Source organism: Streptomyces sp. NPDC046862 (assembly GCF_040704615.1).
GTDB lineage: Bacteria > Actinomycetota > Actinomycetes > Streptomycetales > Streptomycetaceae > Streptomyces.
Genome location: NZ_JBEYXP010000040.1, coordinates 1 through 112,818 on the forward strand (window position 1 = coordinate 1; position 112,818 = coordinate 112,818).

Annotated in this window: 105 protein-coding genes; 60 read left to right on the plus strand and 45 right to left on the minus strand. The window is 71.6% G+C overall.

Going from position 1 to position 112,818, the window contains the following annotated elements; translation table 11 throughout:
- Positions 1-177 precede the first annotated feature (177 nt).
- On the minus strand, positions 178-711 hold the full coding sequence (locus AB0959_RS35130) for a hypothetical protein (protein ID WP_366830784.1): 534 nt from the start codon (positions 709-711) through the stop codon (positions 178-180).
- A 261-nt stretch (positions 712-972) separates the two neighbouring features.
- Between AB0959_RS35130 and AB0959_RS35135 the strand changes: the two genes are divergently transcribed.
- The 3 genes from AB0959_RS35135 to AB0959_RS35145 all read left to right on the plus strand — a co-directional run bounded on the left by AB0959_RS35135 (position 973) and on the right by AB0959_RS35145 (position 5,048).
- Positions 973-1,473 (plus strand): hypothetical protein, encoded by a 501-nt coding sequence (locus AB0959_RS35135; RefSeq protein ID WP_366830785.1) that lies wholly within the window; start codon positions 973-975, stop codon positions 1,471-1,473.
- Between the two features lie 103 nt (positions 1,474-1,576).
- The gene (locus AB0959_RS35140) at positions 1,577-3,496 is read left to right on the plus strand and encodes an AMP-binding protein (RefSeq protein ID WP_366830786.1); all 1,920 of its coding nucleotides are present in this window, start codon (positions 1,577-1,579) and stop codon (positions 3,494-3,496) included.
- A gap of 271 nt (positions 3,497-3,767) precedes the next feature.
- Complete coding sequence (locus AB0959_RS35145; protein ID WP_366830787.1) at positions 3,768-5,048, plus strand: DUF4032 domain-containing protein; 1,281 nt, start codon at positions 3,768-3,770, stop codon at positions 5,046-5,048.
- Here AB0959_RS35145 and AB0959_RS35150 read toward each other — a convergent pair.
- Positions 5,009-5,884, minus strand: a complete 876-nt coding sequence (locus AB0959_RS35150) for a universal stress protein (protein ID WP_366830788.1) — start codon at positions 5,882-5,884, stop codon at positions 5,009-5,011. The genes AB0959_RS35145 and AB0959_RS35150 overlap by 40 nt on opposite strands.
- Positions 5,885-6,047: 163 nt before the next feature.
- Between AB0959_RS35150 and AB0959_RS35155 the strand changes: the two genes are divergently transcribed.
- The 3 genes from AB0959_RS35155 to AB0959_RS35165 are packed head-to-tail and all read left to right on the plus strand — an operon-like array spanning position 6,048 to position 9,570.
- Positions 6,048-7,724 (plus strand): FAD-dependent oxidoreductase, encoded by a 1,677-nt coding sequence (locus AB0959_RS35155; protein WP_366830789.1) that lies wholly within the window; start codon positions 6,048-6,050, stop codon positions 7,722-7,724.
- On the plus strand, positions 7,721-9,220 hold the full coding sequence (locus AB0959_RS35160) for an ATP-binding protein (protein ID WP_366830790.1): 1,500 nt from the start codon (positions 7,721-7,723) through the stop codon (positions 9,218-9,220). Before AB0959_RS35155 ends, AB0959_RS35160 begins: the two co-directional genes overlap by 4 nt.
- Positions 9,217-9,570, plus strand: a complete 354-nt coding sequence (locus AB0959_RS35165) for a UBP-type zinc finger domain-containing protein (RefSeq protein ID WP_366830791.1) — start codon at positions 9,217-9,219, stop codon at positions 9,568-9,570. The genes AB0959_RS35160 and AB0959_RS35165 overlap by 4 nt, the downstream gene beginning before the upstream one ends.
- Positions 9,571-9,593: 23 nt before the next feature.
- Here AB0959_RS35165 and AB0959_RS35170 read toward each other — a convergent pair whose 3' ends face one another.
- The 3 genes from AB0959_RS35170 to AB0959_RS35180 all read right to left on the minus strand — a co-directional run bounded on the left by AB0959_RS35170 (position 9,594) and on the right by AB0959_RS35180 (position 11,846).
- The gene (locus tag AB0959_RS35170; RefSeq protein WP_366830792.1) at positions 9,594-10,400 is read right to left on the minus strand and encodes a ribonuclease BN; all 807 of its coding nucleotides are present in this window, start codon (positions 10,398-10,400) and stop codon (positions 9,594-9,596) included.
- A gap of 80 nt (positions 10,401-10,480) precedes the next feature.
- Complete coding sequence (locus AB0959_RS35175) at positions 10,481-11,260, minus strand: aminoglycoside adenylyltransferase family protein (protein ID WP_366830793.1); 780 nt, start codon at positions 11,258-11,260, stop codon at positions 10,481-10,483.
- Between the two features lie 94 nt (positions 11,261-11,354).
- The gene (locus tag AB0959_RS35180) at positions 11,355-11,846 is read right to left on the minus strand and encodes a VOC family protein (RefSeq protein ID WP_366830794.1); all 492 of its coding nucleotides are present in this window, start codon (positions 11,844-11,846) and stop codon (positions 11,355-11,357) included.
- 200 nt (positions 11,847-12,046) lie between these two features.
- On the opposite strand from AB0959_RS35180, the gene AB0959_RS35185 reads away from it, so the two are divergent.
- Positions 12,047-13,258 carry a 4-hydroxybenzoate 3-monooxygenase gene (locus AB0959_RS35185; RefSeq protein ID WP_366830795.1) on the plus strand — a complete coding sequence of 404 codons (1,212 nt, stop codon included), beginning with the start codon at positions 12,047-12,049 and terminating at the stop codon, positions 13,256-13,258.
- Between the two features lie 58 nt (positions 13,259-13,316).
- On the opposite strand, the gene AB0959_RS35190 is transcribed toward AB0959_RS35185, so the two are convergent.
- The gene (locus AB0959_RS35190; RefSeq protein WP_366830883.1) at positions 13,317-15,068 is read right to left on the minus strand and encodes a HAMP domain-containing sensor histidine kinase; all 1,752 of its coding nucleotides are present in this window, start codon (positions 15,066-15,068) and stop codon (positions 13,317-13,319) included.
- 136 nt (positions 15,069-15,204) lie between these two features.
- Positions 15,205-15,903: a response regulator transcription factor gene (locus AB0959_RS35195; protein WP_366830796.1), complete on the minus strand. Its 699-nt coding sequence runs from the start codon at positions 15,901-15,903 to the stop codon at positions 15,205-15,207.
- 92 nt (positions 15,904-15,995) lie between these two features.
- On the opposite strand from AB0959_RS35195, the gene AB0959_RS35200 reads away from it, so the two are divergent.
- Genes AB0959_RS35200 through AB0959_RS35215 form a run of 4 tightly spaced genes read left to right on the plus strand, consistent with a single transcriptional unit; the run spans position 15,996 to position 19,807 of the window.
- Positions 15,996-16,544, plus strand: coding sequence for a hypothetical protein (locus AB0959_RS35200; RefSeq protein WP_366830797.1), 549 nt, complete (start codon positions 15,996-15,998; stop codon positions 16,542-16,544).
- Positions 16,531-17,841 carry a hypothetical protein gene (locus AB0959_RS35205; protein WP_366830798.1) on the plus strand — a complete coding sequence of 437 codons (1,311 nt, stop codon included), beginning with the start codon at positions 16,531-16,533 and terminating at the stop codon, positions 17,839-17,841. The genes AB0959_RS35200 and AB0959_RS35205 overlap by 14 nt, the downstream gene beginning before the upstream one ends.
- A 35-nt stretch (positions 17,842-17,876) precedes the next feature.
- Positions 17,877-18,548: an ABC transporter ATP-binding protein gene (locus AB0959_RS35210; RefSeq protein ID WP_366830884.1), complete on the plus strand. Its 672-nt coding sequence runs from the start codon at positions 17,877-17,879 to the stop codon at positions 18,546-18,548.
- Positions 18,545-19,807 (plus strand): ABC transporter permease, encoded by a 1,263-nt coding sequence (locus AB0959_RS35215; protein WP_366830799.1) that lies wholly within the window; start codon positions 18,545-18,547, stop codon positions 19,805-19,807. Before AB0959_RS35210 ends, AB0959_RS35215 begins: the two co-directional genes overlap by 4 nt.
- A gap of 18 nt (positions 19,808-19,825) precedes the next feature.
- Here the strand turns inward: AB0959_RS35215 and AB0959_RS35220 are convergent, their stop codons facing one another.
- A complete protein-coding gene (locus tag AB0959_RS35220) occupies positions 19,826-20,488 on the minus strand; it encodes a 1,4-alpha-glucan branching protein (protein WP_366830800.1) in 663 nt (220 codons plus the stop codon).
- A gap of 223 nt (positions 20,489-20,711) precedes the next feature.
- Here AB0959_RS35220 and AB0959_RS35225 point away from each other — a divergent pair, with 223 nt between their 5' ends.
- Positions 20,712-21,821 carry a methyltransferase domain-containing protein gene (locus AB0959_RS35225; RefSeq protein ID WP_366830801.1) on the plus strand — a complete coding sequence of 370 codons (1,110 nt, stop codon included), beginning with the start codon at positions 20,712-20,714 and terminating at the stop codon, positions 21,819-21,821.
- Between the two features lie 9 nt (positions 21,822-21,830).
- Here AB0959_RS35225 and AB0959_RS35230 read toward each other — a convergent pair whose 3' ends face one another.
- Positions 21,831-25,010 (minus strand): amidohydrolase family protein, encoded by a 3,180-nt coding sequence (locus AB0959_RS35230; RefSeq protein WP_366830802.1) that lies wholly within the window; start codon positions 25,008-25,010, stop codon positions 21,831-21,833.
- 67 nt (positions 25,011-25,077) lie between these two features.
- The gene (locus AB0959_RS35235) at positions 25,078-25,578 is read right to left on the minus strand and encodes a DUF6328 family protein (protein WP_366830803.1); all 501 of its coding nucleotides are present in this window, start codon (positions 25,576-25,578) and stop codon (positions 25,078-25,080) included.
- A gap of 145 nt (positions 25,579-25,723) precedes the next feature.
- On the opposite strand from AB0959_RS35235, the gene AB0959_RS35240 reads away from it, so the two are divergent.
- The gene (locus AB0959_RS35240; RefSeq protein ID WP_366830804.1) at positions 25,724-27,487 is read left to right on the plus strand and encodes a cholesterol oxidase substrate-binding domain-containing protein; all 1,764 of its coding nucleotides are present in this window, start codon (positions 25,724-25,726) and stop codon (positions 27,485-27,487) included.
- A gap of 47 nt (positions 27,488-27,534) precedes the next feature.
- Here the strand turns inward: AB0959_RS35240 and AB0959_RS35245 are convergent, their stop codons facing one another.
- Complete coding sequence (locus AB0959_RS35245) at positions 27,535-28,368, minus strand: DUF1206 domain-containing protein (protein WP_366830805.1); 834 nt, start codon at positions 28,366-28,368, stop codon at positions 27,535-27,537.
- Positions 28,369-28,371: 3 nt separating this feature from the next.
- Positions 28,372-28,791: a hypothetical protein gene (locus AB0959_RS35250; RefSeq protein ID WP_366830806.1), complete on the minus strand. Its 420-nt coding sequence runs from the start codon at positions 28,789-28,791 to the stop codon at positions 28,372-28,374.
- A 286-nt stretch (positions 28,792-29,077) separates the two neighbouring features.
- Between AB0959_RS35250 and AB0959_RS35255 the strand changes: the two genes are divergently transcribed.
- The 4 genes from AB0959_RS35255 (at position 29,078) to AB0959_RS35270 (ending at position 32,668) form a co-directional block, all read left to right on the plus strand.
- Positions 29,078-30,004 (plus strand): MurR/RpiR family transcriptional regulator, encoded by a 927-nt coding sequence (locus AB0959_RS35255; protein ID WP_366830807.1) that lies wholly within the window; start codon positions 29,078-29,080, stop codon positions 30,002-30,004.
- Between the two features lie 305 nt (positions 30,005-30,309).
- Complete coding sequence (locus AB0959_RS35260) at positions 30,310-30,693, plus strand: hypothetical protein (protein ID WP_366830808.1); 384 nt, start codon at positions 30,310-30,312, stop codon at positions 30,691-30,693.
- 133 nt (positions 30,694-30,826) lie between these two features.
- On the plus strand, positions 30,827-31,132 hold the full coding sequence (locus AB0959_RS35265) for a YkvA family protein (RefSeq protein WP_366830809.1): 306 nt from the start codon (positions 30,827-30,829) through the stop codon (positions 31,130-31,132).
- 39 nt (positions 31,133-31,171) lie between these two features.
- Positions 31,172-32,668: a CAP domain-containing protein gene (locus AB0959_RS35270; protein ID WP_366830810.1), complete on the plus strand. Its 1,497-nt coding sequence runs from the start codon at positions 31,172-31,174 to the stop codon at positions 32,666-32,668.
- Between the two features lie 21 nt (positions 32,669-32,689).
- Here the strand turns inward: AB0959_RS35270 and AB0959_RS35275 are convergent, their stop codons facing one another.
- Complete coding sequence (locus AB0959_RS35275) at positions 32,690-33,352, minus strand: M15 family metallopeptidase (RefSeq protein ID WP_366830811.1); 663 nt, start codon at positions 33,350-33,352, stop codon at positions 32,690-32,692.
- A 122-nt stretch (positions 33,353-33,474) separates the two neighbouring features.
- Between AB0959_RS35275 and AB0959_RS35280 the strand changes: the two genes are divergently transcribed.
- From AB0959_RS35280 to AB0959_RS35290, 3 genes are all read left to right on the plus strand, one after another.
- Positions 33,475-33,606 (plus strand): hypothetical protein, encoded by a 132-nt coding sequence (locus AB0959_RS35280; RefSeq protein ID WP_366830812.1) that lies wholly within the window; start codon positions 33,475-33,477, stop codon positions 33,604-33,606.
- Between the two features lie 214 nt (positions 33,607-33,820).
- Positions 33,821-34,948, plus strand: coding sequence for a hydrolase (locus tag AB0959_RS35285; RefSeq protein WP_366830885.1), 1,128 nt, complete (start codon positions 33,821-33,823; stop codon positions 34,946-34,948).
- 522 nt (positions 34,949-35,470) lie between these two features.
- Positions 35,471-36,100 carry an antibiotic biosynthesis monooxygenase gene (locus AB0959_RS35290; RefSeq protein WP_366830813.1) on the plus strand — a complete coding sequence of 210 codons (630 nt, stop codon included), beginning with the start codon at positions 35,471-35,473 and terminating at the stop codon, positions 36,098-36,100.
- Positions 36,101-36,133: 33 nt separating this feature from the next.
- Here the strand turns inward: AB0959_RS35290 and AB0959_RS35295 are convergent, their stop codons facing one another.
- The 11 genes from AB0959_RS35295 to AB0959_RS35345 all read right to left on the minus strand — a co-directional run bounded on the left by AB0959_RS35295 (position 36,134) and on the right by AB0959_RS35345 (position 47,077).
- On the minus strand, positions 36,134-36,292 hold the full coding sequence (locus AB0959_RS35295) for a hypothetical protein (RefSeq protein ID WP_366830814.1): 159 nt from the start codon (positions 36,290-36,292) through the stop codon (positions 36,134-36,136).
- Between the two features lie 30 nt (positions 36,293-36,322).
- Positions 36,323-37,762 (minus strand): Nramp family divalent metal transporter, encoded by a 1,440-nt coding sequence (locus AB0959_RS35300; RefSeq protein ID WP_366830815.1) that lies wholly within the window; start codon positions 37,760-37,762, stop codon positions 36,323-36,325.
- A 40-nt stretch (positions 37,763-37,802) separates the two neighbouring features.
- Complete coding sequence (locus tag AB0959_RS35305; RefSeq protein WP_366830816.1) at positions 37,803-38,744, minus strand: phosphoglycerate dehydrogenase; 942 nt, start codon at positions 38,742-38,744, stop codon at positions 37,803-37,805.
- Complete coding sequence (locus AB0959_RS35310) at positions 38,741-40,042, minus strand: exo-alpha-sialidase (protein ID WP_366830817.1); 1,302 nt, start codon at positions 40,040-40,042, stop codon at positions 38,741-38,743. Before AB0959_RS35310 ends, AB0959_RS35305 begins: the two co-directional genes overlap by 4 nt.
- Positions 40,039-40,848 carry an aldolase/citrate lyase family protein gene (locus AB0959_RS35315; RefSeq protein ID WP_366830818.1) on the minus strand — a complete coding sequence of 270 codons (810 nt, stop codon included), beginning with the start codon at positions 40,846-40,848 and terminating at the stop codon, positions 40,039-40,041. The genes AB0959_RS35310 and AB0959_RS35315 overlap by 4 nt, the downstream gene beginning before the upstream one ends.
- 124 nt (positions 40,849-40,972) lie before the next feature.
- On the minus strand, positions 40,973-41,977 hold the full coding sequence (locus AB0959_RS35320) for an aldo/keto reductase (protein ID WP_366830819.1): 1,005 nt from the start codon (positions 41,975-41,977) through the stop codon (positions 40,973-40,975).
- The gene (locus AB0959_RS35325) at positions 41,974-42,792 is read right to left on the minus strand and encodes an ATP-binding cassette domain-containing protein (RefSeq protein ID WP_366830820.1); all 819 of its coding nucleotides are present in this window, start codon (positions 42,790-42,792) and stop codon (positions 41,974-41,976) included. The genes AB0959_RS35320 and AB0959_RS35325 overlap by 4 nt, the downstream gene beginning before the upstream one ends.
- Entirely contained in the window at positions 42,789-43,652 is an 864-nt protein-coding gene (locus AB0959_RS35330) for an ABC transporter ATP-binding protein (RefSeq protein WP_366830821.1), read from the minus strand. The genes AB0959_RS35325 and AB0959_RS35330 overlap by 4 nt, the downstream gene beginning before the upstream one ends.
- Positions 43,649-44,551, minus strand: a complete 903-nt coding sequence (locus tag AB0959_RS35335; protein ID WP_366830822.1) for an ABC transporter permease — start codon at positions 44,549-44,551, stop codon at positions 43,649-43,651. The genes AB0959_RS35330 and AB0959_RS35335 overlap by 4 nt, the downstream gene beginning before the upstream one ends.
- Before the next feature lie 3 nt (positions 44,552-44,554).
- Positions 44,555-45,484 (minus strand): ABC transporter permease, encoded by a 930-nt coding sequence (locus tag AB0959_RS35340; RefSeq protein WP_366830823.1) that lies wholly within the window; start codon positions 45,482-45,484, stop codon positions 44,555-44,557.
- Positions 45,485-45,487: 3 nt separating this feature from the next.
- Complete coding sequence (locus AB0959_RS35345; RefSeq protein WP_366830824.1) at positions 45,488-47,077, minus strand: ABC transporter substrate-binding protein; 1,590 nt, start codon at positions 47,075-47,077, stop codon at positions 45,488-45,490.
- 234 nt (positions 47,078-47,311) lie between these two features.
- On the opposite strand from AB0959_RS35345, the gene AB0959_RS35350 reads away from it, so the two are divergent.
- The 4 genes from AB0959_RS35350 (at position 47,312) to AB0959_RS35365 (ending at position 51,641) form a co-directional block, all read left to right on the plus strand.
- On the plus strand, positions 47,312-48,571 hold the full coding sequence (locus tag AB0959_RS35350) for a four-carbon acid sugar kinase family protein (RefSeq protein WP_366830825.1): 1,260 nt from the start codon (positions 47,312-47,314) through the stop codon (positions 48,569-48,571).
- A complete protein-coding gene (gene pdxA, locus AB0959_RS35355) occupies positions 48,568-49,620 on the plus strand; it encodes a 4-hydroxythreonine-4-phosphate dehydrogenase PdxA (protein ID WP_366830826.1) in 1,053 nt (350 codons plus the stop codon). Before AB0959_RS35350 ends, pdxA begins: the two co-directional genes overlap by 4 nt.
- A gap of 61 nt (positions 49,621-49,681) precedes the next feature.
- A complete protein-coding gene (locus AB0959_RS35360) occupies positions 49,682-50,479 on the plus strand; it encodes a DeoR/GlpR family DNA-binding transcription regulator (RefSeq protein WP_366830827.1) in 798 nt (265 codons plus the stop codon).
- Positions 50,480-50,615: 136 nt separating this feature from the next.
- Complete coding sequence (locus AB0959_RS35365) at positions 50,616-51,641, plus strand: 6-phosphofructokinase (RefSeq protein ID WP_366830828.1); 1,026 nt, start codon at positions 50,616-50,618, stop codon at positions 51,639-51,641.
- Positions 51,642-51,708: 67 nt separating this feature from the next.
- Here the strand turns inward: AB0959_RS35365 and AB0959_RS35370 are convergent, their stop codons facing one another.
- Positions 51,709-52,584 carry a universal stress protein gene (locus AB0959_RS35370; protein ID WP_366830829.1) on the minus strand — a complete coding sequence of 292 codons (876 nt, stop codon included), beginning with the start codon at positions 52,582-52,584 and terminating at the stop codon, positions 51,709-51,711.
- Positions 52,585-52,805: 221 nt separating this feature from the next.
- Here AB0959_RS35370 and AB0959_RS35375 point away from each other — a divergent pair, with 221 nt between their 5' ends.
- Positions 52,806-54,923: a SpoIIE family protein phosphatase gene (locus AB0959_RS35375; RefSeq protein WP_366830830.1), complete on the plus strand. Its 2,118-nt coding sequence runs from the start codon at positions 52,806-52,808 to the stop codon at positions 54,921-54,923.
- A 117-nt stretch (positions 54,924-55,040) separates the two neighbouring features.
- Positions 55,041-55,700, plus strand: a complete 660-nt coding sequence (locus tag AB0959_RS35380; protein WP_366830831.1) for a DUF4389 domain-containing protein — start codon at positions 55,041-55,043, stop codon at positions 55,698-55,700.
- A gap of 21 nt (positions 55,701-55,721) precedes the next feature.
- Here AB0959_RS35380 and AB0959_RS35385 read toward each other — a convergent pair whose 3' ends face one another.
- Positions 55,722-57,038: a cytochrome P450 gene (locus AB0959_RS35385; protein WP_366830832.1), complete on the minus strand. Its 1,317-nt coding sequence runs from the start codon at positions 57,036-57,038 to the stop codon at positions 55,722-55,724.
- 73 nt (positions 57,039-57,111) lie between these two features.
- On the minus strand, positions 57,112-58,467 hold the full coding sequence (locus AB0959_RS35390; RefSeq protein WP_366830833.1) for a glutamine synthetase family protein: 1,356 nt from the start codon (positions 58,465-58,467) through the stop codon (positions 57,112-57,114).
- 195 nt (positions 58,468-58,662) lie between these two features.
- Between AB0959_RS35390 and AB0959_RS35395 the strand changes: the two genes are divergently transcribed.
- The 12 genes from AB0959_RS35395 (at position 58,663) to AB0959_RS35450 (ending at position 69,729) form a co-directional block, all read left to right on the plus strand.
- Positions 58,663-58,851 carry a ferredoxin gene (locus AB0959_RS35395; protein WP_366830834.1) on the plus strand — a complete coding sequence of 63 codons (189 nt, stop codon included), beginning with the start codon at positions 58,663-58,665 and terminating at the stop codon, positions 58,849-58,851.
- Positions 58,852-58,856: 5 nt separating this feature from the next.
- Positions 58,857-60,065: an FAD/NAD(P)-binding oxidoreductase gene (locus tag AB0959_RS35400; protein ID WP_366830835.1), complete on the plus strand. Its 1,209-nt coding sequence runs from the start codon at positions 58,857-58,859 to the stop codon at positions 60,063-60,065.
- Positions 60,066-60,077: 12 nt separating this feature from the next.
- Entirely contained in the window at positions 60,078-60,890 is an 813-nt protein-coding gene (locus AB0959_RS35405; protein ID WP_366830836.1) for an acetoacetate decarboxylase family protein, read from the plus strand.
- Between the two features lie 121 nt (positions 60,891-61,011).
- Positions 61,012-62,487 (plus strand): aldehyde dehydrogenase, encoded by a 1,476-nt coding sequence (locus AB0959_RS35410; protein ID WP_366830837.1) that lies wholly within the window; start codon positions 61,012-61,014, stop codon positions 62,485-62,487.
- A complete protein-coding gene (locus tag AB0959_RS35415; protein WP_366830838.1) occupies positions 62,480-63,424 on the plus strand; it encodes a 3,4-dihydroxyphenylacetate 2,3-dioxygenase in 945 nt (314 codons plus the stop codon). Before AB0959_RS35410 ends, AB0959_RS35415 begins: the two co-directional genes overlap by 8 nt.
- Before the next feature lie 11 nt (positions 63,425-63,435).
- Positions 63,436-64,281, plus strand: a complete 846-nt coding sequence (locus AB0959_RS35420; RefSeq protein WP_366830839.1) for a fumarylacetoacetate hydrolase family protein — start codon at positions 63,436-63,438, stop codon at positions 64,279-64,281.
- A 57-nt stretch (positions 64,282-64,338) separates the two neighbouring features.
- A complete protein-coding gene (locus tag AB0959_RS35425) occupies positions 64,339-64,968 on the plus strand; it encodes a TetR family transcriptional regulator (RefSeq protein ID WP_366830840.1) in 630 nt (209 codons plus the stop codon).
- 206 nt (positions 64,969-65,174) lie between these two features.
- Positions 65,175-66,644, plus strand: a complete 1,470-nt coding sequence (locus AB0959_RS35430) for an APC family permease (protein ID WP_366830841.1) — start codon at positions 65,175-65,177, stop codon at positions 66,642-66,644.
- Positions 66,644-68,134, plus strand: coding sequence for an aldehyde dehydrogenase (locus tag AB0959_RS35435; protein WP_366830842.1), 1,491 nt, complete (start codon positions 66,644-66,646; stop codon positions 68,132-68,134). The genes AB0959_RS35430 and AB0959_RS35435 overlap by 1 nt, the downstream gene beginning before the upstream one ends.
- On the plus strand, positions 68,131-68,910 hold the full coding sequence (locus AB0959_RS35440) for a gamma-glutamyl-gamma-aminobutyrate hydrolase family protein (RefSeq protein ID WP_366830843.1): 780 nt from the start codon (positions 68,131-68,133) through the stop codon (positions 68,908-68,910). Before AB0959_RS35435 ends, AB0959_RS35440 begins: the two co-directional genes overlap by 4 nt.
- A gap of 155 nt (positions 68,911-69,065) precedes the next feature.
- Entirely contained in the window at positions 69,066-69,422 is a 357-nt protein-coding gene (locus AB0959_RS35445; protein WP_366830844.1) for a hypothetical protein, read from the plus strand.
- Between the two features lie 136 nt (positions 69,423-69,558).
- Complete coding sequence (locus AB0959_RS35450) at positions 69,559-69,729, plus strand: hypothetical protein (protein ID WP_366830845.1); 171 nt, start codon at positions 69,559-69,561, stop codon at positions 69,727-69,729.
- Positions 69,730-70,030: 301 nt separating this feature from the next.
- Here the strand turns inward: AB0959_RS35450 and AB0959_RS35455 are convergent, their stop codons facing one another.
- Together AB0959_RS35455 and AB0959_RS35460 are read right to left on the minus strand one after the other, a co-directional pair.
- Entirely contained in the window at positions 70,031-72,388 is a 2,358-nt protein-coding gene (locus tag AB0959_RS35455; protein WP_366830846.1) for a glycosyl hydrolase family 65 protein, read from the minus strand.
- Complete coding sequence (locus AB0959_RS35460) at positions 72,385-73,134, minus strand: beta-phosphoglucomutase family hydrolase (RefSeq protein WP_366830847.1); 750 nt, start codon at positions 73,132-73,134, stop codon at positions 72,385-72,387. The genes AB0959_RS35455 and AB0959_RS35460 overlap by 4 nt, the downstream gene beginning before the upstream one ends.
- A 161-nt stretch (positions 73,135-73,295) precedes the next feature.
- Between AB0959_RS35460 and AB0959_RS35465 the strand changes: the two genes are divergently transcribed.
- The 5 genes from AB0959_RS35465 to AB0959_RS35485 all read left to right on the plus strand — a co-directional run bounded on the left by AB0959_RS35465 (position 73,296) and on the right by AB0959_RS35485 (position 78,316).
- Complete coding sequence (locus AB0959_RS35465; protein ID WP_366830848.1) at positions 73,296-74,198, plus strand: ABC transporter ATP-binding protein; 903 nt, start codon at positions 73,296-73,298, stop codon at positions 74,196-74,198.
- Positions 74,195-74,977 (plus strand): ABC transporter permease, encoded by a 783-nt coding sequence (locus AB0959_RS35470; RefSeq protein ID WP_366830849.1) that lies wholly within the window; start codon positions 74,195-74,197, stop codon positions 74,975-74,977. Before AB0959_RS35465 ends, AB0959_RS35470 begins: the two co-directional genes overlap by 4 nt.
- A gap of 7 nt (positions 74,978-74,984) precedes the next feature.
- Positions 74,985-76,298 carry a sensor histidine kinase gene (locus AB0959_RS35475; RefSeq protein ID WP_366830850.1) on the plus strand — a complete coding sequence of 438 codons (1,314 nt, stop codon included), beginning with the start codon at positions 74,985-74,987 and terminating at the stop codon, positions 76,296-76,298.
- Positions 76,291-76,932 (plus strand): response regulator transcription factor, encoded by a 642-nt coding sequence (locus AB0959_RS35480; RefSeq protein WP_366830851.1) that lies wholly within the window; start codon positions 76,291-76,293, stop codon positions 76,930-76,932. Before AB0959_RS35475 ends, AB0959_RS35480 begins: the two co-directional genes overlap by 8 nt.
- Positions 76,933-77,185: 253 nt before the next feature.
- Positions 77,186-78,316 carry a GNAT family N-acetyltransferase gene (locus AB0959_RS35485; RefSeq protein WP_366830852.1) on the plus strand — a complete coding sequence of 377 codons (1,131 nt, stop codon included), beginning with the start codon at positions 77,186-77,188 and terminating at the stop codon, positions 78,314-78,316.
- Between the two features lie 165 nt (positions 78,317-78,481).
- Here AB0959_RS35485 and AB0959_RS35490 read toward each other — a convergent pair whose 3' ends face one another.
- Together AB0959_RS35490 and AB0959_RS35495 are read right to left on the minus strand one after the other, a co-directional pair.
- On the minus strand, positions 78,482-79,390 hold the full coding sequence (locus AB0959_RS35490; protein ID WP_366830853.1) for a M56 family metallopeptidase: 909 nt from the start codon (positions 79,388-79,390) through the stop codon (positions 78,482-78,484).
- Positions 79,387-79,755: a BlaI/MecI/CopY family transcriptional regulator gene (locus AB0959_RS35495; RefSeq protein WP_366830854.1), complete on the minus strand. Its 369-nt coding sequence runs from the start codon at positions 79,753-79,755 to the stop codon at positions 79,387-79,389. Before AB0959_RS35495 ends, AB0959_RS35490 begins: the two co-directional genes overlap by 4 nt.
- 228 nt (positions 79,756-79,983) lie before the next feature.
- On the opposite strand from AB0959_RS35495, the gene AB0959_RS35500 reads away from it, so the two are divergent.
- The 4 genes from AB0959_RS35500 (at position 79,984) to AB0959_RS35515 (ending at position 84,321) form a co-directional block, all read left to right on the plus strand.
- Positions 79,984-80,442: a DUF6153 family protein gene (locus AB0959_RS35500; RefSeq protein WP_366830855.1), complete on the plus strand. Its 459-nt coding sequence runs from the start codon at positions 79,984-79,986 to the stop codon at positions 80,440-80,442.
- Positions 80,443-80,537: 95 nt separating this feature from the next.
- Positions 80,538-81,203 (plus strand): DUF305 domain-containing protein, encoded by a 666-nt coding sequence (locus tag AB0959_RS35505; protein ID WP_366830856.1) that lies wholly within the window; start codon positions 80,538-80,540, stop codon positions 81,201-81,203.
- A gap of 372 nt (positions 81,204-81,575) precedes the next feature.
- Positions 81,576-82,133, plus strand: a complete 558-nt coding sequence (locus AB0959_RS35510; RefSeq protein WP_366830857.1) for a hypothetical protein — start codon at positions 81,576-81,578, stop codon at positions 82,131-82,133.
- Positions 82,134-82,299: 166 nt separating this feature from the next.
- On the plus strand, positions 82,300-84,321 hold the full coding sequence (locus AB0959_RS35515) for an APC family permease (protein ID WP_366830858.1): 2,022 nt from the start codon (positions 82,300-82,302) through the stop codon (positions 84,319-84,321).
- 16 nt (positions 84,322-84,337) lie between these two features.
- On the opposite strand, the gene AB0959_RS35520 is transcribed toward AB0959_RS35515, so the two are convergent.
- Positions 84,338-84,733, minus strand: coding sequence for a hypothetical protein (locus AB0959_RS35520; RefSeq protein WP_366830859.1), 396 nt, complete (start codon positions 84,731-84,733; stop codon positions 84,338-84,340).
- Positions 84,723-85,205, minus strand: a complete 483-nt coding sequence (locus tag AB0959_RS35525) for a cupredoxin domain-containing protein (protein WP_366830860.1) — start codon at positions 85,203-85,205, stop codon at positions 84,723-84,725. The genes AB0959_RS35520 and AB0959_RS35525 overlap by 11 nt, the downstream gene beginning before the upstream one ends.
- 179 nt (positions 85,206-85,384) lie before the next feature.
- Between AB0959_RS35525 and AB0959_RS35530 the strand changes: the two genes are divergently transcribed.
- Together AB0959_RS35530 and AB0959_RS35535 are read left to right on the plus strand one after the other, a co-directional pair.
- The gene (locus AB0959_RS35530) at positions 85,385-85,966 is read left to right on the plus strand and encodes an RNA polymerase sigma factor (RefSeq protein WP_366830861.1); all 582 of its coding nucleotides are present in this window, start codon (positions 85,385-85,387) and stop codon (positions 85,964-85,966) included.
- On the plus strand, positions 85,959-86,771 hold the full coding sequence (locus tag AB0959_RS35535) for a hypothetical protein (RefSeq protein ID WP_366830862.1): 813 nt from the start codon (positions 85,959-85,961) through the stop codon (positions 86,769-86,771). The genes AB0959_RS35530 and AB0959_RS35535 overlap by 8 nt, the downstream gene beginning before the upstream one ends.
- A gap of 15 nt (positions 86,772-86,786) precedes the next feature.
- Here the strand turns inward: AB0959_RS35535 and AB0959_RS35540 are convergent, their stop codons facing one another.
- The gene (locus AB0959_RS35540; protein WP_366830863.1) at positions 86,787-87,680 is read right to left on the minus strand and encodes an ANTAR domain-containing protein; all 894 of its coding nucleotides are present in this window, start codon (positions 87,678-87,680) and stop codon (positions 86,787-86,789) included.
- A 241-nt stretch (positions 87,681-87,921) separates the two neighbouring features.
- On the opposite strand from AB0959_RS35540, the gene AB0959_RS35545 reads away from it, so the two are divergent.
- Together AB0959_RS35545 and AB0959_RS35550 are read left to right on the plus strand one after the other, a co-directional pair.
- Positions 87,922-88,578 carry a nucleoside/nucleotide kinase family protein gene (locus tag AB0959_RS35545; protein ID WP_366830886.1) on the plus strand — a complete coding sequence of 219 codons (657 nt, stop codon included), beginning with the start codon at positions 87,922-87,924 and terminating at the stop codon, positions 88,576-88,578.
- A 205-nt stretch (positions 88,579-88,783) separates the two neighbouring features.
- Positions 88,784-89,587 (plus strand): hypothetical protein, encoded by an 804-nt coding sequence (locus AB0959_RS35550; RefSeq protein WP_366830864.1) that lies wholly within the window; start codon positions 88,784-88,786, stop codon positions 89,585-89,587.
- Here the strand turns inward: AB0959_RS35550 and AB0959_RS35555 are convergent.
- The 6 genes from AB0959_RS35555 to AB0959_RS35580 all read right to left on the minus strand — a co-directional run bounded on the left by AB0959_RS35555 (position 89,529) and on the right by AB0959_RS35580 (position 97,828).
- Positions 89,529-91,358 (minus strand): hypothetical protein, encoded by a 1,830-nt coding sequence (locus AB0959_RS35555; RefSeq protein WP_366830865.1) that lies wholly within the window; start codon positions 91,356-91,358, stop codon positions 89,529-89,531. The genes AB0959_RS35550 and AB0959_RS35555 overlap by 59 nt on opposite strands.
- An 85-nt stretch (positions 91,359-91,443) precedes the next feature.
- Positions 91,444-93,174 carry a hypothetical protein gene (locus AB0959_RS35560; protein ID WP_366830866.1) on the minus strand — a complete coding sequence of 577 codons (1,731 nt, stop codon included), beginning with the start codon at positions 93,172-93,174 and terminating at the stop codon, positions 91,444-91,446.
- Positions 93,175-93,176: 2 nt separating this feature from the next.
- Positions 93,177-94,079: a carbohydrate ABC transporter permease gene (locus tag AB0959_RS35565; protein WP_366830867.1), complete on the minus strand. Its 903-nt coding sequence runs from the start codon at positions 94,077-94,079 to the stop codon at positions 93,177-93,179.
- Positions 94,076-94,987: a sugar ABC transporter permease gene (locus tag AB0959_RS35570; RefSeq protein WP_366830868.1), complete on the minus strand. Its 912-nt coding sequence runs from the start codon at positions 94,985-94,987 to the stop codon at positions 94,076-94,078. Before AB0959_RS35570 ends, AB0959_RS35565 begins: the two co-directional genes overlap by 4 nt.
- A 122-nt stretch (positions 94,988-95,109) precedes the next feature.
- Positions 95,110-96,432, minus strand: coding sequence for a sugar ABC transporter substrate-binding protein (locus tag AB0959_RS35575; protein ID WP_366830869.1), 1,323 nt, complete (start codon positions 96,430-96,432; stop codon positions 95,110-95,112).
- Between the two features lie 274 nt (positions 96,433-96,706).
- Positions 96,707-97,828 carry an ROK family protein gene (locus AB0959_RS35580; protein WP_366830870.1) on the minus strand — a complete coding sequence of 374 codons (1,122 nt, stop codon included), beginning with the start codon at positions 97,826-97,828 and terminating at the stop codon, positions 96,707-96,709.
- A gap of 234 nt (positions 97,829-98,062) precedes the next feature.
- On the opposite strand from AB0959_RS35580, the gene AB0959_RS35585 reads away from it, so the two are divergent.
- A complete protein-coding gene (locus AB0959_RS35585) occupies positions 98,063-98,971 on the plus strand; it encodes a BadF/BadG/BcrA/BcrD ATPase family protein (RefSeq protein ID WP_366830871.1) in 909 nt (302 codons plus the stop codon).
- Positions 98,972-99,075: 104 nt separating this feature from the next.
- Complete coding sequence (locus tag AB0959_RS35590; protein WP_366830872.1) at positions 99,076-100,986, plus strand: phosphatase PAP2 family protein; 1,911 nt, start codon at positions 99,076-99,078, stop codon at positions 100,984-100,986.
- Positions 100,987-101,041: 55 nt separating this feature from the next.
- Here AB0959_RS35590 and AB0959_RS35595 read toward each other — a convergent pair whose 3' ends face one another.
- Together AB0959_RS35595 and AB0959_RS35600 are read right to left on the minus strand one after the other, a co-directional pair.
- Positions 101,042-101,776: a peptidoglycan-binding domain-containing protein gene (locus AB0959_RS35595; RefSeq protein ID WP_366830873.1), complete on the minus strand. Its 735-nt coding sequence runs from the start codon at positions 101,774-101,776 to the stop codon at positions 101,042-101,044.
- A gap of 104 nt (positions 101,777-101,880) precedes the next feature.
- On the minus strand, positions 101,881-102,111 hold the full coding sequence (locus tag AB0959_RS35600; protein ID WP_366830874.1) for a LuxR C-terminal-related transcriptional regulator: 231 nt from the start codon (positions 102,109-102,111) through the stop codon (positions 101,881-101,883).
- A gap of 8 nt (positions 102,112-102,119) precedes the next feature.
- Between AB0959_RS35600 and AB0959_RS35605 the strand changes: the two genes are divergently transcribed.
- The 3 genes from AB0959_RS35605 (at position 102,120) to AB0959_RS35615 (ending at position 105,125) form a co-directional block, all read left to right on the plus strand.
- Entirely contained in the window at positions 102,120-103,403 is a 1,284-nt protein-coding gene (locus tag AB0959_RS35605) for an amidohydrolase (RefSeq protein WP_366830875.1), read from the plus strand.
- A gap of 131 nt (positions 103,404-103,534) precedes the next feature.
- Positions 103,535-104,107 carry a MarR family transcriptional regulator gene (locus AB0959_RS35610; protein ID WP_366830876.1) on the plus strand — a complete coding sequence of 191 codons (573 nt, stop codon included), beginning with the start codon at positions 103,535-103,537 and terminating at the stop codon, positions 104,105-104,107.
- Between the two features lie 19 nt (positions 104,108-104,126).
- Positions 104,127-105,125: an aldo/keto reductase gene (locus tag AB0959_RS35615; protein ID WP_366830877.1), complete on the plus strand. Its 999-nt coding sequence runs from the start codon at positions 104,127-104,129 to the stop codon at positions 105,123-105,125.
- 35 nt (positions 105,126-105,160) lie between these two features.
- Here AB0959_RS35615 and AB0959_RS35620 read toward each other — a convergent pair whose 3' ends face one another.
- Positions 105,161-106,432, minus strand: a complete 1,272-nt coding sequence (locus AB0959_RS35620) for a histidine kinase (RefSeq protein WP_366830878.1) — start codon at positions 106,430-106,432, stop codon at positions 105,161-105,163.
- A gap of 195 nt (positions 106,433-106,627) precedes the next feature.
- Between AB0959_RS35620 and AB0959_RS35625 the strand changes: the two genes are divergently transcribed.
- Both AB0959_RS35625 and AB0959_RS35630 read left to right on the plus strand, forming a co-directional pair.
- Positions 106,628-107,329: a response regulator transcription factor gene (locus AB0959_RS35625; protein WP_366830879.1), complete on the plus strand. Its 702-nt coding sequence runs from the start codon at positions 106,628-106,630 to the stop codon at positions 107,327-107,329.
- A gap of 126 nt (positions 107,330-107,455) precedes the next feature.
- Positions 107,456-108,439 carry an aldo/keto reductase gene (locus tag AB0959_RS35630; protein ID WP_366830887.1) on the plus strand — a complete coding sequence of 328 codons (984 nt, stop codon included), beginning with the start codon at positions 107,456-107,458 and terminating at the stop codon, positions 108,437-108,439.
- Positions 108,440-108,470: 31 nt separating this feature from the next.
- On the opposite strand, the gene AB0959_RS35635 is transcribed toward AB0959_RS35630, so the two are convergent.
- The gene (locus AB0959_RS35635; RefSeq protein ID WP_366830880.1) at positions 108,471-108,836 is read right to left on the minus strand and encodes a DUF6479 family protein; all 366 of its coding nucleotides are present in this window, start codon (positions 108,834-108,836) and stop codon (positions 108,471-108,473) included.
- A 274-nt stretch (positions 108,837-109,110) separates the two neighbouring features.
- Here AB0959_RS35635 and ctaD point away from each other — a divergent pair, with 274 nt between their 5' ends.
- Together ctaD and AB0959_RS35645 are read left to right on the plus strand one after the other, a co-directional pair.
- Positions 109,111-110,784: a cytochrome c oxidase subunit I gene (ctaD, locus tag AB0959_RS35640; RefSeq protein ID WP_366830881.1), complete on the plus strand. Its 1,674-nt coding sequence runs from the start codon at positions 109,111-109,113 to the stop codon at positions 110,782-110,784.
- Positions 110,781-111,170 (plus strand): cytochrome c oxidase subunit 4, encoded by a 390-nt coding sequence (locus AB0959_RS35645; RefSeq protein ID WP_366830882.1) that lies wholly within the window; start codon positions 110,781-110,783, stop codon positions 111,168-111,170. The genes ctaD and AB0959_RS35645 overlap by 4 nt, the downstream gene beginning before the upstream one ends.
- Here the strand turns inward: AB0959_RS35645 and AB0959_RS35650 are convergent.
- A complete protein-coding gene (locus AB0959_RS35650) occupies positions 111,100-112,542 on the minus strand; it encodes a ubiquinol-cytochrome c reductase cytochrome b subunit (RefSeq protein WP_366830888.1) in 1,443 nt (480 codons plus the stop codon). The genes AB0959_RS35645 and AB0959_RS35650 overlap by 71 nt on opposite strands.
- Between the last annotated feature and the right edge of the window lie 276 nt (positions 112,543-112,818).

Here is a 112,818-nt window from a genome sequence, read left to right on the forward strand (position 1 = left end):
GTCGGGGGTTTCCGGGGTGGGTGGGTTGGGTGCGGGTGGGTGGGGGCTGGTCGCGCAGTTCCCCGCGCCCCTGAAAACCGTGCAGTTCCCCGCGGCCCGGAAAGCAGCCCCGGCCGGGGTCGAAGGGGCAGCGCGCCTGGGGATGGGACGCGTAGGGGCGGGGGCGAAACAAATCCCTCAGCAGCCCGGCCCCTGCTCCGCCTCCCGCTGAAGGAAGCTGCTCACCTGACAGGCAAGCCCCTCCCCCGTCCCGTCCAGGGCCGCGTCACGGCCCAGGACATCCCCGTCCGCACCGATACCACCGGCCCACAGATAACGGTCGGCCCACTCCTCGTCCGTCCTCAGCTGGATCTGGATGTCCATACGCGCGAGGGACGAATCGACGGCCGCGGCGTAGATGACGGCCGTGGCGCGCCGCAGCGGATAGAGATCGAATCCTTCGATGAATTGGGAATTGCGCCAGTCGAGGAATGCGCTCTCGCCGTCCGGGCCGGTCCGTACGTCGAACTGGCCGTCCTCCACGTGGATACCGAAGTGCGTACTGGCACGGTTCTCCACGGTCACGCGGAACCGGAAATAGACGAGCCCCTCGGCCGCGTCGTCACGCCCCCGCGGAGGCTCCGTCCGCTCCACGCCGTGGACGCGTACACGCAGGCCGGCGTGCCCACCGTCGCACTCCTGCCAGTCCCCGATCACATTGGGCACGCGCACTCTCCACCTCCCGACATCAGCGAAACGCTTTTATCCACGCGCCGGACACACTGTCAAACGGGCGAGAGATCCCGTAGCCGGGTTTTTCCGTCGAGTGATCAGCGATCAAGCCGTGCCCAGCCACGATTCGTCGCGCCGGGACTTCGACCCCGATCCCCCACGTGCCACACATCACACTTCCGCAGTACACCGCCACCCCGCGCGCACACTGTTCCTGCGTGATCAGGTACGGAGAAAACGGTTGCTGGCAGACTGCTCCGCATGGCCCCCTTCACGCCGACGCGCGCCCTGCTCCTGCTCACCACCGGACTGGTCTGTCTCACGACCGCGACAGGGGCGATCGTGGGCGCTCTCCTCGGGGGCGCGATCGTCGCGCTGCCCGCGGCGGCCGGTGCGGGTGCGGCCGGTATGGCCGGCTCGTTCCTCGTGCGAAGACGGGCCCTCGCCGGGTTCGCCGAGGCGCAGCGGGAGGCCGGTCTGCGCGGGTACGGCGAGGGGATCGCGCACGGTGTGCTGCTGCACGTCACGGTGTACGAGGCCGCTGTCTTCCCCCGGTCCGGGCCCGGCGGCGTCAGCCCCGAGGAGCGTCTGGCACGGCGCACCGTCGCCTATCGCATGGCGGCGCTGGAGGAGGTGCCCAGCCGTGTCCGGGAGGCCGCGGCCGACGCGCTCGCCGCCCTGGACGAGGAGGACCGCGCTCGCTCCGAGGAGGCGTTGGCCCAGCTCGCCGGTGCCGTGCGCCAGGAGTACGCCCGGCCCTGACGGCGTCTCTTGCCCATTCGCCCCACGGGCGGCCACCACATGCGCTACGTTCGATCACCGCCAGTACACCACCGGCGACACTCAGGAACGACACAGGAAGTGCATGCAGACCTTCCGGACCTCCGCCCCACTGGTCGCCCCCCTTGTGACGGGAGGGCTCGCCGACAGTCTCTTCGAGACGGCGAGCCGTGATCCCGGCCTGCCGTTGGTCGCGCGCCGCACCGACCCGGCCACGGACACATGGACGCAGGTCAGCGCCGTCGAACTGCGGGACGAAGTGGTCGGCTTCGCCAAGGGGTTCGTCGCGAGCGGGATCCAGCCGGGCAACCGGATCGCCATCATGGCGCGCACCCGCTACGAGTGGACGGTGCTCAGTCTGGCCCTGTGGACGGTCGGCGCCGAGGTCGTATCGATCTATCCGACGTCGTCCCGCGACCAGGTGCAGTGGATCCTGGGCGACGCCGACTGCGCCGGTGTCGTGGTCGAGGACGCGCTCGGGGCGATGACGGTCGGCTCGGTGTGCGCCGGGCTGCCCAGGCTGCGCCATGTGTGGCAGCTGGACGACGGTTCGCTGGAGCTGCTGGTGGAGCGGGGCTCGTCGGTGCCGGAGCCGACCGTCGACTCGCTGCGCCGGATCGTGTTGCCGGACTCGACCGCGGTGATCGCCTACACGTCGGGGACGACCGGGCGCCCCAAGGGATGCGCCTTGTCGCACCGTGGTCTGGCGAGCCCGTGCGACACGCTGCTGGCCGGCTGGCGGCACACCACGGCACCGCCGGGTGTCCAGCCGGCGGTTCTCGCCTTCCTGCCCTTCTCGCACGTGTACGGCCTGATGATCCAGAACCTGTGTCTGCGGGGCGGGATCCTGATGGCACACGAACCCGAGCTGCGCGAGGGAACCCTCGGCGCCGACTTCCTGTCGTTCCGGCCGACGTTTCTCTACGGCGTTCCGTCCATCTTCGAGAAGCTCTACAAGAACTTTCTCAGGCGCGCCCAGGAGGCGGGTCGGGGCGCCCTGTTCGAACGTGCGGTGCGTACGGCTCAGGACTATGCCCTGACGGTCGAGCGGCACCGTCTGGGAAGGGGCAACGGCCCGGGGGTCGATCTGAGGCTGCAGCACGCCTTTTACGAGAAGGCCGTGTACCGGAAACTGCGGGCCTCGCTGGGCGGCCGGGTGTGCGGGGCGGTGTCCGGCGGTTCTCCGCTGAATCGCGATCTCGCCCTTTTCTATTCGGGAATCGGAATTCTCGTCCACGACGGTTACGGGCTCACGGAGACCTGTGGCGGCCTCACGGCACAGCCCGTGGGGCGGGAGAAGTTCGGCACCGTGGGGCGCCCGCTGCCCGGCGTGGACGTACGGGTCGCGGACGACGGCGAGATCATGGTGAGCGGCCCGTCGGTGTTCCAGGGCTACATCAACGACGAGCTCAGCACCCGGACGGCCCTGCGCGGCGGCTGGCTGGCCACCGGCGACATCGGGCAGCTCGACTCCGAGGGCTATCTCTCGATCACGGGGCGCAAGAAGGAGATCATCGTCACCAGCGGAGGCAAGAGTGTCGCACCGGCGCCGCTCGAGGAGCTCCTGCGGGTGCATCCGCTCATCCACCAGGCGGTGGTCGTCGGCGACAACCGGCCCTGCGTCGGGGCTCTGATCACACTCGATCCCGACTTCGTACAGCACTGGCGCCGGGGCCTGTTCGACCAGGGTGACGCGTCCGGCCCTGGGGCGCGCGAGGAGAACGCGCTGCGGCAGGAGGTGCAGCGAGCCATCGGCGCGGCCAACAGCACGGTCTCGCGCTCGGAGTCGATCCGGGTGTTCCGCATCCTGCCGGAGCCGTTCGACGTGGCCAACGGACTGCTGACCCCGTCGATGAAGTTGCGCAGGGACGCCATCACGCGGCGGTACGAGGGGGAGATCGACGCGATGTACCAGTCGTCGCGCGCGGCCCGCCGGAGCCTGCCGGCCGTGGACGAGTCGATGAGCTGGGACGATGCGGATGATGTGTTCCGGCGCGTGCGGTGAGCTCTTTCGGGGGCGCTACGGGAGGGGTGGCCGGCATTGTTCTCGCGGCTGCGGGCCGGTTGTGGCTGGTCGCGCCCACGCGGCGGAGCCGCATATCGACGCAGCCCCGCGCCCCTTTGGGGGCTACGCCCCCGCGAGGATGACGGGCGGTGCCCGTAGACCTGTACGGAGCGTGAAGACCATCCCCCTCAGGTTGACGTGACGGCCGTCGAAGTGCGGAGATGCTCCTGCGAGCGACCGACAGACGACCGTGAGGCGAGGCACGACACCGATGGCATTGCAGATCAGCGCCACGAACCCGGAGCATCCCGCGCTGCTGCTGGACCTGCCGTGGCACCTGCCCCTGGAGGAGTGGCCCGAGCACCACCTCGTGCCGCTGCCCCGGGGCATCTCGCGGCACGTGGTGCGCTACGCCCGCGCCGGCTCCGAGGTCGTCGCGGTCAAGGAGCTCGCCGAGCGGCCCGCGGTGCGGGAGTTCGAGCTGCTGCGGGACCTGGACCGGCTGGGCATCCCCACGGTGGACGCGCTGGCCGTGGTCACCGGCCGCACCGACGCGGAGGGGCATTACCTGGAACCCGTGCTGATCACGCGGCACCTGCGTGGCTCGATGCCGTACCGGTCGCTGTTCGAGACGACGATGCGGCCCGCCACCATGCACCGCCTGATGGACGCGCTGGCCGTGCTGCTGGTGCGGCTGCACCTGGCCGGGTTCGCCTGGGGCGACTGCTCGCTGTCCAACACCCTGTTCCGGCGGGACGCCGGAGCCTATGCCGCGTACCTGGTGGACGCCGAGACCGGCGAACTGCACCCACGGCTCAGCGACGGGCAGCGCGACTACGACCTCGACCTGGCCAGAGTGAACATCAGCGGGGAGCTGCTCGACCTGGAGGCGTCGGGGGCGCTGCACCCGTCCGTGGACCCGATCGAGTTCGGTACGGAGATCTGTGCGCGGTACCACAGCCTGTGGCAGGAGCTGACCCGCACGTCGGTGTACCCGGCGGGCAAGCACCACTACATCGAGCGCCGCATCCGCCGCCTCAACGAGCTCGGCTTCGACGTCGCCGAGATGCAGATCACCCACTCCAACAACGGGGACAAGGTCACGTTCGTGCCGAAGGTCGTCGACGCCGGTCACCACCCGCGCCAGTTGCTGCGGCTGACCGGTCTCGACGCCGAGGAGAACCAGGCGCGCAGGCTCCTGACGGACCTGGAGAGCTGGATGGCCACCCAGGACGACTACGCGCCCGGCGATCCCCTCACGGCCCGCCCGGAGGTGCTGGCCCACCGCTGGGTCCGCGACGTGTTCCGGCCGACCGTGCGGGCGATACCTCTGGACCTGCGCGGTTCCATGGACCCGGCCGAGCTGTACCACGAGCTGCTGGAACACCGCTGGTACCTGTCGGAGCGGGCCCAGCACGACATCGGTCTGGACGTGGCCGTGCAGGACTACGTCGACAACGTCCTGCCCAGGGTGCGTGCGACGCTCCCCGAGGCCGCCATCGCCGAGGCGGCTCAGGAGGGCGGTACGACGGCCACCGGGCAGGGCGCGTGATGCACGAGGGCGTGGGCGACCGAGCCGATGCGTGAGCCGACCGCGCGGCGGTGGGCGCGCCGCCCGGCCACCATCAGCTGGGCCCGTCCGGCCACCGACAGCAGCACCTGGGCCGCGCTGCCGATCTCCACGTGCTCGGTGACGGGCACCTCGGGGAAGCGTTCACGCCAGGGCCGCAGCGCCTCGCCGAGCGCCTCCCTCTCATACGGCTCCAGGCCCCCGGCCTCGTCCGCGAGCTTCATCGAGCCGGGGCTGTAGGCGAACACAGGGGGCAGGCTCCAGGCCCGTACGGCGCGCAGTCCGGCGCCGCGGGCGGCTGCCGTCTCGAAGGCGAAGCGGAGAGCGGCGGCACTGTCCTCGGGGCCGCCGTGCTGGCCGACGACGATCTCGCGGCCGCCCGCCTCGGCCTCCGGGTGGTCGTCGGAGCGGACGAGGACGAGGGGCCGTTCGGTCTCGGAGAGGACCTGCTGGCCGACGGAGCCGAGCAGGAAGCCGACGATCGCGCCGTGCCCGCGCGAGCCCAGCACCAGCGTCTCGGCCTCCGCCGCCGCTGCCACGAGGGACTCGACGGCCGTCCTCCCTTCCAGGACCCCGGCGGTCACGGTCAGGCCCGGGTGCCGTTCGCCGGCGGCCCGCTCGGCCTCCCGCACCAGGTCGCGTGCCCACTCTGCCTGGGTGTCCTGGTCCACGGTGACGGCGACGTCGGTCGGCTGCCGCTGCCAGGCGTGCACGATCCGCAGGGGCACATCGCGGCGGACGGCCTCCCGGCCCGCCCAGGCCGCGGCGGCCTCGCTCTCGGGCGTTCCGTCCACTCCCACGGTGATCGGGCGGGTCATACGGGTGCCTCCCCCTCGCTGGGTCACTGTCGTGCGTCGTCGTACGGACCGTTCCTTCCCCGGCACCCGGAGTGCATCCCCGTTGCGGAGCGGAACGGGACGATCGACCATACGATGGCCGGGAGCGGGCGCCGACCGGTGCCCGGGGCGGGATGGGAGACGCATGGCTCAGGCCGCGGGCCCGGCACGGAACGTCATTCTGACCGTGGACGACGATCCGGGGGTCTCGCGCGCAGTGGCCCGCGACCTGCGCCGCCGGTACGGCGAGTCGTACCGGATCGTGCGGGCCGAGTCCGGCGAGAGTGCCCTGGAGGCGCTGCGGGAGCTCAAGCTGCGCGGTGACCAGGTGGCGGTGCTGCTGGCCGACTACCGGATGCCGCAGATGAACGGGATCGAGTTCCTGGAGCAGGCGCTCGACGTCTACCCCCGGGCCCGGCGGATCCTGCTGACGGCGTACGCCGACACGAACGCGGCGATCGACGCGATCAACGTGATCGACCTCGACCACTACCTGCTGAAGCCGTGGGACCCGCCCGAGGAGAAGCTGTACCCGGTCCTGGACGACCTGTTGGAGGCCTGGCGGTCGGCGGACCGGACGTGCGTGGGTGTGACGAAGGTGGTCGGGCACCGGTGGTCGGCGAGGTCGTCGGGCGTACGGGAGTTCCTGGCCCGCAATCAGGTGCCGTACCGCTGGTTCTCGTCCGACGAGCCGGAGGGGCGCAGGCTGCTGGCGGCCGCCGGTTCGGACGGTGAGCGGCTGCCGCTCGTGGTCACGCCGGACGGTACGCCGCTGGTGGCGCCCGACGACGCCGAGCTCGCGGACCGGGTGGGGCTGGCGACGACGCCGGCCGAGGACTTCTACGACCTGGTCGTCATCGGGGGCGGGCCGGCCGGGCTCGGGGCGGCCGTGTACGGGGCCTCGGAGGGTCTGCGGACCGTGCTCGTGGAGCGTTCCGCGACGGGTGGTCAGGCGGGCCAGAGCTCACGGATCGAGAACTACCTGGGCTTCCCCGACGGTGTGTCCGGGGCCCAGCTCACGGGCCGGGCGAGGCGGCAGGCCACCAAGTTCGGGGCCGAGATCCTCACGGCGCGCGAGGTCACCGGCCTTGAGGTCAACGGGGCGTCGCGGACGATCCGGTTCTCCGACGGTTCCGCGATCGCCGCGCACAGCGTGATCCTCGCGACCGGCGTGTCGTACCGACAGCTCGACGCACCGGGCTGTGTGGACCTGACCGGGTGCGGCGTGTTCTACGGGTCGGCGCTGACCGAGGCCGCCGCCTGCCAGGGGCACGACGTGTACATCGTGGGCGGGGCGAACTCGGCGGGTCAGGCGGCGATGTACCTGGCGCGCCACGCGAAGTCGGTGACGCTGCTGGTGCGCGGGGAGTCGCTGGAGGCGTCCATGTCGCACTACCTGATCCAGCAGATCGAGGGGATGCCCAACATCACGGTGCGGACGGGCACGGTCGTGGAGTCCGCCCACGGCACGGACCATCTCGAGCAGCTCACCCTGCGGGACGTGGCGAGCGGAGGCACCGAACTCGTCGGCGCGCAGTGGATGTTCGTGTTCATCGGCGCCGCGCCGCTGACGGACTGGCTGGAGGGCACGCTGTTGCGGGACGAGCACGGGTTCGTCCTGGCCGGTCCCGACCTGACCGCCGACGGCGGGCCGCCCCCGGGCTGGGAGCTGGACCGGCCGCCGTACCACCTGGAGACCAATGTGCCCGGCGTGTTCGTCGCCGGGGACGCGCGCGCGGAGTCCGCCAAGCGGGTCGCGTCCGCCGTGGGAGAGGGAGCGATGGCCGTGATGCTCGTCCACCGGTATCTGGAGCAGTCATGAGCGGGGAGCCGCTGCCGTGCGACGTGGAGGAGCTCAGCACACTCTTCCTGTTCGAGGAGCTGAACGGGGAGCAGCTCGCGCGCCTGTGCCGTGAGGGACGCGTGGAGAGGGTCGAGCCCGGCTACGCCTACCGGGAGGGTGAGCCCGCCACCTGCTTCTACGTCCTCCTCGAAGGCACCCTCGTGATGTCGCGGCGTGTCGGCGACGACGACGTGGAGATCAGCCGCACCTCTCAGCGCGGGGTGTACGCGGGCGCCATGCAGGCCTATCTGGCCGCCCCGGATCAGGCCCGCTACAAGGGCTCCATGCGGGTGACCGAGCCCTCGCGGTTCTTCGTGCTGCCGGCCGAGACGTTCGCCTCCGTCCTGCGCGAGTGGTTTCCCATGGCCGTGCACCTGCTGGAAGGGCTCTTCTTCGGCAGCCAGAACACCCAGCGGGCGGTCGGACAGCGCGAACGGCTGCTGGCGCTCGGCTCGCTGTCGGCGGGGCTCACGCACGAGCTGAACAACCCGGCCGCGGCGGCGGTCCGGGCCACCTCGGCGCTGCGTGAGCGCGTGGCCGGGATGCGGCACAAGCTCGGCATGATCGCGGCGAGCCCCTACAAGCGCGACATGCTTCAGACGCTGGTCGAGATCCAGGAGCGTACGGCCGAGCAGGTGGCCAAGGCGACGCCGCTCAGCCCGCTGGAGGCGTCCGACCGGGAGGACGCGCTGGAGGAGTGGCTGGACGACCACGGCATCGAGGGCGGCTGGCAGCTCGCGCCGACGTTCGTGCAGGCCGGCCTGGACACCGACTGGCTGGAGCAGGTGGCGGCGGCCGTGGACGAGCAGGTCCTCGAAGGCGCCGTGCGCTGGCTGAACTACACGGTGGAGACCGAGCTCCTGATGAACGAGATCGAGGACTCCACCAGCCGTGTCTCCGGTCTCGTGAACGCGGCCAAGCAGTACTCGCAGCTCGACCGTGCGCCGTACCGGATCGCCGACGTGCACGAACTCCTCGACAGCACGCTGCTGATGCTGTCGGGGAAGATCGGTTCGACCATCGAGGTGGTCAAGGACTACGACCGCTCCCTGCCGCGTGTCCCGGCCTACCCGGGCGAGCTGAACCAGGTGTGGACGAACCTGATCGACAACGCCGTCGCGGCGATCAACGACGCGGGCGGGGAGGGCACGCTGACGGTGCGCACGGCGCTCGACCGGGAACAGTTGCTGGTCGAGTTCAGCGACACGGGGCCGGGGATTCCGCCGGACATCCGCGGCCGCATCTTCGATCCGTTCTTCACGACGAAGCCGGTCGGACAGGGCACGGGCCTCGGGCTGGACATCTCGTGGCGCATCGTCGTCAACAAGCACCACGGGAGTCTGGAGGTGCAGTCCGCGCCGGGCGACACGCGGTTCCAGGTGCGGCTTCCGCTGACGGCGGACTCCGACACGCCCGAGGCGCCCGAGACGTACGAGACAGCGGAGGCACTCGCGACCCCTGAGGAGGCGTCATGACCCTGCCCGCCGGAATCGACCCGAGCGTCCCGCCGAGCGGGTCCGGCTGTGCGGAGTGCGACGCCGGCGGCGGATGGTGGTTCCATCTGCGGCGCTGCACCCAGTGCGGGCACGTCGGCTGCTGCGACAGCTCTCCCGCGCAGCACGCGAGCACCCACGCCCGCGAGGCAGGTCATCCGTTCATCCGCAGCTACGAGCCGGGCGAGGCCTGGTTCTGGAACTACGAGACCTCGGAGATGTACGAGTCGGGCCCCGACCTCGCTCACCCGCTGGCCCACCCCGCCGACCAGCCGGTACCGGGACCGGAGGGGCGCGTGCCGTCGAACTGGCCCGAGATGCTGCGGCGCTGACCGGAGGCGCGGGCAGCCGAGGATCACCTCGCCCGCTGCTGCCGCGCCTCCCACGCATCGTGGACGTGGCGGCCCAGCAGCGCGCCGCCGAAGACGACGAAGCCGACGCCGATGAGCCAGGACTGCACGATCAGCACGGTACCCACGGGGCCGTAGGTGACGGCGTTGTCCACGATCAGCGGTGAGAACACCAGGAACGAGAACCAGCGCAGGCCCCCCAGGCCCGCCACGGTGGCCAGGGCACCCGGAAGCAGTGCCCACCACGACACGCGTTCACCGAGCAGGAAGTGCTGACCCCACCAGAAGAACAGCAGGCCGAAGAGCGCGCCGAGCGTGATGCGGGCAGCTGACTGAGCCACTCCCTCCCGCAGTAACGCGCCGCTCTGCGCCTCGGCATACAGATATCCCGTCAGCGCGGCGAGCCACACCACCTGGCGCCACACCGCGTGCCAGGGGCCCGCGGCCACCTCCCAGATCCTCTCGTAGCCGTTCTGCACGCTGGACCCGAAGGCCACGCCGAACAGCGCCAGGACCAGCACACTGAACACGCTGGTCGTGCTGAGCACCATGCGCGGAGCGGAGAACAGCTCCCGCACGGCCTCCGCCGGCCGCCCCGACAGGCTCATGCCGTCGATCACCCACAGCGCGAAGCCCCGCTGCTGGAAGGGTGCTGCCGCCGCGACGACGATCAGCAAGGGCGCCAGAGTGACCAGGCCGAGCGCGGCGAAACCCATGGCCCGGTGCAGGAGTTCCAGTTCGGCGCCGTGCTGCCAGAGCCGTCCGATGGCCGAGTCGTGCCAGCGCGCCCGCAGGCTTCGATGAGCCACCACATACGCACGGTAAGCAGGCCCGGCGCGCGTACCCGGCATGCCCGCACACCTGTGGCGCCAGGCCACCCGACTGGAGCACCTCAGACCGGGCGTCCTTCAGCGCGCGGCCTGTCGTGGTCGTGGATCTCGTCGGCCATGAACGTGGCGAGCGCCCGGGCCTGCGGCATGTGGGCCTGCCAGTCGTCAGGCTGTTCGCCACGGTAGGCCGCCCGGGCGAGGGCCATGGCGGGGTGGTGTCCGGGCGGGAGGAGGCCGAGCGCCCAGCCTGCCGCCGCGTCCTTGGACCGGATGGTGCCGGTCGCGAGGGTCGTCCAGACGCGGGCGAGGGTCAGCAGGACGTTGCGGGTGTCGGACTCCAGGTCGGCGAGGAGGTCCGGGACGCCCGCGACGATCGCGTGGCGCAGGTCCTCGTGCGGTACGGGCGCGAGGACCTCGGCGGGTGGCGGGCCGAGCAGTGCCGTGTCGCCGTGCAGCGTCATCGTGATGAGAGGCGCGAGGTCGGGGGTGGGGGCGGGCTCGGGCACGACGCCTCGCTCGTAGTCGTCACGGAGCCATTCGCCGTACAGGAACTCGCAGCGCGGTGGGTAGCGCCATGGGCGGACGTCGTCCCGCGCGACGACGGTCAGCTCCACGGGGCGGGCCGGACCGCCCGCGGCCCGCGGACCGGAGAGGCGCATGAGTCCGTCGCGCAGGGCGCGTCGCTCGTCCTCACTCGTCCGGCGACCGGCCACGGCCAGCACGTCCAGGTCGCTGCTCGGGCGCAGACCGTCCAGCACGGCGGAACCGTGCAGGTAGGCGCCGACGAGGTCGTCACCGAGCACGCTGCGCAGCAGCCGTACGACGTCGTCGAGCTGTGTCACGGGCGCGATGGTAGGCGGGCGGAGAGCCGGCGGACCACCGGATTTCCGCCGTGCCCGTGACACCGTGGGGCCGGGATGACCCCTGCGCCGGGACTCAGACCACCGACGTCCCGTACATCTCGCCGAGCGGGTCGGCGATCAGTTCGACGCGGGCACCGTCGGGGTCGCGGAAGTAGATCGACGTGCCGCTCTCCTCCTGGTGGTCCACGCCCGCGGCGACGATCTTGTCGCGCAGCCGGCGCCAGGTGGTGGGTTCGACGGAGATGGCGACGTGGTGGAGTCCGCCGAGGACCTCCGCGTACGGGCCGAGGTCGAGGCCGGGGAAGTCGAAGAAGGCGAGCAGGTTGCCGTTGCCGAGGTCGAAGAAGAAGTGCGTGGAGCCCTTGTAGTCGCGGTTCTCGATCATCTCGGTGAGCGGGAACTCCAGCAGGCCCTGGTAGAACCTCACCGTCCGCTCGACGTCCTGGGAGAGCAGCGCCACGTGGTGCACGCCGCGCGCGCTGCTCGCCGGCCGGTCCGCCGTCAGGTACCGGTCCCGGATGCGGGCGCGTTCCGCCTCGATCGCCGCGAGGTCCGCAGGGTCCACGTGGAACTCCTCACCAAAGACAGTTTGGGTTTCAATCAGTCGGCGTTGGTTCACTCTAGGGCCGAGCGGCGCGTGGTCAACCAGGCGCGCGGAGGCACGTCGAGGGGCTTCGGGGGCGCATTCCGGCCTGTTTCGGGCAACGCCCCTGAGGGTGGAGGGACTTGAGGGCGTGGGCCGGTGAGCGCCCGCATAATGGTCGGGTGACCACCCCCTCCTCCGCGCCGGTGCGGCATGTTCCCGTGGTGATCGTCGGTGCCGGGCCCGCCGGGCTGACCGTCGCCAATATCCTGAGGACCGCCTCCGTCGACTGCGTCGTCCTGGAGATCGAGAGCCGTGAGTTCATCGAACAGCGGCCTCGTGCGGGCTTCCTGGAGGAGTGGGCGGTACAGGCTCTGGACCGGCGCGGTCTCGCCGACCGGATCGTGGAACGGGCGCCCACACACACGGAGTTCGAGTTCCGCTTCGAGGGCGAGCGGCAGCGCTTCCCGTACACCGAGATCACGGGACATCACCACTACGTCTATCCGCAGCCGCTGCTGGTGACCGACCTGGTGCGTGAGTACGCCGACGTGCGGGGCGGCGACATCCGGTTCGGCGTACGCGACGTCGAGCTCCACGACATTGGCACCGAGCGGCCCTCCGTGTCGTACACCGACCCGGAGACCGGTGAACGGCGGTTGCTGCGCTGCGAGTTCGTCGCGGGCTGCGACGGGCCGCGCGGGGTCACGCGCACCGCGATGCCGGCCGCGTCCACGACCGTCGCACGGCACGACCACGGCGTGGGCTGGCTGGCGCTTCTCGCCGAGGCACCGCCGTCCTCCGACTGCGTGATCCTCGGTGTGCACCCCAGGGGCTTCGCGGGCCACATGGCGCGCAGCCCCGAGGTCACCCGTTACTACCTTCAGTGCCCGCCGGGTGACGACCCGGAGAACTGGCCGGACGAGCGGGTGTGGTCGGAGCTCCACGCCCGCCTGGCCGTGCGCGGGGCGCCGCCGCTCACCGAGGGCCGGCTCGTCGAGAAGCGCGTGCTCGACATGCACAACTACGTCACCGAACCGATGGCGTACGGACGGCTGTTCCTCGCGGGTGACGCCGCCCACCTCGTGGCACCGATCGCGGCGAAGGGCATGAACCTGGCGCTGCACGACGCGCTGCTCCTCGGCGACGCGCTCGCCGCGTACTGCGGCAAGGGCGACGACAGCGGGCTGCGCGACTACTCGGCGGCGGCCCTGCGCCGGGTCTGGCACTACCAGGAGTTCTCGCAGTGGCTGTCCGAGCTGTACCACGGGCCGTCGTCCGGTGATCCCTTCCGCGCGGGGGCGGCGTCCGCGCGCCTGCGCCGGGTCCTCGGCTCCCCCGCCGCCGCGACCGCCTTCGCGGAGCTGTTCCTGGGCAAGGAGACCGACCACTAGGGCCTGTCTGAGACACGCCCTAGCCTCCCCGTGTCGATCGGGTGGCTGAACCAGAAGCTCATGGAACGGGTTCAGTCGCCTCTCCGTCGGAGGTGCGTGGCAGGCGCAGTGTGAAGACCGTCCCCGTGTTCGTGGTGCTGGTCACCGAGACCGTGCCGCCGTGGGCTTCGGTGAGCTGGCGGACGATGGCCAGGCCCAGTCCGCTGCCGCCGGTCTGGCGGTTGCGGGACTTGTCGGCGCGCCAGAAGCGGTCGAAGACGCGGGGCAGGTCGTCGGCGGCGATACCGGTGCCCGTGTCGGCGACCTCGATCACGACCTCGTCGCCGGCACACCGGCCGCGGAGGGTGACGGCGCCTCCGGGAGGGGTGTGCCGGACGGCGTTGGACAGCAGGTTGCCGATGGTCTGGCGCAGGCGCACGGGGTCGGCGTGGAGGGTCGGGGTGTCCTCGACGCGGGTGGTGAGCGTGACGCCGGCGGTTTCGGCCCTGCCCCGGTGGGCCGCGGCCACGTGGTCGAGGAGTTCGCGCAGGTTCAGGGGTTCTGGGTGCAGACGGAACCTGCCCGCGTCGGCCTGTGCCAGGTGCTGGAGGTCGTCGACGATGTGCTGGAGCAGCAGGGCCTCCTCCAGCAGGGAGGCGACGAACGCGTCGTCGGAGGCGGCCAGGCCGTCCTGGGCCGCTTCGAGCCAGCCGCGGATCGTACTGAGCGGGGTGCGCAGTTCATGGGCGACATCGCTGACCATCGCCTTGCGCTGGACCTCCACGCGCTCGCGGCGCTCCGCCAGGTCGTTGAAGGCGGCGGCCAGATGACCGATCTCGTCGTTGGTGGTCACCGGTACGCGCAGATGCTGCCGGGCCGGGCGGCGGGCGGCGTCGGTCAGTGCCCGCAGGGGCCTGACCAGCCGGGTGCCCACCGTGACGGTGACGGCCACGGTCAGGACGAGGACGAGCGCGGCGACACCGGCGACCCGGGCCGTGTTGGCCGACGAGAGGTCGAAGCCGGGCTCGGCCGATCCGGCCGGGGTGGCGACGAACAGCAGCGCGGGCGGAGCGACGTACGGGGCGAGCTGCTCGCGACGGGCGGTGTCGACGCACCGTTGCACGGCCTCGTCGCCGTTCCCGGTGGGTTCGAAGCTGAGGCCGACCGCCACGGGGCTCAGGTGCTGGCGTTTCAGGCAGCCACCGACGAGGGCGTTGAGCCGGTCGAGCGCCCGTTTCTCGGTGGGAGTGGGATCGTCGAGTGTGTACAGAGCGCACACCGCGCTGATCTTCTGCTGGATGCCGCTGTCGCCGGTGGTGACGAGGGAGGGCCTGCCGCTCGCCGCTTCGGTGACTCCGGCGGTGTAACCGGCACCGCGCAGGCAGGACTGCAGCTTCTCCACGCGGCCCAGTAGTTCCTGGCGCTCGGCTTTTGGCAGTCGGTACGGGCCGACCGCTCGCGGGTCGATACCGTCCGCCTTGACGCCGGGCAGCAGCGCCGGGTCGGCCCGCAGGGGGTCGACGAGCGCCGAGGCCCTGGTGGGGAGGGTGGTCCCGGTGCCGGACGCGGCGATGGGCCGGCGGTCCTGGGTGGTCAGGGTGATGTGACGCCCGGTCCGCTCGGTCAGCCGGTTCAGGGTGGGCGTCACCGCGGACCAGTCGGTGTGGTCGGCCGCGTAGCCGATGAGCGTGTCGTAGATCTGGGCGTCGTCGGCGAGGACCTGTCCCTGTTCCTGCTGGATGGCGCTGGTGGTGGTGCGCGCGGCGAGCCAGGCGGTGGCCGCGACCGAGCACACGGCGATGGTGATCGACGCCGCCAGCAGCCGGACCAGCAGACTCCGTCGCAAGGGCAGTCGGCCGCCGCTCTTGGTCCCGCCCGCGCCCTTGGTCCCGCCCGCGCCCTTGGTCCCGCCCGTGCCCTTGGTCCCGCCCGCGCTCTTGGTCCTGCCCGCGCCCTTCCTGCCCGTCTCAGCGGACACGAGTGCCGTCGGTGAGGCGGTAGCCGACGCCGAACACCGTCTGGAGATAGACCGGTTGCCGGGGTACGGGCTCGATCTTCTTGCGGAGGTTCAGGACGTGTACGTCGATGGTGCGCTCGGTGATGTAACGGTCGTCCCCGCGTGTGCACGCCAGCAACTGGCGCCGGGTGAAGACCCGTTCGGGTTCGGCGGCCATCGCCGCGAGGACGTCGAACTCACCCGGCGTGCAGGCCACTTGCCGGCCCTCGATCTCGACGGCGCGGCGCACGGGGTCGACGGCGAGGGCGCCGACCCGCAGTACGGGGTCCTGCGCGGTGCCGGACGCCCGGGTCCGCCGTAGCAGGGTACGAATGCGGGCCATCAGCTCGCGCGGGCTGTAGGGCTTGGTGAGGTAGTCGTCGGCGCCGAGGTCCAGGCCGAGCAGCAGGTCCTCCTCGGTGCTGCGGGCGGTCAGCATCAGCACCGGCAGGTCGCTCTCGCGGCGCAGGATGCGGCACACGTCCAGACCGTCGACGACCGGCATCATCACGTCGAGGACCAGCAGGTCGGGCCGCTGGCGGCGCACCTCGTCGAGCGCCGCGCGCCCGTCGTGGACGAGCAGGGCCGTGTGACCCTCGCTCTCCAGGTAGCGGCGGATCACCTCGGCCTGTTTGGTGTCGTCCTCGGCCACGAGGACACGGGCGTTCATGGGGGCCAGAGTATGGGCGACCGGATCAGGTCAGACGGCTTTCTGACCGCGTCCTGACAGGATCGTCATAACTTCGGGCCATGGTCTGCGCCATGTTGAACCTCTTCAATCGAGCCGCGGTGTTCGCCTCCGTCGGCGCGGCCGGTCTGCTCGTCCTGACCGCCTGCGGGGGCGTCGGCGGAAGCGACGACGCGGGCAAGGGCAGTGAGGGCGAGGTCGCCTCGATCACCACACCGGCGGCGAAGGGTGGTTCGGCGAGCGCGAGCGCCGATCCCGACGCGGGCCGGCCGCAGATCCGGCTGGACAGCACCAACGAGGAAGTCAATCGCATGTACGACGCCTGGATCGCGTGCCTGAAGGAGCACGGGGTGGAGGAGAAATACAAGGTCACCCCGAACGATCCCCGAGTGAAGGCCTGCGACGGGAAGCGGCCGCTCGATCCCCCGGAGCTGGACCCGGCCAAGAACCCGGACTATGCCGACGACACACGCGCCATGGTGAAGTGCATGAACGAGCACGGGATCAAGAGCGTGGTCGTGGACGGACAGTGGGGCCTGGAGAACGGAGACAGCATCAACGCCCCGCACTACAACGAATTCGTGATCGACTGTCAGGTGAAGGCGTTCGGTGGAGACAAGTGACGACACCGGGGCCGCTCGTCCGCCGGGCAGACGGCGCGTGGTCATCGGGGCGGTGGCGGCGGCGGTCGTCGCGGCGGGCGCGTTGACCGTGACCGCGTGGCAGAACGGCGACGGGAAGCCGGACACCGCGAACGGCGGCGCTGTCCGGACCGCGACCGCGGTCGTGACCAAGAGAGACCTCTCCAACGCCCAGACGCTGGACGGGACCCTCGGCTACGGCCGGGCGAGAACGGTGAAGGGCGGCAAGGCCGGCCTGATCACCTGGCTGCCGGCGACGGGGGCCACGGTACGGCGGGGCGAACCGCTGTACCGGGTGGACAACGTTCCGGTGCCGGTCTTCTACGGCAGTACGCCCCTGTACCGGACGCTCGAGGCCAGGGGCACGACCGGGCCGGACGTGCGGACGGTGGCGGACAACCTCAGGGAACTCGGCTATGACATCGGCGTACAGCCCGCCGCCGGTACGTGGGTCACACCACAACGGGTCACGCCCGACGACTCGTCCGGGCCGCCGGCCACGGCGGGCTCGACGGTGACGCCGGACTCGACGGCGACGCCGGGCTCGACAGGCGCGGCGGCCACGGCGGGCACGGCCGGCCCGGGGGCGCCGAGCACCCCGCCCGACGCCGCCCCCGCCCCGGCAACGCCCGTCCAGGTCAAGCGCGGTGACGGTGTCCTGACCGCCGGGCTCATCGCCGCCGTCAAGCGGTGGCAGACCGCGGTCGGCATGCCACCCACCGGTGTGCTGGGCGTCGGCGACCTCACGGTGCTGTCCGGTGCCGTACGGGTCGACGGCGTACAGGCGCAGCTCGCCGACGCGGCCGACGGGACCCTGATGACCGTCACCTCCACCGCAAAGTCGGTGACCGTCTCGGTGGACCCGGGCGAGGCGGGCTCGATGAGACGGGGCGACGCGGTGACGGTGAACCTGCCCGACGACTCCACGGCCCGGGGCACCATCACCGCCATCGGCGCCACCGTCCGGACCAGCGACGCGTCGAGCGGCGACGACACCTCCGGGCAACCCCGGTTGACCGTCGGCATCGCACTGCGCGACACCGCGGCGGTACGCGGACTGAACTCCGCCCCGGTACGGGTGCGGTTCACCTCGCAGACCCGCAAGGGCGTGCTCACCGTTCCCGTCGGCGCCCTGCTGGCACTGCGCGAGGGCGGCTACGCGGTCCAGTTGCCGGGCGGCCGTCTGGTGGCGGTGAGGACCGGGATGTTCTCCAAGGGCCTGGTGGAGGTCAGCGGCACGGGCATCGACGCCGGGACCAAGGTGGTGACGACCTCGTGAGCGCGCCCCCGGTCCTGGCCGTGCGCGGCGCGAGCATGGTATACCCCGGCGGGGTCACGGCGCTCGACGACGTCTCGCTCGTCGTCGAGCAGGGCGAACTGCTCGGCATCGTCGGCCCGTCCGGGTCCGGCAAGTCGACCCTACTGAACATCATGGGCACGCTGGACCGGCCCACCAGTGGCACCGTGGAGGTCGGCGGCCAGGACGTCGCGGACCTCTCCGACCGCAGGCTGTCGGCGTTGCGGGGGCGCCGGCTCGGCTTCGTGTTCCAGCAGTTCCACCTCACCGACGGGCTGACCGCCGCCGAGAACGTCGCCACCGGTCTGCTGTACGCCGGGGTGCCGCGCGGCAAGCGCCGCCCGCTGGCCCTGGAGGCACTGGACCGGGTGGGGCTGGCCCGCAGGGCCCGGCATCTGCCGCAGCAGCTCTCCGGCGGTGAACGGCAGCGGGTGGCCATCGCCCGCGCGCTCGTCAACCGGCCCGTCCTGGTGCTCGCGGACGAGCCCACGGGCGCGCTGGACACCGCGAACGGCGTGGCCGTACTGGATCTGCTGACCGCGCTGAACCGCGAGGGGACCACCATCGCGGTCATCACCCACGACCGGGACATCGCGGCCCAGTTGCCCCGCCGGGTGGAGATCCGCGACGGACGACTGCGCTCCGACACCCGCACCGACGCACCCGCCCGTACGGAGAGCTGGTCATGACCATCACATCGACGCGGCGGCACGCCGCCGGCGGTCCCGCCCACGGGATCGTCGGCGGGGTCGCCGACAGCAGGCCGGTGCGGCTGGCACCGCTGGACATTCTGGCCCTGGGGCTGCTGGGCATCCGGACCCGCAAGGTACGGGCCGCCCTGTCCGCCCTCGGCATCTCGATCGGCATCGCGACCCTGATCGTCGTCACCGGGATCCCGGCGTCCAGTCAGAAGGCCCTGATGAAGGAGCTCTCCGCGCTCGGCACCAACATGCTCCAGGCCGTGCCCGCCCGCCAGGACCCACCGGTGCTGCTGCCGCCGGAATCGGTGGACATGACCCGCCGGATCGGGCCGGTCACAGCGGCCAGCGCGGTCGCCAACACCCATGCCGAGGTCTCCCGCAACGACCGGGTCGGTGCCGCCGACTACACGGGGCTGACCGTCCTGGCCGGCAAGCTGAACCTGCTGGAGACGATCAACGCCGAGGTCGGATCGGGCCGGTTCCTCAGCGCGGACACGGAGCGGTTCCCCACCGCCGTCCTCGGCTCGGTCGCCGCCTCCCGTCTCGGCGTTCCGAAGGTCGCTCCCGGGCAGCCCGCCCCGCAGATCTACATCAACCGCCGCTGGTTCACGGTCATCGGCGTCCTTGAGAAGACCCCGTTGTCGCCGGACATCGACCGCTCGGTCCTGGTCGGCTGGGACGCCGCGCGAAGTCTGCTGAAGTTCGACGGCCACCCCACGGTGATCTACCTCAAGGCCAGGGAGGCGGAGATCGAGGCCGTACGCGACGTGCTGCCCGCCACCATCAACCCCGAACTGCCCGGCCTGGTCCAGGTCAGCCGCCCGTCCGACGCGCTGGCCGCCAAACGGGCCACCGAGAGCACCTTCTCCGCGCTCTTCCTGGGACTCGCCGGGGTCGCGCTCCTCGTCGGCGGCATCGGAGTGGCCAACACCATGGTCATCTCCGTCCTCGAACGCCGCCGGGAGATCGGCCTGCGCCGCGCCCTGGGTGCCAACCGGGGCCAGATACGTGCCCAGTTCCTCACCGAGTCGGTCGTCCTGTCAGGACTCGGCGGCCTGGCCGGCACCGTGCTGGGCACCCTGGCCACCGTCGCCTACGCCACCCATCAGCACTGGCCGCCGGTCGTCCCCCTCACCTCGGTGACCACGGGGTTCGGCGGCGCGATCGTGATCGGCATGCTCGCCGGCGTCTACCCCTCCCTCCGCGCCGCCCGCCTGACCCCGACGGAAGCGCTCGCCACGAACTAGTGCCCAGGCCACCAGTGCCTAGGCCGGAGATCCGGTGTGCAGGACGGCGAACAGCCCACGGCCGCGGGTGCCGTCCGGCAACTGCCAGGCGCCGCCGACGTGACCGATGGCCCCCTGGGGAGGCAGCGGTGAGCCGTCCGGGGCGGGACGCGGGGACCGGTGCAGGCGGAGGGTCGTGCCCCGCGGTGCGGGCAGTTCGGTGCCCTCCTCGTCGTCGGTGGCCGGGGTCGTGCCGTCCGGGGAGGTGAAGCCCTCACCGGCGTGGGAACGGGTGACCTCCCGGTCGGGAGCGTCGGTGATGCTCTGCGCCTGGGCCTCGGCCCGACCCTCGATCAGCGCCCACAACTGGGCGACCAGCACCGGGTCGTGGCAACCGTCGTAGACCCACCGCTTCCCCAGTACCCCGTGCTCCAAGGTCCCGATGAGAGCGTGCTCCACGCCGTCGAGCGGGGCACCGCGATAGGTCATCGGAACCAGGTAGTCGGCCGGCTCGGGCCCGGCGGTGTCGGTGACCACCATGAACTCGATCCCGACCTCGCCCGCCGGGTCGTCGAGCCGGAAGCCGCCGGCCTTGGTCAGCCGAGGTTCGCCGGCGCCGCCATACCACGGGCGGGAGGGCAGCCAGGTCGTGAGCAGTTCCAGCTTGGTCGGCTTGAGGGTGGTGCGGTGAATGATGGCCATGTCAGGAGGCTCTCACGGAACGTGACGGCCTGATAAGCTGTTTGATCATGACGTACTTCTTCCACCTCCGCTAGCCGCTCCGTCGGCACGACGCGGATCCACCCGGCGCCGACGATGCGGGACGGTCGATCACCGTCCCGGGCTGCGACGTGGGAGAAAACGCCATCATGCGCAATGGGCGCGTGTTTCCTCGGCACCCCCGTCCCGGCACGTCGGCCGTCTCGTGACGGCGGCGCGCCTGGTGGCGCGGTGCGTACGCGGGCTGGAGCCCGCACTCGGCACGGAGATTCTGCGGACGCGTTCCGCGACCGTCGACTGGATCGGCCACCGCGAGGTGGGCTTCCGGACGACGACCGGCAGCGGCGCTGACGACGAGGTGCGGCTGCGGACCGCCGACGACGTCTTCCTGCTGGCCTGGCGCCGGGACGACATCGGTCCGCACAAGAGCGACCTGGCCGCCCTGGCCGACATGACCCGTGCGGTCGACCTGAAGCGGCTGGCCCGGGAGCGTCGGGCACACGGCGGCCCGGTCCGGTTCGGCGGGATCGAGATCTCGGCGTCCTTCCTGGGGCGCAGGACGTACAACCGGTACGACATCGAGGACGCCGTCGGCCGGGTGCTGGCCGAGCGCGCGGGCGTGCCGTACCACGCGCGCCGGCACGGCGAGCCCCCGCCGCCCGGCCACAGCGGGTGGCGGCTGACGCTGGACGGCACCCATGCCACCCTGCTGCTCCGCCTGGGCCGGCGCCCGGCGCATCGGCGTGACTACAAGAACGCGACCATCGCGGGCACGCTGCACCCACCGGTCGCCGCGGCCATGGCCCAGGCGGCAGAACTGCTTCCGGGCCAGCGGGTGCTGGATCCGTGCTGCGGGGCGGGGACGCTGCTCATCGAGGCCCACCACACGGTGCCGGGCACCACGCTGCTCGGGTTCGATCTCGATCCCGCCGCGCGCCGGGCGGCACGACAGAACGCCGGGCCGCTCCCGGTCACCGTCGAACGCGGCGACGCCGGCGCTCTTCCCGTCGCCGACCGCAGCATCGACCGCGTCCTGTGCAACCCGCCGTGGGGTGAGCAGGTCGACGCGGGCGGACGCCTGGCCGGGCACCCCGAGCGGTGGTGGCACGAACTCGCCCGCGTCCTCGCCGACGAGGGGCGGGCGGTCGTGCTGCTTCCCGAGGCACGCGGACTGGGGCATGCCCTGGCGCTCGGCCTGACCCCCGTCCACGTGCAGCAACTGAGCCTGTTCGGCAGCCGTCCCCTGCTGGTGCGGCTCGAACGGCAACGCGCCCGGAGAGGGTCCCGGGCCCGGCGGGAAGTGGAGGTCGGCTAGAAGGCACCGTCAGAATCCGTGGGTGTCACAGCAGCCGTCCCTGCGCATCCGCCGCCCCACCCCGAGCCAGTCGTCCTCCGCCGCCGTGGTCCGCCGGGCGGACGGTTCGAAGGCGGTGACCAACTCCTCGGTGGTGTACGGCACTCCGCCCCGGAGTACGGACACGGTCCGCACAAGGGTGGCGAAGTCCGTGAACGGGTCGCCGTCGACGACGGTCAGGTCGGCGAGCCTGCCCTCCTCGACGGTGCCCAGATCGCGGTCCACGCCGAAGAGGCGGGCGGGCAGGACGGTCGCGGTGCGCAGTGCCTGTGCCGGGGACATACCTCCCCGGTGCAGGGCGCGCAGACCCAGGTGGAGGGCGAGGCCGACGGGGACGAGCGGCTGGTCCGTACCGAGGGCGACGAGCCCTCCGGCGGCCAGGATCCGCCGGTATATGTCGGTCTCCGTGCGCAGCGCGGCGAGTTGGGCGGCGGTGGGCGGGACGCCGGCCGCCTGCTGGACGGCGGCGGCGTCCCAGGGAGGCATCACGACGGTGACGCGGGGGTCGTCGGCGAGGGAGGGGTCCGCGCCGAGCAGGGGTGCGGAGGTGAACGGCGTGGCGATCAGGGAGAACCCGATCCCGCGCGCGCCGTAGACCTCGACGACGTCCTGGTAGGCGCGGCCCGTCGCGGTGATGGCGTGGCCGAACTCGCCCCGCTGGGTGGCCTGCAGATGGGTCGTCAGGTCCTGGCCGACCTGGACGCCCGGAGAGAGCAGGTGACCCCCCGTGCGGACGCCGAGGCGCTCGTGGGCGAAGCGGGCGGCCTCCTCCATGATCCATGTGGGCGCCCGGACATAGGTCTTGACGAAGTCCCAGTCCAGCGCGGCGGCCCGCTCCAGGGAGCGGCGCAGTCCCTCCCGGGTCCGGTGGGCGCGGCCCATGCTGTAGGCGACGCGCGCCCCGTCGAGGAGTTCGCCCGTGGTCAGCAGCCGTGGTCCGGCGAGCTGTCCGGCGGCCACCGCCTCGCGGATACGGGCCTGTTCGTGGGCGAAGCCGCCGAGGGAGACGGCGGTGGTGATGCCGTAGGTGAGCTGACCGGTGGTCTGGCGTCCGCCGTAGGTGGTCTGCCAGGGATGGGTGTGCGTGTCCCACAGGCCGGGGACGACGGTACGGGCCGAGGCGTCGATCCGGCGGAGGGCGGGGCGCCGGCCCGTGCGGTGGGGTTCCACCGCGGCGATGCGTCCATCGCGTACGACGATGTCGGCGTCGTCCCGGACGTCCTCGCCGGTGCCGTCCCACAGGCGTCCGGCGTGCACCACCACGTCGGCGGGGGTGGGCCGGGAGCGGTTCAGCGGCACGCGGACGGTGCGGGCGGTGCCTCCGTCGGCGTCGACGAGCCGCAGTCGTGTGCCGGACAGGTAGAGCAGGGTGCGGGAGTCGCCGGACCACGAGGGGTGGTCGGCCGGTTCGGTGGTAAGGGTGCGCAGGTCCCCTCGTGGGGTGCCGTCGGGGGCGACGGGCAGCAGGCACAGCGCGGACTCGACGATCACCGCCATCCAGCGGCCGTCGGGCGACCAGACGGGCCCGGAGGCGTAGCGGTCGGAGATCGACGTGTGGGGCGCGACCGTGTGGAGGCGGTCGGTGCCGGTCGTGGTGTCCACGAGCCGGATGACGTTGTGGCCCTCGCGGAAGCGGGCGTTGATGCGGTTGCGGTCGCACAGGGCGAGGTGGCGGCCGTCGGGTGACCAGCTGGGGCGGCCGGGCAGCCCGCCGCCGCCGAGGGGTGCGGCCAGCACGCGTTCCTCGCCGGACGGCAGGTCGCGGACGACGAGCCGCCCGGTCAGGTCGAGGCAGGCGAGCCGCTGCCCGTCGGGCGAGAGCGCCGGAAAGACCCGGCCGCCGGTCGCGAGCGCGCTCTCCTCACCGGTGGCCGGATCGTGCCGGTACACGCCGAGGAGTCCGTCACGGTCGTCGGCGTAGACGAGCGACCGCCCGTCGGGTGCCCACGACGGGGCGAGCAGATATCGCGTGGGCGCCGAACGCCGCAGCCGCCGGGGTGGACGCCCGCCCGAACTCCCGGCGAGCCACAGTGAGTTGAGGGCGGCGAACGCGATCTGGCGGCCGTCGGGCGACAGTGCGGGCAGGTGGATGCCCCGCACCGGACGCGCGCGGCCCTCCCCCAGGTCGTACTCCTTCGTCCGGTACCGCGGCCGCCGCACGGGGAGGACGCTCTCGAAGGGGATGGTCTCCGGCTTCTCGGGTCTGTCGGGCCGTACGAGGGTGAAGGTGCCGTCGACCGTGAGGAGCAGTTCGCCCGCCGGTGTCCAGCGCGGGGGCACCGGCGCGATGTCCCCGGTGACCGGGACCGGGCGGCCGTCGACGACAAGGGTGCAGGAGCCGTTCGGGGAGGGCGTCGTGCGCAGGTGGGCGAGGCGGCCGTCGGGAGCGAGGGCGGGCGTCATGACCTGCGCGGCCTCTGTCTCGGTGTGCCGGACGGTGACCGCGCCGGTGCCGTCGGCGGGTACGGCGGCGATCGTCCGGGCCTCCACGCTCAGGCCCTGGGTGGTGGTGACCGTCTTCGCGCGGACGAACAGGATGTGGCTGCCGTCGGGTGACCAGGTGGGGTCGAAGTCCTCCCACGGGCCGTCCTGCAGGGGTCCTTCCTGGTCGGGCAGGCCCGTGACGCGGGTGATCCGGCCGGAGCGCAGGTCGAGGACGTGGATGCGGTACGGGGCGCCGTCCACCGGGTCGCCGCCGCGTTCGGAGGCGAAGGCGAGCCGGGTGCCGTCGGGCGACCAGGCCGGGCCGCGGTCGTCCCAGGGGCCGTCGGTGCGCTGCCGCAGGCCGGTGCCGTCGGGGCGGACCGTCCAGAGGTGGAATCCGCCGCCGCGGTAGGCGCAGAACGCGATGAGTGTGCCGTCCGGGGCGTGCGTGGGCCGGTTGGGTTCAAGATCCGAGGGAGTGAAGGGACGGGCGGTGCCGCCGGTGCGGGGCAGGGTCCACAGGACGCTCTGGACCTCGGCGACCAGGCGGTCGCCGGCGGGTGAGAGGGTCGCCGAGCCGTTGGTGGCGCGGGTGAACGACAGGGAGAGGCCGGTGCGCGGTCGTGCCTGCGCCGGAGCCGTGCCCACGAGGGGAACGGCGCTTGCGGCGGCGAGGAGTTGACGGCGCGTCGGACGGAAGACGGCGGTGCTCCGATCACGGTCCATGGCAGTGCACGCTGGCGCACCGCCCGGCCCACGGGCAACAGCACCATTCACGCCAACGGATGAGGCGTCAGCCGGCACTGGTGTGACGCAGGCGTGCCCACAGGGGCAGGACGAACCAGCACAGCAGGTACCAGGCGACGACCCCGGCCACCAGCCACGGCACGTAGTCGTCGTGGGTGGCCACGCGCAGGATCAGCAGCAGCGCCGCCGTCATCGTGGCCAGCAGGAGCAGGAGCCCGGTGACGGTCAGCCGGGAGGCCCAGGTCACCGTCTCCGGTTTGATCCGCCGCCCGGAGACGAGCCGGTGGAAGGAGACCGGACCGATCAGGGCGCCGGTGGCGGCGGCCCCGAGGACCACCGTCGTGATGTAGATGTTCCGGTCCGTCTGCGACAGCTGCGGGTACCGGGGCGTGAAGACCACGGTGAGCAGGATGCCGAACAGGATCTGCACGCCGGTCTGGGCCACGCGGACCTCCTGGATGAGCTCGACCCACTTGCGGTCGGCACGCTCCTCCTCCGTCTCGTCGCGGCCCCGGCCTCGGACCCAGTGGTCTGCGCTGTCGGACACCCTGTCCTCCCGGCTGCTTGGTCTCCTTGTGTTGGATGGCGAAGAGGTGTGCGTTGTGAAGCGCGTGTAGGGATCATTTCACTCACATGGGTGAGGCTTTTGGACGGTACGGCGGTACGTGTCCATCCCGCCTAGCGTGGCCGGCGTGAACAAGCCTTCGAAGAGTGACGCTCGTGCCGCCTGGTCGCGTCGCGGGTTCCTGCTGACGGCGGCGACCTTGGCCGCCGGTCCGCAGTTCGTCCTCGCGGACCCGGCCGCCGCCGCGGCCGAACTCCCCGGGTTCCCCGAGGGGGTCGAGCTCTACCGGTCCGCGTACCGCAACTGGGTCGGTGAGATCACCGCGGACGGCGTGTGGGCCTGCGCGCCCGCCGACGGGAACGAGGCCGTCGCCGTGGTCAACTGGGCCCGGCGCCAGGGCTGGACGGTCCGCGCGCGCGGGGCGTCCCACGGCTGGTCCCCGCTGACCGTGCCGGCCGGAACCGAGCCCGGCGCCCCGGTCCTGCTGGTCGACACGACCCGGAATCTCACCGGCCTGACCATCGAGTCGACCGAGCCCGCCGCGGTGCGCGCGGGCACCGGCGCGACGCTCGAAGCCCTCCTCACCTTCCTGGAGGGCCACGGACTCGGCGTCACGGCCGCCCCGGCTCCCGGTGTCCTGACGGTCGGTGGCGCCCTGGCCGTCGACGCGCACGGCACCTCCGTACCCGCCCGCGGGGAGCGCCCGCTGCCCGGGCACACGTACGGCTCGCTCAGCAACCTCGTGCTGTCGCTGTCGGCGGTGGTGTGGGACGCCGACAGCGACGCGTACGTCCTGCGCACCTACGGGCGCGGCGACACGGACGGCACCGCCCTGCTCACCCACCTCGGCCGGGCGCTGGTCACCGAGGTCGTGCTGCGCGTGGGCGCCGACACCAGCCTGCGGTGTGTCAGCCGGACCGACCTCTCAGCGGCCGAGCTGTTCGCGGAGCCGGGCGGCGACGGGCGGACGTTCGCGAGCTTCCTGGACGAGGCCGGGCGGGTCGAGGCGATCTGGTTCCCCTTCACCGAGTTCCCCTGGCTCAAGGTGTGGAGCGTCGCACCACAACGTCCGCTCACCTCACGGCAGGTGACGTCGCCGTACAACTACCCGTTCTCCGACAGCATGCCGACTCCCGTGGCGGATCTCGTCGGGCGGATGGTGACGGAGGGTGCCTGGTATCTGGCGCCGGTGCTGGGGGAGGCACAGTTCGGGGCGGCCGTGCTCGGGCTGGCGGCGACGCGGTCGGCCGACATCTGGGGGCCGTCGAAGAACACGCTGCTCTACGTCCGGCCGACGACCCTGCGCGTCGGGACCAACGGGTACGCCGTGCTCACCTCGCGGGACCAGGTGCAGCGGGTCCTCGCCGAGTTCACCGCCTTCTACCGGGAGCGGCTCACCGCGTATGCCGCCCGTGGGAGCTTTCCCGTCAACGGCACGGTCGAGATACGGGTGAGCGGGCTCGACGACCCCTCGGTCACCGGGGTGGAGGGTGCCCGAGCTCCCTTGTTGTCCGCACTGCGACCGCGCGCCGACCGGCCCGAGTGGGACACCGCCGTGTGGCTGAACGTGCTGACCCTGCCGGGAACGCCGGACGCGGAGGCGTTCTACCGGGAACTGGAGCGGTTCCTGCTCGGCACGTACGACGGCGGGCACGCCCTCACCCGCGTCGAGTGGTCCAAGGGCTGGGCGTACACGGATGCGGCCGCGTGGAGCGACGGGGATGTCCTGGGCGGCGTGGTTCCCGCGTCCTTCGACGACAGCGGCGGTGCCGGCGACGGTGGCGGTGGCGGGCGTTCGGCCTGGGGCGAGGCCGTGGAGATCCTGGACCGGCTGGATCCCCACGGGGTGTTCAGGAGCCCTCTTCTCGACCGGCTGTTTCCTCAGGACTGACGTGGGCACGGCACGTCCTCGACGACGGGCCCGCGGTCCGTGGTCGGTCAGACCCTGCGCCAGCGTGCCATCGCGAACGAGAACAGACCGAACAGGACCAGGCCCGCCGCCACGGCCGTCAGCGCCGTCGGGCCCAGCGGGGTCCCGGCGAAGGAGCGGAGGGTGTCGTCGAGCCCCTTGGCCTTGTCCGGCTCGTAGTCGACCGCGGCCCGTATCGCGAAGGCGCCCGCCACGGCGAACACCAGGCCGCGCGCCGCGCCGCCCACCACCCCGGTCGTGTCCACGACCCTGCGGGTCCCGCGGGTCATCTCGGCGAGCCGCAGATGCTTGTGGTAGCTGCGCATCACGGCCCGCGCGCCGATCCACACACCCGCCACGACGACGCCCGCGCCCGCCGCGGCCACGAGCCACTGCCCGCCGGGCAGGCCGAGGGCCCTGGCCGTCACGTCCCTGGACTGTTCGTCGCTGGAGCCGCCGGCGCTGCCGCCCCGCGAGCCCGAGGCGAAGGAGAGCACCGAATAGGCGACCACCGAGTAGAAGACACAGCGCGCTCCGGCGGCGAGCCTCTTGCGCCAGGCACGGCCGTCCGCGCCCGCCGCGCCGAACACCGCCTCGGACAGTCTCCACAGCGCCATGCCCACCAGGCCGATGCCCAGCGCCCACAGCAGGACGGCTCCAAAGGGCTTCTCGGAGAGCTCGGCGAGCGCCCCGCCGCGGTCGGCCTGCCGATCGCCGTCACCGAAGGCGATCTGCAGGGCCAGCGCGCCGACCATCAGGTAGATGGCGCCGCGCGCGGCGAGGCCCGCCCGCGCGGCGCCCTCGATCATGGATGCGCGCGCCACCCGGGCGTTCGGAGGCAGCGCGCTCGCGCGTAAGGCCATGGCTCAGCCGCTCGTCGTGAAGGGGGTACGGGCGGCCCGTCCTTCCAGCACGAACTGCACCTGGACCTCCTGGTCTCCAGGGATGGCACCGACCTCCTGGACGGTGAAGGACTCCTCCAGTGCCTCCCGCAGGTGCCGCACCGCGAGCGGGCTTCCCTGTACGTCGGCGAGCACGGGGGCGGAAAGCGGCACGGAGTGGGGCTCGTGAGGGTGACCGGTCGGGTGCTCGGGGTCGTCGAGCAGTTCGAAGGTGCCCGTCCACACGGTCGGGCGGTCGCGGTGCGCCTCATGCGGTTCCTCGCCGACGCAGCGGTCCGAGGAGAAGCAGGTGCACAGGGCGTCGAACAGGAGGCCGGCGTCGTGCGCGGAGCAGTCGCTGAGAACCACCTGGACCTGTGACACGGGCAGCGGGGTCAGGTTCACCAGGATCCTCCCTGTCGTGTGGGCGGGGGCACCATGCGGGTACCCCCGGCCCGCGGCCGAAACGGGGTCACCGCATGTCACGTCGCCCGGCGACCTGCGAGGCGCCAGAACGCACCGGCCCCCGGCGTGCGCCGCGCCACGGTAGGCCGCGTCCGGCGGCGTTCCAGGCCCTCGCACCACGCCCGCGCGACCGTCGTCAGGGGCGCCGGTGCCGACGGTCGCCCCCCTGACGCGGAACGTCGGTGGGCTATGTTGAGTGCTCGTGGGAGACGAAGGAGGCGCTCGGGTGCCGTCGCCGCAGCAGGCACGCGCTCAGGCATCGGCGATCACCTCGGGCCGGACGGCTCCCGAGGCGGAGACGGCCGCGCCCACGGTCCGGCTCCGGGAGCTCTTCGACGGGCCCCGTCTGTCTCCCGGGCAGCGGCGCATCGCCCAGTACCTGATCGAGCACATCACGGAGGCCGCGTTCCTGTCGATCACGGACCTCGCGGAACGCGTCGGTGTCAGCCAGCCGTCGGTGACCCGGTTCGCCGCGGCCGTGGGATTCAGCGGGTACCCGGCGCTGCGGGAGAAGCTCCAGGCCATCGCGCTCAGCGTCCTCGGCAGCGCACCGGCCACCACCGCCGAGAACCGCAGCAACGAGCTCCAGGCCGCCGTGGACGCCGAGATCGCGAACCTGGAGAACCTGCGGCGTGACTTCGCCGACCCGGACCAGGTGATCACGGTCGGCAGGGCCCTGTCCCGCTCCACTCCGCTGACGGTCCTCGGCCTGAGGATCTCCGGAGCGCTCGCCGAGTACTTCGCCTACGCAGCTCGCCGGATCCACCCCGACGTACGACTGGTGACCCGGGGCGGCAGCGTCGCGTACGACGCGCTGCTGCAGTCGCGTGAGGCCGGGGGCACCTGGCTGCTGGCGTTCTCGATGCCCCGGCACGGGCAGGAGACGCTCACCGCCCTCCGGGTCGCGCACAGCGCGGGTCTGAGGGTGGCCCTGATCACCGACCTGGCGCTCGGGCCCGTGGCCGACGAGGCCGACGTGGTCTTCACCACGGGGACGGGATCGCGACTGGTCTTCGACTCGTACGCTGCACCGGTGCTGATGTCCGGGGCGCTGCTCCAGGCCATGACCGACGCGGACCCCGAGCGCACGCAGGCACGGCTGGAGGAGTACGAACAGATCGCGGAGCAGCACCAGTTCTTCCTCAAGGACTGATCTCAAGGACTGACCACGTCCGGTCCCGCCGGGCCTTTCCTCGCATCCTTCGCCACCCGCATCACATGGGACTATTCAGCAGCATCCTGGTATGAATTTTTTCATGTTCTTGCAAACTCATCGGTATATATAAATACTGCTCGCGGATCGTGACCCGGCCGGAACTCCGGGCCACGAAGTCCGCCCGGGACCGTCCGCTCCTACCCGCCACGGCGCCCCGGGCGCAGCGGCCCCGGTCATCCCCTGGACCGGGGCCGCCGAGACTCCTCCACCCTTGGCGCCGACGTAAGACCGGAGCGATGATCATGGCCCTCACCTACTCGCCGATCAGCTCGGACTGGCCGTGTCAGGTGAAGACACCGGGCAGCTACGACTGGGAGCGTTCCGCCGCCAAGTGGCTGCGCGAGCTGGTGCCGGCCCGCTACGGCAGCTACCCGCCGATGCTCCGCCACCCGGTGCTGCTGGCCCGCCACGCCCAGATCCAGGTGCAGCACGAGATTCGGGTCGCGCGCACCGCCCTGCAGACAGCGCGGGCCGAGCTGCCCCGCCTGGGGCTCACCGAATCGGTCATCGAGCACACGATCAAGATGTACGCCGCGGAAGTCATGCAGCTGAACCACATCGCCCGCAGCATCCGCGCGGTCAGCCAGGCCCTCACGGACAGCAGTCTGGCGCGCGCCTCTCACTGACCGGCCCCGCTCCCCCTGCTCCCGTGCTCCTTCAGGTGCTTCCTCCTTGCGGGCGGAACGGCGATACGACCGGCCGCCTTCGGGAACAGGAACAGAAGGAACAGGCCGGGACCTCGAGCGAGGGGCAGGGCGGATGGACACGGAGACCTGGACGTGGGTGGTCGTCGCCGCGGTGCTCGCGGCCGTCGTACTCGCGGTGGCGGTCGCGCTGTTGGTACGGCTGGTACGGGCCCGGCGCGACCTGCGTCGTGCCGGACTGCCCGCCGGGCCGCGCTGGGTCTTCTGGGGCGCGGTGCTGTATCTCGTCCTGCCGGCCGATCTCGTGCCCGACCCCGTCTACCTGGACGACGTGGGGGTCCTGCTGCTTGCGCTCAGGTCCCTGCGGGCGGCTCGCGCGGAAGTGATGGAGAGCGAGGCGGGAACTCCCCTGCGCAGGTGAGACGTTGTTCCGCCGACGGTCACTGTGACGGGCGGCGGCATGAGCGAGCTGGTTCCCGGGGGCAATCTGCCCCTGCCGGGCGGCACCCTGACTCTCCGGGTGCCGGGCCCCTTCGACATGTCCGCGCTCGTCACCGACGAGGGCGGGAAGGTGCGCGGGGACGCCGACTTCGTGTTCTACAACCAGCGGACGGCGCCCGGAGTACGCCTCGCGGACGAGGAGCTCACCATCGATCCGGGCGCGCTGCGGGCCGGGGCGAGCCGCGTCACGGTGGTCATCAGCCCCGCCGACCCCGGCACGCCCCTCGGGCGACTGCCCGCCCCGTCCCTCCATGTCACCGGTTCCGGCGGACGCGCCGTCGCCCGCTTCACCCCGCCACGCCCACAGAGCGAGACAGTGCTGCTGCTCGCCGAGATCTACCGGCGGGGCCCGGCGTGGAAGCTGCGGGCCCTGGGGCAGGGGTACGCGGACGGACTGGCCGGTGTGGCACGGGACTTCGGGGTCGACGTCGTCGAGGACGCGACTCCGGCGGGGGCTGTGGCCAGTGACGGTGCTGACGCCGGTGCCGGTGCCGGTATCGGTGCCGGTGGTTCTGTCGGTGCACCGTCCCGTGCGGGTACGGCGCCCGAGCCGGGGCTCTTCCGGCTTCCGCGCATCGGGAACGGACGTGGGAGCGGTCTGAACGGTCCGCGGATGCCGGGCCTGTCCTCCTCCTCGACCGGCGGCCGTACGCCGGTGCCGAGCCCCGACGCCGCCCGTGACCCCGAAGGCTTCCTGCCTCTGGTGAACTCCGCGCGGGCGAGGGCCGGTTCGCCCGCCGTGATGCTCGACGCGCGGCTCATGGCGGCGGCTCAGGAGCACGCGGCGGGAATGGCGGCGCGGGGACGGCTCGCCTCCGAGGGGGCGGACGGACGGTCCGTGTTCGAGCGGATCACGGCGAGCGGCTACGCGTATCTCACGGTCGGCGAGCATCTGGTGTCCGGTCCGCGCACACCGGCCGAGTTCGTGGAGTACTGCCTGTCGAGCGAGCAGGCCCGTGCCACGCTGTGCGAACCGGCGTTCACCGACGCCGGGCTGGCCGGCGTCCCCGACGGGCGCTCCGGCGACGTGTACTGGGCGGCCGTGTGGGCGCGGCCCCTCACCCCGGCCGGACTGACGCAGGCGGCGGCAGAGGTGGTCGCGCTCACCAACGCCGAGCGGGCGTCGGCCGGGCTCCCGCCGCTGGCGGGCGATCCGCTCCTCGCCACCGCTGCCCAGGCCCACAGCGCCGACATGGTGGCGCGCGCCTTCTACTCGCACACCTCCCCCGACGGCAGCGAGCCCTGGCACCGGGCCGCGGCCGCGGGTTCCACCCGGCGCACCATCGGCGAGAACATCGCCTGCGGGCAGCGCTCGCCCGCCGAGGTCGTCCGCGGCTGGATGGACAGCCCGGGCCACCGTGCCAACATCCTCAAGCCCGCCTTCACCCACATAGGGATCGGTTTCGCCGGGGGTGGCTCGGCGGGCACGTACTGGACGCAGTTGTTCGGCGGCTGACGGCCGCCTCCGGTACCCGCCTCACAGCTGGTCGAGCTCCCGCGGTCCGTACAGTGCGGTGTCGGCTCCGGTGGCGAGGGCCCAGTAGCGGTCGCCGTAGGACCAGTGCCACCACTCCGTGGGGTAGTTGACGAGGCCTGCGGCGGTGAGGGCGTCGCCGAGCACGAGCCGGTTGGCGCGGGCCTCCTGGCCGATGTTGGCCGCGTGCGTGTAACAGGCGCCGTCGCTCTCCTCCGGGCTGGCGTTCACCCGGGTGCCCATGTCGAGTTCCCGCCCGTCGTCGGACACGAGGGTGAGGTCGACGGCGGCGCCTGCGCTGTGCGGGGCGATCTCCGGCGGTGACACGTAGCGGCTCGCGGCGTCGCGCACCTGTGCCGGGGGCCAGTCCGGGTTGGCGGCGCGCAGTTCGTCGGCGTAGCTCTCGAAGTAGTGGCGTTGGAGTGCGGGCGGACGATATCCCTCGACGAAGAGCAGCCGTAAGCCGTCCGGAAGCACGTCCTGGGCCTTGAGGAGTCGGGTCAGGACCTGTTCCCGCAGGTACGCGAAGGCGCCCCTCGGATCCTCCTTGCGGGTGTCCACGACGAGGGACCCCTGGAGACGGAGGTCGACGAGTGGTTCTCCGCAGTCGACCACGGGGATCGTCGTGACCCTGGGGTCCGACATCAGCACGATCTCGTTCGTCATGCCTGTGATCCTCGCCGAGGACCGGGGTTCGGCGGTGCTCGTTCTCCCGATCCTGTCCGGAAGCCTTCGGGGCCGAGTGCGGAAGGGCTCCCGCGTGCGCCTCCCACTCCGTCAATTCACCCGTGTCCGGGGCGGCCAAGAAGGTGGCGCCGTTTCTTCTCCTCGTCGCACAGATCGCCGAACAGCTCACCAGGTCCGAGGGCGTCGCGGACCGAAGGATCCGCCTCACCCGGACGCGGGACTGGTACGGATAACCCCCCTGTGCGCCAACCGGCCTGCCGGATGGTGGCGGTTGAGTCGATCCACAAAGGTGAAGGGACGTGTTGAACACGCACAGACAAGGAGGGCTTTGTCATGCTGACTCGCCGGGCTGCCGTGCTGTCTGCCGTTGCCGCCGTCACCCTCTCGACCGCCTCCGCGCGAACCGCTTCCGCTGCGCCGCACAAGGCCGGGCTTGTACGGCTGACGTTGCCCCCGCTCAGCGGCCCGTACGCCGTAGGGACGGTCTCACTGCGCCTCGTCGATGCCTCACGTTCCGATCCATGGATCACGTCGCAGCCGTACCGGGAGCTCATGATCGGCGTCCGCTACCCGGCCCGCGCCGCCGGCGCCTACCCGACCGCACCGCAGATGCTCCCCGGGGAGGCCGCCGGATTCGCCGCCTTGAACAGCCTCACCGATGTGCCCAGCGATGAGATCGACTGGTCGGCCACTCGCACCCACGCTCGTGAGGGCGCCCCGGTCGACCGGGACAGAGGCCCTTACCCAGTCGTCTGCTACTCACCTGGCGCTGGGGACCCGCGTTCCTGGGGCACCACGCTCTGCGACGATCTCGCCTCCCGGGGCTATGTGGTGGTGACGCTCGATCACACCTACGACGCCACCGCCGTTCAGTTCCCCGGCGGTCGCGTCGAAAGCACTGTTCTGCCCGCGGAATACGCCAAGGCATACCCGGACCAGGACCGCATCACGGCACTCTTGCAGAAGACGCTGGCCGTACGGGTGGCAGACACCCGCTTCCTCCTCGACGAACTGCCGACCGCGCTTCCCCGGGATCTGCGCGGCACGGTGGACCTTGGCCGCATCGGCATGTTCGGACAGTCGGCAGGCGGCTTCACCGCCTTGCAGGCGATGCACGATGACCCGCGCATCACGGCAGGAGCTGATCTCGACGGCGTTCTCGCGTACGTCCAGGAGGACAGCACCCCGGGCAACCTCTCGACCGTCGCCGCTGACGGCCTCGACCGCCCTTTCCTCTTGATCGGCAAGGACGGCAACGACCTCAGCACGGTGCCGTCCTGGGACTCCCTGTGGCGGCATGGTCACGGCTGGCGCCGGGGTCTGACCCTGCGTGGCGCGGAACACGCGACGTACACCGACGCGGAGGTGGTCATCCCGCAGATCGCCCATCGGCTTGGCCTCCCCCGGAAGACCGTCGTCGAGAACATCGGCACCATCGCGCCTGGGCGCGCGGTCGCCGCCGAACGGGCCTTCCTCGCCGCCTTCTTCGACCGCTGGCTGCGGGGCCGGGATGACGAAGGCCTGTTGGATGGACTGTCAGACCGCTACCCGGAAGCGCGCTTCTTTTCCCGATGACCTGTCACCTCGTGCGAGAGGGCTCGGGTAAGGGGTAAGGGCGCAGGCGACGTTGGTGCCGGCGAACACCGAGGAGGACCAGGAACGGTCGGCCGGTGGCTGGCCGCCGAGTTGTGCCCGGTGGAGTTGTCGCGGGACCGGCTGGCGGCCGCGGTGGTGGCCCGCTGCCGGGACGACTGCATCGAGCCGCCTGTCCCAGGGCAGGTTCGACGGGCAGCTCAAGTCGTGTCCGGCAGCGCATGGGCCTCAGGCGGAACTGGGGGCGGCTGCGTCCGTGCCGATGTCGCCTGCCTCATCTTCCCGCCCGGACCGCGCGATACCTCGTGCGGCGCCGGGGACGAGCGGCCCCCGCCTTTGGGATACACGCCCTCTTTGGGATACACGCCCTCTACGGCGTGGGTCGGCCGGTGGCGAAGGAGCCTCACCATGCACAGGCGGTTCTGGAGAAAGTCGTGTCGCTCGCCCGGCAGGGTGACCGCATCATCTTGACCTGAAGTCTGGTTGAGGTTTCACCATGGTGCGGTGACTGATGACGGAACAACACTGATCGACACGTGGGAACTGCCCGAGGACCGGATCGAGGAGTCCATCGCACGCTGGCGGGAGCGAGTCGGTCTTATCCACGACGCCTCTGGTTTCCGAGATGCGCGGCTGCATCGCAGACTTCACCCGGAGGGGCGACTCGGCCTGGTCAATGTGGCGCACTGGGACAGCGTCAAAGCCCGGGACTTGGCGCTGGCGAATCCCGGCTTCACCGCGTCGGCAGCCACCGCGGCCGGCTATGCCACCGTGCAGGGCGGCTGGTATCAGGTGGCCGCCGGATTTTCCACGGTGGAAGGCGGTTCGAGTGACGGGCGGGGAATCACCTTCATCAATGCCTTCGAGCTGCCCGCCCAGAGGATCGATGAGTTCCTGTCGTACTGGCTCAGCCTCGCGGAACCGATGAGCAAGGCGCCCGGCTTCCGAGACAACCGGCTGTACCGTGCCGTGGACCCGGACACCCGCTTCCAGTTGGTCGGCATCGCGCACTGGGACAGCCACGACGCATGGCGCGCAGCGGACAACGACCCCCGCTTCCAACAGCGCCTGTCCGCCTCCCGCGACTTCGCCATCGCCAACCCCGCACCCTTCCGGGTTGTCGCCGAGTTCTGAGCTCCGGTCGGGAACGCCCGCAGGTCGTACGTTTCAGCCGCGAGTCCTGACCGGGACGAGTCCGCTGCCCCGTTCATCGCCGCTCTCCAGCAGGTCCCGGCGGAGCCCCTTGAACTCCGTGCAGGGCTGCTGTCCGTACTCCTCCACCTCCAAGGACGGCGGCAGGCGCAGCGCCGCCTTGCTCGCCGACACCTCCGGGCAAGACGGCGACGGCGTCGCCTCTCAGTCGCTCGTCACGCTGAGGCCCAGCACGTCCAGGACGCCGTACACGCCGAGGAACACGATGGCCGCGCTGCTGAGGGCGAGGGCCGCGGTGAACCAGGCGTTGGCGCGGAAACGGCGTTCGACGCCCGTGGCACGCAGCCGCCAGACGGCGATGACCACGGCCAGCAGGAAGACGCCGCCGCCGATACCGCCGATCTGGACCATGAGGACGGGTGACTGGACGTACAGGAAGGAGGCGGCCCACAGGGGCGGCAGGCACCAGGTGAGGATCTGGATGGTGCGGCGGCGGACGTGGACGTTCCGCCAGTCGATGACGCCGAGCAGGCCGAGGGTGTTGGTCCACAGCCGGGGCACGCTGGCCGTGGAGCCGATGAGGGTGGAGTACAGGACGGCGATCGCGCCCGCGAGGAACAGGTACTCGGCCCAGGGGCCCATCGTGTCGGTGTAGATGCGGGACAGGGTGGTGATCATCGAGTTGCCCTCGGGCACCAGGTTCTGCGGGTGCAGCACGGCGGCGCCGATGACGTAGAAGGACAGGGTGCACAGGGTGCACACGAGCCAGCCCGCGGCCACGTCGAGGCGCATCACCTTCAGCCAGCCCTCGGCACGCCGCGCCCGCTCCTCGGTGCCGTCGTCGGGGCCGGTCCAGCGGGCGTAGCCCTTCTCGATGCACCAGTAGGTGTACGTCGTCATCTCGTCGGCGCCGACGCCGGTGATGCCGAACATGGCGAGCGCGATACCGACGGTGCCGGCCGGGACGAGGAAGCTGAGGCCCTCACCCAACTCGCCTCCCCCGTAGCCGAATTCGGTGGCCGGAAGTCCGAGCGCGAGGCCCACCGTGGCGATGGTGAAGACGATGACGCAGGCGACGCAGAGCTTCTCGACGACGCCGTACCTGCCGGTGCGCAGCATGAGGACGGCGGAGCCGGTGACGATGACCGTCCACACGGCGAGGGACCGGAAACTCAGCGCCTCGCCGGTGATCGGCCACAGGATCGAGCAGGCGGCGGCGGTACCGCCGATGATGCCGCCGCGCTGGAACATCTTGGCGAAGTCCATGCCGATCCAGAGCCAGTTGATCCAGCCGACCGGGCCGATGCGCGGGGCAACGCTCTTGTACCCCTCCAGCGCGGTACGGCCGTTGAGGATCGTCCAGCGGGCCAGCTCCATCTGCACCCACACCTTCACGGCGGTGCTGACGATGACCAGCCAGAGCAGGGCGAAGCCGGCCTTCGCGCCGAGCGAGGTGGTCACGATGAGTTCACCGGAGCCGACCACGGCCGCCGACAGCACGAAGCCGGGGCCCAGGTGGCGGAGTCGGCCGGTGAAGGTCGTGGGGGCCTCGCGGACGTCCTCGGCGCGCAGGGCGTAGGGGTCGTCGGGGAGGGGTGGTGGTGCGGTGGTCCCGGACGTCGGCTGGGGCGTCGTTCTCGACATGGCTGGTCCTCGGAGTCGGCGCGGGGTGCGGAGATGTGCGTCAGGCGGCGGGGCGGAGCGCGGGCTGTCCCGCGAGGACGCGTACGACGTCCTCGGCGACCAGGACGCCCATGGCGCGGTTGGCCTCGGGGGTGCAGGCCGCCATGTGCGAGGTGAGCAGGACGTTGGGGGCGGTGCGCAGCGGGCTGTCGGCGGGCAGGGGTTCGTGGGCGAAGGCGTCGAGTGCGGCGCCGCCCAGGTGCCCGTCCTTCAGCAGGGCGGCGAGGGCGTCCTCGTCGACGAGTCCGCCGCGGGCAGCGTTGACGAGCAGGGCGCCCGGCTTCATGGCAGTGAGGCGTTCGCGGGAGAGCAGGGGGCCCGCGTCGGGGTCGGCGGGAAGGTGGAGGCTCACCACGTCGGCGCGGGTGAGCAGGTCGTCCAGGCCGACGCTCCGCGCGCCCGGGGTCTCGGTCACGTACGGGTCGTGGGCGAGGACGGTCATGCCGAAGGCGGCCGCGTAGCCCGCGAGGAGCCTTCCGATACGGCCGAAGCCGACGATGCCGATGGTGCGCCCGGCGAGTTCGGGGCCGAACAGCTTGGGCCACTCCCCCGCCGCCACCGCCCCGTGGGAGGCCGTGACACCTCGGGCCGCCGACAGGACGAGTCCGAAGGTGTACTCGGCCACGGCACGGGAGTTGCTGCCGGGCGCGCACACCACGGGGATGCCGCGTGCGCGGGCCGCCGCGAGGTCGATGGTGTCGACGCCGACGCCGTGCTTGGCGATGACCTTGAGGCGGCCGGCCGCCTCGATCACCTCGGCCGTGATGGCGTCCATGCCGACGATCAGCGCGTCCGCGGTGCCGATGCGCGAGAGGAGCTCGCCAGGGGGCAGGGCCGTGTTCTCGCACGGGCGCAGCGGCCCCGCGCCCGCCGACGCGAGGAGTTCCCAGGGGTCGGGCGAGTGGCGGGCGAAGGTGGGGGTGGTGATGAGGGTGGTGGTCATACGGGGAACTCCCGGTCCGTCCACGTGGGGGTCAGACGGACGTACTGGATGGTGCGGCGGTGGTGGGTGTAGGCGATGTGCAGGGTGCCGTCCGGGGCCTGGGTGATCGACGGGTACGACAGCTCGCGGTTCAGTCCGTCGCGGGAGTTGTTGGTGAGGCAGTGGCCGTCGCCGGTCCCCAGGTCGTGGCGCTGGGGCCAGGTCCGGCCGCCGTCGGAGGAGACGGCGAGGCTGAGCGGGGCACGGGGGGCGCCCCAGAAGGCGTCACCGGAGGGCTCGGCCGCCGCCTGCCCGCCCGGCTCGGCCGCCCCGTCGTCCTCGATCTCGTCGTACAGCGACACCCTGCGGGCCACGGCGTCCGCCGCGCTGCTGTGGTTGTACGTGAGGGCGAGGCGGCCGTCGGTGAGGACGGTGTACTGGATGGAGGAGTTGTTGTTGGGCAGGGCGAGCGGCTCGGGCTCGCTCCAGGTCTCCCCGTCGTCGTACGAGACGCTGCGGTGTACGGCGTCGGCGCGGCGGCTGCGGAACAGGGCGAGGAGTGAACCGTCGGGCAGCGGGCGGATGTTCATGTGGACGAGTCCGGCGGAGCCGGGCACCGGGCGCTCGCGCCAGGTGGCGCCTGCGTCGTCACTGATCATCACCGCACTGGTGTCGCGATCGCCCGTCCAGGGGGCGTCGGGAGGGGCGACGCAGCGGAAGATCGGTAGCAGCAGTCGTCCCGTTCGCGGGAGTTGAACGACTGGTTGGCGGACGAACACTCCTCCCTCGAAGAGCGTGCGCGTGGGCCCCCAGGTGGCGCCGCCGTCCGCGCTGACCCGCAGCCGTACCTCGGCCGTCTCCTGTCGCCCGCCGAGTTGGGCGGTGTGCAGGAGCCACAGGTCGCCGGAGGGCGCGGGGAAGAGGAGTGGGTTCTGTTCGGAGCGGGTCGGGTCCTCCGAGAGGCGGACCGGGTCGGTCCAGGCGTCCGCGCCCGGGGCGAGCCGCGAGAACCACACCGAGATGTCCGAGACCCCTTCCAGGGTCCCCGCGAACCAGACGCACCCGAGGTCGCCGCCGGGCAGCACGGTGAGGTTCGCCGCGTGGTTCTGCACGACGGGTGCGGCGAGGTGGGCCTCGGCGCGGCCGGGCTGGTCGGGGTGGGGGCGCAGGACGCCGTCGGCGACGACGGACGCGGACGCCTCCCGCCCGGTGCCCGTCGTGTTGGTGCCCGTTTCCCCGCCGGTTTCCCTGTCCGCCGCCGCGCCCACCGCCGCGCCCGTCTCCGTGTCCTTCTGCGTACCCGACTCGGTGCCCGTCACCGGCTCTCCCCGCGCGTACGAGCCGCGTCCAGATGCCCACGTGCGACCTGCTCCAGATGGACCAGGTCGCAGGCGACCGTGGCGAAGGTGAAGCCCTCGGCGAGTCGCTTGGCCGCGGCGGCGCCGTCCGCGTTGTGGATGCCCGCGGCGATGCCGGCCGCGGCCGCCGCCGTCCGCACCGTCACCAGTGCGGCCTCGAACTCGTCGGCGACCGCGGGGTCCGTGGAGGTCGCTCCGCCGATCGCGATGCGCAGGTCGGACGGGCCGACGTAGACGCCGTCGAGGCCGTCGGTGGCGCAGATCTCCTCGACGTTGGCGAGTCCCTCCGCCGTTTCGATCATCGCGAGGACGACGGTCTCCCGGTGTGCGTCGGCCGGGTTGGGGCCGATCCGGAGCCCTGAGCGCATCGGCCCGTACGAACGGCGGCCCAGCGGGGGGTAGCGCACGGCGGCCACCGCGTCGGCGGCGTCCCGGGCGTTGTCGATCAGCGGGACGATCACTCCGGCGGCGCCCGCGTCGAGGGCCTTGCCGATCGGCATGGGGTCGTTGGCCTCGACCCGGACCAGGCCGACGGCGGTGGAGCCCTTGGTGTCGATCGCGGTCAGCGAGGCCAGCACACCCGCGTACTCCAGGAGGCCGTGCTGGGCGTCGAGGGCGACGTAGTCGTAGCCGAGACGGGCGATGCGTTCGGTGGAGACCGGGGAGTCGAGCACGGACCAGTAGCCGACGAGCGGTTCACGGGCGCGCAGCAGGGCGGCGAAGGCGGCGGCGGTGCCCGGGGCGGGGGTGCCGGGGACGGCGTTCATGAAGGGCTGGCTCCTTGGAGCGAAGGGGCTGAGGGGCTGAGGGGCGACAGGACAGTGGGCGGTGGACGGCCGGGGGCTCCCGACGGGGGCCGGGGGCCGACCGCGAGGCGAAACGGGCGAGGCGTCAGCGGTTGTACGCCGGCATCGGCCCCCTCAGCCGCACCCCCACCTCGTCGCAGGCGGCGGTGACGTCGGCGGGCAGGGGGCCTGCCTGGGCGGCGGCGATGTTGGCGAGGAGGTGTTCGGTCCGGGAGCCGCCGAGGAGCAGGGCGTCCGTGGAGGGGCGGTCGAGGAGCCAGCGCAGGGCGAGGTCGGTGAGCGGGACGCCCGCCCCGTCCGCGATCCGGGTGAGTTCCGTGACGGCGGTGAAGAGGCGCTCGTCCCAGTACCGCTGCCGGTACATCGCGGCGAGCCCGGAGTCGCCGAAGCGTCCCGAATCCGGCGCGCTGCCGAACTGGTGACGTCCCGTCAGCAGGCCGCCGCCGAGCGGGTTGTAGACCATGGTGGCGAGGCCGGTCACGGCCGCGTACTCCACGTACTCCTCCTCGATGCGGCGCGCGAGGAGGTTGTGCAGCTGCTGGGCGACGGCGGGGCGCGGGGCGCCGACCTCGTCGGCGGTGCGCACCATGAGGGCGATCTGCCAGGCCGCGTAGTTGGAGACGCCCAGCGCGCGGATCTTGCCCTCGGCGACGAACTCGGCGACGGTGGCGAGGGTGTCGGCGATCGGGGTCCCGCGGTCCGGCTGGTGGAGGTAGAAGAGGTCGACGTGGTCGGTGCCGAGGCGTTTGAGGCTGCCTTCCAGGGCGGCGCGCAGTCCGGCGGGGGACAGCGGGGTGTGGTCGCCCTGGTCGGGGTGTGGGATGCCCGCCTTGGTGGCGAGGACGATCCGGTCGCGGCGGCCCGGCAGCAGCTCGCCGAGGAGGCGCTCGCTCTCGCCGCCCGCGTAGCCGTTGGCGGTGTCGACGCCGGTGATGCCCGCGTCGAGAGCCGCGTCCAGCATGGCGGCGGCGCCCGCGCGGTCGACCGTGTCGCCGAAGGTCATGGTGCCGAGGACCAGCCGGGAGAGCGGGACGGGGGCCTGCGGCAGGGCGGCGGTGGTGGCGGTGGCGGTGGGAACGCCGGTGGTCACGTGGAGCTTCCTTCCAGTACGCGGCGCGGTTTCACGCCGTGGATCGCGGTGGGGTCGAGGGCGGCGCGGCGCAGCGCCCGGGTGTAGGGGTCGCTGGGCGAGGCGAGGACGTCGGCGGTGGGGCCGGTCTCGACGACGTGGCCGGAGCGCATCACCACCACATCGGTGCTGATCTCGCGGACGACGCCCAGGTTGTGCGCGATGACGAGGTAGGCGATGCCGGTCTCCTCCTGCAACTCCCGCAGCAGACCGAGGACCTGGGCCTGGACGGAGACGTCGAGCGCGGACGTCGCCTCGTCGCACACGAGCAGGTCGGGGCGGGAGGCGAGGGCGCGGGCGATGCCGATGCGCTGGCGCTGTCCGCCGGAGAAGTCGGCGGGCCGGCGGTCGAGTGCGGATGTCGGCAGGCCCACCTGGTCGAGCAACTCGGCGGCCCGCCGGGCCCGTTCGGTCCGGTCCGACATGCCCGCCAGCCGCAGCGGCTCGGCGACGATCTGCTGGGCGGTGAGGTGCGGGTCGAGGGAGGCGTACGGGTCCTGGAAGACCATCTGGACCCGCCGGCGCAGTGGGCGCAGCCGCCGCTCGGGCAGGGTCGCGATGTCGGTGCCGTCCAGCACGATGCGCCCGGCCGTCGGCTTCAGCAGCCGTACCAGCGCCCGCGCGAGGGTCGACTTGCCGCAGCCGGACTCGCCGACGACCGCGAGCGAACCACCGCGCTCCAGCCGGAAACTCACCTGGTCGACCGCGCGCAGCGGGCCGCTCGGCGTCGGGTACTCGACGACCAGGTCCTCGACGAGGAGAAGGGGATCGGTCATGGGGCTGCTCCCTCCACCAGGGGCTCGTCATGGGGTGCGTCCTCGTCCCAGGGGCCGAGCCGGGGTACGGCCGCGAGGAGTTGGCGGGTGTACGGCTCGGCGGGGCTCTCGACGATCCGCTCCGCGGGGCCGGACTCGACGAAGCGGCCGTCCTTCATGACGTGGATGCGGTCGGAGACGAGCCGGGCCACGCCCAGGTCATGGGTGATCATCAACATGCCGATGCCGGTGCGTTCCTGAAGCTCCATCAGCAGGTCGAGGACGCTCGCCTGCACGGTGGCGTCCAGCGCGGAGGTCGGTTCGTCGGCGACCAGCAGTTCGGGCTCCCCCGCGAGGGCGATCGCGATGAGGATGCGTTGGAGCATGCCGCCGGAGAACTGGTGCGGGTAGGCCTTCCAGCGGCTCTCCGGCTTGCTGATGCGCACCTGGGCGAGCAGTTCGACGCCCCTGTCCCTCGCCTGGGTTCGGGACAGCTCCGGGTGGCGCAGGCGGATGGCGTCGCCGAGCTGACGGCCGATGGTGTGGACCGGGCTGAGCGCGGTCATCGGGTCCTGGGGGATCAGCGACACGGTGCGCCCGCGGACGGCGCGTGCGGCACCGGGGTCGGCGACGACGTCCCGTCCGGCGATGCGCACACTGCCCGACAGCACGGCGAGCCCTTCGGGCAGGAGCCCAAGGACGCCCATGGCGGTGGTGGACTTGCCGGAGCCGGACTCACCGATCAGCGTCACGGTCTCGCCGCGGCCGACGGTGAAGCCGACGCCGTCGACGGCTCGTACGACTCCGCCCGCGGTGATGAGTTCGATCTGCAGGTCCCGTACGTCCAGCAGCGGCTGGTCCTGTGCGGATTCCCCGGTCATGCCCCTGCTCCCTTCCGTCGCCGCGTGCGGTCGCGCAGCCCGTCGCCCAGCAGGTTGACCCCGACGACGAGCAGCGCGATCACGAGCCCGGGCAGGGTGACGAGCCACCACGAGGTGGTGATGTACGCCTGGCCGTCGGAGATGATCCGCCCCCAGGTGGCGAAGGGCCGCTGCGGGCCGGCGCCGAGGAAACTCAGCGCGCTCTCCAGCAGCACGGCCTGCGCCAGCAGGAGCAGGACCACGAGACTGGCGGGCCGTACGACGTTGGGGATGACGTGGCGCAGGAGTACCTGCCAGGCGCGCAGGCCGAGGACGCGCGCGGCGGCGACGTAGGGCTTCTCCCGTTCGACGAGGACGAGCGAACGGGTCAGCCGGGCGACCTCCGGCCACTGGGCCACGGCGATCACACAGGTGATGACGGGGACGGACGGCCCGAAGAGCGCGACGACGAGGAGCAGCATCATCAGCAGGGGCAGCGCGAGCTGGGCCTCCAGGAAGCGGGAGACGACCGCGTCGACCCAGCCGCCGAAGAACCCGGCGGCGGCGCCGGCCGCGATGCCGATGAGGCCGGAGACGAGGACGGCCAGCACGCCGACCGACAGGGACACCTGGCCGCCGTGCAGGATGCGCGACAGCAGGTCGCGGCCCAGCTGGTCCGTGCCCAGCAGGTGTCCCTCGCTGAGGGGAGGCAGCCGGCGCCGGGACAGGTCCTGGGCGTTGGCGCCCGGCAGGGGCAGCAGGTTCGCCAGGGCCACGGGCACCACGACGAGGGCCGTGCACACGGCTCCGGCCCACAACTTCACATGGGCGCTGCGTCGTTGGCGGGTGGCTGTGGCGCGGGCGAGGTGGCGTGGGGTGACCGCGCTCGGCCGTTCGGTTCCAAGGGCCGTGGTGCTCATGACTCAGGCCGCCTTTCCGAGGCGTACCCGCGGGTCGAGCAGCGGGTAGGCGAGGTCGACGAGGAGTTGGACGAGGATCGCGAGGGTGGCCGTGACCAGCACGGTCGCCTGGATCAGCGGGTAGTCGCGGGTCTCCAGGGCGCGGACGACGAGCGAGCCGACTCCGGGCCAGCCGAAGACGACCTCGACGACCACGACACCGTTGAGGAGTGCCGCGAAGCGCGTACCGAGCGCGGTCAGCAGCGGCACCGCGGAGTTCCCGAGTGCGTATCGCCAGGTCAGCGCGCTCTCGGAGACTCCGCGGGAGCGGGCGACCGTGACGTACGGGGAGGTGAGCGCGGTGACCATCTCGCGCCTGACCAGCCGTGAGACCAGGGCGAGTTGCAGGACGGCCACAGTGACGGTGGGCAGGAGGAGTCCGCTCCAGGTGGTGAACCCGGAGGCGGGCAGCACCGGGAACAGCACCGCGAACACCGTCAGCAGCATCACCCCGGTCCAGAAGTCCGGCATCGACTGCCCCGCGATGGTCATCACGTTGGCGCCCAACTCCCGCTTGGTGTCGGCGCGGCGCGCCATCCACACGCCCAGGGGGACGGCGACGACGGTGGTGACGGCGATCGCGGAGACGGCCAGGGTGACCGTGTAGGGCATGCGGTCCATGACCACGTCGAAGGCGGGGGCGTGGAAGGAGTAGCTCGTGCCGAGGTTTCCGGTGAACAGGTCCTTCAGGAAGATCCCGTACTGGCTGATCAGCGGTTCGTCGAGGCCGAACTGGGCCCGGATGCGGGCCAGATCGGCGTTCGAGGCGGAGGGCGGGGCGTACGCGGCGGCCGGGTCGCCGGGGGCGAGCCGGACCAGCAGGAACACGGTGGTCAGGGTGAGGAAGACGGTCAGGAGGCTCTGGCCGAGGCGGCGGGCGAGGTAGGTCGGCACGGGTCAGCCCTCCAGCCGTACGGCGGACAGGTCGTACGAGCCCAGCGTCAGCAGGCCCAGGTCGTGCACGCGGTCGCGGTGGGCGAGGAGGGTCTTCGGCGCGAACGCCCACAGGCTGGGCCAGGTGTCCCAGATGGCGTGCTGCACGGTGACGAGCTTCTTGTTGCGCTCGGTGGCGTCGACCTCGGTGGCCGCGTCGGACAGCTGCCGTTCGATGCGCGGGATGACGTAGCCCATGTAGGTGTCGCGGGTGCGTTCCTTGGCGGCCGTCCCGCCGTACATGCCCTGGAGGGAGGTGAGAGCCTGGCCGGTGGTGCCGGGGAAGCCGTTGCCGATGACGTCCCAGTCGCCGCCGCGTCCCTGACGCCATTTCAGGATGTCGCCGCCGGGCTGGAACTGCTGGAGCCGGGCGCGGACGCCGACGTCCTGGAGCATGTCGACGACGGCTTCCATCACGGAGCTGTCGGCGGCGAACTCGCCCGACTCCCAGATGATTTTGATCCGCAGGTCGTCGGCGCCCAGCGACTTCAGCAAGGACTTCGCCTTCGCGGGGTCGTAGGTGTACGCGCCGGTGCGGATCGCTCCTTCGAGGGCGAGCGGGACGACACCCTCGGCCTGGTCGGCGGAGTCGGTGAGGACGTCGCGGACGAGGGAGTCGCCGTCGATGGCGTACGTCAGGGCACGGCGGACGCGGGCGTCGGCGAGCGGGTGCCCCTTGGGTTTGCGGAAGTTGAAGAAGAGCTGGCAGATGCGGACGCCGGAGGTCTCCTGGACGGTGACGCCGGGCAGGCCGGTGAGCTGTTCGGCCGAGTCGGGGGTGAGGGTGTCGACGACGTCGAGTTCGCCGCTGCGCAGGGCGATGACGCGGCTGGCCTCCTCGGGCACGAAGCGGACGCGGACGGTGTCGACGTGCGGCCGTGGGCCCCAGTATTTGGTGTTGCGGGCGAGGGTGTACTCGCCGGCGCCGCTGTTGGCCTTCACCACCGTGTAGGGGCCGGAGCCGACGCCGCTCTGGAGTTCCTCGGGGCGGTTGGCGGCGGCCGGGGTGATGTGGATGTTGGCCATGAGGCGGTCGAGGACGGGCACGGGGCGTTCGGTGCGCAGCCGGAAGGTGCGCTCGCCGGTCGGCTCGACCGTGGGGAGTTCGGGGAACAGGCCGAGGATGAAGGAGCCGTTGACCTTGCCGTACATGCGCAGGGCGGTGGCGACGTCCTCGACGGTGACGGGGCTGCCGTCGGAGTAGTGGACGCCCTCGCGCAGCCGGACCGTCCAGGCGGTGGGCTCGGTCATCTCGAAGCGGTCCGCGAGGACGCGCTGGACCTTCATGCGGGGACCGATGCGGGTGAGGGCCTGGCGGACGGCGCGCTGCACGGTGATGGCCGCGTCGAACTGGTTGAGCTTGTTGTCCAGGCTGACCAGCGAACGGTTCAGGCCGAGGGTGAGGGTGCCGGGGCCGGGGGCTCCGGTGGGCCCGGCACAGGCGGACAGGGGGCCGAGGGCGAGCCCGGCTCCGCCGAGGGCGCCCCAGCGCAGCAGGGTGCGGCGGCTCGGTTGCTCGTGCTCGGCGGGTGCTCTCTGGGGAGGTGGGGTCATCGTCGACCTTCTTGCGTTCCGGGGAGGGGCGACCGGCTGCGGCTGCTTGCCGCCCGCTCCGGTGCGGGGGGACACCGGGCCGGGCGAGGTGGTTCCGTCCGGCGGGCGACGAACAGGTGTCGCGCCGGAAAAGGTGGCACGGCTGCGCGAAGTGCGCAAGGGGTCTCGCGCGAATCGCGCAACTCGTGTCATCATCGGTGCCCGAAGCCGTTCGGGTCGCCCGAGGAGGTTCCCGTGTCCCGTGGTCGTGTGCTCGCACTCGCCGACGATCTGTCGGGTGCGGCGGAGACGGCGATCGCGCTGCGTCTGCCGAGCCGCATCGTGCTGGGAGCGTCGTCCGGTGGGCTTCGTGCCGAGGGCGGATCCGTCGCGCTCCCCGCCACGGGCGACTGCGTCGTGGTCGACCTGGACAGCCGGCAGCTGCCCCCGACCCACGCCGCGCGTTCCGTGCAGACCGCCGTCGCCGCCGGGGCCTTCCACGGCGGGCTGCTGTTCAAGAAGGTGGACTCGCTGCTGCGCGGCAACCTCGCCGCCGAGACCGCCGCCTACGCGGCCGGGGCCCGGGGTGTGGTGATCGCGTCCGCGCTGCCGGTCGCGGGACGTACGGTACGTGGCGGGGTCGTGCACCTGGGAGGAGTCCCGCTGCACGCGACGGACGCATGGCGGGCCGAGGGCCGGCCCCCGCCCCGGTCCGTGTCCCAGGCGCTCAGGGGCGTACCGACGGCACTCGTCCCGCTCTCCGTCGTACGCGGTGGTGCGCTGGCCGACGCTCTGGATGCGCGTTTCGCGCAGGGGCGTCATCCGGTGTGCGACGCGGAGACGGACGAGGACCTGGACCTGATCGCCGCGGCCGCCCACGAACTCGGCCCCGATGTCAGGACGTTGGGTACGGGAGGGCTGGCGGCCGCGCTGGGCCGGCTGCTCGCGCCCGCACCGGGTCCGGCGGTCCCCCGGCCGCGCGACACGCCGGATCGGCCCCTGCTGGTCGTCGTCGGCACCGCCGAACCCACCGCCGTCGCGCAGATCGCGCACCTCACAGCCGTGGGCGCCCGGCACGTGCCCCTGTCCGCCGACGAGCTCATGAGCGCCCCCACCAGCCGACTGGACATCACCCCGATCGGCATCACGGTCGTCAGCCTCACCGGGCCCGTCTCCCCCGCCTCGTCCCGCGAGCTCGTCACCGCACTCGCCTCGGCCGTCGCCGACGTGGCGGGCGGCAGCGACCTGGTCCTCACCGGCGGCGAGACCGCCCGCCGCGTCCTGGACGCCCTGGGCATCACACAGCTCAGGCCCGTCGCCCAGATACACCACGGCGCCGTCCACTCCCGTGCCCCGGACGGCCGCTGCGTCGTCACCCGCCCCGGCAGCTACGGCGAGGCCGACTCGCTGCTGCGCATCGCCCGGGCCCTGAGGCCCGAGACCCCGCACCCCGAGCCCCCACACCCCGACCCCGTGCACCCCGCACCGTCCCGTCTCCGAGGAGAAGCCCTGTGAACGCAGCTCCCACCGCCGCCACCGCCGACCGGACCGGCGCCACCCCCCGCGCGCTCCCGGTCATCGCGGTGACCATGGGTGACGGCACCGGTATCGGACCGGAGGTCATCGTCCCGGCGCTGCTGCACCCCAACACCCTCCGCGACTGCCGTCCGGTGGTCGTCGGCGACGCCGAACGGCTCCGGCAGGCGGCGCGTGCCGTCGGCGTCGACTGCGAGATCGTGCCCGTTCAGAGCCCGGACCAGGCGGAGTTCACACCGGGACGCGTCAACGTCATCGACCTCGCCCTGCTCCCGGCCGACCTGCCGTGGGGGAAGCTGTCCGCCACGGCCGGCGACGCCGCGTACCAGTACGTGCGGGTCGCCGCCGAGCTGGCGATGCGCGGGGACGTGCAGGGCATCTGCACGGCGCCCCTCAACAAGGAGGCGCTGCACGCGGCCGGCCACCTCTATCCCGGGCACACCGAACTCCTCGCCCACCTCACCGGCGTGGAGGAGGTGTCGATGATGCTGTCCACGCCCAAGGTGAAGGTCATCCACGTCACGACCCACATCGGCCTGATCGACGCCGTCAACCGCATCGAGCCCGGCCTCGTCGAGCGCACGGTGCGGCGGGGCCACGAGGCGATGGTGCGGGCGGGAGTGCCCGAGCCCCGGATCGGTGTCTGCGGCATCAATCCGCACGCGGGCGAGAACGGCCTGTTCGGATACGGCGAGGAGGAGGCGAAGATCGTCCCGGCGCTGGAGGTGCTGCGTGCCGACGGCATCGACGCCCGCGGGCCGCTCCCGGCCGACACCGCGTTCTTCCTGGCCTCGCGCGGCGACTACGACCTGATCGTGGCGATGTACCACGACCAGGGCCACGGACCGGTCAAGGTGCTCGGCATCGAGACGGGGGTCAACCTGACGGTCGGACTGCCCGTGATCCGCACGTCCGTGGACCACGGAACGGCCTTCGACATCGCAGGTACGGGGCGTGCCGACGCCGGTAGCATGGTCGAGGCCCTGCGCCAGGCCGCCGAGATGTCGACCGCTCCGGCCGCCAGCTGACCACCACCCGGTCGTCCACTTGTTCAGTGGCACCACGAGGCACCAGAGGACGTAAGGACTGATGTCTGCGATCGGATCGAAGGCGCGGCGCGACCAGATCGTCCACCTCGCCACCACCACCGGTCTGGCGAGCGTCGACGAACTGTCGCAGCTGTTCGGGGTGACGGCCTCCACCATCCGCCGTGACCTGGCCAAACTCACCACCGACGGGCGGCTCGCCCGGACCTACGGCGGCGCGATGGCGCTGTCCGCCCATCCCGAGGCGTCGCTGCGACAGCGGATCGGGGAGGCGTTCGAGGCGAAACGGGCCATCGCCCGGTGGGCCGCCGAGCAGGTGCGGCCCGGCGAGACGCTGCTGCTGGACGCGGGCTCGACGGTGGGTGCGCTCGCCCACGAGTTGCGCACCGCCGAGGACGTCACGGTGGCGACGACCGGGCTGACCGCGTTGCAGGCGCTCGCCGATGTGGAGACCGTTCACGTCGAGTGCCTCGGCGGCACGCTCCGGCCGCTCAGCCAGGGCTTCGTGGGCCCGTTGACCGAGGCGGCCCTGGAGCGGATGACGTTCGACCGGGTGTTCCTCGGCACCGACGGCATCCAGCCCGAACTCGGCATCTGTGAGGCGGATCTGCGCCAGACCCGCCTGAAGGAGCTGATGGCCGAGCGCGCCGACCACGTGTACGTCCTCGCGCACGCGGCGAAGCTGGGACGCCGCCCCTTCCACGCCTGGACCCCGTTGCGCGAGGGCTGGACCCTGGTGACCGACGTCGGCGCCGATCCGGGCGTTCTGGAGGCGTTGCGCGCCCGGGGTGTGAGCACGGTCGTGACCGAACCGCAGACGCACCCCGTCCATCCCCTGTGACCGGTGAGCCGGGGCCGTGGAGTGGTCACTGCTGATCGGATGGAGGGAGGCTGGAGAAGGAGCTGGTCCCGCACGGCGGTCCGCGATCGACGGCAGACCTCGTCCAGGTGGGGCGACCAGCCGAAGGGAGGCAGCCATGAAGGTCGGAGTGCTGACCGGCGGCGGCGACTGTCCCGGCCTCAACGCCGTCATCCGCGGCGTCGTCCGCAAGGGCGTCCAGGAGTACGGCTTCGACTTCGTCGGACTGCGTGACGGCTGGCTCGGCGCGCTCCAGGGCACTGTCGTCCCCCTCGACATCCCCCGCGTGCGGGGCATCCTCCCCCGCGGCGGAACCATCCTCGGCTCCTCCCGCACCAACCCGTTCAAGCACGAGGACGGGCTGAGCCGCGTACAGGACACCCTCGCCGCGCACGACGTCGACGCGCTCGTCGTGATCGGCGGCGAGGACACCCTCGGTGTGGCCACCGAGCTGAGCCATCACGGGATCAGCCTGGTCGGCGTGCCGAAGACCATCGACAACGACGTGTCCGGCACCGACTTCACCTTCGGCTTCAACACCGCCGTCGGCGTCGCGACCGAGGCCATCGACCGTCTCCACACCACGGCCGAGTCGCACATGCGCACCCTCGTGGTGGAGGTGATGGGACGGCACTCCGGATGGATCGCCCTGCACGCCGGCATCGCGGGCGGCGCCAACGTGATCCTCATCCCCGAGCGGCCGTTCGACATCGACCAGGTCTGCGCGTGGGTCCAGGACCGCTTCAAGATCAATTACGCGCCGATCGTCGTGGTGGCCGAAGGGGCCGTCCCCAAGGAGGGGCAGCTGATTCTCAGGGACCAGACGCTGGACGAGTTCGGCCATGTGCGGCTGTCCGGCATCGGTGAGTGGCTGGCCCGGGAGATCTCGGACCGCACGGGCACGGACGCCCGCACCACGGTCCTGGGCCACATCCAGCGCGGCGGCACGCCGAGCCCCTTCGACCGGTGGCTGGCCACACGCTTCGGACTGCACGCCATCGACGCCGTCAAGGACGGTGACTTCGGCACGATGGTGGCCCTGCGCAACACCGGGATCATTCGTGTTCCGCTCGCCGAGGCGACGGCGCGGACCAAGACGGTCGATCCGGCGTTGTACGACGAGTTCGAGGTGTTCTTCGGCTGACCGCTCGTCCGGCCGGCGCCGCCCGCCCAGCCACCCGGCCGGATCGCCGCCGGGCCCGCCTGTCCCCTCAGCCGGGGTGCGGTACGACCGCCACCGGGCAGCGGGCGTGGTGCAGTACGGCGTGGGTGACGGGTCCCAGTCGGCCCTCGGCCGCCCGCGGGTCGGTGCGTCGGCCCACGACGAGCAGGTCCGCTCCCCTGGAGGCGTTCAGGAGTGCCTGCGCGGGGTGGAGCAGGGCGACATCGGGGCGGAGCGCCACCGCCGGGTACTTCTCCCGCCAGGCGCGCAGGGCGTCGGAGAGCTGCTGGACCTCCTGGTCCTCCCAGGTGGCGCGGTCCTCCTCGGTCACGACCACCGTCCGGGGGGACACGGACTCGGCAGGCAGTGCCCATGCCCGTACGACCAGGAGCTCCGCCCCTCGTGCCTCCGCGGCCGAGAACGCGAACCGCGCTGCCTCGTGGACCGGGTGCGCGTCGAACCCGACCACGACCCGGGCCGCACGCGTCCGTTCTCCGAAGGCGTCGGCGGGCCGACGGGGCACCACCACGACGGGGCAGGCAGCCGCTGCAGCCACCCGCAGGGCCACCGAGCCGACCGCGAGCCCGTCGAAGCCGCCCGTCCCGCGTGTGCCGACGACGAGGAGACCCGCACCGTGCGCCGCGGTGAGCAGCGTCGCGGCCGGGGCGTGATCCGACTGTTCCCGGCGCACCTCGACGTCCGGGTGGCGGGCGGCGAGAGCGTCGGCCTCCCGCTGGAGCATCCGTTCACCGACGTGACGCAGCGTTTCCGCGGCCTGTGCCGGTACTCCGACGCCCGGAAGCGAGGGAGAGGCGTGGACGAGGAGCAGTGGAACGCCCCGCAGGGCCGCCTCCCGCGCCGCCCAGTCGGCCGCGGCCGAGCCGCCCGCGGAACCGTCGACGCCCGCCAGCACAGGGTGACTCATCGTGCCCTCCTCCACCCGCCGGCAGGTCGCCGGCGACACACCCGCCGGGGCTCCTGTCTCCACTGTTCCACGGGTCTTCACTGTCCACGGGCGGGTCGGGCGGCCGGACGGATGTGTCATCGGGCCGTGCGGGGAGCACGATGGAAGCTGACGAGCCGGCGGACACGTACAGGCCACGCTTCGGGTCGGTGGACGGCCGGCAGGCGGAAGGAGTGCCCGCGATGAGCGAAGGCGCATGGCCTCCCGCGGACCTCGGCCCGGCGGGTCTCCGGTGGACGGAGGGCGAGCCGTCGCAGCCGAGCGGGCTGATCGATCTCCTCTCCGTCGCGGCCGTCCTGCTGGACGCCGAGGGACGGATCGTCCTGTGGAGTCCCCAGGCGGAGGAGCTGTACGGCTACGCGGCCGAGGAGGCGCTCGGACAGTACGCGGCCCGGCTGCTGGTGCACGAGGAGGGCTGGGACTGGGTGGTCAAGACGTTCGCCCAGGTCATGGAGACCGGCCGGTGCTGGGCGGGCGCGTTCCCGATCCGGTGCAAGGACGGCAGCTCACGGCTGGTGGAGTGGCGCAACATGCGGCTGCTCGACGACCAGGGCGACTTCTACGCCCTCGGGCTCGGCGCCGACTCCCCCACGCTGCGCGAGGTCGAGCGGGACGTCGCCCTGTCCACCCGGCTGATCTCCCAGTCCCCCATCGGGATCGCCATCCTCGACGCCGAGCTGCGGTACGTGGCCGTCAACCCCGCTCTGGAGCGGATCCACGCTCTCCCCGCGCGTTCCCACCTCGGCCGCCACTACCGCGAGATCATGAGCGCCAGGGAGTTCGAGGTGGCCGAGGCGGCGATGCGGCAGGTCGTCGAGACCGGGGTCCCGCTGATCGAGCGGTCCCCCATCGTCGGCCGCACCCCGGCCGACCCGGAGCACAAGCACGCCTGGTCCATCTCGGTGTACCGGCTGGAGGACACCCAGGGCCGGATCCTGGGTGTGGCCGAGCTGGTGATGGACGTGACCGAGCGGTACCGGTCGGCAGTGGAGGCCACGGAGACGCGGCGGCGCCTGGCTCTCATCGCCGACGGCTCCGCCCGTATCGGCACCACGTTGGACGTCGAGCAGACGGCCCGGGAGCTGGCGGACGTCACCGTGCCCGCCATCGCCGACGTCGTCGCCGTCGACGTGCTCGACTCCGCCGTGAACGACCACCGCCGTCCCACCAGAGTCGGCGCCGCGGTCTTCCGTGCGCTCGCGGTGAAGGCCGCCTACCCCACCGACGCCGTCCACGCGGCGGATCCGCCCGGCCACATCGCCACCTACGGTGCCGACCGTCTGGCCACCCGGTGTGTGCGCACCGGCCGGCCCATCCTGGTCCGTCACACCCGGGACGACGACCTGACGCGGATCGGCCGCGACGAGCACGCGGCCACGCTGCTGGCCCGTGCCGGTGTGCACTCCTACCTGGCCGTCCCGCTGGCCGCCCGCGGCAGCGTTCTCGGCTTCCTGGGACTCATGCGCGCCCGCGAGCCACGGCCCTTCGACGAGGACGACCTCGCGATCGCCACCGAGCTGGCCTCCCGGGCCGCGGTGTGCATCGACAACGCGCGCACGCACCAGAGCGTCCGCAGCGCGGCCGAGGCCCTGCAGCGCAGCCTGCTCCCCGACCATCCGCCCCGTCTGCCCGGCCTGCAGATCGCCTCCCGCTACCAGCCCGCACAGGCCGCCTACGAGGTGGGCGGGGACTGGTACGACGTTCTGCCGCTCGGCGGTGACAGGACGGCCCTCGTCGTGGGCGACGTCATGGGCAGCGGCATCGAGGCCGCCGCCGCCATGGGCCGTCTGCGTACCGCCACGGCCGCCTTCGCCGACCTCGATCTCGACCCCGCGGACGTCCTCCAGCGCCTCGACACGATCACCTCACGCCTGGAGCAGTACATCGCCACCTGCGTGTACGCCGCCTACGACCCCCACCGCGCCGAGTGCCACATCGCCAACGCCGGCCACCTGCCCCCCGTCGTCGTACGCGGCGGCAGGCACCCCGAACTGCTCGACCTGCCCACGGGCACCCCCCTCGGCGTCGGCGGTGTCCCCTTCGACACCACCACCGTCGGCCTCGGCCCCGGTGACCATCTGGTCCTGTACACCGACGGACTCGTCGAGACCCGCCGCCACCCCCTCGACGAACGCCTCGGCACCCTCGTCGATCTCCTCGACGGGCCGTGCTCCTCCCTGGAGGAGACCTGCGACCGGCTCCTCCTCGAACTCCGGCAGCCGGGTGACTCCGACGACGTCGCCCTGCTGATAGCCCGCGCGCGGACGTTCGCGCCGCACCGCGCGGACAGCCGCCGCTAGGTGCGCCGTACGGCCCTGGGCCGGTCCGCGCCGCGCCCGGATGCGGTCGCGCGCCGATCGGGGCAGCCTGGGACAGAAGGCTGCCGCCGCCGAGGGGCGAAGGAGGAGTTGATCGCGATGACAACCCCCCGAACGCCCGACGGCCCGGTCCGGGTGAACGCGGTGCTGGACGCGCCGCTGTCCCGGTGGCTGTGGCTGGTGAAGTGGATCCTGGTGATCCCTCACGCCGTGCTGCTGTTCTTCCTGTGGATCGCCTTCACCGTGGTGAGTGTGATCGCGTTCTTCTGCATCCTGTTCACCGAGCGCTATCCACGGGCCCTGTTCGACTTCAACCTGGGTGTCCTGCGCTGGACCTGGCGGGTCGCCTACTACTCGTACGGCGCCCTGGCCACGGACCGGTACCCGCCCTTCAGCCTGGGCGCGGAACCCGACTACCCGGCGCGACTGGACGTCGTCTACCCCGAACGGCTCTCCCGCGGCCTGGTCCTGGTGAAATGGTGGCTGCTGGCCATCCCGCACTACATCGTCATCGGCTTCTTCGTCGGCGGCTTCCACCTCGCCTGGTGGGACGGCGGGCTCGTCGGCGTGCTGACGCTGATCGCCGCCGTGGTCCTGGCCTTCACCGAGCGGTATCCCAGGGACCTGTTCGACCTGGTGGTCGGCCTCAACCGGTGGGTGCTGCGGGTGGCCGCCTACGCCGGCCTGATGACGGACACCTACCCGCCGTTCCGCCTCGACATGGGCGGCGCCGAACCGAGCACCGCGAAGAGTCTGTAGTGACCGAGGGCGGGCCGGGATTCAGACCGGGGTCACCTCGACCGGCAGCTTCTTGATGCCGTTGACGAAGTTGGAGCGGACCCGGGGGACGTCACCAGTCAGCCTGATGTCCGCGATCCGCGGGATCAGCTCCTCGAACATGATGCGGATCTCGGTACGCGCGAGCAGGTTGCCCAGGCACAGGTGGGGGCTGCCCTTGCCGAAGGTGACGTGGTCGTTGTGGGCGCGGGTGACGTCGAAGTCGTAGGGGTCGCCGAAGACCTCCTCGTCACGGTTGCCGGAGGCGAACCACATGACCACCTTGTCGCCCTCCCTGACCCGCCTGCCGCCGAGTTCGACGTCCCGGGTCGCGGTGCGGCGGAAGTGGTAGACCGGGGAGGCCCAGCGCAGGAACTCCTCCACGGCCGCCGGGATCAGGGACGGGTCGTCCTTGAGCCTCGCCAGCTGTTCCGGGTGCTGCAGCAGCGCCAGCATCGAGTGGGAGATGGTGTGCCGTGTGGTCTCGTTGCCGGCCACGACCAGGAGCAGGAAGTAGTTGTCGAAGTCCCGCGCGGACAGCGGGACCCCGTCGCGCGGGGTCGTGTTGACGAGCTTGGAGACCAGGTCCGTGCCGTCGCCGCCGCGCCGCTGCCTGGCCAGCTCGCGCCCGTACTCGAAGACCTCGATGGACGCCGGGGAGCGGAACGGCAGGTCGCGGTACCGCTCGCTCTCCTCGCTGTGCAGCAGCACGTCGGCGTAGTCGGGGTCGGTGTTGCCGATGATGCGGTTGCCCCAGTCGATGAGCCGCTGGTTGTCCTCCGGCGGCACGTCCAGCAGGCGGGCCAGGACGTTTATGGGGAAGTCCGCCGCGACGTCGGCGACGAAGTCGAAGCTGCCCTTGGCCAGGGCCGCGTCCAGGGTTGTGGCCGTCAGGCCGCGCAGGAAGTCGCCGTAGCTGTTGATGACGCCGGCGCCGAACTGGCGCTGGATCACGCTGCGCAGGGCGCGGTGACGGACGCCGTCCAGCTCCAGGATGGAGGCACGCTTCTTGATCTGGTCCTCGTCGACCTCCTCCAGGTTGACGAACCTCGTGGAGGTGAACGTCTCCGCGTCCCGGTCCACGCGGGCGATGTCCGCGTGCCGGGTCACTGCCCAGAAACCGGAGTTGGGGGCCTCGTCCGGCTGCCAGTGGACCGGATCCTCGTGGCGCAGGGTGTGGAACATGCGCCACGGCGTGATGCCGTCGGTGAAGTTGTCGAGATCGGCGAGGTCCACCCGGTCGAGCGGCAGGGGTTCGTCGAGTGCGGCACGCAGCTCGGCCCGGGTCGTGGGCACGGCGGGGACGGCGGGGCTGGTCATGGTGTCGGTCTCCTGGCGAGGGCTTCGGCGGGGCGTAGGGGCGTACGGGACGTGGGGGCCGTACGAGGCGCACTCAGAGGTGGTAGGCGTACTCGGTGAACTCCCAGTCCGTGACGTGCCGGCCGAAGCGTTCGAGCTCGTTCCGCTTGTAGGTGAGGAAGGAGGTGGTGAAGTCCTTGCCGAGGACGTCGGTCAGGGCGGTGTCCGCCTCCAGTGCGTCCAGCGCGGCGGACAGGTGCGTGGGCAGCAGGGCGGAACGGCCGGTGTCGTAGCCATAGCCCTCCAGCGGGGCGGGCGGTTCCTCGCCCGCCTCGACGCCGAGCAGGGCGGCGGCGATCGTGCCCGCGACGAGCAGGTAGGGGTTGGCGCCGGCGTCGCCGAGGCGGAGCTCGATACGGGCGGCGCTTCCCCGCTCCGGCGGGATGCGGACCATGGCGCTGCGGTTGTCCAGGCCCCAGTCGATCAGCCAGGGGGCCAGAGTGTCGGGCCCGAAGCGTTTGTAGGAGTTCACGGTCGGATTGGCCAACGCCGCGAGCGCGGGAGTGTGGGCGAGGATGCCGGCGACGGCGTGTCGGGCAGTCGCCGAGAGGCCGTACGCGTCCGCCGGGCCGTCGAAGGCGTTGTTGCCCTCGGCGTCCTCGCAGGACAGATGGATGTGGAAGCCGGAGCCGCCGGCGTCGCCGAAGGGCTTGGCCATGAAGGTGGCGAGCCTGCCCTCCTTGCGGGCCAGTTCCTTGACGGCCGCCTTGAAGCGGAAGGCGCGGTCGGCGGCGTCCAGGGCGTCGGAGTGGGTCAGGTTGATCTCGTACTGGCCGCCGTCGAACTCGTGGTTGCCGGTGACGACGCCGAGGCCGAGGTCGCGCAGCTGCCGCAGGGTGCGCAGCAGATGGTTGTCCGGGTCGGCGCGCAGGCCCGCCGTGTAGATGGCGCCGGTCGTCTCGGGGGCGCGGCGCCAGCCGGTGGGCGTGCCGGGGGCGGCCTCCAGCAGGTAGTACTCCAGCTCGGGGCCGACGACCGGGCGCAGCCCCTGCTCGGCGCACCGTGCCAGGACGGCGCGCAGCAGGTCGCGCGGGGACTCGGCGGCCGGAGTACCGGTCAGCGGGTCGCTGACCTCGCCGAGACAGGTGGCGACGCCGGGCTCCCAGGGCAGCGGTGCCGCCGTGGCCAGGTCGGGGCGCACGCACACGTCCGGCAGACCGGCGTCCAGACCGCCCGCGACCGGGACCACGTCGCCCTGGGGGGTGGTGTGGTAGACGGCGCGGCAGAAGGCCAGCCCGTGCTCGGCTGCCGACGGCAGGTGGTCCAGCAGGACGTCGCGGGCGCGGTCGGTGCCGATGAGGTCGGGGTACGTCACCCGGACCACGTCGACGCCGTCGGCGGCGAGCCGCTCCATGTGCCGGCGGATGTCTGAGGTGTCGGATGCGCTCACCGGTGACTCCTTGAGCGGAAGGGAGGGGGCGGTGCGGGGGCCCGCCTATCGTTTGGTCCCAAACGGTAGGGAGAAGAATCGCCACTCCACAAGAGAGCGGGTCGAAAAAACTTATCCACATGGACAGGTATTGACCAGCCTCAAGCGGCTTCCTATGTTGTTTGAAGCCAAACGAGTTCACTCAGGAGGACCGCCATGAAGGTCGTCGTCGACATGAACAAGTGCCAGGACCACGGACAGTGCGTCTTCGCGGCCCCGGACGTCTTCTCGATGGACGACGACGGACACCTGCGGTACGTCTCCGAACCGGACGACGGGCTCCGCGACGAGGTCGAGGAAGCCGCGGATGTGTGTCCACTGCAGGCCATCCGGATCGAGGGCTGAGGTCCATGACCGGACGCGTAGTCGTGGCGGGCGGCTCGTTGGGCGGTCTGCGTGCCGCCGAGCAGTTGCGCGCCGCGGGCTGGACCGGGGCGATCACGGTCGTCGGCGACGAGCCCCACATGCCCTACAACCGACCTCCGCTGTCCAAGGAGGTCCTGGCGGGCAAGGCACCCTTCGAGTCGCTGGCCTTCACCCCGAAGGCGGCCGCCGCCGACGTCGAGTGGCGCCTCGGCGCGAAGGTCGTCGCGGCCCGGCTCGACGGGCGGACCGTCACCCTCGACGACGGCTCGACGCTCTCGTACGACGGGCTGGTCGTCGCCACCGGCATGCGCCCCCGGCGCCTGCGCTGCCCCGGCCCGCGCACCGGACGTCACACGGTCCGTACGCTCGCCGGCGCCCAGGGGCTGCGCGACGCGCTGATCCGGCCCGGTGCGCGAGTGGTCGTGGTGGGTGCCGGGTTCATCGGCTGCGAGGTCGCCGCCACCGCTGTGGGACTCGGCGTGCGCGAGGTGACCGTCGTCGATCCGCTGCCCCTGCCCATGGTCGGACCGCTCGGCGAACTGCTCGGCCGCGCGCTGCTGAAGCGGCACGACGAGCGCGGGGTGCGGTTCGTGCTCGGCACGGGAGTCGCCGGGTTCGAGGGGGACGAGCGCGTGACCGGCGTCGTGCTCGCCGACGGCACCGCGCTGCCCGCGGACGTGGTGGTCGAGTCGGTCGGCTCGGTCGCCAACGTCGAGTGGCTGGGGGGCAACGGCCTCGACCTCTCCGACGGCGTGCTCACCGACGGGCTGCTGCGGGCCGGAGGGCGGCCGGAGGTCGTCGCGGTCGGTGACGTCGCCCGCTTCCCCAACGCCCGCTACGACGGCGTACCCCGCCGCGTCGAGCACTGGTCGATGCCCACCGACACCGCCAGGCAGGCGGCGAGAACGCTGGTCGCTCATCTCGTCGGCGCGGGCGCCGAGTTGGCGCCATTCGCACCGCTGCCCACCTTCTGGAGCGACCAGCACGAGTTCCGGTTGCAGTCGTTCGGTGCGCCCGGCCTCGGCCTCGATGACGTACGGGTCCTGGACGGCGACCCGCACGGCGACGTCCTGGTCGGTTACCACACCGGGGGCCGACTGGTCGGTGTCGTGGCGCTCGGTGGCCAGAACGCCGCCCTGGCTGCCGCCCGGTACCGCGCCCAACTGCTGAAGCAGCCCGCTCTCACCGCGTAAGGAACCCCCGCCATGTCCTCAGTTCGTGGTTACTTCCATCCCAAGACGGGGACGGGTACCTCGTCGCTGATTCCCTCACCGCCGTGGCGGTACTCGGGTGACCTGTTGACCGTCGAGTACCGGACCGATCCGGCGCGCGTGCGGGAACTCCTGCCGGAACCCCTGGAGTTGGCGGACGAGGATCCGGGTGCCGTCGCGCTGGTCTGGGCCGACTGGCAGTCGTGCTCGCAGTCGGGGACGGAGCTGCTCGATCCGGTGCTGTCCCAGTACAAGGAGGCCTTCGCGGTCGTCCGCTGCACGTACAAGGGACAGACGTACTCGCGCTGCGTCCACATCTGGGTCGACAAGGACTTCGCGATCGCGCGGGGGCTTCACCAGGGCTATCCCAAGAAGCTCGGGTCCATTCATCAGACGCGTCCGCACCCGTACGGGCCCGCTCCTCGGATCGAGGCGGGGGCACGGTTCGGTGCCACGCTGGCCGCGGCGGACCGGCGCCTCGCCCAGGCCGTGGTCACCCTGCGGGAGCCGTCCGGCACGAACGGGTTCGTCAACGGGCACCCCATGGCGCACCACCGGTGGCTGCCGTCCATCGAGAAGGGCAAGGGGCTGGCGCTGGACGAGCTGGTCGAGTCCGGGGCCGCGTCGTTCGAAGGCGGTCAACCGTGGGTTGGCGACGCGGAGTTGCAGCTGTTCGAGGCGCCGACGGAGGAGTTGGCCCGGCTGGAGGTGCGGGAGCCGATCGCCGCGTACTACCGGCAGGTCGGTGTGGTTTGGGATGGGGGGCGGTTGCTGGAGGCCGGTACGTCGGAAGCGTCTGCCGAGTGATGCGGGTGGCGGGCTGCGGGTCCGCCGTGGCGTGTCGCGCCCGCGCGGCGGAGCCGCATATCGGTACCGCCCCGCGCCCCTACGGAGTTGCGATCCCCTTCTCATGAATGGAGCCCTTCCCATGCCCGACAAGATCGTCGTCGCCGGTGTTTCCGTCGACACCCGGCACTGGATCGGTGGTCGCCGGGTCGCCTCCGGCGACACCTTCACCGACAGCTCTCCCATCGACGGCAGCACCATCGGCGAGATCGCCCGCGGTGGACCCGCCGAAGCGGAGGCCGCCGTGGCCGCCGCCCGTGAGGCCTTCCCCGCATGGGCCGCCACCCCCCGCGCCGAACGCGCCCGCCTTCTCCACGCCATCGCCGACGGAGTCGAGAAGCGCCTCGAAGAGCTCGCCATCGTCGAGACCACCGACAACGGTGCCCTGCTGCGCTCCCACCGCCGGGGCGTGATGCCCCGCGTCGCGCACAACTTCCGCTTCTTCGCGGACTGGCTGCTGAAGCTGGCCCACGACGACTTCGACACACGCGGCCACAGGAACCACGTCGCGTGGGACCCGGCGGGCCCGAGCGTCCTGATCACCCCGTGGAACGCCCCCCTGATGCTGGCCACCTGGAAGGTCGCCCCCGCCCTCGCCGCCGGCAACACCGTCGTCCTCAAGCCCGCCGAGTGGTCCCCGCTGACCGCCTCGCTGCTCGCGGACATCGCCACCGAGGCAGGGCTGCCCGCCGGGGTGCTGAACGTCGTCCAGGGCTACGGCTCCGAGATCGGCGACGCCCTCACCTCGCATCCGGACGTGCGCAGGATCAGCTTCACGGGCTCAGTGCCCACCGCCCGGCGGATCGCGCGGTCCGCCGCCGCCAACCTGACCCCGCTCAGCCTCGAACTCGGCGGCAAGTCCCCGCTGTTGGTGTTCGCCGACGCCGACCTGGACCTCGCCGTCGACCTCGCTGTGGAGCAGTACGACAACGCCGGACAGGTCTGCCTCGCGGCCACCCGCATCCTGGTCGAGGAGCCGGTCGCCGAGGAGTTCACGCGCCGGTTCGTCGAGAGGGCCACCGCACTGAAGCAGGGCGACCCGCGCGACGAGGCCACCGGCATAGGGCCGACCATCCACCCCCGCCAGCTGGAGAAGATCGACGGCTTCGTGCGGCGGGCGCTCGCCGCCGGAGCCCGCGCCGTCATCGGCGGACACCGGAACGACGGCCAGGACAACGACGGCCAGTACTACACGCCGACCCTGCTCACCGATGTCGCCCAGGACGCGGAGATCGTCCAGGAGGAGGTCTTCGGCCCCGTCCTGACCCTCCAGACCTTCACCACCGAAGAAGGGGCCGTCCGCCTCGCCAACGACACCCGCTTCGGTCTGGCCGCCACCCTCGCCACGGGCGACCCCGAGCGCGCCGAACGCGTCACCGCACGGCTGGTCGCGGGCACCGTCTGGGTCAACTGCTTCTTCGTACGCGACCTTCAGGCCCCCTTCGGCGGTGCCCGCCACTCCGGTGTCGGCCGCGAGGGCGGCACCTGGAGCTTCGACTTCTACTGCGACGTCAAGAACACGGTGACCGCCCCGAAGGGATGGCAGGACCATGGGTGAGATCGTCGGGGCGGGACTCCTCGCCCACGTCCCCACCATCGTGCTCCCGAAGGAGGACCGGCTGGAGCTCAACGAGGGCAAGGAGATCACCCTCGTCACCGGTCTTCAGCAGCTCCGCCAGGACGTCTTCGAACGCGACGACTACGACACCGTCGTCGTCCTCGACTCGCACTGGGCCACGACGGTCGAGTTCGTCGTGACCGCACAGGCGCGCCGGGCCGGTCTGTTCACCTCCGAGGAGCTGCCGCGCGGCATGTGCCGGATGCCGTACGACTTCCCCGGCGACCCCGAACTCGCCCAGAACATCGAGAAGTTCGCCGACAAGCACGGCACGTGGATCACCGCGATCGACGACGACTACCTGCCCATCTACTACGCCACCATCAACCTCTGGAAGTACCTGGGCGAGGGGCTGCCCGACAAGCGGTGGGTGACCATCGGCGTCTGCCAGACCGGCGACATGGAGGACCACCTGCGCCTCGGCCGGGCGCTCGCCGACGGCATCGCCGCCACCCCCGGCCGCCGCGTCCTGCTCATCGCCTCCGGCGCGCTCTCCCACACGTTCTGGCCGCTGCGCGAGCTGCGCGACCACGAGGCGAGCGACCCGGTGCACATCTTCACGCCCGAGGCCCGCGAGGCCGACCGCGAGCGCATCGCCTGGTTCAAGGAGGGCCGCCACGACAAGGTCCTCGGCACCATGGACGAGTTCTGGACGTACAAGCCCGAGGCGAAGTTCTTCCACTACCTGATGATGGCCGGTGCCCTCGGCGAGCGGCGTTGCGTCGCCAGGGCCCGTCAGTACGGCGAGTACGAGAACTCCATCGGCACCGGCCAGGCGCACCTGTGGTTCGACCGTCCGGCCGACGGCTGGACCGGCACTCGTGTGCCCGCCGCCCCGTCCGCGCACAGCACCGAGTCTCCGCGCAGCCCCGTCTGAGGAGCCCCACCATGCCCGAACACCGCCGCATCCTCCTGGACGGCGCCGCCGTCCAGGTCACCGTCGACGGGGACGAACTCGTCGCCGGGGACGGCCGCCGCGTCAAGGCGGAGGACGCCCAGCACCTGCCTCCCGTCGTTCCCTCCAAGGTCATCGCCGTCCACCTCAACCACCGCAGCCGCGTGGACGAGTTCCGGATCGACCTGCCCGACACGCCCACCTACTTCCACAAGCCGACCTCCTCCCTCAACTCCCACAAGGGCGCGATCGTCCGCCCCGAGGGCTGCAAGTGGCTCAACTACGAGGGCGAGGTCGCCATCGTCATCGGCAGGACCGCGCGGAACATCTCCCCGGCCGAAGCGGGCGCGTACGTCGCCGGCTACACCGTCGCCAACGACTACGGTCTGCACGACTTCCGGGACACCGACGCCGGCTCCATGCTCCGCGTCAAGGGCTCCGACACGCTCTGCCCGCTCGGCCCCGGCCTGGTCACCGACTGGGACTTCCACGGCAAGAGACTGCGGACGTACGTCAACGGCCAGGTGGTGCAGGACGGTTCGACCGACGAGATGAAGTGGGACATGCACTACCTCGTCGCCGACATCGCCCGCACCATCACCCTCTTCCCCGGCGACGTGCTGCTGTCCGGCACCCCCGCCAACTCCCGGCCCGTCCAGCCCGGTGACGTCGTCGAGGTCGAGGTCGAGGGTCTCGGCCGGCTCACCAACCACGTCGTGACCGGGCCGACGCCCGTCCGCACCGACGTCGGCGCCCAGCCCACCGAGTCCGAGGAGGTCCTGTCCACCGCGCTCGGCGGCGACTGGGAGTTCCGCGGCATCCGCCCGCCCAGGCGCTGATGACTCTCGTCCGGGCAGGCAGCGGCCGCCCGGGCCCGTGCGGGTAGGGTCACCGGCATGACCGAGTCCGCCCGCGGCTCCGGGAACCGGCAGCCACGCAAGCGCCTGCACTACGGCGAGGGCCGCGAAGCCCTGCTGAACGCCGCCGTGCGGGTGGTGGCGCGGGGTGGGCTGCGCAAGCTCACCTACCGGGCTGTCGCGGAGGAGGCCGGGGTCACCCACGGCCTCGTGGTGCACCACTTCGGTTCGCGCGACGCGCTGATAGAGGAGGCTCTCGCCCACACGATCCGCACCTCTCTGAGCACCAGCGCCCTCGAACCGGGCACCGGCAAGATCGCGGACTTCTCGACAGGCCTGTCCGACATGGTCGTGGCGGACCCGGACACGCAGGCGTTCCAGTACGAGCTGCTGCTCGAGTCGCGCCGCAGGCCGGAGCTGCTGCCGCAGATCCGCGAGCTGTACGACGAGTACTTCGACGCCGCCCGGCGGGAGCTGGGCCGGATGCTGCCGGCCGGCGCGGACAAGGCACTGACCCGCCTGGTCTTCGCCGCGCTGGACGGTCTGGTGCTGCATCAACTCGTCCTCGGCGAGCGCGAGGTCACGGACGCGGCCCTGGAGCAGCTGCGCTCCCTGCTGAGGCTCCTCGAAGCCCACGGCGGCGACACCACCGACGAATCCCGCACATGACCCGCTGAGCTGCGCTTTTCATGGCCCCGGGCGTGCCTGCGTCCGGGGTCTTCGCCGTATGCGCGGCGAACCTCGTTCGACCCCGAACGTAAGCACGGAAATCTCCGCCGACCCCCTTGTCAAACGGATAGTTCCCACCCACCATGAGGCAACTCGTTTGGCCCGAAACGAACCCCATCCCTCCCCGTCCCCGACAGGTGATCCGAGTGGACAGTCAGACGGCTCTCGCCCCGCACACCACGCATGACGCATCCCCGGCAGGCAGGCTCAAGCCCGATTCCCTCGGCGTCCTGGGCATCCTCTTCTTCGTCCTCTCCGCCCAGGCACCGCTGACCGGTATCGCCGGAGCCGTCCCCATCTCCGTCGCCCTGGGCAACGGGGCCGGCACCCCCGCCGCGTATGTCGCGGCCGGCCTCGTGGTCCTGCTGTTCTCCATCGGCTTCGTCGCCATGGGCCGCCACGTCGTGGACGCCGGCGCCTTCTACACCTACATAGGCAAGGGGCTGGGCCGCACGACCGGCTCCGGCAGCGCCGGTGTGGCTCTCTTCGCCTACTGTGCGATCCAGGCGGCCATGTACGGGCTCTACGGGGCGACGGTGAGCGGACTCGTCGGGCACTACGCCGGCGTACACGTCGCATGGTGGGTCTGGACCCTGGCGACCATGGTGATCGTCCAGGTCCTCGGTGCCGCCGGGATCGAGATGGGAGCGAGGGTCCTCGCCGTCTTCGTCCTGGCGGAGTTCAGCATCCTGATCGCCTTCGCCCTCGTGAGCTTCTCCAAGGGCGGCGGCCCCGACGGGCTCGGCTTCGCGGACAGCTTCTCGCCCCGCGCCGCGCTCCAGGGCGCTCCCGGAGTGGCGCTGATGTTCGCCGTGGCGTCGATGTTCGGCTTCGAGGCCACCGCCATCTACGGCGAGGAGGCCCGGGAACCCAGAAGGACCGTTCCGCGTGCCACCTACCTGTCGGTCGCGGTGATCACCTGTTTCTTCGCCTTCACCTCGTGGATGCTGGTCTCCGCTCACGGCGCGGCGTCGGCGACGGCCGAGGCGGGCAAGGCGTTGGAGTCCGGCGACGCCACGTCCTTCGTCTTCGCGCCCATCGCGGCACAGTTCGGCGCGTGGACCGGCGACGTGCTCCCTGTCCTGCTGGCCACCTCACTGTTCGCCGGCATCCTGGCGTTCCACAACTCCGCCAACCGCTACCTGTTCTCCCTGGGCCGTGAAGGTCTGCTGCCGCACGGGCTGACCGCCATCAACCGGCGCCACTCCCCCTGGGTGGCCGGCGTCGTCCAGTCGGTGATCGCGTCGGCCCTGGTCATGCCGTTCGCGCTCCTGGGCAAGGACCCGGTGCTGACCCTCTTCTCCTGGTTCAGCGGTGTGGCCGTGCTGGGGATCATGCTCCTCTACTTCCTCACCTCCGTCTCCGTGGTCGTGTACTTCCGTCGCTCCCGTGCCGACACCCGGATCTGGAACACGCTGGTAGCACCGGTTCTGGGCGCGTTCGGCATCGCCGGCGCGATCTGGCTCATCATCGAGAACTTCACCACGCTCATCGGCGGCGATCCGACCACCGCCGCCTGGCTCCAGCTCACCGTCCCCGCGGTGCTGGTCGTGGGACTCGTGGTGGCGCGGCTGACCCGGCGCGGGCGCACCATCGCGGACGCGGAGGAGAGCTGATGCGGGCCCTCGCCCACGACGACCTGTTGCGCCGTGCCGAGGATCTGGACCTGCCCGACCGGCACCACATCGACGGGAGGGACGAGCCGGGCGGGGGCACCACGTTCGCGGTCGTCTCCCCTCGCGACGGACAGGTCCTCGGCGAGGTCGCCGACGCCCGGCCCGCCGAGGTCGACCTGGCCGTGGCCGCCGCGCGCCGGGCCTTCGACTCCGGGCCCTGGCCACGCCTCGCGCCCGCCGACCGCGGCCGGATCCTGCTGCGCGTCGCCGAACTGCTCGAAGAACGACGGGAGCAGCTCGCGCTGACCATCACCCTGGAGATGGGCAAACCGATCACGGACGCGTACGAGATCGAACTGCGGGCCGCGATCAACACCTTCCGCTGGTACGGACAGTTGGCCGGGAAACTCACCGACGAGTCGCCCCACACCTCCCCGGACGCCCTGGCCCTGGTCACCCGGGAGCCGGCGGGCGTCGTGGGCGCCGTCGTCCCGTGGAACTTCCCGCTGACGCTGGCGAGCTGGAAGGTGGCGCCGGCACTGGCCGCTGGATGCACGGTCGTCCTGAAGCCGTCGGAGAACTCGCCGCTGTCCGCCCTGCTGCTGGGCCGGATCGCCACCGAGGCCGGGCTGCCGCCGGGCGTGCTCAACGTGGTGACCGGAGACGGTCCGGTGGCCGGCCGCGCGATCGGGCTGCACCCCGATGTGGACGTCCTGGCGTTCACCGGCTCCACGGCGGTCGGCCGCCACTTCCTGCGCTACTCGGCCGACTCCAACCTCAAGCGCGTGTGGCTGGAGCTGGGCGGCAAGTCACCGAACATCATCCTCCCCGACGCCCCCGACCTGGAGAAGGCCGCCGCGACCGCGGCCTGGGGCATCTTCTTCAACCAGGGCGAGATGTGCACCGCCCCCTCCCGGCTGCTCGTGCACTCCGCCGTGGCCGAACGCGTCACCGAGGCGATCGTCGCCCGCGCCCGGGAGCTGCGGGTCGGTGATCCGCTGGACCCGGCGACGGAGATGGGCGCGATGGTGGGCGCGAGCCACCTGGACCGCGTCCTCGGCCACATCGGCACCGGCGTCGAGGAAGGCGCGCGTCTGCGGGCCGGCGGGGAGCGCGCGCTGGCCGGGACCGGCGGCAGCTTCCTGCGGCCCACCGTCTTCGATCACGTCCACCCCGGCACGCGGCTGGCCCGCGAGGAGATCTTCGGGCCGGTCCTCGCCGTGCTCACGTTCGACGACGTCGAGGAGGCGGTACGGCTGGCCAACGCCACCGAGTACGGCCTCGCCGCCGGCCTGTGGACCTCCGACCTGTCCACCGCGCACCGGGTCTCGCGGGCGCTCAAGGCCGGCACCGTCTGGGTCAACTGCTACGAGGAGGGGGATCTGACCGTCCCCTTCGGGGGTGTGAAACAGTCCGGCAACGGCCGCGACAAGTCCGCCCACGCCATCGAGAAGTACACGGACCTCAAGACCACGTGGATCCAGCTGTGACACGGCCGCTGATCGCCGTCCCCGCCCGTTTCTCGGCCACGGCGTCCGCGCTGCGCCACGCCGCCGAGGTCAACCCCCGCGCGCTGGTCGAGGCCGTCTGGCGGGCCGGCGGTGAACCGGCGGGCATCCATCCGGCGGACCGCGAGGTCGCCTCCCGCCTCGCCCGCTTCGACGGCGTCCTGCTGCCCGGCGGCGGCGACATCGCCCCGCACCGCTACGGCGCCGACGCCACCCATGACAGCGTGTACGACGTGGACGGGACGCAGGACGCCTTCGACCTGCGAGTCGCGCGTGTCGCACTGGACTTGGGCCTGCCCCTGCTCGCGATCTGCCGCGGCCTCCAGGTCGTCAACGTCGCCCTGGGCGGCACCCTGGAACAGGACATGGGCGGCCCGGAGGGCGCACACCGGCACGTCGTGCACCCGGTGGCCATCCGGCGCGGCACCCTGCTGGAGCGCGCGACCGGTGCGCAGAAGGTCGACGCGTCCTGCTTCCACCACCAGCGGGTGAACGGTGTCGCGGCCGGCCTCGCGGTCACCGCGTGGGCCGCCGACGGCACCGTGGAAGGCCTCGAACTTCCCGGGGCGGCCGGCTGGTTCAGCGCCGTCCAGTGGCATCCCGAGGACACCGCCCACGAGGATCGGGCCCAGCAGGGGATCTTCGACGCCCTCGTACGAGCCGCCCGGAAGCGACAGCACGTGGGTGCGCTTTACGACATTTCCCAGGAAACACCGGCCGACCGCGGCCAAGAAGAGATAACCCCCTCACAACATTGAACAACCAGCGCAATCCGTGCCCAAATTGTGCACCCCTCGGGCATGTAACGCGGACGCATTGCACGACGCTGGATTACACGGGCTCTCCCTTCGAGGGGCAACCCAGAAGTCGCGCCATACCCCCACCGCAATGCACCGCGTCAGATTGGACCCCAGTGAGCAATTACGACCCGATACCCGGCCCTCCCGCCTACGACCAGCCCCCGAATCACTCGCACCGCCCCGAGCGGAGCCGGGACACGGCCCGGCGTACGGCCCTGACCGTCGCCACGATCGCCGACATCGCCGCCGGATTCCTGGGGCTGTGGATCCTGCTCCACCTGCTGGGAGCCAACACGTCCAACGTCTTCGTCGAGTTCGTGCACGGCACGGCCGACTGGCTCGCCGGATGGTCACAGGACATTTTCACCATGGACACGGAAGGCATTCGCGTTCTCCTCAATTACGGTCTGCCGGCCCTGATTTACCTGGCCATCGGTCATGGGATCGCCGCACGGCTCAACCGCGCCTGACCGCATTGCGGGTCGGCCCGGTGCACATCCGGATCGGACGATGCGGAAGAATCACGATGACCGTTGAGCCCGCCAAGGACGGATTTCGCGTCCGATCGGCCGGCCCATAAGCACGACGCCCACAAGGACCAGTTCTGTGACACCCAAATCAATCGGGAACGACGACCTTCCGATCTACGAGAGCCTCGTACGTGAACGTGGTGACGTCGTCAAGGAAGCCCGCGTGGTGGCCGAACAGACGCAAGCCGAGGTAACGCAGGCCCTGGCCGGGCACGGCGGAGTGCAGCAGGAGTCCCGCCCCCAGTGAGACCGGGCCGGAGCAGCTCGCCGGTGCCTGGCCTTCGGCGCGTCCCCCGCGCCGGCGTTTCGGGCGGCACACCGGCCCAGCCGTCGGATCGCCCCGCACGCGCCGTGAGCAGTGGCACGGCGTACGGGCGAAGCCGGGGGCGGGCGGACGACGGGGGAACGTCCGCCCGCCCCGGGCGCGAGGATCCCGTGCAACGGGGGGAACCAACGGGCCTCGCGGGGGCCCGCTTGGCAGGCCCACCCAGTCCAGCGCACGGCACGGCGAGAACGTCACACTGCCGTCGGCGCGGGCGACCGCCCCCTCAGCTCCGCGTCCCCCGTGGATGCACGGGTTCCCGGTGCGGCGGCTGTTCGGGCGCCGGACGGGGCCTCGGCGCCGGGATGTCGAGGGCGTGCGGTTTCTCGTTGTCGAGGGTGAACGCCTCGCCGTGGTGGCGGACGGTCAAGGGCCCACCGTCCAGCAGCGTGTACGTGGCGGCCCTGGGCCTGATCTCCACGCGCAGGCGGCTGCCCAGCAGCTCCAGATGGAAGGCCAGGCGGCTGAGCTGCTCCGGGAGCCGGGGGGCGAACTCCAGGGTGTCGCCCTGGTGGCGCATACCTCCGAAGCCCGCGACGAGTGCCATCCACGTACCCGCGAGAGCGGCGATGTGCAGGCCGTCGCGCGTGTTGTGCTCCAGGTCCTTCAAGTCCATCAGCGCGGTCTCGGTGACGTAGTCGTAGGCCAGGGGGAGGTGGCCCGTGCGGGCGGCGATGACGGCCTGGCAGCATGCCGACAACGAGGAGTCGCGGACCGTCAGGGGCTCGTAGTAGGCGAAGTTGCGGGCCGTGTGCTCCTCGTCGAAGAACTCGCCGCACTTGTACATCGCCAGCACCAGGTCCGCCTGTTTGACGACCTGCTTGCGGTAGAGGTCGAAGTACGGGAAGTGCAGCATGAGCGGGTACTGGTCGGCCCGCGTGTTCGCGAAGTCCCAGCGTTGGTAGCGCGTGAACCCGGCATGCTGTTCATGGACGCGGAGGTCGTGGTTGTACGGGATGTGCATGGCCTCGGCGGCGTCCCGCCAGGCCGCGCTCTCCTCGGAGTCGGCGCCGAGTTCCGCGGCCCGCCGAGGATGGCGTTCGACGACGTCGGCCGCGGCCAGCAGGTTCGCCCGGGCCATGAGGTTGGTGTAGGTGTTGTCGTCGGCCACGGCGCTGTACTCGTCGGGGCCGGTCACGCCGTTGATGTGGAAGGCCCCGTGGGGGTCGTGGTGACCGAGCGAACGCCACAGCCGGGCGGTCTCCACCAGCAGTTCCACGGCGGTGTCGCGCTCGAAGGCCGTGTCGCCGGTGGCGGCCGTGTAGCGGACCGCGGCGTCGGCGATGGCGGCGTTCACGTGGAACGCGGCCGTGCCCGCCGGCCAGTACGCGGAGCCCTCCGAGCCCTCGATGGTCCGCCACGGGAACGCGGCGCCGCGCAGCCCGAGCTGGACCGCGCGCTCACGGGCGGCGGGCAGGGTGTTCTGCCGCCAGCGCAGGGCCTCGGCGACCGCGCCGGGCGAGGTGTAGGTGAGCAGGGGCAGCACGAAGGTCTCGGTGTCCCAGAAGGCGTGGCCGTCGTACCCGGAGCCGGTCAGGCCCTTCGCGGGGATGGCGCGCTTCTCGGCGCGGGCCCCGGCCTGCAGGACGTGGAACAGACCGAACCGCACGGCCTGCTGGATCTCCTCGTCGCCGTCGACCTCCACGTCGGAGCGCGCCCAGAAGGCGTCCAGGTAGGCGCGCTGTTCGTCGACGAGCCCCTGCCAGCCGCCGTGTCCGGCCGCCGCGAGGGCCGCGTCGACCTGGTCGCTGACGGCGGGCAGGGAGCGGGTGCTGGACCAGCCGTGGGAGACGAGCTTGTCCACCCGCAGCGTCTGCCCCGGCTCGAGGACGGAGGTGACGGTGAGGCGAGCGACGTCGTCCCTGCTCTCGGCGCGTGTCGTGGTCGTTTCGGGTCCCGAGATGACGTGGTCGGCGGCAGCTCCGACCCTCAGTCCGCTGCGGCGCGTGCGGTGCAGGAGCCGCAGCCGGTGGCCGTCCGCGAAGTGCTCCTCCGGCTCCAGCGGCGACTGCAGGATGACCGCGGCCCGGGGATCGCCCTTCCGCTCGGGCAGTTGCTCGTTGGCCACCAGCTCCGACTGCACCACGATCCGGGCCTCGCAGTCCACCGCCTGAACCTCGTAGGCGACGGCGGCGATGGCGCGCTGCGTGAACGACACCAGCCGGGTGGAGGTCACCCGCACGGTTGACCCGGTCGGCGACGTCCACTCGCAGGTGCGCCGCAGCAGTCCGGTGCGCAGGTCGAGGACGCGTTCGTGGGAGCGCAGTTGTCCGTACCGCAGGTCGAACGGCTCGTCGTCGACGAGCAACCGGATGATCTTGCCGTTGGTGACGTTGATGACCGTCTGTCCGGACTCCGGATAGCCGTAGCCGGCCTCCGCGTAGGGCAGCGGGTGGATTTCGTGCACGCCGCCCAGGTACGAGCCGGGCAGCCCGTGGGGTTCCCCCTCGTCGAGGTTGCCGCGCCAGCCGACGTGGCCGTTGGACAGCGCGAACACCGACTCGCTCTGCGGCAGCACGTCGAGGTTCAGCCCGTGCTCGTGCAGGCACCAGGGCTCTACGGCGTAGGAGGTGTGGGTGATCACGGGCGCTCCAGCAGTTCGGCGAGGTCCTTCACGACGTGGTCGGCGCCGTGGGCGTACAAGGCGGCGCTCTGTCCCACGCGGTCCACCCCGACGACGTACCCGAAGTGGCCCGCGCGTCCGGCGTCCATGCCTGCCAGCGCGTCCTCGAACACGGCGGCCTCGTGCCGTTCGACGCCCAGGTCCTGCGCGGCGGCGAGGAACGTGTCGGGCCGCGGTTTGCCGGGCAACCCCCGCTCGGCGGCCACGATCCCGTCGACCCGCGTGTCGAAGAGGTGCTCCGCGCCCACCGACCTCAGCACGTCACGGCAGTTGGCGCTGGACGACACCACCGCGGTGCGCAGCCCGTGGGCGCGGACCGCCTCCACGTAGCGCACGGTGCCCTCGTAGGCCTCGACGCCGCTGGTGCGGATCAGCTCCAGCAGCAGCGCGTTCTTGCGGTTGCCGACGCCATGGACGGTCGCCGCGTCGGGCGGGTCGTCGGGCTCGCCCTCGGGCAGTTCGATGCCGCGGGAGGCGAGGAAGGTGTGCACGCCGTCGGCGCGGGGGCGCCCGTCGACGTACTCGTCGTAGTCGGTGACGTCGTCGAACGGCCGGAAGTCAGTGCCGTCGCGCTGCCTGAGGAAGTCGTCGAACGTCTCCTTCCACGCGGCCGCGTGGACCACGGCGGTCTTGGTGATGACCCCGTCGAGGTCGAAGAGGCAGGCCAGGATTCCCTTGGGCAGCCCGATTTCTGTCGTCTCTGTCATAGGTGTTGCGTTCCCAGAACTGCCCGGCCCAGTGCGGTGGCCACCGCCACACGGGGGCATCGTCGCGGGGCGTCGTAGCCCGCCATCAACCGATCGGTTGATGCCGCGTCGAGCGCGATGGCCGATGTCGGTGACTGCTCCTCCCCGGCAGGCTGCTCTGCATGGCAGTCATCGAAGTCAGCGGCCTGCACAAGGCCTACGGGGACAGGAAGGCCGTCGACGGCGTGTCCTTCGCCGTCGAGGAGGGCGAGATCTTCGGGATCCTCGGCCCGAACGGCGCCGGCAAGACCACCACCGTCGAGTGCGTGGAGGGGCTGCGGCGCCCCGACACCGGCCGCGTCCGCGTCGCCGGGTACGACCCGGTCGCCGACCGCGGCCCCGTCACCCGCGTCCTGGGCGCGCAGTTGCAGGAGAGCGAGCTCCAGCCCAAGATCACGGTCCGCGAGGCGCTGGAGCTGTACGCCGCCTGCTATCCGGACCCCGCCGACCGGCACGCCCTCGCCGAGCGCCTCGGGCTCACCGGCTCGCTGGGCACCCGGTTCGCGAAGTTGTCCGGCGGCCAGAAGCAGCGCCTGTTCATCGCCCTCGCCCTCATCGGCAACCCCCGGATCGTCGTCCTCGACGAGCTGACGACCGGCCTCGATCCGCGTGCCCGCCGCGACACCTGGCGGCTCATCGAGGACGTGCGCGCCCGCGGTGTCACCGTGCTGCTGGTCACGCACTTCATGGAGGAGGCACAGCGCCTGTGCGACCGGATCGCCCTGATCGACCGGGGGCGGATCACCGCGCTGGACACCCCGTCCGGGCTGGTCCGGCGCACGGCGGGCAGTACGGAGATCTCCTTCAGGCCGTCCGCGGAGCTGGACACGGAGCAGCTGGCGGCCCTCCCGTCGGCCGTGTCGGTGGCGCGCAAGGACGGCCGGGTCGTCGTCAACGGCACCGACGAGACGGTCAACGCCCTGATCTCGCTGCTCGCCGGGCGGGGCATCACCGCCCACCAACTCCGCGTCACCGAGGCCTCCTTGGACGACGCCTACCTCGACCTGACGGGAACGGACGCATGACCGCCCTCGCCCCCGCCCGCTCCGCCGCCGCCCCCGTCAAGGGCAGCGCCACCGCCGTCCTCAAGGCCGAGGCACGTCTGTTCCTGCGGGAGCCCGGCGCCCTCTTCTCGATCCTCGGCTTCCCCACGGTGCTGCTGTGCGTCCTGGGCTCCATTCCGTCCTTCCGGGAGCCCTCGTCCGACCTGAACGGCCTGCGTGTGGTGGACCTCTACGTCCCCATCGTGGTCCTGCTCGCCATCATCATGTCCGGACTCCAGGCCATGCCGCCCGTCCTCACCGGCTACCGCGAGCGCGGCATCCTGCGCCGCATGTCCACCACCCCGATGCGGCCGGGCGCCCTCATCGGCGCGCAGATCGCGCTGCACGGAGCCGCCGCCACGGCCTCGGCGGCGCTCGCGCTCGCCGTGGGCCGGATCGTGTTCGACGTGGCCCTGCCCCGCCAGTTCCCCGGCTACCTCCTGGCCTTCACGCTCGCCACCCTGGCCACTCTGGCGCTCGGCGGCACCGTCTCCGCCGTCAGCCGTACGACGAAGATCACCCAGGCGATAGGCTCCGTGGTGTTCTTCCCGGCGATGTTCAGCGCCGGTGTCTGGCTGCCGGTCTCGACCATGCCCGACATCCTCCGGCGCACAGTGGACCTCACGCCGTTCGGGGCCGCCGCGCAGGCCATGGACGAGGCCGCCGCGGGAGACTGGCCGAGCTGGACGCACCTCGGGGTCACGGCGCTGTGGGCGGTGCTGCTGATCGCCGCGGCCCGACGCTGGTTCAAGTGGGAGTAGGGCACGGATGGCGACGACGCTCGAGGAGCGCTGGGCTCAGGTCCTGCGGTACGGCCCGTACGCCCTGCTGGGTCTCGCCACGCTCATCGGGGCCGTCACCGCCCACCTGTTCATGTCCCGGCGGCAGATGTACGTGGCGGGGGTGCTGTTCCTCGCCGCGTTGGCGCTCCAGGTGTGGTGGAGCCTGGCCGTTCCCCGGCTGCTGGCGAAGGAGGCGGCCGACCGGCGTGCCCGGGAGGAGCAGTCCGACGACGTGGACGGCGTCGCCCTCGTTGTCGGCGTCCGGGTACTGCCCGAGGGGACCACCGCGGGGCGCGTGTACTTCGTGGTGCGGACCGCCCTCGCCTTCGCCCTCACCTGGCTGAACCCCTTCTTCGCGATCTACGCCTCCGTCGGCTACTTCGAAGCCGGGCGGCTGCTTCCGCCGCGCGCCGCCCGGGCCGGGCTCCTGGTCACCGCCGTCATCCTGGCCGGCTCCCAGTCCGGCCTCCTGCCGCCACCCGCCTCGTCGACGGAGTGGATCGCCTTCGGCGTGCTGCTCGTCGTGAACGGGGCGTGCGCAATGGCCATGGTCCACCTGGAGGAGAAGGAGGCGGAGAAGACCGCCGAGCGGGCCGAGAAGACGGCCGCCCTGGAGAGGGCGCTGGCCGAGAACGCCGCCCTGCACGCCCAACTCGTCGTCCAGGCACGGGAGGCGGGTGTGGCCGATGAGCGTCGCCGTCTCGCCGCCGAGATCCACGACACCATCGCGCAGGGCCTGACCGGCATCATCGCCCAGCTCCAGGTGGTCACCTCCACCACCGATCCGGAGCTGGCCCGTGAGCACCTGGACCGCGCCCAGAAGCTGGCCCGCCAGTCCCTGGGCGAGGCCCGGCGCTCCGTACAGAACCTGTCCCCTGCCGCCCTGGAACAGGACACACTCCCCGAGGCACTGAAGGCGACGGTCGCCGAGTGGTCCGAACGCACCGGTGTCACCGCGCAGTTCATTGTCACCGGCACCGAGGAGCCGCTGCACGACGAGGTCGCCGCGACGCTCCTGCGGATAGCCCAGGAAGCCCTCGCCAACACGGCCAGACACGCCCGCGCCACCCGCGCGGGAGTCACCCTGTCCTACATGGGGGACGAAGTCACCCTGGACGTACGGGACGACGGGCGCGGCTTCGACCCGCTGGCCGTGGTGCCGCGCACCAGCAACGGCGGCTTCGGCCTCGACGGGATGCGGGCCCGTGCCGAACGCGTCGCCGGCGCCGTCACCGTCGAGTCCGAGCCGGGACAGGGCACCGCGATCAGCGCTCGCGTACCGTTGGTCCGCCATGGCTGAGCGGACCATCACCCTGCTGATCGTCGACGACCATCCCGTCGTACGGGACGGCCTGCGCGGCATGTTCGCCTCCGATCCTGGATTCGACGTCCTCGGCGAGGCGGGCGGCGGGGTCGAGGGAGTCGCACTCGCCCTCAGCCTCGACCCGGACGTCGTCCTCATGGACCTGCGCATGCCGGGGGGCGGCGGGGTCGAGGCGATCGCCGAACTCACCCGGCGCGGCGCCCGCGCGAAGGTTCTCGTCCTCACCACGTACGACACGGACTCCGACACGATCCCCGCGATCGAGGCGGGAGCCACCGGCTATCTCCTCAAGGACGCGCCCCGCGAGGAACTGTTCACGGCGGTCCGGGCCGCCGCCGAAGGGCGTACGGTCCTCTCCCCCGCCGTCGCGTCCCGCCTCGTCTCCGCCGTCCGGAGGCCCGCCGTGCCCGCGGGCGAGGTGCTCTCCGCGCGCGAGCGGGAAGTACTCGAACTGGTCGCCAAGGGCACGTCGAACCGTGAGATCGCCCGGGAACTCTTCATCAGCGAGGCGACGGTCAAGACCCATCTGACCCATCTGTACGCCAAGTTGGGGGTGAAGGACCGGGCGGCCGCGGTGGCGGTGGCCTACGACCGCGGCATTCTGGGGTGAGCGGGCCCGGTGCCATCCGATCCGTAACTGTTCCATTACCCCGTACCCTCTTGACAGCGTGCGTACTGTTTCGCGAAGTTTGAGCCCGCCGGACCGTTCGGCGGTCCGGGCGGTGGCGGGACGCGGGCACCGCGTCACGGGGGAGACCGGGGGGTCGCCATGCGAACTGTGAGCCATGACCGAACTGCCTTACGAGCGTGCGCCAGGATCGGCAGATCCCTCGCGCGGCCTACGGAAGGGCGGTCGGTCTGACGTGGAGATCACGATCCACCGCCCCCAGGAGATGGACGCCTCGCTCCGCCGCGCCTGGCACCGGGTGATGGCCGAGTCGCCCGACTACGGCAACCCCTTCCTGGGACCGGAGTTCGCGGGCGGGATCGGCACGTACCGCGGTGGGGTGCACGTGGCGGTCCTGCACGAGGGCGGGGAGCCGGTGGGCTTCTTCCCGTACGAGCGCAACTCCTTCGGAGTGGGCCGGGCCATCGGTCTCGGCCTCTCCGACTGCCAGGCCCTCGTGCACCGGCCCGGCGTCACCTGGGACACCCGCGAACTGCTGCGCGCCTGCGGGCTGTCCGTCTTCGAGTTCGACCACCTCGTCGAGGAGCAGAAACCGTTCAGCGGCTATGTCACGGGGACGTTCGCCTCACCGGTGGTCGATCTGAAGGTCGGCGACGGCGGCTACCCGGAGTGGCTGCGCGGCGCGTACCCGGGGCTGGCCAAGACGACGCTGAAGAAGGAGCGCCGGCTGGGGCGGGACCTGGGCGAGATGCGCTTCGTGTTCGACGAGCGCGACCCACGGGCGCTGCGCACGCTCATGCGGTGGAAGTCCGCCCAGTACCGCAGGACGGGGCGCATGGACCGCTTCGCACGGCCGTGGATCGTGGACCTGGTGGACCATCTGTTCCAGGCCCGCGAGGAGCACTTCACCGGAGTGCTGTCGGTGGTCTACGCCGGCGACCGCCCGGTGGCCGCGCACTTCGGGCCGAGGTCGCGTACCGTCTTCGCGGCCTGGTTCACGGCGTACGACCCGGAGCTGCGCTACTACTCGCCCGGACTGATCATGCACCTGCGCATGGCCGAAGCCGCGGGCCGGGAGGGCGTCCGGGTCATGGATCTGGGACGCGGCGACAAGGAGTACAAGGACTGGCTCAAGACCCGCGAACTCCGCGTGGGCGAAGGCTTCGCCACCCGCCCCCACCCGGTGGCGACGGCACTGCGGATGTGGCGCAGACCGGTACGCGGCCTGCGCAACACGGTCCTGGCCCACTCCACACTGCGGGAACCGGCCGACCGGCTCCTGAAGACGGTCGGATCGCTGCGCACATCGGTCGGAGCGGAGAGGGACGGAGCGGACAGGGACGGAGTGGGGCCCCATATGCGCTGAACGCCACGAGCTCACCTGCTAAGCGTCTTAGCTGTATCCTGATTGCGGCACCTCGCCAACCGGGGGCCCCGCTCGTTGCGACGGCCCCCGGCGCACAGGAAGAACGAGCCGGGGCTCCCGGGAGGTTGGTGGGGACGACGTCCCGGGGCATTGAGCAGAATCGGATCAGGGCCCGCAGGCCACCAGCAGAGGGAGAAGCGGCGCGGCGACCGTGGCCGCGACGACGCCCAGCCGGGTCGCGCGGTGCGGGCGGGGCTGTGGGGTGAGAACGCGCCGGAGCCGGATCAGGGCGCCCGTCCCTCCGGCGCCCAGCGCCACCTGCGGTACCTGACCGGCCGCCACCTCGTACATCGCGGTGGCCAGGGCCTCTCTCCGGTGGAAGCGCAGGGCGCGGTCGTCCGCGATCATCTCCACCAGCAGCGCCGTCTGTTCCCTGGCATGGCGGGACAGGGGCAGACCGGGGAAGGCGCGGGAGAACGCGTCCGCCCACAGGCGGAGCAGATCGTGCCTGCCGTGGATGTGCGCCCGCTCGTGTTCCAGAACGGCCCGCAGCTGTTCCTCCGACAGGGCGTCGAGCGCGCCCCGGGTGACGACGACCCGGCGGAAACGGCCGGGGAGGCAGTAGACGGCCGGGGTGTCGTGGTCGACGACGGTGGCGCCGTACTCGGGCGCCGGCTCGCCGACGAGGGTGAGCAGGTCCAGATGACGCCGCCGTGCCCGGTGCGCCCGCCAGGCACAGCGCACGAACCAGCCGAGAGGCAGCAGCACGATCACGGCGGGGGCGACGAGCGCGAGGATGTCGGACAGGGTGGGCGTGGCCCCGCGCGCGGGGGCTCCGGTGATCAGACCGCAGGCGGTGAGCAGTCCGACGAAGCCGTCGTGCACGTGCTTCCCGGCGATGGCCAGGTGGTACACCGCGAGCGCGGTGGCGACGACGAACGTCGTCATGAGCGCCTGCCAGGCGGCGACCGCGAGGGCCGGGGCACGGTGGGCCCAGCGCGCCCGGGACAGCAGGGACGGCGCCGCGGCGCCCACCAGAACGGCGTATCCGGCCAGCGCGACAACTGTGGTCATGCTTCGCTCCGCCTCTTGACCGTGCGAAGGGCCGAGCGTAGTGCGTCCGTCTCCTCCGGAGTCATCTGTTCCAGGAAACTGACGAGGGTTCCGGCCGGGTCCGGATTGCTGCCGAGGGCCTCCTGCATCAGCGCCGCCGTGTACTGCTGGCGCGTGCACGTGGGCTCGTACACCCAGGCCCTGCCCTCCTTGTGCCGCTTGAGCATGCCCTTGCCGTGGAGGATGTCCGCCACGGTCTTGACGGTGCTGTAGGCGAGGGGCCGCTGCTTGTTGATGTCCGTCAGTACGTCACGCGCGGTCGCCGGACGCCCCCAGGCCCACAGGCGGTGCATGATCTCCGCCTCCAGCTCACCCAGCCGACGCACGGCCACCCCCTTCGCCTCCGGAGGAGCACGGATCCTCCGGTTCCAGTGAGGGCTCATCGTATGGGGTGACAGGCCCACCGGGCCCGGAGCAGCCGTGCGCCCTCCCCGCTGCACGTCAATGCCAAACAGCTTAGTAGTATGGCGAACACGCGCACCCTCCCGGCGAGATCCTTGCCGCCTGGGCACGCGGACATCCAGAACGACCGTGACCAGTGACGGGATTGTCAGATGCGGGCGAGCAGGACGGTACGAGCGGGAGGCGCCCTGAGGCACCTGCTGCTCGTCGTGGTGCTCGCCCTGGGCGTGTTGGCGATGCACAGCCTGGGGCATCCCCAGGAGTCTTCCGCCTCGGCCATGGGCTCCGCGTCCCACGCGACGTCGGGATCCGCCGGCATGGCCCACGAGACCAGGAGCGCATCCACCGTCCCGGCCACGGACGCGGGCCGTCACGCGGCGGAGCCGGCCGATTCGCCGGCCACGCACGGGCCCACGATGGCGATGGACATGCTCTCGCTGTGCTTGGCGGTCCTGTTCGGCGCCTGGGTGCTCGCTGCGCTGCTCAGGTCGGCGTTCGCCCGGCACCAGGAGTGGCTTTCGGAACTTCTGACCGGGGTCACGGTGGTGCTGCGGCCCGATCCCCCGCCACGCCAACCCGATCTCACCCGTTTGTCAGTTCTGCGGCTGTAGGCCGAACCGCTCTCGCGGGCGCGCACCAGCGCGGCCGCGCGGCTTCGGCCACGCCTGAACAGCCCACCAGAACAGACACCTGAGGTGAATCGACCATGACTTCCTTCCTGCGCGCCGCGCGCCGCACAACTCCCCGCCGTATCGCCGCCATCGGCGCCGCCACCGTCGGTGCCCTGCTCCTGACCGCGTGCGGGGGCGACGACATGAGCGGCATGGACCACGGCAGCGGCAAGAGCTCCAAGTCGGCGTCCGCGTCGGCGTCCGCGGGTAACGGCACGGGGGCCGCGAGCTTCAACGACGCGGACGTCACCTTCGCGCAGATGATGATCCCCCACCACGAGCAGGCCCTGGAGATGGCCCGACTGGCCGACGGGCGCGCCTCCGACACGGAGATCAAGGACATCGTCGCGAAGATCGAGAAGGCTCAGGATCCCGAGATCAGGACGATGAAGGGCTGGCTGGACTCCTGGAAGCAGCCGACGGCGATGGAGTCCATGCCCGGCATGGACCACGGCGGCGGGGACGGCGGCGACGGCATGATGTCCGACGCGGACATGAAGGAGCTCAAGGCCATGAAGGGCGCCGAGTTCGACAAGATGTTCGCCCAGATGATGATCGACCACCACAACGGCGCGATCACCATGGCCAAGGACGAGCAGAAGAACGGCAAGAACACCGACGCCGTCCAGATGGCCGGCGCCATCGTCAAGGGCCAGTCCACCGAGGTCGAGCAGCTCCAGGGCATCCTCGACCGGCTCTGAGTCCCTTCGGCGCGCCGCGTTCTGAGGCGTCGCCACCCCGGTCGTCCGGGCTCCACCGCGCTCCGGCCCACGGAGCCCGGACGGCCACCCCTCTCCCCTGCCCGCGCCCGGCCGCCGTCTCCGGTTCGCCTGCGTCCTCGCCGTCGGCCGTCGCCGGAGCAGCGCCGTCACCGGGCCAGGGCGACGGCCGAACAGCGCGAAGGCAGGTTCCCCGCCGACCGCGTCTCCGACCGCTTCACGCTCCTGGTCGACCGCTTCGTACCGCGCCAGCGAGCACAGGATTCGGGCCCTGCGTGGAAATCCGGCAAGAAGAGCATCAGAGACACGTCAAGAACCGCGATGACGGCCCTTTCGCTGTCTACCGTCATCTTCATGGGATGCCCCGACGACGCGCGGGACGAGAGAGCCCCCGCGCACGCACACCAGTCGGCCGCGGCGGCGTACGACAGCCGCTGGGCCGGGGAACTGCGCAGCACGATCCGCTGTTCGTGCGCGCTGCTGGGCCTTCTCCTACTGGTCGACTGGGGCGCCGGCGACTTCGCGCCCTGGCGGGCCGTGTTGTGGGCCGGCCTCGCGCTCCTGCTCTTCCTGGTGCTGTTCCCGCCACGGGTGGCCGCCGGGGTGGGCTGGCTGTCCTCGCGCGGGCTGCTGCGGGAACGGCGGGTGCGCACCGACCACCTGGTGTCCGTTCGTTGGCTGGAGGGCGTGAGTCAGCGGCTGGTACTGCGGGACGCCTTCGGCGCCCGGGTGGAGATCGACCCCCGCGTCCTGGTCGCCAACCCGCCGCTGTGGCACCGGCTGAACGAGGACGCACACGTCTCGGCGGCCCAGGGGATGCTGCTGTGCGGGGGCACCGCGCTGCTCCAGTTGTCGCAGCGGATCGACCGGGAGACCGCCCAGACCGTGTTCAAGGTCTCCGGCCTGGAATGAGAGCGGAAGGAGAGTGGAACGGGACCGGACCCGGACCCGGACCGGCCACATCCTTTGCGTCTTTGCGCCGAATGTACGTATTCGGAGAAATCCTAACGGTGTCTTAACCCCCTGAGGGCGGGTCACCGTCCCCCGCGGCGCCCCCGTCGCCGCCTACCCTCACGCCGTGTTCAACGTGACGGAGGTCCTCAAGCGGCTGGTGATCGGCCGCGCCATGCGCAGCGAGGAGCTGCACGAGACGCTGTTGCCGAAGCGGCTCGCCCTGCCGATCTTCGCCTCCGACCCGCTGTCCTCCGTGGCGTACGCGACCCAGGAGATTCTCCTCGTCCTCACCCTCGGCGGTCTGGCCTACCTGCACTTCACTCCGTGGATCGCCGCGGCGGTGGTGTTCCTGCTGGCCGTGGTGGTGCTGTCCTACCGGCAGGTCGTCGTCGCCTACCCGAGCGGCGGCGGCTCCTACGAGGTGGTGTCCACCAATCTCGGTCCGTCGGCGGGCCTGGTCGTGGCCGCCTCGCTGCTCGTCGACTACGTGATGACGGTGGCCGTGTCGGTCGCGTCCGGAGTCGACAACATCATCTCCGCCGTCCCGGAGCTGGCGGACCACCGCGTGGCGATGGCGCTGGTCTTCGTCGCGCTGCTGACCGCCGTGAACCTGCGGGGTGTACGGGAGTCGGGGCGGGCGTTCGCGGCGCCGACGTATCTCTTCATCGGCGGCGTCCTGGTCATGATCGTGACCGGTCTGATCCGCTACCTGTTCGGGGACGCACCCGTCGCCGCGTCCGCCGGATACGGCATCACGCCCGAGCCCGGCGACGCGCACCTCGCCGGTCTGGCGCTGCTGATGCTGGTGCTGCGCGCCTTCTCCTCCGGCTGTACGGCCCTGACCGGTGTCGAGGCGATCTCCAACGGCGTACCGGCCTTCCGCAGGCCCAAGCCGAAGAACGCGGCCACGACCATGGCCGCGATGGGGATCATCGCCATCACCCTGTTCGTCGGCGTGACCACACTCGCGATCGTCTCCAAGGTGCACATCGCGGACGACGCCTGCCGGCTGACCGGCCTCGGCAGCGACTGCGCGTCGTACACCCAGCGCACGGTCATCGCCCAGATCGCGGCCGCGGTCTTCGGTGGCGAGCACACGTTCGGCTTCTACGTCATCCAGGCCGCCACCGCGCTCGTCCTCATCCTCGCGGCGAACACCGCCTTCAACGGTTTCCCGCTGCTCTGCTCGATCCTGGCCCAGCACCGCTACCTGCCCCGGCAGTTGCACAACCGCGGCGACCGGCTCGCCTTCTCCAACGGCATCCTGGCCCTGGCGATCGTGGCCGGCCTGCTGCTGTGGGGTTACCACGCCAACGTCACGAGCCTCATCCACCTCTACATCCTGGGCGTGTTCACCGCCTTCACGCTGTCCCAGCTCAGCATGGTCCGCCACTGGAACCGGGACCTGCGCACGGTGCGCGACCCGGCGATCCGGCGGCGCCACCAGGTCTCCCGCGTCATCAACTCCGTGGGCGCGGTCGTCACCGCCCTCGTCCTCGTCATCGTGCTGGCCACCAAGTTCACCCAGGGCGCGTGGCTGGCCGTACTCGCCGCGTCCGTGCTGTGGATGATGATGCGCGGGATCCGCCGCCACTACGACGCCACCGCCGCCGAACTCGCGGTCACCGACCCGCGCGACGAACTCGCCCCGCCCACCCGGGTGTTCGCCATCGTCCTGGTCTCCACCGTCCACAAGCCGACCCTGCGCGCCCTGTCGTACGCCCGTGCCTCCCGCCCCGACCGCCTGGAGGCCCTCACGGTCTCGGTCGACCGGGACGAGGCCCAGGACTTGCGCCGGCGCTGGGAGGACTACGGCATCGAGGTGCCGCTGACGGTCATCGACTCGCCGTACCGGGAGGTGACGCGTCCGGTCGTCGAGTACGTCCGCTCCATCCGCCGCGACAGCCCCCGGGACATCGTCGCCGTGTTCATCCCCGAGTACGTCGTCGGCCACTGGTGGGAGAACATCCTGCACAACCAGTCCGCCCTGTGGCTCAAGAGTCGCCTGCTTTTCACCCCCGGTGTGATGGTCACCAGCGTCCCCTGGCAGCTGACGTCCTCGGCCCGCGCCGACCGCCCGGCTCCCCGCGCGCCGGGCTCGGTCCGGCGCGGCGAGCCGCAGGATCCGACGCTCGGGCGTCCCTGAACGGCAACCGCGGCTTTCACGTCCGTCCGCGTCTGCTCAGCAAAGCCAGCGCCACCAGCGTGACGCAGCCCGCGGCCTCGACGGCGAGAGTCGGCTGGACCAGGTTCGCGTCGATGGACTCCTGGAACCCGAAGAGACCGTGCGTGATGCTGACGATCAGGGCCAGCAGTGTGCCCGCCGTGAAGAGCGCTCCCAGGGTCGCGAGGACGGGCAGGAAACGGGTGGGAGTGATCAGCAGCGCCAGCGCGAGCAGCCCGGCCCCGATCGCGTTGAGCAGGAACAGCGGGCCGATCTTGTCCAGGTACCGGTAGCCGTCGTTCCAGAGGTCGAGATGGATCGCGCCCATGGCCACGGCCGTTCCCGCCGCCACCAGCCGCAGGGCGACGAGCACGACCGTGCGCTCAGTAGCCATTGCCCTGGTTCGTGTTGGTGTCGCTGCTGGGTGAGGCGCTGCCGCCCACCGTGAGCTCGGTCTTCATGCCGAGGTCCTTGTGGTGGTCGACGGGGCAGTAGACCTCGTACTTGCCGTCCTTCAGCGTGACGGTGAGGTTCGCCGACTCTCCGGGAGACAGCGTCTGCGTCTTCATCTCCGTTCCCTGTCCCTCGATCTCCATGGCGTGGTCGTGCTGACCGTCGTTCTTGACGACGAAGGTGTGGTCACCCGCCTTCACCGTCGACTGGGACAGCTCCATCTTGAAGTCGACGAGCTTCACGTCCACCTGGCTGGTTCCCGGCTTACCGCTCTGGTCCGGTGAGGACGATGTCGAGCCACCGTTGCTGTTGCCGCTTCCGCCTCCGCAGGCCACGAGGACGCCCGCCAGTGCTCCGGCGGCCAGTCCGGGCACGGCGGTCCTGCGTACGAGCGTCATGAGCGTCGTCGCCATGTCTCGGCCCTCCGTGAGAAATCGTTGCTGACCAGGGGTACGGGCGAACCGCGTCAGGGGATTTCCGGAAGGTGCCGGAACAGGCGGGAGAAAGGGGCCGGAAGGGGCGGGAGAATGGGGGCGTGACCCCGCGTGGAACCGGGGCAATCCGTTCGGCGCGGTCCGCCGTATCCACTGGTATGCGGAGATTGGGCCTACCGCTCGGGCGGGTCCCCGACGAGGCGCTGCTGGCGGGAATGGCGACGGGCGACCCGGAGATCGCCCTCGCGTTCGTCCGCCGGTTCCAGCGCATGGTCTTCGGCATCGCCATCGCCGTCGTCGGTGATCCTCAGCTCGCCGAGGACATAGCCCAGCAGGCCTTCGAGCGGGCCTGGCGTCATGGGCAGGTCTACGACTCCCGGCGGGGATCGGTGCGGACCTGGCTGGGTTCGATCACGCACAACCTGGCGATCGACGCCGTCCGCGCGCGCAGGGCGACGCCGGTCTCCCCCGAGGATCTCGACGATCTGCTCGGCCTCGTGACCCGGACGCCCGAGGAGTGGGCGCTGGCCGACGACGCGGCGGCCCGGACGCGGGCCGCGGTGGCGGACCTGCCGCCCGAGCAGGCGCGTGCCGTGGTCATGGCCGGGATCTACGGGATGACCGCACGGCAGGTCTCCGAGTACGAGGGGATCCCCCTGGGCACGGCGAAGACACGGATCAGGGCGGCGATGGGGAAGCTGCGCACGGTTCTGGAACCCGAGCGAGCCGATCATGACTGACAGGGACTGCGAGCGGCTGAGGGCCGTCGCCGAGGAACTGGCACTGGGTGTCCTCCCCGGTCAGGAGCGCTCCGAGGCCATGGCCCACCTGCAGCGCTGCCCTGGCTGCCGGGAACACGTCGAACGGCTGACACTCGTCGGCGACGGACTGCTGGCTCTGCTGCCGGGCAGCGAGCCGCCCGCCGGGTTCGAGACACGGGTGGCGCACCGGCTGGGCCTGAGCCGGCCGGCCAGTCGTCGGAGGCGGCGGCCACACGCGCTCGTCGCGGCCACGGCCGCCGCGGCGATCGCCCTCGGGTTCGGCTTCGGAGGCTGGGCCGTCGGTACCGCCATCGAGGGATCCTCGTCTCCCGCCTCGCAGAGTTCGCAGGCCACCGGTTCGGGACACGCCCTGCGCGAGGCGTCTCTGGTGACCCCCGACCACCGCCCGGTGGGACGGATCTACGCCTACACCGGCTCTCCCGGCTGGGTCTACATGACGGTCGACCTCGGCCAGGACCACCCCGGATCCGGAAACCCGTCGGGATCCGGAAACCCGTCCGGGAACGGATACCCGTCCGGGACCGGATCCGAGGCCGCGGGTCCGCGGGAGCCCTACCCGGAGTCCGGTAGGATCAGCTGCCGGCTGGAGCGGACGGACGGCACGTCGGTCCGTGTCGGGGAGTTCTCCCTGGGCGACGACGGCCGCGGCCACTGGGGAGCCCCCGCGCCGGTGGACCCGGGCACGGTGTCCGGTGCCCGGCTGCTCACGGCGGACGGCTCCGTCCTGGCCACGGCCCATTTCAGCCCACTCCAGGACCAGTGACCCGCACCGCCGCGGTCACTGGCGCCTGGCACGGCGCCCGGATCTGGCCCTGCCGAGGGCGTGGAGGTACTCCAGGGCGTCGAGGACGACGGTGTGGTCGTACCAGGCGAGCCAGCGGCCGGCCTCGACGCCAACGATCTCCAGGGCCTTGAGCTGCGCGGGAGTCAGTTCCCGCACGGGCCGCTCCAGGTGTGCGGAGACCATGCCCACGCAGACGCCGGGCGCGGCGGTCAGCGGCACGCTGTGGCACGCCCGGCTGCCCGCCCGCAGGATGGCCGACCGGGCGGCTTCGTCGAACACCGGGTCAGTGGCCACGTCCTGGACGGTCACCTGGGCGACACGTTGTGCCGCCAGCGCGCAGGCCGTGCCGTCATCGCCGACGTGCCCGAAGAAGTCGACGAAGTCCGCCGTGAGACCGGTGTGTTTCTCGATCAGCAGTCCGCCCGTCGAGCGGTCGGCGATCTGTACGTTGCCCATGTCGGTGCCGACGACGGCGAGGGTCTGGCTGAGCACCGCGCCCAGCACCTCGCCCCGGTTGGCACCCCTGCTCCGGTCGGTCTCCGCGAAGCTCAGCCCGGGCTCGGCGTGCCGGGCCCGGCGCGGAAACCACAGGGGCGCCCGCTCGTCCGGACGCGGCACGGACACCACGGCGACCGCCAGGCTGCGCAGTTTCACGTTGTACTGCTGAGAGGCCCGCTGGAGCAGGGCGAACGCGCTCTCCGCGTCCGGCAGCCCGTAGCGTTCCTGCAGCATGCCCTGGGCACGGGAGATCGTCGGGCGGCTGTGCATCCGTGCGCGGAGCTGCCGTCTCTCCTCGCGCAGCCGCTCCAGCTCCTCCCAGAGCCGCACGCGCTCCAGCTCCTCCTGGAGCTCCTCGCCGTGCGTCTCCGGCAAGGGTTCCTCGGTCATACGACATCTACCGCCTTTCTCTCGGGTCCTCGTGCCGCCCCGCAGCACCGGGCACCTCGCGCGGACGGCAGCACCGATATGGCTGCTGCCCCGTCGCGGCCGGAGTACTCCCGAAGCCCGACGCCGTCCGTCGCGTGGTGCGCTGCTGCGCGGCCCGCCCACAAGGGCTTACGGTCTCGGCATGACACTCGAACCGGAGGTGCGCGTCGCCGATGCCTCACCCGGCGCACGACCCGCGCGGATGACGTTCGCCGACCTTCTGGAACGTGCCGCGTCGCTCGTCCGCCCCGGCCACCGAGCGCTCCTCGGTGTCACAGGGAGCCCCGGCGCGGGGAAGACCACACTGGCCGAGCAACTGGTCCGGGCGCTCAACGCCGACGGGCAGCCCTGGGCGGCGCACGTGCCCATGGACGGGTTCCATCTCGCGGACGTGGAGTTGCGACGACTCGGGCGGCTGGACCGCAAGGGCGCGCCCGACACCTTCGACGCGGCCGGCTATGCCGCTCTGTTGCGCCGGCTGCGCGAGGAGGAGGACGACGTCGTGTACGCGCCGGGCTTCGAGCGCGTCCTGGAACAGCCGATCGCGGGTGCGATCCCGGTGCCGCGCACGGCCCGGCTGGTGGTCACCGAGGGGAACTACCTGCTGGTGGAGGACGGGGACTGGGCACGTGTCCGTCCCCGGCTCGACGAGGTCTGGTTCTGCGAGCTCGACGAGGCGGAACGCGTACGGCGGCTGGTGGCCCGCCACGAGGAGTTCGGCAAGGACCACGACGAGGCGGTCGCCTGGGTCCTCGGCTCGGACCAGCGCAACGCCGAGCTGGTGGCGGCGACACGGCACCGGGCGGATCTGGTCGTACCGGGGACGGCACTGCCCGACGTGGTGGTACCGGGGTCCTGACGGGGTAGCGGCGCGAGTGGTGTCGTGCCACCCCGTCCCGCAAAACGGGCTGCACCATCCGGACGGCCCCCGATAGCCTGCCGATCGTGCGTTGATCCCACGGGCGGCGTTCCGGCCGCCGCGAACGAAGTGACCGCGCCCTCCCGTACGGCGGTGAGGGCGGCCTGGCGTGTTCCCCTCCTTCGACCGCACCGGAGATCACCGCATGACACCCGAGCCTTTTCCGCTTCCCCTCACCCTTGACGCGTTCCTCGACCGTGCCACCGCCGATCCCGACGTCGTCGGGCTCGTCCTCAAGGGCTCCCACGCCCACGACGGCATGGTCACCGAGCACTCCGACCACGACCTGTACGTCGTCGTCGCCGACGGCACGGACAGCGGCCTCGTGCGGCTGCACGGTCACCGTTCCGCGGAGCTCGACCTCGTCTTCACCACGGTCGAGGAGTTCCGCCGGCTCGGCGGCCACGAGCGGTACGCGCTGGCGCGGGCCCGGGTTCTGCTCGACCGGCTCGACGGCGGCATCGCGGCGATGGTCCGCGCCAAGGGACGACTCGCCGAGGACGAGGCGTTCCGGGACGCGGCCGGCTGGCTGGACGCCTACGCCAACTCCCTCTACCGGTCGATCAAGAACGACCGCGACGGCCACCGTCTGGCCGCCCGTCTCGACGCCGCCGACGGCGTCCGCTTCCTGCTGGAGTTCCTGTTCGCCCTCGACCGGCGGCCGCGCCCGTACAACAAGTACCTGGAGTGGGAGCTGGTGCGCTTTCCCCTGCCGGGCTGGGACACGGCGGAGCTGCTCGACGCCGTGGGCCGGATCGCGTCGACCGGCGACGCGCCCCTGCAGCGACGGTTCTTCGCCCGCGTCGAGACCGTGGCGCGCGCGGCCGGTCACAGCCCCACCCTGGACGGCTGGGGCGAGGACCTGTCGCTGATGCGTCCCCCGGCCCCGCTCAGCGGTGCAGCGTCAGGACCGGTTCGCCCCGGGCATCGCCCGCCGGGTCTCCGATGACGGCGGTGAACGCCTCGGTGCGTACCGCCAGCCCGCCGGGTACGCGCTCGAAGGCGGGGGCGAAGGTGTCGCCGGGGCCGTAGCGGACCGCGAAGACGTCCAGGTCGTCCGGGGCTCCGGGCGCCGGGTCCGCCTCGAAGGCCGTGGAGGCCACGAGGTGGCTCCAGCCCTCGTCGGGGTTTCCGTAGCCGCGCGGGTCGGCGGCCAAAACGAACGCCGCCTGTTCCTGGGTGGTCTCCGAGCGGGCGTCGAAATGGTCCGGGCCCGCCGCGACCGGGTGCGTCAGGCGCAGGGGCCCCGCCGAGGACACCTCGGCCACGTCGGTCCTGCGCACGTGGTCGCCGTCGTCCGCCGCGTACGGGAGTCCGGCGAGCAGGTACGGGGTGCCGCCCAGGCGTTCGACGGCCACCGTCATCCACAGCCGGATGCCGTCCGTGACGTACAAGGACCGGACGTGGCGCAGGACGTGGTCGCGGGTGACGACCGGCTTGGTGACGAGCTTGGCGGTCAGCGTGCCGGTACGCAGGTCGCGGACCCGTACCTCGCCCATGGGGCGGCACAGCAGGAAGCCGTCGATGACCGGGCCGAAGCCGTGCTGGCGGCCCACGGCGGCGGGCAGCACGTACGTGCCCGCCGCCTCCACCAGGGACGGCGTCATCCGGCTGTCGAAGGCGACCGAGACGCTGCCCGCGCGCAGTTGGTGGCCGGCGGGTGCCGTGCCGGGAGTGCGGTGCCAGGGGGTGGTGTCCTGGATCTGCCAGACCAGCATGAACGCGAAGTGACCGTCGATCCCGCCGTCCGCCGCGACCGCGTGCCGGGCCCAGCGCGTGTCACCCCGGTAGCGGCCGAGGTCGGCGCCGACGCGGTGGCCGAAGTAGCGCAGGCCGAGGACGGACTCGAAGGCGGAGTGCTGTTCGCTGTAGCGGGGGCCTCCGACATCGAACCCGCCGGTGGTCAGGCGGGCGTCGATGTAGTGGGCCAGTGCCTCGCCGTCCTCGGCGAAGACCTCCTCACCGCTGACCAGGTGGGCCTGGGCGAGGAAGGACAGGGAGATCGGGCCGTAGTTGTTGTCGTACGCGCCGCCGTGCTCCGGGGGCAGCAGTGCGCCCCGGTCGCGGACCCGGTGGGCGCGGATCTCGTCCAGGTACAGGCTCATCGCGCGCGAGCGGACCGCCTCGGCCTCACCGGACGGAAGGTGCCCGGCGAGCATCAGACCGCCCACGACACACCCGATGGCCTGGTTTCCGGCCTCCTGCGGGTTGAAGAACGTCGCCTCGGTCAGCCAGCGCCAGTAGCCCCTGCCCAGCTCGACGAGTCCGTGGCGCTCCTCGTCGGGGAGGACGGGGTCCGCCAGGTCGACGAGGTTGACCAGCTGGAGCAGGGCCCACACCGTGCTCGGCCAGTCGCCGATGGGATGGGCGCCGGGCTCCAGGACGTACCGGGCGTACGGCAGGCCCGAGTCACGGACCCTGAGGTTCGGGTATCCGGGGTTGTCCTCGGTGAAGACCCGCTCCCGGAGGTGGAACCGGGTGCTGCGCGCGATGGCCTCCGGCAGGCGCGGGTCCTTGGTGCGCTGCCATGCGAGGGCGAGCAGGGAGGTGACGCCGAGTGAGGTGTCGCCGATGTCGTCGGCGCAGTCGGGGTGTTCGAGGTTGCCCTCCGGGGTCATCCGGGCCAGGGCCTGCTCGGTGACGTCGGCGAGGACGGCGTCGTAGGCCTCGGGGGTGTCGGGCAGGTTGTGCAGGGAGCCGCGCTGGTGGGGGAGGTGCACGCGACGGGGCGGGAGGTGCAACGGGGATCAGCCCTTCATGCCTGAGGTGGCCATGGCGTGGGTCGTGGGGGTCACACGATCGGGGTCACACGACACGTGCGGGCCGGCGGGCGCGCAGTGCGACGGTCAGTGTGTGCGGACCGAGTCCACCGACGTAGACGCGGTTCCCGGTCGTCGCATCGGTGCCGCCCACCACGGTGTAGTCCTGCCCCGGGTCGTACCGCAGTACGTCGCTCCGGTCCGGCCCGGCCGGCGGTTGGCCTGCCTCGACGTCGGCCTCGATCCGGATCTCGTCGTCACCGACCCGGTAGGTCATGGGCCCGGTCGTCAGGCACCAGCGCCCGTCGCCGATCGGTACGGCGCCCACCGGCACGCCACCCGGCCGGAAGGTCAGTTCGAGGGCCCAGGGCACCCGTGGTCCGCTGATGTCGATCCGCAGGTCGGCACCGTCCTCCCTCAGGTCCACCTCGACGCGGGTCGTGTGGGAGACCTCGTCCCGAGGCCGGTCCGGGAAGGCCATCGCGGCCGAGAAGCGTCCCTCGTCCGCCATACGGTAGGCGCCGTCGTCCCGGCGCCGGCCCGGCGGGAGCGGCTGGTAGTAGGCGGCCGACAGGGTTTCGGTGAGCCGGTACCGGTTGTCGGCAAGCTGTCGCATGTCGGCGGCGCGGAACGGGCCCAGGTCGAAGAAGCCTCGTGAGAGGCGGACCGCGTCGAGGACCGCGTCGCCGGCGAACAGCCGCAGGAAGGTGGGATTGCAGGCGAGGCCCGAGCGGATGCGCCGGTGCTCGGGAACGTCGGAGCCTCCGTACACCACCGTGTGCGCGGTGCCCGAGGCGCGTGCCGCGAGGCGCGCGGTGGTGATGTACCGGTCGCGCGGAAGTGTCTCCGCGGCCGGGGCCGGCAGGACGCGGCACAGGTCCGGCGTGAGCTGGGTCTGGGCGAGCAGGTCGGGGTCGTCGATGCCGCCCGCGGCCGCCAGCCGCGCCGCCCTGCCGAAGTCGCCCCGGCCGGTGCGGACCGCGAGCAGCCGGTAGTGCGGCAGGTAGGGCGCCAGCGGGAACGGGCGGTTCTGGTCCTGCCGTCGCGAGTGGACGGTCTCCACCGTGCCGTCCGGCCGGATGAGGTCCAGGGTGGTGGCGAGATTGTGTTCGACGGCGTCCACCAGGTCGACGCGGCCGAGCACGTCGGCCAGCAGCAGCAGCGAAGGGTTGGACACGTGCGCCGCGTAGTTGGCGCTCCGTTCCGAGTACAGACCCTCCGCGTCGATGTCGACGCCCTCGGCGAGCCACTCCTCGACGCGGTCGAGCAGCCGGTCGTCCGGGAACGACCGGTGCAGCCGGGCCAGCGCCGCGCACAGTTCCCAACGGTGGTTCGGGGTGTGCACCCCACCGGTCAGGAGACTGCCGGTGGCGGCGCCGGCGATCTCGGCGAGCGCGGCCGTGACATCGCGCAGTTCCGGCCCCGCGCCGGCGGCGAGGACGTGCGCGTCGCACACGTCGTTGACGGTGAACGCGGAGTCCGGCGGTGACTGCACGTTGTCGCCGCCGGCGAAGAGGCCGGTGGTGGTCTGCGCGGCCAGGAGGGCGCGGAGGTGGTTCAGCGCGGCGGCGACGGCCTGCCCGCTGCCGTGCAGTGCCGAGTCCGGGGACCGGTACGCCGCGACCAGGGTCTTCACCCGGCGTGCCAGAGCGCGGTGGGGCACCCCGGTGGGTTCCTCGTCGGGGCCGGCCGCCAGGGGGGCGGCCAGCCGGTCGGCGGCGCCGGCCACCGCGCGGACGAACTCGTGGTCGAACAAATGGTCGAGCGGGGCGGGCACGGTCAGTCCTTCAGTCCGGCATTGATGTCGGCGCCCATGACGTAGCGCTGGAAGACCAGGAAGATGGCGATCAGCGGGATCATGGAGATGACCGACGCGCCGAGCAGGACCGACCAGTTGATGTTCTGCGCGCCGACGATGCTCTGGATACCGATCTGCACGGTGAACTTGTTGGGGTCGTTGAGCATCAGCAGCGGCCAGATGTAGTCGTTCCACCGCCACTGGAAGGACAGGATGGCGAGGGTCAGCATGATGGGCCGGGACAGCGGCACCATGATCCGCAGGAAGATCGACAGTTCGCGGGCGCCGTCGATGCGCGCGGCCTCCACGAGTTCGTCGGGAACCGTCAGGAAGAACTGGCGGAACATGAAGCATCCGGTCGCGGTGAGCACAGCCGGGAGGATGATGCCGGCGAACGAGTTGTAGAGGCCGAGGTCGCGGACCACCAGGAACTCCGGGGCAAGCATGACCTCGGACGGCAGCATCGTGGTGGCCAGAATGCAGATGAAGAAGACCTTGAGCCACTTGTTGTCGTACTTGGCCAGCGCGTACCCGGTGCAGCAGCTGACACCCACCGTGAGGATCGTGGTGATCACGCACACGATGGCCGTGTTGATGAAGTACTGGGAGAAGTTGGCGCTGTCCCACGCTGCCTTGAAACCCGACAGAGTGGGGTTGTGCGGAACCAGCGTCAGCGGATAGGAGAACAGGTCGCTGGCCGGCTTGAAGGAGCTGAGGATGAACCACAGCACCGGCAATCCGTACAGGCACGCCAGGATCCACAGCAGTGTCGTCGCGGACACCGCCTGCCGGAGCCCACCGCTGGCCGCCCCCCGGGGCCGCTTCTTGGAGACGGCTCGTCCGGGACCGGCGTCGGCCGGGCGTGGCATGTCTGTGGTTGTCATCGGTTCTCCACCCGCCGGTTGACGATCAGCTGGATGATCGCGACGGCCATCAGGATGAGCATGAGCACGAACGACGCGGCGCTCGCGTAGCCGATCTGGCCCCGTTTGAAGCCGGTCTCATAGATGTACTGGACCAGCAGGTTGTTCGACGTTCCAGGTCCGCCGTTGTTGAGGGCGACGAACACCGGGTACTCCTTCATCGCGTTGATCGTGTTGAGCAGGATGACGATGAACGAGGTGGGCGCGATGCTCGGCAGCGTGATGCTGATGAACTGGCGCCACGGACCGGCGCCGTCGAGCGCGGCCGCCTCGTAGTACGACACCGGTACGTTCTTGATCGCCGCGATGAACAGCAGCATCGAGAAGCCCGTCCACGCCCAGGACGCCGCCATCACCACCACCAGCAGCGACAGGTCCGCGTTCGACTGCCACGGAACCTCGTGCCCGCCGAGCTTCTCGATGACGTAGTTGACCAGTCCGAAGTTCTCACCGAACAGCCACCGCCACAGGACACCCACGACGATGGGCGACAGAAGCCACGGGATGAAGAAGACGACGCGGGCGACCGACGCGCCCTTGGCGTGCTTGCTCACCACCACGTTGGCGATGAGCAGCGAGAACGCGAAGTTCAGCGGGACGAAGAGCACGGCGTACAGCAGCGTCCGGGACAGCGCGTCGTAGAAGGTGGAGTCCCCGAACAGGTTCTGGTAGTTGTCCAGTCCGACGAACTGGAACACTCCCACGCCCGTGTAGTTCGTGAAGGAGTAGACGAGCCCGATCACCGCCGGCCAGACGAAGAACAGCGCGAAGAGCACGACGTTGGCCGCGATGAGGACGAGGGGCGCAAGGGTGTACTTACTGCGTCTCCTGGGCGGGCTCGCGGACACGTCCGAGGCGCGTTTGGTCATCTTCCTGACTCCGTGCTGGTGGAAGGGATTCCTGTGGGCTCACGCCATGAGCCCGGCATCACGTGGGCGCCAGGGCCGGGCGGCGGAGTCGAGACGCCGCCGTCCGGCCCTGTGGCCTACGATCAGCCGCCGACCTGCTGGTTGTAGCCGGCCACGATGTTCTGCAGGGCCTTGTCGGCCGACTGCTGGCCGTTGATCGCCTTGCCGAGCTCCGTCTTGGTCGGGTCCTCGGTGAGGCTCTTGCCCTTCAGCACCCAGTTCGTCTGCGCGCCGTTGAAGTAGCCGGAGATCGGGTCGTAGAGCGGGATCGACTCGTTGTACAGCTTGAACGCCGCCTGCGCCGCCTCGGACTTGAAGGGGTACTTCGGGTCCAGACCGCTCTCGACCGGCAGGAACCCGGACGCCTCACACAGCTTCTGGTAGTTGGCCGGCTCGTACAGCCAGGACAGGAACTTCTTCGCGGCGGCGGAGGCGTCGGCGTTGTTGTTGAAGCCCACGGTCATGCCGCCGCTGTTGACGTCGCTGGCCTGCACCGGCTGGGCGGGGGTCGGGACGCTCGCCCACTCGAACTTCTTGATGCTGTCCGCGAAGGCGGGAACCTGCCACACGCCGGACCAGTAGGCGACCACGTTACCGCTCTGGAACATGGCCGCCGGGTCGGCGCCGCTGGTCCACACCGACTTCGGCATGATCTTGTCGTCGTTCAGTCCGACGAAGTACTTCACGGCCTTCTTGGTGGCCGCGTCAACCGAGAACTTGCCGGAGGAGTCCGCGTGGACGTACTTCCCGCCCATCTCGTACACCATGGCGCGCAGCCGGGACGGCGACTGGTCGAACGTGAGGGAGTACTTGGCGCCGGTCTTCGCGCGGACCTTGTTCGCCGCCTTGATGAAGTCGGTCCAGGTCCAGGTCTTCTGGGGCGAGGTCGGGAAGGAGACGCCGGCCTTCTCGAAGAGCGTCTTGTTGATGAACATGCCGGACGCGGTGACGTCCGAGGGGATGGACAGCACCTTCCCGGACGAGTCCTTGGCGAGGAAGTTGGCGTTGATGTTGTTGCTCTTCTTGTTGGCGATGGAGCTGAGGTCGATCAGCTTGTTCGACCAGATCGGGTCCAGCGCCGGCACGGCGGCCACGTCGGGCAGGGAGTTCGCCTGCGCGGCGTTGTGCAGCTTCGTCGTGTAGCCGTCGTAGGGGATGTTGACGAGCTTGACCTTGACGCCCGTCTCCTTCTTGTACTCCGCCACCATCTTCTTCCAGCCCGCGTCCTGCCCCGGAACCGTGGAGATCCAGAACGTCAGCGACTTGGAGCTGCCGCCCGAGCCGGAGTCCGACCCCCCGCAGGCGGAGAGCAGAAGGGCACCTGCCGTGGCCACGGCAGCGAGGGGAACCACGCGGCGTATGCCGCCGCTGAGTCGGCGGGAGCGCCGCACACCCACACTGGTCATTTTTGATCCCTTTTCGTCGTACTGGACGGAGCACGGCGCCAGCCAAGGTGGCACGGGTGCACTTTGAAGGAAATTTCGCTTTCCGGGGGCACGGCCTCGCCCGGCCGCATCGCCTTGACGGGTGGGGTCCCCGGCCATGACGGCCGATGTCGCACAAGCACGCCCTCGTGCGGCTGCCGTACTTCACGTACGGTCGGGAGGCTCACCCGGAGTCGACGTCCCGGCCGACTCAGAAAGCGCTTGTCCGGACATTGGCAGAAGCCGGCGGAGTCCGTCAATGCTTGGCCGGCACCCCATCGGTCACGTTTTGGACTCCCCGGGCCACGGCCAGCTCGGTGGCCCCTACAACGGTGCCGCTGTCGCCGAGGGCGCTGCTCACGACCTCCGTGGGCCAGCTCAGCCGGGCCAGTTCCGCCCGGACCCCGGGCAGGAGCTGCGGGTTCGATCCGACGTCGCCGCCGAGGATGATCAGGCCGGGGTCGAGGACGGCCGTCGCCGCGGCGGCGAGCCGGCCGACGTCGGCGGCATGGCGGCCGACGACGGCGCGGGCTCTGACATGTCCGGCGTCAGCGAGGGCGAAGAGCCGCCCGGGGCTCCGGGGACGCGGACCGTCGCCGTCCTGCCAGGCGTCCGCCGCCCGGCGCATCAGGGAGCGCGCGCCCAGGTGCTCCTCCAGCCCCTCGTGGCGTGGCTCGCGGCCCTCGTCCCACGGGTAGGGAAGCCGGGCCACCTCTCCGGCGGCGTGGTTCGCTCCGCGCAGCACCTGGCCGCCGATGACGACGCCGAGGCCGATGCCCACGCCGATCCGCAGGTAGCCGAAGGTGTCGCGGCCGCGGGCGGCGCCCTCGTGCAGCTCGGCGAGCGCGGCGCAGTTGACGTTGTTCTCGAGGTGGACGGGCGCTCCGGGCGGCAGGGCGACGGCCATGGCGTCGAAGGCGGGACCGGCCTTGGCGGTCGCCGGGCGCTCCCCCGCGCCCTCCCGGTCCTGTGTGGTGACGTCGCCGACGGCGACGACGACGGCTCGGAGCGGGGCACCTGCCGGGAGCTCCGCGAGGACCTTGGAGACGACCGCGGCGGCATCCGGCCGGGAGCCGGTGCCCTGGGCGAGCAGGGTGCCGTCCAGGGCGCAGCCGCGCACCTGGGTGCGGCTGGGGCCGAGGTCGACTGCGAGCACGGCGCCGGCGGCGGGGCCCAGGGCGTAGACGGCGGCGGAGCGACCGGTGCCGCCGGAGACCGTGCCCGAGCAGGCGGCGAGTCCGGCGGCCTCGAGCTCGGCCACGACGGAGGAGACGGTCGGTTTGGAAAGGCCCGCCCCGGCCGCCAGTTGGGGGCGGGTGGCCGTGCCCGCCGCGGCCAGCACGGCGAACACCGCGCGGGCGCTCTCGCTCAGGTTCATGGTCTCCCCAGTCGTACCGCGGCGATCGGGCCGCAACGGGTTCGTTCGGCATCCGTCTCCGAACCGCTTGACGCACCCTAATTCGTTAGTTAATTTCCTAACGAAGTCAAGCGGTACTCGCCTGCCGCATCCAGCAGAGGCCCGTCCCGGGGCTTCCCGAGCACTTCCGAAACCTGTGTGTCCAGGCACGGTTCGCCCACCGTCGCAAGCGTTCGCAACGACGAAAGGGGATCCGTGCAGGACTCCACGCCCGTCGCGGTCGGTATCGACGTGGGCGGCACCAAGACCCATCTCCGCGCGGGGGCGGGTTCCGGCGCCGATCACGTCCGTACGAGCAGCGGATGGCGGCCACACAACCCTGTGGCCGCCGCCGCGTGGCTGACCGCGCTGGTCCACGACGCCCTTCCCTCCGGCACGCGCCCCTCCGCCGTCGCGGTGGGCGGTCACGCCTGCGAGACGCCCCGGCAGTGCGAGGCCCTTCGTGTCGCACTCCAGGAACGGCTTCAGGTGCCGTGCCTGGTCGTCGGTGACGCCGAGCTCCTCGTGCCCGCCGCCGGCCTGGACAGGGGCGTCGGTCTCGTCGCCGGGACCGGTTCGGTGGCGGTCGGCCGGCTCGCCGACGGCAGCCCGGTGCAGGTAGGCGGCTGGGGTGCCGTGCTCGGCGACGAGGGCGGCGGCGCCGGTCTCGTCCGTGAGGCGGCACGAGCCGTGTGGGCGGCGCACGATCGCGGGGAGGCCCCCGACGCGCTGGCCGACCGGCTCGTCGCCGCCTTCGGCGTGCGTGAGGTCCCCGCTCTGGGCGCGGCGCTTGAGAGCGCCACGGACGTGTCGGCCGAGTGGGGCCGGCACGCTCCTGTCGTGTTCGCGGCGGCCGCGGACGGTTCCCTGATCGCCCGCGAGGTGATCGCGGACGGCGGCCGCGCGCTCGCCGCACTCGTCGTCCGGCTCGCCGAGCGCGGTGCCTTCGTCGACGACGTCGTGATCGCGGGCAGCACGATTCTGCGCCAGCCCGCTCTGTACGAGGCATTCGCCTCCGCCCTGGCCTCAGCCCTGCCGTCGGCGCGGCCCCACCGCCTCGGCGTGCCGCCGGTGCAGGGCGCGGTGGCACTCGCACAATCCCTCCTTCGGCCGGTCAGCCGCTGATCACCGCCGCGACACCAGGTGGTCATGAACCGGTCACGCGTCACCTCCAGTCTCTGCCCGAAGATCGTTCGAAGATCGCTCACCGTGAAAGGAGCGGCACCCGCATGCCGTCATCAGCCGGGCACCACACCACCAACCGGCGTGTCTTCCTGAGGAACTCACTCGGCGCCTCGGCGGGTCTCCTCGCCGCTCCGACCGTCGCCACGTGGTGGAAGGCCCCGGGGGCCCGGGCCGCCACGGCTCCCGCGGCCTTCGTCGACGACTACACCACCAACGTCACCTCCAACCTCACCCCCGAGACCAACGCGGTGATCCGCGCGCTCGGCGGATTCGCCGAGGTGTGGAAGACCGGAGCCGAGTGGGACACGGGCACCCCGCTCATGCCCGAGGTGCTGCGCGCCAACATGCGCTACTGCGCGCGCGTCACGGGCGGCCGCACGGACGCGCAGGCCCGCGATGCGTTCGTCTACGACCGGCAGCACCAGAGTTACGCGATGATCGCCGGGCTCGGCCCGCTCACCGAGCTGTACAAGTCGGGCGCCAAGGCGGTCACCTCCATCACGAGCGCCCCGGACGGCACGCCCTCGGGCAAGATCAACGACGCGGTGCCCGCCGACGCGCCCGCCGGTTCCGCGCTCGGCGCCGGCAGTTACGACTCGGACCTCGGACAGGTGGCCAGGCTGGTCGACGCCGTGCGCGGCCCGTTCGCCTCGGGCAACCCGGCCAAGTTCGCCTTCCAGTACCCCCGCCCGTGGCGGATGAACGAGGACAGCGAGGTCGTCGACACCGGCGAGAAGGACGCGCTCGGCTTCCCGGTGTACGACTCCGACGTGATCGTGGCTCCGCAACTGCTGTGGCAGCGCGGCACGAACGGCGAGGAGGACGGCGGCTTCCCCAGCGGCCACACCAACGCCTTCCACCTGGCCGGGCTGGCGTTCGCGTACGCGGTGCCCGAGCGCTTCCAGGAACTGGTGACCCGCGCCTTCGAGCTGAGCCACACCCGCATCATGTCGGGCATGCACTCCACGGTCGACGTCCTGGGCGGCCGCGTCATGGCCACGGCCCTCGCCGCCGCCGCGCTGGCGGACCCGAAGAACGCCGAGCTCAAGGCCGCCGCACGGAAGCAGGCCGCCGCCTACTTCCAGCAGCGGACGGGCACGACGGCCGACACCCTGTACGCGTACGCGCACTCGGCGGGCACGGACAGCGACCCGTACGCCGACCGGGCCGCCAACGCCCGCGCGGTCGAGCCCCGCCTGACCTACGTCCTCACCCGCGACGGCCGCTCCACCCCGCTGACCGTGCCCAAGGGCGCGGAGGTGCTGCTGGAGACGCGGCTGCCGTACCTGGACGCGGCGCAGCGGCGCGAGGTGCTGCGGACGACCGCGCTGCCGTCGGGGTACGTGCTGCTGGACGGCTGGGAGCAGTGGGGCCGGCTGAACCTGTTCGCGGCGGCCGACGGCTACGGCGCCTTCGACGCTGACGTGCGGGTGACGATGGACGCGGCGGCCGGCGGCTTCGGCGCGGCGGACACCTGGCGCAATGACATCTCCGGGCCCGGCGGCCTGGTCAAGAGCGGCAGCGGCTCGCTGACGCTGGCGGGCGCCAACCGGTACACGGGCGGCACCACCGTGAAGGAGGGCGTGCTGGCCGCGGGCTCGAAGGAGGCGTTCGGTCGCGGTGACGTCCGGGTGGCGGGCGGCACGCTGGCCACCGGCGACCACACCGTGCGGGTGCGCGGCGGGTACGCGCAGGCCGGCGCCCTCGACGTCACGCTCGACCGGGGCACGGATCCCGCCCTCGTGGTCGACGGTCGCGCGGTCCTGGAACGGGGCAGCTCGCTGGTGGTCCGGTTCGACGCCGAGCAGTCCCCGCGCCCCGGCAGCACGGTGGCGGTCATCGGGGCGCGGTCCCTTCAGGGCCGGTTCGCCGAGGTCACCGTGGCCGCCGAGGGCTGGCGGGCCGAGCAGGTCTTCACGGCTCACGGCCTGTCGGTACGACTGACCAGGAGCTGACGGTCGTCAGGCCTGGGATCCATCGGGCCTGGGACCCGACAGGCGGGGGGACCCGTCAGGCCTGGGTCCGGGACTCCAGGTCGAGACGGGTGTCGTTGCCGTAGACACCCGTCTCGTCGCCCCGGATGCCGTACCAGAGCTGGAAGCGGGCGACGGCCTCGGTGAGCGTGGCGTCGTAGGTGCCGCTGGTCGCACCGTTGTCGTACACGTTCGGGATCTTGCGCAGCCGCTGCTGGAGTTCGGCGACCTCGGGGCCGCTGTCGCCCTCGCGGAGGGTGCCCGGTCCGTCCGGGTCCTCGGCCTGCCGGGTGGGGGGCGCCGAGCTGGGCGCGCTCGGGGTCGGCGTCGGGGTGCTGGGGCGTGCCTCGTCGCTGGAGTCGCCGCCGGGCAGCAGCAGTGCGCAGCCGAAGCCGATCAGGGCCGCCGCGGCCACACCGACGACGACCGCGGCGCGGCGCAGATCCATGCCGCCCGCTCGCGGTGCGGAACCACGCCGCCGTGCCTGTCCGCGGCCCGGGCCCGCGCTGAAGTCCTCCCCCATCCTGACCGGCGGGAGTTCCTCGGTCTCCGGGTCGGGCAGGATGCGCTCGGGCGTCGGCGGGACGGGAACGGCCTCGTAGTCGTCCTCGGGTTCGCGTCGCGGGGGCTCCTGGCCCTCTGCCCGCGCGCGGTCCTGCTCGAACTCCCGCAGCAGTTCCGCCAGGGCCTCCGTCCGGCGGCGGCGCATGACGTAGGTGGGTTCGATCGGGCGACGCCTCGTCGTCTGCCCCGGTTCGGGCGGTGTCGACACACTGCTCTCCTTCCGTGCGAGCGGTCTCCCGCCATCCCCGAGGAGTGATACGGGGCCGCCGACCCGAGAGTTCAAACGGGGGCAGCACGTGTACCCCGGGGAGCTCAGGTCACGTGCGCCCGCTCGACGAAGCGGTCGAGGTGCTCGGGGGCCGGGCGCAGCAGGCCGTCCCGTACGGCGAGGGCCGTGGCCTCGGCACGGGAGGCGGAGCCGGTCTTGCGGAGCAGGTGCTCGATATGGCTGTGCACGGTGCGCGGGGAGAGGAACAGGGCCTGGGCGATGGCCCGGTCACCGGCGGCTCCGGCTCGGTTCTCGGCGTCCTGCTCGGCTGACACTGCTGAACGTGCCGACGTTCTGGCAGCAGATGGCCCAGGGGGCCGCACTGGTGGCGGGCGCGGCGCTCGCGTACTGGGCCAACAGCGAGGCCCTGCGCCGGTGCGGCATCGACGCGGACAGCGTGCCGCCACCGGGCGGTGTCATCGACACGGACCACGCCGGGGATCCCACCGGCATCCTGCGTGAGGCCGCGCAGCGGCTCGTCCAGGCGGCGCTCCCCTCTCCCACCGTCGCCCAGCGTCGGCAGGCCATCCGGAACGTGATCCGTGAGCTGCACACACGCGGCATCACCAGCTACACCGAGCCCGGTCTCGGCCCCGGCGGCGCCGGAACCCTGTTCGGGGGCCTGAGCACCGACAACTGGACCGCGTACGCCGAACTCGCCGAGGCCGGCGAACTCGACGCCCGCGTCAGTGTGCTGCTGCTGCCCGCGCCCATGGGCGGCTCGGCCGACGACCTGCGCAAGGGCCTGGCGGAGCTGCGCCGCCCCCGGTCCGCGGATCCTCGGGTGCTGCGCGCGATCGGCGTCAAGATCTTCGCCGACGGGGTGCCGCCGAACCGTACGGCCTGGATGAAGGAGCCGTACGCCGACGGCGGCCACGGAGCGCTGTGCGTGCACGGCGACACGCCGGCGCTGCAGGTCGACGAGCTGCACGAGATGGTCCGGATCGCCCACGAGGCCGGCTTCCAGCTCGGGGTGCACGTCACCGGCGACCTGGCCATCGACACGGTGGTGGACGCGTTCGTCTCCGCCCAGGCCCTGGCGCGCCGGCCGGACGCGCGGCACTACGTCATCCACGGCGACTTCATCGGCGCCGACAGCCTGCGACGGCTGGCCGCGAACGGCTGGGGCGTCAACATGAACCCGGCGATCAAATGGACCGTGTCGGACCTGATGGACGCGGTCGTGGGCCCCGAACGCTCGGCCTACCAGTGGCCGGTGCGGTCCGCCGTCGACGCCGGTGTGACGGTGTGCGCCAGCTCCGACGCGCCGATCACCGAACCCGACTGGCGTCAGGGCGTGGCCTCGATACTGCTGCGCGAGTCGAAGGCCGGCGGCAGGCCCAGCGGCCCCGAACAGTGCGTGCCCCTCGCCGAGGCACTGCGCGCCTACACCGCGAACCCGGCGTGGCAGGACTTCGCCGACACCTGGAAGGGCACGATCGAGCCGGGGAAGGTCGCGGACCTGTGCGTCCTGGACCGGCCTCTGCTGGACCTCGAGCCGCACGCCGTCACCGAGGCAGAGGTCGATCTCACCGTGTTCGACGGACGTGTCGTCTTCGAACGCTGAGGCCGCCCCCGGGCGAGGACGGGACGTGGGCCCGACGACCGGCGGGACCCGCCGTACAATTTGATCCCGAACGACCGGAACGGCGTGGAACGGGTCGTCCGGAGCAGTCGACGTGGACCGAAGGAGCGCCCGTGCCCGGCCAGCGATCCATCACCGAAGCCGAGAAGCTCGCCGCGGCGAAGCTGGGAGGCTTCCCGATCCGCCGGGACCAGATGGCGGCCGTGGCCAACATCTACCGGGCCGCGTCGGCGGTGCGGCAGCACCTGGAGAACTCCGTGCTCCGCGGCTCGGACCTGACGTGGACGGCCTTCGTGGTGCTGTGGGTGGTCTGGGTGTGGGGCGAGTCGGAGACACGGCACGTCGCCGAGGAGGCGGGGATCTCCAAGGGGACGCTGACCGGGGTGGCCCGCACCCTGGAGTCCCGGGGACTGGTGCGGCGGGCCGGTCACCCCTCCGACGGCCGGCTGGTCCTGCTGAGCCTCACCGACAAGGGCGAGGACCTCATGCAGCGGGTGTTCCCGGCGTTCAACGAGGAGGAGGCCTTCGTCACGGCGGGGCTGAGCGACGCGGAGTGCCGGACCCTCGCCGAGGGCCTGCGCCGGGTCGTGCTCCAGGTCGAGGAGCGGGGCGAGGAGCGGCGGCACGAACTGCTGGACGGAGCCGATCCGGCACCGCGGCGCAGCGGACGCCGCCCCAAGGCCTGAGAGCCGATCGGGGGCCGTCGTGCGAGCCGACGATCTCGTACCGCTGGGACGCACCGGACTGCGGGTCAGCCGTCTCGGCCTGGGCCTCGCGTCCCTGGGCGGACTCTTCGCGCCCGTCCCGGAGGAACAGGCCGCCGCCACGCTCGACCGGGCCTGGCAGCTGGGCATACGGCTCTACGACACGGCACCGGTCTACGGCTACGGCCGTTCGGAGGCCCGCACGGGCGCGGCTCTGGCGAACAGGCCGCGCGACGCGTACGTGCTCTGCACGAAGGTCGGCCGGATCATCGAGCCGGGAGGCACCGATACGCAGCCGATCTGGGCGGATCCGCCGCCGGGTGTGGGGCCCCGCCTCGACTACTCGTACGCCGGGGTGATGGCTTGCGTCGAGGAGAGCCTGGACCGGCTGGGGCTCGACCGCGTCGACGTGCTGCACGTCCACGACCCCGACGAGGACTTCGGGGCCGCCGTCGGCGAGGCCTACCGGGCCCTGGCCGACCTGCGCGCGCGGGGCGTCATCGGGGCGGTGTCGATCGGTGTCAACCACGCGCCGGTCGCCGCCGCGTTCCTGCGCGCCGCCGCCCCGCCGGGACCCGACTGCGTTCTGCTCGCCGGGCGGTACAACCTGCTCGACCAGTCGGGGCTCGACGACTTGCTGCCGCTGTGCGCCGAGCGCGGTGTCGCCGTCATGGCGGCGGGCGTCTACCAGTCGGGACTGCTCGCGGACCCTCGTGCGGGCGCGCCCCACGGGTACGACAGGGTTCCCGCCGGACTGGCGGGGCGTGTGCGGGAGCTGCGGGCCGTGTGTGCCGCCTTCGGGGTGCCACCGCTGGCGGCGGCCGTGCAGTTCCCCTTCGGCCATCCGGCGGTCGCCTGCGTGGTGGTCGGCGCCCGTTCACCGGAGGAGGTCGCCGGCAGCGTCGCGTATCTGCGCCACCCGGTTCCGGCGGGCTTCTGGGCGGCCGTCAGGGCGAGGAGGCTGCTGCCCGAAGGGACTCCGACGCCCACCACGGCGTGACATGAGCTTCTGGGCCGCTGAGCCGCTGGGCCACGTCACCCTCGCCCGGCCGGGACCTTCCCGACGGGGACGGCGGGGAGCACAGCCGAGACCTCCCAGCCCCGGCCCTCCTCGCGGGGCCGGGCCTGGAGCCGGCCGCCGAGCGCGGTCACCCGCTCGGTGAGTCCGACGAGGCCGAAGCCGCCGCCCCGGGCCGCTTCCGGGAGCGAGGCGCCGCCGCGTCCGTCGTCGCGCACCACGACCTCCAGGGCGCCCGCGGCGTACCGCAGGCCGACGGTGACCTCGGTGGCGTCGGCGGCGTGACGGCGCACGTTCGTGAGGGCCTCCTGCACCACCCGGAAGGCGGCGGCCTGCACCTCGTGCGGCAGGTCGTCCGGCACCGCGGGGTCCCGGTGCAGCACGGGCCTGCGCCCGTCGACTCCACCGACCCCGTCGAAGCCGCCGACCAGATCCGTGACGGCGGCCAGGTCGCCGACCGGGCGACGGTCGGCGGGCTCGGTTTCGTCGTCGTGCTCGCGCAGGACACCGACCGTGCGGCGCATCGACGCGAGCGCCTCGGTCGCGGCCCGCTCGATGCCCGCGAGGACCGGGTCGAGCCCTTCGTGGTCGGTCGCGGCCATCATGCGGGCCACCTGCGCCTGCACCAGGATCCCGGTGACGTGGTGGGCGACGAAGTCGTGCAGGTCGGCGGCCATGGCGAGCCGTTCGGCCCGGCGGGTGTCGGTCACGGCCATCGTCCGGCGGTTGTCCAGGGTGCGGAGGTAGGCGGCCAGCCCCGCCACGCCGCCGGTGAGCAGCAGGAGAGCGAACTGCACCCCGAAGGCGCCGGCGTCGCCGGGGTCGAGGGCGAAGTAGGGCAGCATCAGGGCGAGCAGGGCGATCCCGTTGAGCGCCCCGCACACCAGCGCCCACCTGGGCGTACACGTCCGGACGGCGACCGTCAGCAGGCACAGCAGCACCGCCGCCTCGCCGGGGCCGAATCCTCCCTCCTCGCCGTCCGCGACGAGGAGCACCACGTACACGAGTGCCGCGAGGGCCGGCAGGCCGGTCCGCACGGGCGGGGTGAGCCACGCGGGCCTCCGCTCGGCGGGCCACAGCAGCGCGGTCAGCCCGATGGCCGCGACGCCGACCTGCGGCCAGACGGGGGCGTCGTTGGTGCCCTGCAGCAGTACGTCGGCGCCGCAGGCCAGGAGCAGCGCGATGACGCCGCCCCCGCGTATGCAGCCCGGCTGCCGCTGCTGCCCCGGCCGGTCGGCGTGACCACTCTCGGGGATCGCGGCGATCTTGGTGTCGTGCGTGAGGTTCACACGGATCACGGTAAACAGCGCTCGTGTCCGCCGTATCGGCCGTTCGGCCGAGGCGGCGCCGGTCGGGGGCCACTGGCACGGCCGTTCGGCCGATGCGGCCGCAGCCGGCACCGGGCGAGGCTGTGGGTCAGCCGTCCTCACCCCGACTGCGGGAGCGCCGCAGGGAAGGGAGCCACCGTCAGGCATGATGCGCTCATGACCGACCGCACCAACCGCACCGACCGCACTCCGATCCGCGTTCTGATCGCCGACGACCAGGACATGGTTCGCACCGGCTTCCGTTTCTTCCTCGACGCGCAGCCGGACATGACGGTGGTCGCCGAGGCCTCCGACGGGGAGTCGGCCGTGCGGCTGGCCCGCGAGGTGCGGCCCGACGTGTGCCTGCTGGACATCCGCATGCCCAGGATGGACGGTCTGGAGGCCACGCGGCTCCTGGCCGGACCGGACGTCGCCGACCCGCTGCGGGTGGTCGTGGTCACCACGTTCGACCTGGACGAGTACGTCTACGGCGCGCTGCGCGGCGGCGCCTGCGGCTTCCTGCTCAAGGACTCCGGCCCCACACTGCTGGCCGAGGCCGTGCGCGCCGCCGCCGTGGGTGACTCCCTGGTGTCCCCGTCCATCACGGTGAGGCTGCTCAAGCACGTGACGGCGGAGCCCGCGCGGCCCGCCGCGCCCACGGCCCCGTCTCCCCGGGAGGCGCTCACCGACCGTGAGCTCGACGTGGTCCGCCTGGTGGCCCTGGGCCACACCAACGCCGAGATCGCCGCGTCCATGTTCGTCTCCCTGTCCACGGTGAAGACGCACCTCGCGAGCATCCAGCTCAAGCTCGCCGCCCGCAACCGCGTGGAGATCGCGGCCTGGGCCTGGCAGACGGGACACGCGGGCGACCGTTCCTGAGGATCCGCCGGGACAGACGGCACGGCAACGGGCCACCACCGAAAACCGGTTGGGGTTCTGACGCGCTCCCGTCAGGATGGCGGGCGGTCGCATGTCGTGGCCCGACGGGAGGAACCGGAACGCGTGATGAGGACGCATCGGCTCGGACGCAGCGCGGTCGAGGTCACGGAGCTGGGTTTCGGCGGCGGTCCGCTCGGCGGGCTCTTCGAGCCGCTGGACGACGACACCGCCGCGGAGGCTCTGGCGGCGGCCTGGGCCGCGGGGATCCGCTACTTCGACACGTCGCCGCACTACGGGATCGGCCACTCCGAGCGTCGTATCGGCGAGCTGCTGCGGACCAAGCCCCGCGGCGACTTCACGCTCTCGACGAAGGTCGGCCGTCTGCTCGTGCCGCAGGATCCGGCGGGCCGCCGGGACGAGAGCTTCCAGGTGCCCGCCACACACCGGCGGGTGTGGGACTTCTCCCGCGACGGCGTGCTGCGCAGCGTCGAGGACTCCCTCACCCGGATGGGGGCCGATCGCGTCGACGTGCTGTTCCTGCACGACGCGGAGCAGCACTTGGAGAGCGCGCTGCGGGACGGGTTCCCGGCACTGGCCGAACTCCGCTCGCAGGGCGTGGTGGGGGCCGTCGGCGCGGGCATGTACGACCCGGCGAAACTGACGACGCTGGTACGGGAGACCGACGCCGACGTGGTGATGCTGTCCGGCCGCTACACTCTGCTGGACCACAGCGCGCTCGACGACCTGCTGCCGGCGTGCGCCGAACGCGGTGTCTCCGTACTCGCGGCGTCCGTCTTCAACTCCGGTCTGCTCGCCACACCCCGGCCCACCTCCGGTGCGCGCTACGACTACGCGCCGGCCTCATCCGAACAGCTGAGCAGGGCCCACCTCCTGGCCGACGTCTGCGAGACCCACGGCGTGACGCTCCCGCAGGCCGCGATGGCGTTCCCGCTGTTCCACCCGGTCGTCACCTCCGTCGTGCTCGGCATGCGGTCGGCGCATGAGGTGCGGCGCAACGTGGCCTCGTTCGCGGCCGCCGTGCCGTCGGGGCTGTGGGACGACCTGCGCACCGCGGGACTGCTGGACGATCGGGCGCCCACGAGCCCCTGAGGCCGAGCGTCACGAGCGGCCGGGCCCGGTGTCACGACCGACCGGGCCCACCGCTGCCGAACGAACCGCTGGACCCCGGGTCCCAGCGTCGGCGTGTCTGGTCCTCGCTGCGCTTGCTCCCGGAGGAGTGGAGCTGGTGCGGGGTGAGCCGCTCGCCCTCGGCCCCCGCCCTGGGGACCTCGTCCGGCTCCCGCATCTGCCGGGTCTCGTGGACGGGCCCTGACTCCGGCAGTGTGGGGTGCTCGCCGCGCCGGGGTGTTCGGGGCTCGCGGCGCCGTACCTGCATCCCGAGCCGGACCGCCCAGATGAGCGCGCCAACGATGACGAGCCCGGCGATGAGGACCGCGATCACACCGCCCGCGTTCGTCGCGGCTGCTTCGTACTGGTTCGTGGTCATGGGCGCCGAGTACCCCGCCCCCGGCGGTGAATACTCCGCGTACTCCGTCCGGGCGCGTCGTGGTCACCGCGCCCGGATGCCCCTCCGACGGCGGACACCGGGGCGTGGCGCGGGCGGGTTTCCCCGATGGCGGCGATAGCGTCGCCACGCCGGTCCCGGTCCGGTGACCGCCGGTCTCCTTCCGACGGGCCAGGGCACTCGCGAGGCGCTCCCCTGCTGTGCGGCACGGCTCTCCTGGCGCGGCGGGCCCGGGTGAGCCCCGTGGAGGAGGACGATGACCGAACTGTCAGAGGGCGTCCGCACACCCCGTCGGCGGACCGCCCCCACCGCCCCTCTCGGCCGCAGGCTGCTGCGCTGGGCCACCACCACCGATCACAAGGTGATCGGCCGTCTCTACATGGTCACGGCCTTCTGCTTCTTCCTGCTCGCCGGCCTGATGGCCATCGCGATGCGGGCCGAACTCACCCGTCCCGGACTGCAGTTCATGAACGAGCAGACGTACAACCAGTTGTTCACGATCCACGGCACGATCATGATGCTGCTCTTCGCGACACCGATGTTCGCGGGGTTCGCGAACGCGGTGATGCCGCTGCAGATCGGCGCGCCCGACGTGGCGTTCCCCCGCCTGAACGCGCTGTCGTACTGGATGTACCTGTTCGGCGGTCTGATGGTGATCGCGGGCTTCGTCGTGCCGGGTGGTGCCGCGGCGTTCGGCTGGTTCGCCTACGCGCCGCTGAACAGCGCCTACTACTCCCCCGGAGCGGGCGGCGATCTGTGGGTGATGGGCCTGGTGGTGACCGGCGTGTCGACCACGCTCGGCGCGGTCAACTTCATCACCACGATCATGTGTCTGCGCGCCCCCGGCATGACGATGTTCCGGATGCCGATCTTCACGTGGAACATCCTGTTCACGTCGGTCCTCGTGCTGCCGGCGTTCCCGGTGCTGACCGCCACGCTGCTGGCCCTGGAGGCGGACCGCAAGTTCGGGGCGCACGTCTTCGACGCGGCGAACGGGGGCGCCATCCTGTGGCAGCACCTGTTCTGGTTCTTCGGTCACCCGGAGGTCTACATCGTCGCCCTGCCGTTCTTCGGGGTCATCACGGAGATCGTGCCGGTGTTCTCCCGCAAACCCATCTTCGGGTACCTGCCGCTGATCGGCGCGACCATCCTGATCACCATGCTGTCCGCGGTCGTGTGGGCGCACCACATGTTCGCCACCGGTGCGGTGCTGCTGCCGTTCTTCTCCGTGATGTCGTTCCTGATCGCGGTGCCCACGGGGATCAAGTTCTTCGTGTGGATCGGCACGATGCACAAGGGGTCGCTGTCGTTCGAGACGCCGATGCTGTGGGCGACGGGTTTCCTGGTGACGTTCCTGCTCGGCGGCCTGAGTGGGGTGCTCATCGCGTCGCCGCCGCTCGACTTCCACCTCACCGACTCGTACTTCATCGTCGCCCACCTGCACTACGTGCTGTTCGGCACCGTGGTCTTCGCGATGTTCGCCGGGTTCTACTTCTGGTGGCCGAAACTGACGGGGAAGATGCTCGACGAGCGGCTCGGCAAGCTGCACTTCTGGCTGCTGTTCCCCGCCTTCCAGCTGACCTTCTTCGTGCAGCACTGGCTCGGCGAGGAGGGCATGCCCCGCCGGTACGCCGACTACCTGCCCTCCGACGGCTTCACGCTCCTCAACACGCTGTCCTCGGTGGGCGCGTTCCTGCTCGGCATCTCCACGCTGCCGTTCCTGTACAACGTCTGGCGCACCTCCCGGTACGGCAGGCCCGTGACCGAGGACGACCCGTGGGGGTACGGACGCGGGCTGGAGTGGGCGACGTCGTGTCCGCCGCCCCGCCACAACTTCGTGGCCCTTCCCCGCGTACGGTCCGAGTCGCCCGCGTTCGAGCTGCACCATCCGGAGATCGTCAAGCAGGCGAAGGAACAGGGGCTGCGATGAAGGTCGAGGCGTTCCTCTTCGGCGGCGTCGCCGTGTTCTTCGCGTTCACCGCCGCCCTGTACGGCTGGTGGTCCCGCGATCCCGCCGGGACGTCGGCACTGGTGGTCGCCTGTCTGATGGGCGCCCTGGTGTCCTTCTTCTGCGCGGTGCAGTACCGGCGCAAGGGCCGGCGCCCGCAGGACCGCCGTGACGCGGAGGTCGCCGAGGGCAGCGGACCGCTGGAGTTCTTCCCGCCGAGCAGTCCCTGGCCGATCGTCACGGCTCTCGGCTTCGCGATCACGGCCGTCGGTGTGGTCTACGGGCTGTGGCTGTTCCTCATCGGCGTCGGCGTGCTGGCTCGGGGCGTTCTGGGGATGGCGTTCCAGTACGCCCGTCGCCTGGAGTGAGCGGCGGCCTGGGCGCACCGGGCCGGAACGTGTCGACGGGCCGGTGACCGCTCTCGTACCCGCCCTCCACGGTCTGCCGCACCTCGCCGGTCTCGTCCCCCTTGTCGAGGCGCTCGCGTTCGTGGTCCAGCAGGGCGTGACAGAGCCGGCGTGTGATCAGGAAGGCGAGGATGGGCCCCACCACGAGGGCGGTGCGCAACACCACGGTCAGCGTGTTGATCGAGATACGGAACGTCTGGGCGACGATGTCGTTGCCTCCGGCCAGCAGCAGGACACCGTAGAAGGTGACGCCGGCGGCACCGAGACCGGTGCGGACGGGGCGTTCCCGCGGACGGTCGCACAGGTGCTGCTCCTGGCGCCACTCCCCCGTCAGCCGCTGCTCGACGAACGGGTACAGGTAGAGCGCCGTGAAGAGCAGCCCGGGCAGGACGACCGCCGGCAGGAGCACGTTCCACATGATGGTGTGTCCGGCGACGGTCGTCTCCCAGGGCGGGACCAGCCGCAGCGCGCCCTCCAGGAACCCCACGTACCAGTCCGGTTGGGACCCGGTCGACGCGATGTCCGGCCGGTAGGGCCCGTACACCCACACCGGGTTGATCTGGGCGACCCCGCCGAGGACGGTGAGCACACCGAAGACGATGAAGGACAGGCCGGCGGAGGAGGCGACGAACTGCGGGACGAAGGGTTTGCCGACGGCGTTCCGGTTGGACCTGCCAGGGCCCCGCCACTGGGTGTGCTTCAGGTAGAACACCAGGATCAGGTGCACGGTGACGAGGGCGATCAGCGCCGCGGGCAGCAGCAGGATGTGCAGGCTGTAGAGCCTGGGGATGATGTCCTCGCCGGGGAACTCGGCGCCGAACGCGAACATGCTCACGTACGTGCCCACAACCGGGATGGACAGCATGATGCCCTGGGCGATACGGAGTCCCGTGCCGGAGAGCAGGTCGTCGGGGAGCGAGTAGCCCGCGAAGCCCTCGGCGAGGGTGATCACGAACAGGGTGACGCCGATGACCCAGTTCACCTCACGGGGCCGGCGAAAGGCTCCGGTGAAGAAGATCCGCAGCAGGTGCAGACCGATGGCGGCGACGAAGACGAGGGCCGCCCAGTGGTGCGTCTGCCGGATGAGGAGGCCGCCGCGCACGTCGAAGCTGATGTGCAGGGTCGAGTCGAAGGCCTCCGACATGGGCACGCCGCGCAGGGGCACATAGCTGCCGTCGTAGACCACCTCCCCCATGTCCGGTTTGAAGAACAGCGTCAGCCATACGCCGGTGAGCAGCAGCAGAATCAGGCTGTAGAGCGCGATCTCGCCCAGGAAGAACGACCAGTGGTGGGGGAAGGACTTGCGCAGCATTCCGCGGCCGGCGGTGTACATCCCCAGCCGGCCGTCGACCGCGTCGGCGAACCGCTCACCGGCGGGTACGGCTCCGGAAGGCGACTGCCGCGCGACCGAGGTCCGGCGCGGCGCTCTCACGTCGCGTCCCGGACTCGGCCCGCGGACTCCTCGTACCGCTGGTGCTCCACGGTTCGCCTCCACCTGCCCGTGACCGGATCGTCCGTCGCCATCCCTTGCCGTCGAGCCGCGGGGGCGAGTACTCAGGCGCCGGGAAACACTCGCGCGGCCCGTGGACGGCACTCGTTCGGGTGCCGT

Coding starts and splice junctions, on each gene's coding strand:
- AB0959_RS35135 (WP_366830785.1), top strand. CDS start 973: ATGGCCCCCTTCACGCCGACGCGCGCCCTGCTCCTGCTCACCACCGGA.
- AB0959_RS35140 (WP_366830786.1), top strand. CDS start 1,577: ATGCAGACCTTCCGGACCTCCGCCCCACTGGTCGCCCCCCTTGTGACG.
- AB0959_RS35145 (WP_366830787.1), top strand. CDS start 3,768: ATGGCATTGCAGATCAGCGCCACGAACCCGGAGCATCCCGCGCTGCTG.
- AB0959_RS35150 (WP_366830788.1), bottom strand. CDS start 5,884: ATGACCCGCCCGATCACCGTGGGAGTGGACGGAACGCCCGAGAGCGAG.
- AB0959_RS35155 (WP_366830789.1), top strand. CDS start 6,048: ATGGCTCAGGCCGCGGGCCCGGCACGGAACGTCATTCTGACCGTGGAC.
- AB0959_RS35160 (WP_366830790.1), top strand. CDS start 7,721: ATGAGCGGGGAGCCGCTGCCGTGCGACGTGGAGGAGCTCAGCACACTC.
- AB0959_RS35165 (WP_366830791.1), top strand. CDS start 9,217: ATGACCCTGCCCGCCGGAATCGACCCGAGCGTCCCGCCGAGCGGGTCC.
- AB0959_RS35195 (WP_366830796.1), bottom strand. CDS start 15,903: ATGAACGCCCGTGTCCTCGTGGCCGAGGACGACACCAAACAGGCCGAG.
- AB0959_RS35200 (WP_366830797.1), top strand. CDS start 15,996: ATGTTGAACCTCTTCAATCGAGCCGCGGTGTTCGCCTCCGTCGGCGCG.
- AB0959_RS35210 (WP_366830884.1), top strand. CDS start 17,877: ATGGTATACCCCGGCGGGGTCACGGCGCTCGACGACGTCTCGCTCGTC.
- AB0959_RS35215 (WP_366830799.1), top strand. CDS start 18,545: ATGACCATCACATCGACGCGGCGGCACGCCGCCGGCGGTCCCGCCCAC.
- AB0959_RS35220 (WP_366830800.1), bottom strand. CDS start 20,488: ATGGCCATCATTCACCGCACCACCCTCAAGCCGACCAAGCTGGAACTG.
- AB0959_RS35230 (WP_366830802.1), bottom strand. CDS start 25,010: ATGGACCGTGATCGGAGCACCGCCGTCTTCCGTCCGACGCGCCGTCAA.
- AB0959_RS35245 (WP_366830805.1), bottom strand. CDS start 28,368: ATGGCCTTACGCGCGAGCGCGCTGCCTCCGAACGCCCGGGTGGCGCGC.
- AB0959_RS35260 (WP_366830808.1), top strand. CDS start 30,310: ATGGCCCTCACCTACTCGCCGATCAGCTCGGACTGGCCGTGTCAGGTG.
- AB0959_RS35265 (WP_366830809.1), top strand. CDS start 30,827: ATGGACACGGAGACCTGGACGTGGGTGGTCGTCGCCGCGGTGCTCGCG.
- AB0959_RS35270 (WP_366830810.1), top strand. CDS start 31,172: ATGAGCGAGCTGGTTCCCGGGGGCAATCTGCCCCTGCCGGGCGGCACC.
- AB0959_RS35275 (WP_366830811.1), bottom strand. CDS start 33,352: ATGACGAACGAGATCGTGCTGATGTCGGACCCCAGGGTCACGACGATC.
- AB0959_RS35300 (WP_366830815.1), bottom strand. CDS start 37,762: ATGTCGAGAACGACGCCCCAGCCGACGTCCGGGACCACCGCACCACCA.
- AB0959_RS35305 (WP_366830816.1), bottom strand. CDS start 38,744: ATGACCACCACCCTCATCACCACCCCCACCTTCGCCCGCCACTCGCCC.
- AB0959_RS35315 (WP_366830818.1), bottom strand. CDS start 40,848: ATGAACGCCGTCCCCGGCACCCCCGCCCCGGGCACCGCCGCCGCCTTC.
- AB0959_RS35325 (WP_366830820.1), bottom strand. CDS start 42,792: ATGACCGATCCCCTTCTCCTCGTCGAGGACCTGGTCGTCGAGTACCCG.
- AB0959_RS35330 (WP_366830821.1), bottom strand. CDS start 43,652: ATGACCGGGGAATCCGCACAGGACCAGCCGCTGCTGGACGTACGGGAC.
- AB0959_RS35335 (WP_366830822.1), bottom strand. CDS start 44,551: ATGAGCACCACGGCCCTTGGAACCGAACGGCCGAGCGCGGTCACCCCA.
- AB0959_RS35345 (WP_366830824.1), bottom strand. CDS start 47,077: ATGACCCCACCTCCCCAGAGAGCACCCGCCGAGCACGAGCAACCGAGC.
- AB0959_RS35360 (WP_366830827.1), top strand. CDS start 49,682: ATGTCTGCGATCGGATCGAAGGCGCGGCGCGACCAGATCGTCCACCTC.
- AB0959_RS35365 (WP_366830828.1), top strand. CDS start 50,616: ATGAAGGTCGGAGTGCTGACCGGCGGCGGCGACTGTCCCGGCCTCAAC.
- AB0959_RS35370 (WP_366830829.1), bottom strand. CDS start 52,584: ATGAGTCACCCTGTGCTGGCGGGCGTCGACGGTTCCGCGGGCGGCTCG.
- AB0959_RS35375 (WP_366830830.1), top strand. CDS start 52,806: ATGAGCGAAGGCGCATGGCCTCCCGCGGACCTCGGCCCGGCGGGTCTC.
- AB0959_RS35380 (WP_366830831.1), top strand. CDS start 55,041: ATGACAACCCCCCGAACGCCCGACGGCCCGGTCCGGGTGAACGCGGTG.
- AB0959_RS35385 (WP_366830832.1), bottom strand. CDS start 57,038: ATGACCAGCCCCGCCGTCCCCGCCGTGCCCACGACCCGGGCCGAGCTG.
- AB0959_RS35395 (WP_366830834.1), top strand. CDS start 58,663: ATGAAGGTCGTCGTCGACATGAACAAGTGCCAGGACCACGGACAGTGC.
- AB0959_RS35400 (WP_366830835.1), top strand. CDS start 58,857: ATGACCGGACGCGTAGTCGTGGCGGGCGGCTCGTTGGGCGGTCTGCGT.
- AB0959_RS35405 (WP_366830836.1), top strand. CDS start 60,078: ATGTCCTCAGTTCGTGGTTACTTCCATCCCAAGACGGGGACGGGTACC.
- AB0959_RS35410 (WP_366830837.1), top strand. CDS start 61,012: ATGCCCGACAAGATCGTCGTCGCCGGTGTTTCCGTCGACACCCGGCAC.
- AB0959_RS35415 (WP_366830838.1), top strand. CDS start 62,480: ATGGGTGAGATCGTCGGGGCGGGACTCCTCGCCCACGTCCCCACCATC.
- AB0959_RS35420 (WP_366830839.1), top strand. CDS start 63,436: ATGCCCGAACACCGCCGCATCCTCCTGGACGGCGCCGCCGTCCAGGTC.
- AB0959_RS35425 (WP_366830840.1), top strand. CDS start 64,339: ATGACCGAGTCCGCCCGCGGCTCCGGGAACCGGCAGCCACGCAAGCGC.
- AB0959_RS35435 (WP_366830842.1), top strand. CDS start 66,644: ATGCGGGCCCTCGCCCACGACGACCTGTTGCGCCGTGCCGAGGATCTG.
- AB0959_RS35460 (WP_366830847.1), bottom strand. CDS start 73,134: ATGACAGAGACGACAGAAATCGGGCTGCCCAAGGGAATCCTGGCCTGC.
- AB0959_RS35465 (WP_366830848.1), top strand. CDS start 73,296: ATGGCAGTCATCGAAGTCAGCGGCCTGCACAAGGCCTACGGGGACAGG.
- AB0959_RS35470 (WP_366830849.1), top strand. CDS start 74,195: ATGACCGCCCTCGCCCCCGCCCGCTCCGCCGCCGCCCCCGTCAAGGGC.
- AB0959_RS35475 (WP_366830850.1), top strand. CDS start 74,985: ATGGCGACGACGCTCGAGGAGCGCTGGGCTCAGGTCCTGCGGTACGGC.
- AB0959_RS35480 (WP_366830851.1), top strand. CDS start 76,291: ATGGCTGAGCGGACCATCACCCTGCTGATCGTCGACGACCATCCCGTC.
- AB0959_RS35490 (WP_366830853.1), bottom strand. CDS start 79,390: ATGACCACAGTTGTCGCGCTGGCCGGATACGCCGTTCTGGTGGGCGCC.
- AB0959_RS35500 (WP_366830855.1), top strand. CDS start 79,984: ATGCGGGCGAGCAGGACGGTACGAGCGGGAGGCGCCCTGAGGCACCTG.
- AB0959_RS35505 (WP_366830856.1), top strand. CDS start 80,538: ATGACTTCCTTCCTGCGCGCCGCGCGCCGCACAACTCCCCGCCGTATC.
- AB0959_RS35510 (WP_366830857.1), top strand. CDS start 81,576: ATGGGATGCCCCGACGACGCGCGGGACGAGAGAGCCCCCGCGCACGCA.
- AB0959_RS35520 (WP_366830859.1), bottom strand. CDS start 84,733: ATGGCTACTGAGCGCACGGTCGTGCTCGTCGCCCTGCGGCTGGTGGCG.
- AB0959_RS35525 (WP_366830860.1), bottom strand. CDS start 85,205: ATGGCGACGACGCTCATGACGCTCGTACGCAGGACCGCCGTGCCCGGA.
- AB0959_RS35530 (WP_366830861.1), top strand. CDS start 85,385: ATGCGGAGATTGGGCCTACCGCTCGGGCGGGTCCCCGACGAGGCGCTG.
- AB0959_RS35535 (WP_366830862.1), top strand. CDS start 85,959: ATGACTGACAGGGACTGCGAGCGGCTGAGGGCCGTCGCCGAGGAACTG.
- AB0959_RS35540 (WP_366830863.1), bottom strand. CDS start 87,680: ATGACCGAGGAACCCTTGCCGGAGACGCACGGCGAGGAGCTCCAGGAG.
- AB0959_RS35545 (WP_366830886.1), top strand. CDS start 87,922: ATGACGTTCGCCGACCTTCTGGAACGTGCCGCGTCGCTCGTCCGCCCC.
- AB0959_RS35550 (WP_366830864.1), top strand. CDS start 88,784: ATGACACCCGAGCCTTTTCCGCTTCCCCTCACCCTTGACGCGTTCCTC.
- AB0959_RS35565 (WP_366830867.1), bottom strand. CDS start 94,079: ATGACAACCACAGACATGCCACGCCCGGCCGACGCCGGTCCCGGACGA.
- AB0959_RS35570 (WP_366830868.1), bottom strand. CDS start 94,987: ATGACCAAACGCGCCTCGGACGTGTCCGCGAGCCCGCCCAGGAGACGC.
- AB0959_RS35575 (WP_366830869.1), bottom strand. CDS start 96,432: ATGACCAGTGTGGGTGTGCGGCGCTCCCGCCGACTCAGCGGCGGCATA.
- AB0959_RS35580 (WP_366830870.1), bottom strand. CDS start 97,828: ATGAACCTGAGCGAGAGCGCCCGCGCGGTGTTCGCCGTGCTGGCCGCG.
- AB0959_RS35590 (WP_366830872.1), top strand. CDS start 99,076: ATGCCGTCATCAGCCGGGCACCACACCACCAACCGGCGTGTCTTCCTG.
- AB0959_RS35625 (WP_366830879.1), top strand. CDS start 106,628: ATGACCGACCGCACCAACCGCACCGACCGCACTCCGATCCGCGTTCTG.
- AB0959_RS35630 (WP_366830887.1), top strand. CDS start 107,456: ATGAGGACGCATCGGCTCGGACGCAGCGCGGTCGAGGTCACGGAGCTG.
- AB0959_RS35635 (WP_366830880.1), bottom strand. CDS start 108,836: ATGACCACGAACCAGTACGAAGCAGCCGCGACGAACGCGGGCGGTGTG.
- ctaD (WP_366830881.1), top strand. CDS start 109,111: ATGACCGAACTGTCAGAGGGCGTCCGCACACCCCGTCGGCGGACCGCC.
- AB0959_RS35645 (WP_366830882.1), top strand. CDS start 110,781: ATGAAGGTCGAGGCGTTCCTCTTCGGCGGCGTCGCCGTGTTCTTCGCG.
- AB0959_RS35650 (WP_366830888.1), bottom strand. CDS start 112,542: ATGTACACCGCCGGCCGCGGAATGCTGCGCAAGTCCTTCCCCCACCAC.